This is a genomic window from Arthrobacter sp. 05T420 (genome assembly GCF_056396305.1).
On sequence record NZ_JBFTLG010000002.1, the window covers coordinates 55,496 to 166,269 of the forward strand.

The window sequence follows — 110,774 nt, forward strand, 5'->3', positions numbered from 1 at the left end:
CCGGAGCCGGAGTGGTCAATCTGATCAACGACAGCTGGGACAGTGAACAGGAAGTGGTCATTTTGCAGGAGCTCGACGCGACCGACCGGCGGATCCTCGCCGCGCTGGACGAAGATCCGCGCGTGCCGGTCATGGTGCTGGCGCAGAAGCTGGGCCTGGCCCGCGGAACGGTTCAGTCCCGCCTGGAGCGGATGTCGGCGTCGGGCGCCCTCCGCCCGAACAGCAGCCGGGTTCTGCCGTCCGCCCTTGGCCGGGGCGTGGCGGCCGCGGTGAGCGCGGAACTGGACCAGAGCCACCTCAACGAGGCGATCGCTGCCCTGCGCAACATCCCGGAAGTACTCGAATGCCACGCCCCGGCCGGTGACACCGATCTCCTGATCCGGGTGGTGGCCAAGAGCCCGGACGATCTCTACCGCGTATCCGAGGAAATCCGGCTCTGCCCCGGCATCGTCCGGACCTCAACGAGCATGTTCCTGCGCGAGGTCATTCCGTACCGGACCACGGGACTGCTCGGCGCCTGAACTCTTCGTCAAGAATCGGCTCCGCCGAGACCGGCCTCCCCGGCTTCCGGTCCGGGGTTAGACCGGCGGCCCGGCGTTGGCCTTCAGGTTCTTCATGACCAGCGTTGACGTCAGGCGTTCGACGCCGGGCAGCGAGGTCAGTTCGCTGTCATAGAAGCGCTGGTAGGACGGAAGGTCCTCCGCGATGACCTTGAGCAGATAGTCCGGCGAGCCGAAGAGCCGCTGGGCCTCCACGATGTTGGGATTGTCGGCCACCCGGTTCTCGAAGATCTCCATCGTGGAACGATCCACCTGCCGCAGGGTCACGAAGACGATCGCCTCGAAACCGAGCCCCACAGCGGCCGGATCAATGTCCGCCCGGTAACCGCGGATGATCCCGGCCGCCTCCAGGTCCCGCAACCGGCGATGGCACGGAGCCACCGTCAGCCCCACCTTGGCGGCCAGGGCTGTGGCAGTCATTCGGCCGTCCGTTTGGAGGTAGCGCAAAATACTTCTGTCAATGTTGTCGATCACGCAATTATCTTACCCAGAAGTGGCGATTCTTCAGTAAATAAGCGAACACTTCCGGGCCGAAATTGCCTAGAGTTTTCCTTGTACCCGCTACGGGGTGCCGCACCCCCTGGAGCCCGCCATGAACCCCCAGCTTTTCCTCGCCTTCCTGGTTGTCGCCGTCGCGCTGGCGTGCACACCCGGCGTCGACTGGGCCTATTCGATCGCGGCCGGGCTGAGGCAGCGCAGCTTCGCGCCCGCCGTCGCCGGGCTCTGTGGCGGCTACGCCCTCCACACGGCGCTGTTGGTGCTGGGCCTGGCGGCACTGCTTGCCGGGATGCCCGGCGTGCTCGGCTGGCTGACGGCCGCGGGCGCCCTCTACCTGCTCTGGCTGGGCTTCAGCACCCTGCGGTCCTGGCGCGGGGCCAGCTTCGGCACCGGCACGGCTGCTCCCGGTGCGGCCGCGCCCGCAAGCCAGTTCCGGATCTTCCTTCAGGGCATGGGCATCAGCGGGATCAATCCCAAGGGCCTGCTGTTCTTCGTGGCTTTGGTGCCGCAGTTCGTCAGCCCTGACGCGGCGCTGCCGGTCCCGGTCCAGTCGGGACTGCTGGGGCTGACTTTCATCCTCCTCGTGGGCGTCATCTACAGCTGCGTGGCACTCCTGGCGCGGAAACTGCTGCAGGCCAGGCCGGGCGCAGCACGCCAGGTGACGCTGGCCAGCGGGATCATCATGCTGGTCCTGGGCGCCCTGCTGCTCGCCGAACAGATCGCGCCCGCCGTCAGCGCAGCTCTGAACCGCGGCTGAGGGCGGGAACCCCGGCTACTTGCGCTGCATGTACCACTCGGTGAAGGACGACGCGCGGCCGTCCGCGGTCAACTGGATGACCCACAGGTTGTCATAGCTTCGGCTGTTGCCCCGGTAGGTCGTCAGGCCCTGAACAAAGGCCCGGCCGCCGTCGACCCCCAGCAGCTTCCACTCAAAGGTCCAGTCATCGGGCTCATCGCGCCCGGCAATCCAGTGCTCGACGATGTCGTCCCGTCCCTGCCACGGTTCGGCTTCCTGCGGGCTGGTGGCATAGATGGCGTCCTCGGTAAACAGCGCCCGGATGTCCTCGGGATCGTTCGTTGTCCACGCCGTGATGTAGTGCTGCATCCAGCGCTCCACCGCATCTCTCATGCCTCGGTTGTACTCCCCGCCATAGGGGCCCGCAAGAGTAGTCGATACGTGTATTTGGCCGCGATCGGACGTGGAAGACTGTCAGTGGTCGTCGGCACGCCCGTATTCGCGGTCCCAGAGTTCGTGCATTTCCGCGTCCTTCCGGATGGCCTTCACGGCCTCCAGCTGTGCCGGTTTGTGGCGCTGCCATTCCCGGGCTCCGAGGGTCTTGCGACCCGCGTCCAGAAGGAGCAGGGCTGTGTCCGTGAGCGCATCGCTGCGGAGGGTGAAGTCTGTCTTCCTGCGCCGCTGGACTTCCTGCAGGGCTGAACGCGAAGCGGTGTAGGCGCCGAGCCTGCGCAGGGACCGGGCACGGACCAGCAACAGCGCGGCGGCCAGATCGTCCGCGTTCAGCAGCCCCTCTGTGTCCGCCACTACATCGGCGTCGCGGCCCAGCTCGGCCTCAAGCGAACAGCGGGCCAGGGCCAGAGGCAGCGACGGCGGCAGGCCGGCAAGCGCCGCGAGCGCCGCCTCCGTCTGGCCGGTCTCGCGCAGGGAATGGGACAGGGCCAGGAACACGGCCTCCTCGCTGAAGAGCACCGGAACCTCGATCCGCTCCGCCACCTCCACCCTCGTGACGACGCCGGCCAGGTACACGGCGGCGTAGCGGTTGGCGTCCTGGTCGTTCCGCAGGCTCAGGCCGTGCTGCAGGAGCTCGGACGCGCGCAGATGACCGCCGTGGGAGTAGGCCAGCAGCCCGGCCATGAGGTAGCAGACTCCGGCCCAGCCGGGGTAGGCGCGGGCCAGGGTGATCAGGCGGTCCGGATCGGTGCTGCCGAAGACGGCGGAGTGCACGGCTTTCCTCCTCTTGGCGGACGTCCGGCCTCCCGCCCTGCCCAGGCGGGGCACGCCGCCCTCGGCCGCCAGCGTCCCGGGGGCCCGGCCTGCCATGAGGCCCGTCACCACGGAGCCCACGTTGCCGGCCAGGCCGCGGACCGGTGTCCGGACCACAGGCTTGCGGAAGGGCGTCAGGTCGCGGGTGTCCGTGTACGGCCTGCGCGGCTCGTCGGGAATTGGGTCGACGGGAATTTGGGCGTCGGGGATCCGGCCGACGGGAATTGGGTCGACGGGAATCCGACCCACGGGAATGTGGCCATCGGGAATGCGGGGGGCGGATTCGCCAGGTCCGGCGCTCATGCCCCCATGGTAGTAGCCACCGGCAGGCCGCTGCTAGGCTGCTGCGGCCACCCAGAGGCCGATCACCCAGGTGCTCGCGGCGAGGCAGGCGAGGCCGAATTCCACGATCATGCCAAAGCCCGTGGCCTTCAGGGCGGCCCAGCTCGAGGCCACCGCCGTGCCGAACACGCGGGTGCGCTGCAGCTCGCTGAGCAGGAGCCCGGCGGCGAAGCCCACGAAGAGCCCCACCACGGGGATGATGAACATGCCGGCAACGCCCAGCACCAGGCCCACCACCACGGAACGGCCCGGGATGCTGTGCGCTTTGAGCTTCCGGCCGGTCAGGACGGCGCTGGCGGCCATGCCGGCCAGGACGAACACGAGCCCGATCCCAAAGACCACCCAGCCGGTCGTTCCGGCGCCGCCCCACAGCGCCCAGGCCAGCAGGCTCACCCCGATCAGGATGCTGCCGGGCAGGACGGGAATGATGGTACCGGCCACGCCCACCAGGATGGCGAGGCCGCAGAGCACAGTCACCAGAGTCTCGGGGTTCATGGGCCCAGTCTAGGTGGCGGCCAGTCTGGGTGGCGGACAATCCAGCCGGAGGTCGGACCCCACTAGGCCCACCAACGGCGGCGCTCCCCCGAAGGCAGCGCCGCCGTCACTGTGTGGGCCGCAGTGTGTCGCGGATCTACTCGGCTTCCACCGCCGCGGCGACAGCAGCGGAGACGGCCGGGGCCACGCGCGGATCAAGCGGGCTGGGCACGATGTAGTCCGCGGAAAGATCGTCCTCGGCCAGTTCTGCGATGGCACGGGCCGCGGCGAGCTTCATGGCGGGCGTGATCCGGCGGGCGCCGGCGTCGAGGGCGCCGCGGAAGATGCCGGGGAAGGCCAGGACGTTGTTGATCTGGTTCGGGAAGTCGCTGCGTCCGGTGGCGACCACAGCCGCGTACTTGCTGGCGACCTCCGGCAGCACTTCCGGGTCCGGGTTGGACAGGGCGAACACGATCGAGCTGTGGTTCATCAGCTTCAAGTGCTCCTCGTCCAGCTTGGCCGAGGAAACACCGACGAACACGTCGGCGCCGAGCAGCGCCTCTCCCGGGCCGCCGGCCACGCCGCGCGGGTTGCTGCGGGCGGCGAGCTGGGCCTTCTTGCTTGCCGGATCGGCGGCGATGTCCGCGCGGTCCGTGCTGATGGTGCCGCGGGAGTCCAGGAGGACGACGTCGCCGATTCCCGCCGTCAGCAGGATTTCGGCGACGGCAATCCCGGCCGCCCCAGCCCCGGAGACCACCACGCGCAGGCTGTCGAGCGTCCGGCCGGTCACCTTGGCGGCATTGGTCAGGGCGGCGAGGACCACGACGGCGGTGCCGTGCTGGTCATCGTGCATGACCGGGCAGTCCAGTGCCTCGATCAGTTTCTCCTCGAGGTCGAAGCAGCGGGGCGCGGCGATGTCCTCCAGGTTGACGGCGCCGAAACTGGGGCGGAGCCGGACAAGCGTCTCGACGATTTCGTCGACGTCGGTGGTGTTGAGGACCAACGGGATGGAGTCGAGCTCGCCGAAAGCCTTGAAGAGCGCGGACTTGCCCTCCATCACGGGCAGCGAGGCGCTGGCGCCGATGTTGCCCAAGCCCAGCACAGCCGTGCCGTCACTGACCACCACGACGAGGCGCTGGGCCCACGTGAGCGTCTTGGCGAGCTCCGGGTTGGCGTGGATGGCGCGGCTGACCTGGGCGACGCCGGGCGTGTAGGCGATGGAGAGGTCGCGCTTGCTGGCGAGCGGGACGGTGCTGGAAATCGAAAGCTTGCCGCCCTCGTGGGATGCGAAGATTTCCTCGTCGCTGAGCACGGCTACTGCCTCAGCCGGGGAGGTGGAATCGGCGGGAATGATCGTTTCAGTGGACACGTCGTTGTCTCCTGGGACTCACCGTGGGCGCACGGCTCATGGAAGCTCAAGCAAGGCTGCTTGAGTTGGTCTGGCGGGGGCGGGCGGCGACCAGAGGTGGCGGTCGCCGGTGGAGCCCCCGGTTTCGCTGGCATCAGCCGTCATCCGGTCCAGCAATCGTAAACAAGACGGCCAGCCGGTTAAGCCGCGGTAGAGCGGTGATGCGCCACGGTGAAACGTTTCCCCACGATGTTAAGTGACCCGGATCACGCGCGGGAGGGTCATTACCGGGTCTCTGGTCTAGACCGGTTACGCGGCCTGCGGGTCTCGCTGTAGGAGGGAGCAGGCCTTCTTCAGGTCCTCCTCCGCTTCGAAGAGGGACAGCCGGCGGCAGCGGACGGCCTGGACCAGCCCCGTAACCGTCAGCAGCAGGACCCGGGCAACTGCGGCGTCGCCGCACGCTGCCGTCACGGCTTTCTCGGCCGTCGCATCGATTTCGCGGAGCAGCCGCGTGGTGTCGGTGTCCTTGACATAGACCGCGCGGTTGAGGGCCTGCTCCACGGCGGGCTGCATCAGGCGCATATGGAAGATCTCCATCACGACGCCCGCGAGGGCCTGGGCCACCATTTTTCCTGCCTCGGGCGAGCTCCCCGCGAGCAGTTCGCCCAGTTGCTTGCGGTACAGCGCCAGGACCAACTGGGTGGAGGACGGGAAATAGCGGTAAAGCGTCCCCAGCGGCACATCCGCCTTGGCCGCCACCTCGGAAAGGACCACGGAGTCCAGGCCCTTGCGGGCGAACCCCGCGGCAACGTCAAGGATCCGCACGTAGCGGAGCCGCTGCCGGGGCAGAGTGGGGGGAGGAGCCATCGGTGGAAGATCTGAGTGAAAATCAGGCATCAGCAGCGTTCCGGGGGTCGTTTTTCTCGGCAGCCGGGCGCCATTCGCCCACCGCGCTGCCGCGGCAATTGCCGTCCACTATACGCCACGAAACTCGGCGCCCGGCCAGTCAACCGGGACACCGGGAAGCCCCCGAACGGAACTCGCGCGGTCAGTCCACGCCCTTGATCTTCACCACGAACACGGCGCCAAGAAGCCCGATCACGGCGGCCGCCACATACAGCGAAACGTATCCTCCCCAGAGGGTCACGAACGGAAAGGCAATGAGCGGGGCGAGCACCTGCGGCAGTGAGTTGGCGACGTTGATGACGCCCAGATCCTTGCCCCGGTTCAGGGCCGTGGGCAGCACCTGGGTGATGAGGGCGAAGTCCACCGCCAGATAGCAGCCGAAGCCGATGCCCAGCACCGACGCGCCGATCAGCGCGCCGGGCCAGGTGGGGGCGAACGCAAGAATGAGGGAGGCCGCGGCGATCACCGCGGAAGAGATGATGACCAGCGGCTTCCGGCGGCCCATCCGGTCGCTCAGCCGGCCGCCGATCACGCTGGTGATGATCACCATGACCGCATACAGCCCTGTGAGGATCAAAACACCAAACTCGGGCTCGATACCTTGGGTTTCGCGAACCCGGACGGCGTCGTGGAGGAAGAACAGCAGGTAGAGGGTGACCATGTGGTTGCCGATGTTCACCAGAAGCCGCGTCAGCCAGGCCCAGGCGAAATCCGGGTGGCGGGCCGGGGAAATCCAAAAACCCCGCACAAAGCCGGCCAGGCTGAACGGCTGACGGGCCCGCGCGGGCAGCGGAACGTCGTCGTTCTTGAAGTAATAGAGCACGACGCCGGCCAGCAGCGCCGCCGCGCACACCAGGTATCCGGCGGCGAAGTTTCCCGTGACGGCGGCGGCGATCACCGCGCCGAGGAGGATCCCGACCGTCTGGCCCATGGCTGCCAGCCCGCCCACCGTGCCGCGCTGCGGGACCGGGACGCGGTCCGGGATGGCGGCGGTGATGGCGGCGTAGGCGCCGTTGCAGCCGGCCTGCACGAGGCACCAGAGCAGTGTCATGACGGCGACGTTCGGCGCCCCGGCCAGCGAGATCAGGGCAGCGGCGCCAAGGACCGCCCCGAACAGCACCCACGGCACGCGGCGGCCCCGCCGGGACGTTGTGCGGTCGCTGAAGGCGCCAAAGAGGGGGTTGGCGACCAGGGACACGGCCGCGCCTGCCCCGGTCACGAGGGCGAGGATGGCCTCCTTGTCCACTTCGCTGAACGCCGCCGCCTGTTGTCCGAGCAGCACCTGGATCGGGCCGAAGAACGCCGCATTGATGCCGAGGTTAACCAGGACCACGCCCGCGGTCCAGACCGGACGGACTCGCCGCTCCGGTTCGGCGAGCGCCGCCGACGTCGGAGCTGAACTCGGTAGGTCGGACAAGCTCATGTGGTTCCCCCCGGAACTGGCGACGCAGGCTGATGATCTGTGTGGGGCCAGACTATCGTGGGGATCGAGATCCGCCGTCTACTTTTCAGCACGTCTACTCTTCAGCACGGGAGAACCAGTGGCCGCATCCAGCGTCAACACCGCCGACCTTTACGATGAGCGCGGCGAGGAACTCAGCTCCCTGGCCGTGCAGTTCCAGTCCCTCGGCGGACAGTCGCACTTCAGCGGGCCGGTCCGGACCATCCGGTGCTTCGAGGACAACGCGCTGGTCAAGACCGTGTTGGCCACCCCCGGCAATGGCTCGGTGCTGGTGGTCGACGGCGCCGGCTCCCTCCGCACGGCACTGATGGGGGACATGATTGCCGCGAGCGCGGTCGCGAACGGCTGGGCCGGCGTCGTGATCAACGGCGCCATCAGGGACCGGCTCGCGATCGCGGGGCTGCCGCTGGGGGTCAAGGCGCTGGGCAGCAACCCGCGCAAGAGCGCCAAGGAAGGCGCCGGTGCCATCGACGTGCCGCTGGAGATCGACGGCGTGGCCATCCGCCCCGGTGCGATGATCTGGTGCGATCCGGACGGAATCTTGGTCGAACGCTGACGACTTTATTCGCCCCGAGGTAGTGGCGGGAACATTTGAGCCAGTAACATAGTTACTGAAAGCAACTATCCGCTTGGTCCCCACACTTCCCCTTGGAGCAGTCATGTCCAAAACCACCTCCGTGCGCGCCGCAGGAGAGGTCCTGACCCACCGTCAGACCATCACCGTCATGGTGGGACTCATGCTCGGCATGTTCCTGTCCTCCCTGGACCAGACGATCGTGTCCACCTCGATCTACACGATCGCCAATGACCTCGACGGCCTTTCCCTGCAGGCCTGGGCCACCACCGCCTACCTCATCACCTCCACGGTGACCACCCCCCTCTACGGCAAGCTCAGCGACATCTTCGGACGCCGCCCGCTGTACCTCATCGCCATCGTGATCTTCCTCGTCGGCTCGCTCTACGCAGGCTCGGTCCACTCCATGGCCGAGCTCGCCATTGCCCGCGGGATCCAGGGCATGGGCGCCGGCGGCCTGCTGGCCCTCGCCCTGACGATCATCGGCGACATCGTGGCGCTCAAGGACCGGGCCAAGTACCAGGGCTACTTCATGTCCGTCTTCGGCATCTCCTCCGTCCTGGGCCCGGTAGTCGGCGGCGCCCTCGCAGGCTCCGAGACCATCCTCGGAATCGACGGCTGGCGCTGGGTCTTCCTCATCAACCTGCCGATCGGCCTCGCCGCCCTCGCGGTGGTGTTCATGTACCTGCACCTCCCGGCCAAGCACGTGAAGCAGAAGATCGACTACTGGGGCGCGGCCGCCATCACCCTGGCGATCGTTCCGCTCCTCCTCGTCGCCGAACAGGGCCGCAGCTGGGGCTGGAGCTCCGCCAACTCCTTCCTCTGCTACGGCCTGGGCGTTGCAGGCATCATCGCGTTCCTGCTGGCCGAACGACATGCGAAAGACTACGCACTGATCCCGCTCCGGCTGTTCCAGAACATCACGTTCGGCCTGTCCTCGCTGCTGAACTTCATCATCGGCATCGGCATGTTCGGCGCCATCGCGATGCTCCCGATGTACCTGCAGCTGGTCAAGGGCCTGACCCCCACAGAGGCCGGCCTCATGATGATTACCTTCACCGTGGGCATCCTCACCGGCTCCATCACGGCCGGCCGGACCATCTCGGCCTCAGGCACGTACCGGATCTTCCCGATCCTCGGCACGGCGGTCCTGACCGTTGCCGCCGTCGTGATGGGCCTTTCCCTCGGTGCCGACACGCCGCTGTGGGTTCCGGGCGTCATCGCCGTGTTCTTCGGCCTGGGCCTGGGCTTCTGCATGCAGCCGCTGACGCTGGCCATGCAGGTCTCCGTTCCGTCGAAGGACATGGGCGTGGGCACCTCCTCCGCCGCGTTCTTCCGCTCCATGGGCGGCGCGGTGGGCACGGCCGTGTTCATCTCGATGCTCTTCAGCCTCGCGGCGGACAAGATCGCCACGGGCATGAAGGACGCGGCGCAGAGTGCGGCTTACCTCAAGGTGCTCAAGGATCCGGCCGTGGCTGCCGACCCCGCCAACGCCAAGCTCTACGAGTTCTTCAAGAACGGCGCCAGCAACGATTCACTGAACGACACCAGCTGGCTGCACACCGCCAACTCGACGCTGACCCGCCCCATCACCGAGGGCTTCGCCCAGTCGATCGACGCCGTCATGCTCACGGCCGCGGTGCTCACCGGCATCGCCTTCCTGATCACCTTCGCCCTGCCGAACAAGAAACTCACGGACCCGAAGGCTGCTGCCAAAGAGGCGGTAGCGGCTGCCGCCCACTAGGGCGTTCCTCCGGCTGGTTCCATTTCACGGCAGTTTCATGTCACGGCAGGCAGTCTTTGGACTGCCTGCCGTTGTCGTGTGCCGTTGTAACCGCGCTCCGGAGAGAGCCCCGACGCCGGAAGCCTGCCCTGCGTGATGCCTTCGGTTTTGGGTCCGGCCGGCACAGCCGACGGCACGCTCAAAGTGTATGTTTCGTCTCACTTTCCCGTGGTTGTGACAGGCGGCACGCCGGCTCGGATGTAAGACTGGGTAGCTGCGGCGAAGGCCGTGGAACGCGAACTGCCGAGGGAGCCGTATGACCATCACCCAGGACCAGACCGCCGCCAAGATGCCGAAACGGGTCATTTGGCTGGCCGTGGCGGGCGCCGTCGGCGGCTTCCTCTTCGGCTTTGACTCCTCCGTCGTCAACGGCGCCGTCGACGCGATCAAGGACGAGTTCGCCCTCAGCGAGGCCGTGACCGGCTTCGCCGTCGCCGTGGCCCTCCTCGGCTGCGCGGCGGGCGCCTACCTGGCCGGCAAGGTCGCCGACCGCTACGGCCGGATCCCGGCCATGAAGCTGGGCGCGCTGCTGTTCCTCGTCAGCGCCATCGGCACCGGGTTCGCGTTCGGTGTCTGGGACCTGATCTTCTGGCGCCTGGTGGGCGGCCTGGGCATCGGCCTGGCCTCGGTTATCGCTCCGGCCTACATTTCCGAGATCTCCCCCCGCCACGTCCGTGGCCGCCTGGCCTCGCTGCAGCAGCTGGCGATCACCACCGGCATCTTCGCCGCACTCCTCTCCGACGCCGTGTTCGCGACGTCGGCCGGCGGAGCGGACCAGCCCCTGTGGTTCGGCCTGGAAGCGTGGCGCTGGATGTTCATGGCCGCCGCCGTCCCCGCAGTGGTCTACGGCTGGATCGCCTACACCCTGCCCGAATCGCCGCGGTTCCTGGTCTTCCAGGGCAAGAACGAGGAAGCCCTCAAGGTCTTCAAGACGATCGCCCCGGACGACGACTCGGACCGGCACCTGCGCGACATCAAGAAGGCCATCGACGAGGACAAGCTGGCCGGCCAGAAGGGATCCCTGCGCGGCAAGGCCCTCGGCCTGCAGCCGGTGGTCTGGATCGGCATCATCCTGTCCGTGCTGCAGCAGTTCGTCGGCATCAACGTGATCTTCTACTACTCCACCACCCTGTGGAAGGCCGTGGGCTTCCAGGAAAAGGATTCGCTCACCATCTCCGTGGCCACCGCCATCACCAACATCCTGGTGACGCTCGTGGCGATCGCCCTCGTGGACCGGATCGGGCGCCGTCCCATCATGCTGGCCGGCTCAATCGGCATGGCCCTCTCGTTGGGCACCATGGCCCTGGCCTTCAGCTCGGCCACCGGGTCCGGGGACGCGATCTCGCTGCCCGGCGCGTGGGGTCCGGCCGCGCTGGTGGCCGCCAACGTCTTCGTCATCAGCTTCGGCGCCTCCTGGGGCCCGCTGGTGTGGGTGCTGCTGGGCGAGATCTTCCCGTCCCGCATCCGTGCCCGCGCCCTGGGCCTGGCCGCGGCCGCGCAGTGGATCGCCAACTTCGCCATCACCCTGAGCTTCCCCGTCATGGCCGCGGCCTCGCTGCCGATGACGTACGCCATGTACGCGCTGTTCGCGGCGGCGTCGTTCTTCTTCGTCATGTTCAAGGTGCCGGAGACCAACGGCATGTCCCTGGAACAGGCCGAAACCCTGTTCGTGCCCAAGGGTTCCGCGAAGGAGTCCGCCAAGGCCTGAGCCGGCACCGTGTGAGGTCGCCGCTTGCTAGACCACGTGCGGCTGGTGCGCGGTGAGGTAGCGGCGCCCGCCGAAGACCACGGCGATCGCGGCCACCATGGCCAGCGCGCCGGCGAAGAAGGGCACCTGCGGGCCGAAGTGCTCACCCAGCTGCGCGGCGGCAAAGGGTGCCAGGGCTCCGCCCATCCAGCGCACGAAGTTGTAGCCGGCGGAGGCCACCGGCCGCGGCGAATCCGAAACGCCCATGGCCAGCTCCGTGTAGATGGTGTTGTTGACGCCCAGGAGTGCCCCGGAGATGACCACGAGAACGACGACGGCGGGCACCGAGTGCCCGGCGGCCAGGCCCAGGCCCACAAGGTCGAGCATCAGCAGGACCAGGGTGCCGATGAGGACCCGGACTGCTCCGAAGCGGTTCTGCAGCACGGGGGCGGCAAACACCGAGAACACGGCCACCGCGACGCCCCAGCCGAAGAACACCCCGCCGATCCCGTAGGCGTCCATGCCGAGGATGAAGGGCGTGAAGGCCAGGACCGTGAAGAAGCCGTAGTTGTAGAACAGTCCGCTGGCCGCCGTCGTCCGCAGTCCCTTGTGCCCGAGGGCAAGCAGCGGATCGCGGAGCCGGACTTTCCGCTCGGGCAGCGGGGTCTTGGGCAACAGGGCGATGAGCGCGATGAAGGCGGAGGCCATCAGCACGGCCGTGCCGAAGAACGGGGCACGCCACTGCCAGCCCCCCAGGAGTGCACCCAGGAGCGGGCCGAGGGAAATCCCGAGGCCGAGGGCGGCCTCGTACAGGATGATCGCCGTGCCGGCCCCGCCGCTTGCGACGCCGACAATCACGGCCAGTGCCGTGGCCACGAACAGGGCGTTGCCCAGTCCCCAGCCGGCGCGGAAGCCGATGAGCTCAGACACGCTGCCCGAGGTGCCGGACAGCGAGGCGAAGACGACGATCACCGCCAGTCCGATCAGCAGCGTCCGCTTCCCGCCGATGCGGGAGGAGACGTAGCCGGTGATCAGCATGGCGACCGCGGTCACGAGGAAATAGCTCGTGAAGAGCAGCGACACCTGGCTCGGGGAGGCGTCCAGGTTCTTGGCGATCGCCGGCAGGATGGGGTCCACCAGCCCGATGCCCATGAAAGCGAACACCGCCGCGAGGGCCGTCGCCCACACCGCTTTGGGCTGTTTGAGTAGCGAGGCCTTCTCGGCCTCGAGGGTTACTTCGGCTGCCGGCAGGGTGTCGGCGGGGTGGCCGTGCATGGGGGAACTCCTAAATGATGGGAAATTCGGTTGGGTATCAGGCCTGGAGCGTCGCGTTGATCCGGCCAATGACCGGAAGGGCGGCGGCGAGGGCGGCGCGGTCATCGTCCGGGAGGGACGAGAGGATGCCGGCCATGACGGCGTTGCGGCGCTCGTTGGCGGAGGCGACGGCGGCGAGGCCGGCTTCCGTGAGGGTCACCCGGACGGCGCGGGAGTCGCTGGGGTCCGGTTCCCGGCGGGCGAGGCCGGCCCGCTCGAGCTTGATGATCTGCTCGGTGGCGCTGGGAACCTTGACGCCGAGGTTCCGGGCGATTTCTCCCACCCGCACTCCACTGGCGGGGGAAGCGATGCCTTCGGTTGCGGGTGCGGCGTCCATCAGCATCTTGAGCAGGCTGATCTGGGCGGCGCTGAGTTCGCCGTCGGCGTCGAGACGGCGCACGAGGTAGATGCTGTGGCGGAGGGCCTCGCGGAAATCCTGGGCGAGGGCGAGAAGGCCGGGGTCAGCCGGTTCACTGGCGTACATAGTTAGGTAGCCTAACAGTTAGGCTACCTAATGGTCAAGGAAGACGGGTTGCTATCGCTCTGGGTGGCCAAAACCGGCGAATAGCAACCGTAGGTGATAGCTCACCGGGCGGGGTGGGCTTAAAAAACGCCGACGCCGGAACTCGCGTGAGTTCCGGCGTCGGCCCAGCTAGCGTTAATCAGACGACGGCCTTGGCTTCCTCGATGAGGGAGGAGACCGCGGCGAAGAGCGGGTGGTCCGCTGCCAGACCGGTAATCGTCTCCGTGGCCTCGTCCGGCGTGGACGCGGAGAGGATTTTCGCCAGCTCCACGGCCTCGGCGTCGGCCGGATCGTTGAAGCGCAGGGCCGCGGCGATCGCCCCGAGCAGCGCCTCGGGGACAATTCCGCGCTCGGCCAGCTCGGCAGCAGGGCCGATGAAGCGCTCGTGCCGGCTGAGTTTGCGCAGCGGGGCACGGCCCACCCGGTTGACGGTGTCCGGCAGGTGCGGGTTGGAGAAGCGGCCCAGGATCTTCTCCACGTACGCCTCCTGATCCCCGCGGTTGAAGCCGTGCTTGGCCACCAGCAGCTCCTTGGTTTCGTCCAGGACGGCGCGCACGTCGGCCGCGACGTCCTGATCGGCCATGGCCTCGGAAATCTTGTCCAGGCCGGCCTCGAAACCGAAGTAGGCCGCCGCCGCGTGGCCCGTGTTGACGGTGAACAGCTTCCGTTCGATGTACGGCTCCAGATCGTCCACGAAGGTCGCGCCCGGGATCACCGGCGCCTGCCCGGTGAACGGGGTGCGGTCGATCACCCACTCATAGAACGTCTCCACCGTGACGTCCAGGCCCTGCCCGGCTTCCTGATTGGGGACGATCCGGTCCACTGCCGTGTTGGCAAACACGGCGCCAGCGTCCAGGGACCCGGCGGCCGGATCCCACTGGGCAGCGACTTCGGACTTGAGGTTGTCGGTCGCGTTGATCGCGTTCTCACACGCCATCACCTGCAGCGGCGCCAGCCCGGGGGCGCGGGCCGCGATCCCCCTGGCAATCACCGGCGCCACAAACTTCAGGATGTGCGGCCCGACGGCGGTGGTGACGATGTCCGCCGTCGCGATTTCCGCCACGACATCGGCTTCCTGGGTGCCGGAGTTCAGCGCACGGAAGTTGTCGATGGTGCGGACGGCGGGGTGCTCTCCCACTTCGTGGACCTGGTAGCTGTCTGCGGCGGCCAGCTGGGTGATGAGGCCGTCCGCGACGTCCGCGAACACCACCTCATACCCGGCCTCGTGCAGCAGCAGGCCCACGAATCCGCGCCCGATGTTTCCGGCTCCGAAATGAACAGCCTTCACTAGGAGTTGACCTTTCCGAACAGGGCCAGCACTTCGTCAACCGTGGTGGCCGCCTCAAGCTGGGCCACCTGGGCCTTGTTGGTGAAGACCTTGGCGATCGAGGACAGGATGTGCAGGTGTTCGTTGTTGACGCCGGCCACGCCGACCACGAACTTCACTTCCTTGCCGTTCCAGTCGATGCCGTTCGGGTAGCGGATCACCGATACCGCAGACTTCATGATGTGGTCCTTCGCGGCGTTGGTGCCGTGCGGGATGGCGAGGAAGCTGCCCATGTAGGTGGAGACGGATTCCTCGCGTTCGTGCATGGCGTCAATGTAGCCGGAGTCGACGGCGCCGCGGTCCAGCAGCAGCTGCCCGGCCTCATCGATCGCGGCGTCCCGCGTGGTGGCGGTGCCGTGGAGGATGACGCTTTCGGCCACCAGGATGCCCGCAGGACCCGTGTCGGCGTCCGGCTCGGCGTCTGCAGGGGCCTCCTGAGTGCCGACGGCGGCAGCGGCAGGGGCCGCACCCGCGGTGCCGGCCGCCGGCGTCTCAGCTTCCGTGTTGCTGGCCTTGACCAGCTCCACGATCTCGTCGTACCGCGGGCTGTTCATGAAGTTGTCCACGGAGACATGCACGGCGCTTTCGGTCGCGGGCTTGGCCCGCTCGGTCAGGTCCTGGTGGGTGATGACGACGTCGTACGTGTCGCTGAGGTTGGCGATTGCGGAGTTGGTGACCTTGACGTCCGTGAACCCGGCGGCCTTGATCTTGTTGCGGAGCACGGAGGCGCCCATCGCGCTGGAGCCCATTCCGGCGTCGCACGCAAAGACGATGTTCTTGATCGGGGTCGCCAGGACGGCGACGCCGCTGGCGCCCACGCCCTCACCGATCAGGGCCGCGGAAACCGAGCTCTTCTTGCCCTTCAGGGCCTCCATCCGGTGCGTGGCCTGGCCGAGGTCGTCTTCCGCTGGCGCCTTGCTGGCCTTCAGGATCACCGATCCGATGAGGAAGGACACCGTGGTGGCGAACAGAACCGAGAGTGTCACGCCGACGTAGCTGTCGCGTGCGGTGGAGGCGTAGACAGCGATGATGCTGCCCGGGGCGGCCGGGGACCGGAGGCCGGCGCCGGTGACCACCAGGGTGAAGATGCCGGTCATGCCGCCGCCGATCGCGGCGAAGATCATCATCGGCTTCATCAGGACATACGGGAAGTAGATCTCGTGGATGCCGCCGATGAACTGGATCACTGCCGCGCCGGGAGCGGACGCCTTGGCCAGGCCCTTGCCGAAGAACGAGTAGGCGAGCAGGACGCCGAAGCCGGGACCGGGGTTGGCTTCGAGCAGGAACAGGATGGACTTGCCCTGCTCGAGCGCCTGCTGGGTGCCGAGCGGGGTGAGGATGCCGTGGTTGACGGCGTTGTTCAGGAACAGGACCTTGGCGGGTTCGATGAAGATGCTGGTGAAGGGCAGCAGGCCGTTCGCCACAAGGAATTCGACCACGGCGCTGGCGCCGTTGCTGAAGGCCTTCACGATGGGGCCGACTATCAGCATGCCTACGACCGCCATGGCGGCGGCCAGGATGCCGGCCGAGAAGTTGTCGATCAGCATTTCGAAGCCGGGTTTGACCCGGCCTTCCCAGATCTTGTCCGCCTTCATCATCAGCCACGCGGTGAGCGGGCCCAGGATCATGGCGCCGATGAACATCGGAATATCGGTTCCGACGATCACACCCATCGTGGCCACGGCACCCACCACGCCGCCACGCACGCCGTAGACCATCCGGCCACCGGTGTAGCCGATCAGGAGCGGGAGCAGGTACGTGATCATCGGACCGACCAGCTTGCCGAGCTCCGCATTGGGGAAGAAGCCCGCGGGGATGAAGAGCGCCGTGATGAAGCCCCACGCGATGAACGCGCCGATGTTGGGCATGATCATGCCGGACAGGAACGTCCCGAATTTCTGGACGTGTACCCGCACGCTGGTCTTTGGTTTCGCAACTGTATCTGTTGCCATGTGAATTCCTAACCGTCGTTCCCGCTGCTTTGCGGGATGGTCCGATAATTTCGCCGAGCTAGCTGGTGGAGCTGGTGGAGATCCGGTGGAGCCATTCGAGGAAGAGCTTGAGTTCCGAGCTGGAGAGCTGGTCCGAGTGGGACGCCTGGAGTGCTGCGTTCAATGCGATGGCCGCCACAACCACTGAGGATTTTCCGCTGTCATCAGAACCGTTGTCCCGGGCCTGCTCGGCGGAAACCGCAAAAATCATGGCGTCGCGGGTCATGGTGGAGAGCTCAAGGTTCCGCTCCGGCACCTTTTCCGCGATCAGCATGAGGGTCACGCCCACGTTGGCCGCCAGGATGGACCTGGCCGCCTCCTTGGGCGGGACGTTGAGCTGGCCGGAGACCGCCGCCTTGTTCAGCATCTCCTCCATGAGGGCCTCGGCATCGGCGACGATGGCCGGACGGCTCTCAGGGCGGATATTGCCAAACATGACGAGGTACAGTTCCGGCTGATTCAGCCCGAACTGGACATGGTTGTCCCACATCCTGCGGATGTCCTCCAGCGGTTGGCCAGAGGGCGCGAAGTCACGTTCGCCCGCGACATATTCGTCGAAGCCTGCTGCGACGACGGCGTCGAACAGCCCTTCCTTGTCACCAAAGTGGTGGTAGAGGGTCGGTGCCGTAACACCGGCCAGCTGTGTGATCTGGCGGGTCGAGACTGCGGATCCGCCCGAGTTGGCCAGCAGCTCGGCGGCTGCACGCAGCAGCCGGGCCTTGGGTGGTAGCTGGCCATCGTTACTCATAACCGCTACCCTAGCACCTATAGCAACGCTATATGAACTGCATCACATACAATTTTTGCAGGTGCCGTGACCCGCCCGTTGACGTAGCCGTCAGCCGCAGGCACAGATGATCAGCAGGGTCAGCGGCGGCACCCGGTTTACCGGCTTAGTGGCCACTGGCCTACGACAGAGAATGAGGACCTTCAGTGCAGAACTTCCCAGGAGTAGGCGTTAGCCCAGGCCGCATCATCGGCACCATCCGGCAGATGCCCAAACCGATCAGCGAACCGCCCGCCGGAGAGCAGCTTCCCGCCGGCGTCACGGCAGAAGACGCGACGGCGGCACTGAAGGCCGCGGCGAAATCCGTCCACGACGAACTCAAGGCCCGTTCCGAGACCGTCACCGGCGACGGCAAGGCCGTCCTCGAAGCCACCGCCCTCATGGCCACCGACACGATGCTGCTCAAATCCGCCGCCAAGCTGATCGGCCGCGGCACGTCCGGGCAGCGGGCAATCTGGGAGGCCGGCGCCTCCGTCTCGGAAATGCTGCACAACCTTGGCGGCTACATGGCCGAGCGCGCCACGGACGTCCTGGATGTCCGGGCCCGGATCGTGGCGGAACTGCGCGGGGTTCCCGCGCCGGGCATCCCCGTATCCTCCACCCCGTTCATCCTCATCGCCGAGGACCTGGCCCCAGCTGATACCGCCACCCTGGACCCGGAAAAGGTCCTTGCCCTGGTCACTGCCGGCGGCGGGCCGCAGTCGCACACCGCGATCATCGCCCGCTCGCTGGGCCTGCCGGCCGTGGTCGCCGCCGTCGGGGTCGACGAGCTCGCCGACGGCACCGAGGTGTACGTGGACGGCGCGGCCGGCCTCATCACCGCGAACCCTGATGAGTCCCAGCGCGCGGCAGCAGCCCACTGGGCCGCCACGGCCTCGCTGCTGTCCGCCTTTGACGGGACGGGCACGACGTCGGACGGCCACCTCGTGCCGCTCCTCGCCAACGTCGGCGGCGCCAAGGACGCCGTGGCCGCGGCCGGCCTGAACGCCCAGGGCGTGGGACTGTTCCGGACCGAGTTCTGCTTCCTCGAGCGGGACACCGAACCGACCGTGGAGGAACAGGCTGCCGCCTACCAGGGCGTCTTCGACGCCTTCCCCGGCAAGAAGGTAGTGCTCCGCACGCTCGACGCCGGCGCGGACAAGCCGCTGCCGTTCCTGACCGACGCCACCGAGCCCAACCCCGCCCTGGGCGTCCGCGGCTACCGGACCGATTTCACCACGCCGGGGGTCTTGGAGCGCCAGCTGCAGGCAATCGCGCTGGCCGAAAAGGCATCCGAGGCCGACGTCTGGGTGATGGCCCCGATGATTTCCACCGCGGAGGAGGCGGCCCGTTTTGCCTCGCTGTGCGCCACGGCAGGGATCAAGACCCCCGGCGTCATGGTGGAGGTCCCCTCCGCCGCCCTGACGGCAGAGGCCATCCTCCGCGAAGTCGGCTTCGCAAGCCTGGGCACCAACGACCTCACCCAGTACGCCATGGCCGCCGACCGCCAGCTCGGCCCGCTGGCCGCCCTGAACACGCCCTGGCAGCCTGCCGTGCTGCGGCTCGTGGGCCTGACGGTGGAGGGCTCGGCAGCCGAGGGGCACAACAAGCCGGTGGGAGTGTGCGGCGAGGCCGCCGCGGACCCGGCCCTCGCCGTCGTCCTCACGGGCCTCGGTGTCACCACCCTGTCCATGACGGCGCGTTCCATCGCGGCCGTCGCCGCCGTGCTGAAGACCGTCACCCTGGCCGAAGCGCAGGAGCTGGCCAAGCTGGCCTTGTCCGCGCCGAGCGCAACTGAAGCCCGGGCCTGGGTCCGGGCAAAACTGCCGGTTCTGGAGGACCTTGGGCTGTAACCGCGCGGCAGCCGGCCGGCCCGCAGCCGGTGGGCCCGCAGGCCGGCCCACCGGCGGGCCCTTCCGCTGCGCCGGTGCCGCTAGGATGCACTCATGGCACTGATAGCTCCCCGGGTGACGGCCGGCCTCCCGGCCGAAGACGCGCAGAAACTCCGGTTCGCCCTCGACGGCAGCCACGACATCACGGTGTTCGTCGACGGCACCGTCCATCGGCTGCCGCCCGCGGCGCGGGACGCCGTCGTCGATTTGCTGGGCCGCTTCAGCCGCGGCGAGGCCGTTACCGTGAGCAGCGTCGAGGAGATGCTCACGACGTCCCGGGCCGCGGAGCTTGCGGGGATTTCGCACACGTACCTGCGGAACATGACCGACCGCGGCGAGATCCCGGTTGAATACCGCGGAACGCACCGGCGGATCCGGCTGGCCGACATCATGGCCTGGCTCGAGACGCAGAAGAAGAACGGCATGGGCACCGCGCCGCCGGCCGGCCAGGGCGACGAGGGTGCCGGTGGTGAGTGCACAGATGCTTAATGAAGGGATGCTTCATGAAGCAGTGATAAGGATCAAGCAACGATCCCGCTCTTGCGCGGAAACACTGATATCGCGCGGGTTACGCTTGAATTGTGGGTAAATTCAGAGGGTGGCACATCGTGGCAGGCATCGCCGCCATGCTGCTCGCTGGCATCCTCGGAACCGCGATGGGCCTGAACATCACCGCCACGTATTTGGCCAGCGGCGTCGCTTTCGTTGCGGTCTCACTTTGGGTGGACAGCCGGATTTCCCGCCGCCGGAGCGCCGTCCGCCATCCCGGTCCCGACGCCGGTCAGGACGCGAAACTGGCCCTGGACACCGATTCTTCCAAGCCCGAGGGCTAGGCCGCAGGCTCACATCAGGCTGAATCCGCTAAATCCGTGGCCGTCCCGCCCAGCGTCGCGCCTTGAGCGCAGCATGCAGTTCCAGCCGCACCATTCCCTTCAGCGGATCCACGCCCAGCAGCTGGCGAATCCGGCCGAGCCGGTTGTAGATGCTGCTCCGGTGCAGGTGCAGCTTGGCCGCGACTTCCTGGACCGAGCCGTCGTTGTCGTAGAACAGCTCCAGCACGGGCAGCAGCTCGCGGTTGCGGTCATGGTCCTCGAGCATGCGGAAATACACGGAACCCGCGTCCGCCCAGGCCCCCGCCCCGCCGCCGGCCGAGGCCAGGAGCTGGTAGACGCCGGTGGCCCGGCAGTCGACGAGCTCGCCCAGATGCGGGTCCACTGCCGCAGCCTGGGCTGCCTGCCGTGATTGCCGGTAGGCCTCGGCGAGTTCGCGCGGCTTGGCAAATCCCTCGCTTGTGCCCAGGATGATCCGCCGGACGGTGCGCCCGGAGCGTTTGGCGAGTTCCAGTTGGTAGTGCACCAGCACCTGGGCGTGGTCCGCGCGCCCCGTGGATTCCTTGAAGAGCACCACCGCATGGGTTTCGGTGCCGGCGCTGAACAGGGCCGCGTCCACCCCGATGGTCGCCTGCAGCGCCGCGGAGCGGTGAATGAGGGTGTCGGCGATGGGGTCCGAGCCCCCGGCCCAGCCGTCGGCGTCCAGAACGGTCACCAACTGCCAGGGCCCCTTGCCCTGGACCTCTTTCCAGCCCGCCACGGCCGCCGCCGCGTTGGCCTCGCCGGCGCAGGCAGCCAGGAACTCCTGCTCACGGCGGCGGCGGAACTCGGACTCGGCCGTGTTGGAGTCGAGCAGCAGGGAGGACAGCTGCTCCAGCTCCGGCGCCACGTCCTGCAGTTGGGCGAGGACGACCGCGGCGCTTGGTTCCCCGGCGGCGAGCTGGACCCAGAGGTACCCCACCCGGAAGCCGCGCACCAGCAGCGGCACGCACACACGGCCCAGCATGCCGAGATCCTCGTTGGCCGGCACCACCACCGGCCGGACCGCCGTCGCAATCCCGTGGGAGAGCTGCCACGCGATGACGTCCACGGGAACCCGCTTGCTGAGCAGGAAGTTCACCCGGACGCGGTCCGCATGCGATTGGTTGGAGCTGTAGGCCAGGAGCAAACCGTCGAGGTCCTCGAGGGAGAGGCCGCGGCCCAGCCGCTGCGCCACCTGCTCCACGAGCTGCTCCACGTCCTGCTGCTGCATCCTGCCAGACTACTGCCCCGGCCCGCCGCGCTGCGAATGCATCCGCGACGGACACGAGCCGACACCTGACGCCCGCCGCCTCGACAAATGTCTATCCGCGGATTTGAAAAACCCCGGAATCACGCGGCCGGCGCCCAGGGCACGGCGGAGGCACCTGTCGTGTGCCTCACAGCGGGATTTATTCTGGAAGTACGAATCCCCCGCTCACCCAGGCCCACGAGGCCTTTACCACTGGAGCTAATAAATGATCATCGGCGTACCCAAAGAGATCAAGAACAACGAGTTCCGCGTCGCCATCACGGCGGCCGGTGTCCACGAATTCCGCACCTACGGGCACGATGTCCTGGTCGAGCGCGGCGCAGGCCTGGGCTCCGGCATCACGGACGAGGAATACGCGATCGCCGGCGCCGAGATCGTCGCCGACGCCGACGACGTCTGGGGCCGCGCCGACATGGTGATGAAGGTCAAGGAACCGGTCAAGGCCGAATACCACCGCTTCCGCAAGGGCCTGATCCTCTTCACCTACCTGCACCTGGCCGCCGAGCCGGAACTGACCCAGGAACTGATCAACTCCGGCGTCACCGCCATCGCCTACGAGACCGTCCAGGAAGGCCGGACCCTGCCGCTGCTGGCCCCGATGTCCGAAGTTGCCGGCCGGCTGTCCGTGCAGGTGGGCGCCACCTCCCTGATGGCCCCGGCAGGCGGAAAGGGCGTGCTGCTCGGCGGCGTCCCGGGCGTCCGCCCGGCCAAGGTTGTTGTCCTGGGCGCAGGAGTTGCCGGCACCAACGCCGCCGCCATGGCCCTGGGCCTGGGTGCCGACGTCACTATCCTGGACATCAACATCAACCGCCTCCGCGAACTGGACGCCCAGTACCAGGGCCGCCTGAAGACGGTCGCGTCCAACTCCTACGAGATCGAGAAGTCCGTGGTCGACGCCGACCTCGTCATCGGTTCGGTCCTGATCCCCGGCGCCAAGGCACCGAAGCTCGTCACCAACGAGCTCGTCTCCCGGATGAAGCCCGGCTCCGTGCTGGTGGACATCGCCGTGGACCAGGGCGGCTGCTTCGAGGACACCCACCCCACCACGCACCAGGAACCGACGTACAAGGTCCACAACACGATCTTCTACTGCGTCGCCAACATGCCCGGCGCCGTCCCGAACACCTCCACGTACGCGCTGACCAACGTCACCCTGCGCTACGCCGTCTCCCTGGCGAACCTGGGCGTCAAGGCCGCGTTCGAGCGCGACGCCGCCCTGGCCTCCGGCCTGAACATCGCCGGCGGCAAGGTTGCGCACCGCTCGGTCTCCGAGGCGCACAACCTGCCCCTCGTCTCCGACTGGCACGAGCTGGTCTCCGCCTAACCGGCACCGCTTAACCAGCACCGCATCGGCTGCTCCGTAACCGCCCTTTTGGACCCCCAGAACGGCAGTTACGGGGCAGTCGATTGTTGTTTAAGCGCGATTCAGGCCAAGGACCGGGCCTGCTCGATCAGCTGCAGCACCTGGAGCGGGCCAGCGGGGTCGACGGGGACCGGCAGTGCCGAGGCGGCCCCGCCGTCGGCGATCTTAGCGGCAAGGATCCGGTAGAACTCCGGGTAGGCGCCGCGTTCGGTGGGCAGCCGTTCCAGGTGTCCGTCGCGTCCCAGCTGCCCGGCCCAGTCCGGATCTTCCACGCCGTAGTCGGCGTCCAGCGGGTTTCCGCCGGCCACGATGTAGGGCTCCTGCGGGTCCACCCCGTGCTTGGTGAAGCCGCCCTCGCTGCCCAGGATCCGGTAGCGCGGGCCCTGCTGGGCGCAGAGCATGTTCATCCAGAGGTGGCTGATCACCCCGTTGCTGTGCCGCAGGGCCACGAAGACGTCGTCGTCAACGCGCTGTCCCGGCCGCCGGGTCTCCAGTTCCGCGTGCGTCACGGTGGCCGGCCCGAAGAGCTGCACGGCCTGGTCAATCAAGTGGGTGCCGAGATCAAACAGCACTCCGCCGCCGTCGTCCGCCGTCGCGGCCGCCTTCCAGGCCTTCGGCACGTCCGGTGACCACCGCTCAAAGCGGGACTCAAAGCGGGTCACCGTGCCGAGGACTCCCGCGTCCGTGAGGGCTTTTACCGTGAGGAAATCGCCGTCCCAGCGCCGGTTCTGGAACACGGTGAGCACCCGGCCCAGCCGCGCGGCCTGGTCGATGAGCTCCTGCCCCTGGCTGCTGCTGACGGCAAACGGCTTGTCGACGACGACGTCGAGACCGGCTTCCAGCGCCGCGTTCGCCAGCGGATAGTGGGTGGCGGGCGGCGTGCCGAGTACCAGTAAGTCCAGGTCGCCAGCCAGTGCCAGAATGTCGGCCGGGGTGTCGACGATCCTGGCCGCCGGGTAGCTGCGCGCGGCGGCGGACTGCCTGCCGGCGTCGGAAGTGGAGATGGCATCCAGCGAATAGGCCGGGTTTGCGGCGATGAACGGGGCGTGGAAAACCCTCCCCGAAAGGCCGAAACCGGCGACGGCTGTGCGGATGGGCAGGCCTGAATCGTTGCTCATGATGCCTAGGCTACCGGCCGCGGTGGTCGTTGGACCGTGGTTGGCTTCGCCGCGGGCCCGTTAAGCGAAACGGGCCGGCGCCTCCCGGAGGCTTCCAGGGGACGCCGGCCTCGGCCGTGGTGCTTTATTGCTTGGTGGTGCTCAGGGGGCAGGTACTAGCTCTTCTGCCAGCCCACGACGCTCCAGTCCGGCGTCTGGAACAGGCCGGCGCCGTAGTTGGCCAGGCCCGTGCGGGCGAAGTAGATCTGCGGGCCGTTCATGATAACGCCCATGGAGAAGTACTTTTCCATGTGCTTCTTCTCGACGTCCATGGCGGCCTTGTTGCGCTGGGCGTCGTCCTGGATGGACGCGAGGTCCTTGATGGCCTTGTCCAGTTCGGCGTCGCCGAGGCTGTTCTCGTTGGTCTTGGAGTCGTAGAACTGCTTCACGGCGGCGGTGGCATCGGCGCCCACCGTGTAGCCGCTGATGGTGAGCTGGAAGTCGCGGCTGCCAACCACCTTGCCGAAGTCGGCGTCGCCCCGCTGGTCAATGCCGACCTCCATGCCGGCGGCCTGCAGCTGCTTCTGCAGCGTCTGCACGGTGGCCAGGGCGGTGGGGTCGTCACCGAAGTTGGTGATCTTGAACGACGCCGGGACGCCGTCCTTTTCCATGATGCCCTTGGCGTTGGCCGTGTAACCGGCCTCGGTCAGGACCTTCTTGGCGGCGTCGGCGCCGGTTTCCTTGACCGGGTAGTTGTCCTGGTAGTACTTCGAGAACGGCATCAGCATCATCGAGCCCGAGCTGTTCTCGTCCCAGTTCAGGCCGCCGAAGCGGACGGCGCGGATGGCGGGACGGTCGACGGCGGTGAAGATCGCCTTGCGGACGGCGACGTCGGTGAGCGGTGCCTTCAGGGCGTTGAGGTTCAGTCCGCCCGCGAAGAGCCGCTGACCGCGGCGGACCTCGGAGTTCTTGGAGCCTTCAAGCTGCTTGTACTTGGTCAGTGTGCGGCCGTCCGCCATGTCGACTTCGCCGTTCTTGAAGGCGGCGATCTCGGCGCTGGCCTCCAGCTGGCGGAAGATCACTTTCTCCAGGACCGGCTTCTCGCCCCACCACTTGTCGTTCGGAACAAGGGAGACGGTCTTCGCGGCAGAGTCATATTTATCCACCTTGAACGGGCCCGCCATCCACTCCGGGTGCAGTTCGCCGGTGAAGCCGGTGTTGAACAGTTCCGGGGTGTTGACTGCCTGCGGGATGAATCCGCCGAAGATGTCGCTGAGGGGGTACACCGGCTGCGTGGTGGTCACAACGACTTCCTTGTCGCTGCTTCCGGCCTTGACGGAGTCGATGAACTCGTAGGCGCCGGACGAGACGATGTCGATGTCCTTGTTCTTGCCGTTGAGCATCTTCCAGGTGTTTTCGAACGTGGCGGCGTTGATCGGAGTGCCGTCGTTGTAGGCGGCCTTCGGGTTGATCTTGATGGTGATGGTCTGCTTGCCGTCTTTGACCTCGCTCTTGAAGTCCTCGCAGAAGTTCTTGTTGAGGTTGGCGGTGCCGTCAAAGTCCAGCTTCCAGCAGCCCACGTAGCCGGCCTCGTCGATCGGGTAGTGCAGTTCCGTGTTGTCCGCCGAGTTGCCCGCGTTGGAGAAGCCGTTGAAGTCCGGTCCGATGTTGCCCAGGGGCAGCGTCACGGTGCCGCCCTGCTGCAGGTCGGAGGCCTTCTTGGCGTTGACGCTGACGAGCTTGCTGAGGTCGCCGGAGGCATCCTGTGCCTTGGCGCTCTCGGCCGTGGTGGAGGCGCCGCCGCTGCCGCAGGCAGTCAGCGCAAGCGCCGCCACGACGGCGGTGATGGCGCCGATCTTGGTGCGATTTTTCATGAGATCCCCTTCATTTTTTTCGTGCGAGTGTATGCATGGTGGTCTGGCGGATTGGTGGTGCTGGTCCGGGTTCTGGCGGTCGGGCAGTCAGTTGTCTTCGTGGACAACGACCATGTCCGCGTCCAGTTCACCGTCCGGGTAGAAGCAGGCGAACTGCTGGTCGACGGCGGCCGGCTCGAGGGCGGGCTCCAGGGTCAGGCACTTCTCCTGCTTGGCCGGCGGCAGGGCCGCAAACACGGGACAGCGGGTGGCGAAGTTGCAGCCTGCCGGCGCCTCCAACGGCGAGGGCAGGTCGCCCTGGAGGATGATCCGGTCGCGGGTGCGCTCCAGCTCCGGATCCGGTACCGGAATCGCGGAGAGCAGGGCCCGGGTGTAGGGGTGGCGGGGGTTGTCGAAGACGGCGTCGACGTCTCCGATCTCCACGATCTTGCCCAGATACATGACGGCCACGCGGTTGGAGATGTGCCGGACCACGGAGAGGTCATGCGCCACCATGAGGTAGCTCAGGCCCAGTTCGGCGCGGAGCTTGTCCAGGAGGTTGATGACGCCGGCCTGCACCGACACATCGAGTGCGGAGACGGGTTCGTCCAGGACAACCAGCCGGGGGTTCACGGCGAGGGCGCGGGCAATGCCGATGCGCTGGCGCTGGCCGCCGGAGAACTGGTTGGGGAAACGGTTGACGTGGTCCGCCTGCAGGCCCACCAGCTCCATGAGCTCCAGGATCCGCTTCCGGATGGCTGGCTTGGGCATGCCCAGGTTTTCCATCGGTTCGGCCAGGACCTCGTAGACGGTGAAGCGCGGGTCAAGCGCCCCGGTGGGATCCTGGAACACCATCTGCAGTTCCCTGCGCATGGCACCCTTGGCCTTGGCGTCGGCGGCGTGCTTGTTGCTCAGCCCGCCAATGACCACCTCGCCGTCCTGGTCCTTGTGGAATTCCATGATTTCCAGCAGGGTGGTGGTTTTTCCGCAACCGGACTCCCCGACGATCGAGAAGCACTCGCCCTCGCGGATGTCGAAGCTCAGCCCGTCCACGGCTTTCACCGTGCCGATCCTGCGCTTGAGCAGGGCCCCCTTCATGAGCGGGAAGTGCTTCCTGACGTCGCGGAGTTCCAGGACGGTCGTGCGCTCGTGCCGCGGCACCGCGTCGAAGCGCGAGACCGGCACGGCCGGGGCGGCAAAAATCGCGTGGGCGTCGACGTCGGCGAGGGCCTCGGTCTTGATGCACGCGGCGCTGTGCCCCGCGCCGGGCGCCACTGCCCGAAGGTCCGGTTCGCCGTCGAGGCAGGCTTCGCTGGCCAGCGGGCAGCGCGGCGCGAAGGAGCAGCCCGTGGGCGGATGGGCGAGGTTCGGGGGGATGCCCTCGATCGGCACCAGCGAGGTCTTTTCCGCAATGTCCACGCGCGGGACCGCGCCAAGCAGGCCCATGGTGTACGGCATCCGCGGGCTGTAGTAGATGTCGTCGACGCTGCCGGTCTCCACGGGCTTGCCGGCGTACATCACCATGATGTCGTCCGCCATGGCGGCGAGCACGCCGAGGTCGTGGGTGATCATGACGACGGCGGCGCCGGTCTCCTCCTGCGCGGCGTGCAGCACCTCGAGGACCTGCGCCTGGATGGTGACGTCCAGCGCCGTCGTCGGCTCATCGGCGATCAGAACCCGCGGGTTGTTGGCGATCGCGATGGCGATCATGACGCGCTGGCGCATGCCCCCGGAGAACTCGTGCGGGAAGGCCTTGAGCCGGTCCTTCGGGCTCGGGATGCCGACCAACCCCAAGAGTTCGACGGCGCGGGCCTCCTTGGCCTGCTTGCTCATGGCCGGGTTGTGGACGGTCAGGGCCTCGACGATCTGGGTGCCGACCGTATAGACGGGGGTCAGGGAGGACAGCGGGTCCTGGAACACCATCGCAAGGTCGTTGCCGCGGTGCCGGCACATGGCCTTGTCGCTGAGACCCAGCAGTTCCTTGCCCTTGAGCCGGACTGAACCGCTGATTTCCGCCGTCGGGGGCAGCAGCCCCATGATCGCCATGGACGTGACCGATTTGCCGGAGCCGGACTCGCCCACGATCCCCAGCGTTTTGCCGGGCAACACGTCGAAGTCGATGCCGCGTACGGCGTGCACCACGCCGTTTTCCGTGTTGAAGCGGACGTTGAGGTCGCGGACGGAGAGGACTGCGTCGGTGGGGGCGTGCAGCCCGGCGACGCTGAGACGCTCGGCGGTGCTCTGGGCGGTAGCCGGGGCGGTGGTATTGCTGGTCATTTGCTCGTCTTCTGTGTCTTGCCGGTCACGGCTCGGCCGATTCGGGGGCGCCCCCGCTTGGCGCGGCCAACGGAGCTGGAGCTGGGGTCGAACGCGTCGCGGAGGCCATCGTTCATCATGGCCAGCGAGCCGGTCAGCAGGAACATCACGATCAGGGGAGCCCAGAACATCCACGGAAAGGTGGAGACCTGGGAGGTGGACTGGCCGATCAGCACGCCCAGGCTCACGTCCGGGACCTTGATGCCGATGCCGATGAAGGAAAACGCGACTTCGGCGAGGATGGCGCCGGTGACCCCGCGGGTGACTTCCAGGACCAGCAGGGAGCCGATGTTCGGCACGAGGTGGCGCCAGACGATCCGGCGCGGCGGGATGCCCATGTACTGGGCGGCCTTGACGAAGTCACGCTGCATGAGCGACAGCGACAGGGACCTGATCAGGCGCGCGGTGCCCATCCAGCTGAAAACCAGCAGCACGATGATGAGCAGCAGCCAGCTTGGGACGGCGTTCTTGAGGCCGTTGGCGCCGCCACTCGTTGCCACCGCGACCACCAGCAGGGCCGGCATCATGATCAGGGCTTCGAGGATGAACAGCATGACCTTGTCCACCTTGCGGCCGAAGTACGCCATGGTGCAGCCGTAGACGGCGGCGATCAGCACCGAGACGAGGCCGACGACGACGCCGATCAGGATGGACACCCTGGTGCCTTCGACAGTCAGGGCGTAGAGGTCAATCCCGGCCTGGGAGGTGCCCAGCAGATGCTCCGCGGAGGGCGGCATGCCGATGTTGAACGGGTCGATGGCCTCCTTGTCCCAGCTGCTGAAAAACCCGCCGATGAAGGAGAAGAGGGTCAGGGTCAGGAAGATGACCAGGCCGGCGACGGCTGTCCGGTTGCGCAGGAAGCGCCGCAGGATGATCCGCGACTTGCCGATCACGACGTCGTCGTTTTCGAGCTTTCCCTCGTCGAGAATGGCGGCCGGGTCAATGGTGTTGAGGTTGGTCATGATTACTGCACCCGCACTCTCGGGTCGACGAGCGTGGTGGCGAAATCGGCGAGGATTGCCCCGACGGCGAAGATGACGGAACCGTAGGCGAGGGTGGCAGTGGCCGCGTTGACGTCCTGCAGCGCGATCGAGTCGATGGACCAGGACCCGACGCCGTGCCAGGCGAAGATCTTCTCGGCGAAGAAACCGCCGGCAAAGATCGCCGGGATGGTGAATGCGATGCTCTGCGCCACGGGGATGAAGGACACCCGCAGGGCGTGGCGGCTGATGGCCTGGTTGCGGGTCAGGCCCTTGGCCCGGGCCGTCCTGACGAAGTCGGCGTTGACGTTGTCCAGCAGGTACTGGCGCTGGGCGATCTGGTATGCGCCCCAGCCCACAACCGTGATGGCGAAAGTTGGCACGGCATAATGGGCGAGCATGTCGACGAACTGGGCCCAGCCGCCGCCGTCAAGGCCCGGGGTGGAGATGCCGGTAACAAAGAAGACGCGCTCCCCGACCGACTCGTTGATGTTGATGGCGCCCAACTGCACCAGGAAGTAGGCGATCGGGGCGGGGACGATGTACATGAGGTAGCTGTACGAGGTAATGACCCTGTCCGAGGCCTTGTACTGGCGGGCGGCGGTGTAGACGCCGAGGGCGACGCCGATCACCAGGGTCAGGATGATCGAGGCCAGGAAGAGCCGGGTTGAGATCCAGACCCGGTCGCCGAACTCGGCGTTGATGAAGGCGCCGTTGGGGCTCCGCCCCCAGTCCCAGCGGGTAAGGATGCCCGTGAGCCAGTCGACGTAGCGCTCCCACGGGTTGAGCGTCGGATCGAGCCCCTTGAGCCGGAAGGAATTGACCACCTGTTCGGGGGTGGGCCGCGGAATCCGCTCCTGCTCGAGCAGCGCCGGCTGCAGTGTGCTCACCGCCAGGAGGTAGCCGGCGCTGGTGGTCAGGAAGATCATGAAGACATACGTGACGGCACGTTTTGCGAGGTATCGAAGCATGGAGCGGCTAGTTCTGGATCGCTGTTGCCTGAGCGGATCCGGGCGCCAAGGCGGCGGCTGGACCGGCCAGCCTGCCTGCCGGGATGACAAGTCTATTCACAACTTCGGTCCTTCCGTCGTCCCCCATCCGGCAGCGGGTTCCGCCGCCGGATCGGGATCATGTGCCAGCTGGTTTCCGGCCGCCCGCAGGCCTCGCGGCTTAGTCCTTGTGGACTATGTTGCGGGTCACATTCCAGAGGAAGCTATCACATGAGCCGGGCCGCGCAGCGCTCCCGGCGGCCGCGACACGGCGGCTCAACTACAGATCGTTATGAATAAGTCCGCGGAGTGGATTTTGACTCGCGGAATCGTCAACACCGCGCTACCGTCCGGCCACTACGCGCGTGACAAGTTCCCGCCAGGTTTCCGCCAGCCGCTCGGGCGCAATCCCGTGCACGCTGACGGAATGGAGCAGCCGTTCCGGCTCCAGCGCCGCCCCGAGGGCCGACGCCATGAGCCACGGGTCCGCCGTCACTCCGGCTTCGCGCAGCAGCATCTCAAGGTGGCGGTGCCAGAGGACGGCCGGCGGCACATCGAACCTGTTGTAGGCCGACGCGTCGGCGGCTCGGGCCAGCTCCCCGAACTCCAACGTCCAGGCAATGCGGGCGTCGCCCACGGCGATCAACCGCTCCAGGGGCGGCGCGCCGGGACCCACCGGGGGCGGACCAAAGATGAACCGGCCCTGGAATTCGGCCTCGGCATCACTGAGCAGGGCCATCATCAGCCCGGCACGGCTGCCGAACCGACGGAAGACTGTCCCTTTTCCAACTCCGGCGCGCTGCGCCAGCCGGTCCATGGTGAGGGCGTCGACGCTGGATTCCTCCACGATTTCCCGGGCGGCGCAGAGAAGCAGCTCCCTGTTGCGCGCCGCGTCGCGGCGCCCGGCTTCTGCGACGGGCGCCGCGGGGCGCCCTCCCCCGGACTGGGCACCGGGACGGATCGGGATGAGGCTCACACCGCTGAGTCTAGCGCCCCGGAATAGAACCGGACCATAGTCCGTTTAGCATGGGTGAAGGCCCGCAAAGCCCTACGATCCACCAGCCGCCGGAACCATCCTGCGGCGTGATGCACAGGAGTACACATGTCCAAGCAGACCATCCTCGCCCTTGTCGGCAGCCTTCGCGCCGGCTCCACCAACCTGCAGCTGGCCGAGGCCATCGCGCTCAACGCCCCGGAACAGGTGGACGTGGTCATTCACGAGAGCCTGGGCAACATCCCGTTCTACAACGAGGACATCGACGTCGAGGGCCAGGTGCCCGCCGCCGCCGCCGCCCTGCGCGCCGCGGCCAGCAAGGCCGACACCATCTTGCTGGTTACGCCGGAACACAACGGCACGGTCCCGGCATCGCTGAAGAACGCCATCGACTGGCTGTCCCGCCCGTTCGGCGCCGGCGCCCTGTCCGGCAAGCCCACCGCGGTTGTCGGAACCGCCTTTGGCCAGTTCGGCGGCGTTTGGGCCCAGGACGAGGCCCGCAAGGCCGTCGGCATCGCCGGTGCCCAGGTCCTCGAGAACGTCAAGCTGGCAGTCCCCGGCTCGATGGTCCGATTCGCCGAGGTCCACCCCAAGGACGACGCCGAAGTTGTCGAGCAGATCAAGGGCGTGTTCGACGCGCTGGCGGAAGCCCCCGCCGCAGCGGCGGCCTAGGCCCTCCGCAACTCACGGAGCCCGCTCCACGCCACCGAGGCCCCCGGCAGCATGCAGTTGCCGGGGGCCTCGGGGATTCCGGGCCGCCCGCGGCCGGCGCCGCGGAAGGCAGCTTGACGATTTGACGGCGCAAGAAAACAATCGTTTCCTCCCGTGCAACATGGGTAGTATCCTTGGGTCTGTGACCCACGAAACACTTGATGCCGCCGCAGCAGTACTTCCGGCCGAGGCCATTGACGCAATCGAACGTGCGGCTACGTCCGCCCACCGCCACGAGATCTTGTTCTCGGAGCGCGCAGCAAATATCAAGCAGTCGGCAGTCCGGGACGTCTTCGACATCTCGATGCGCCCCGGCCTCGTTTCCCTCGCCGGCGGAAGCCCCTACCTGCAGTCCCTGCCGCTGGAACGCCTTGGCCAGACCGCCGCGAAGATCATCGCCGAGCAAGGCATGACCGCCCTGCAGTACGGCAGCGGCCAGGGTACCGATGAACTCCGCGCCCAGATCTGCGAGGTTATGGCGGCAGAGGGGATCCTCGACGCCGATCCCGCGAACATCGTGATTACGGCCGGTTCGCAGTCCGCCCAGGATGTGGCCGCCAAGGTCTTCTGCAATCCGGGAGATGTGGTGCTCGTGGAGGATCCCACCTATGTCGGCGCCCTCAACACGTTCGAGGCCTACCAGGTGGGAGTCGAGACCGTGCCGATGGACGGCGACGGCATTGTCCCGGACCTGCTGGAAGCGAAAATCGCCGCCCTCCAGACCGCCGGCAAGAACGTCAAGTTCCTCTACACCATCCCCAGCTTCAACAACCCGTCCGGCATCACCCTGTCCGCAGAACGCCGGCAGGCGGTGGTGGATATATGCCGAAACGCGAATATCTTGGTCCTGGAGGACAACCCCTACGGCCTGCTCCGCTTCGACGGCAAGCCGCTGACCCCCTTGCGGGCAGCCAACCCGGACGACGTCATCTACATGGGGTCCTTTTCCAAGATCTTCGCCCCGGGCCTGCGGATCGGCTGGGCCCTCGTCCCGGCCCACCTGCAGCGCCGGTATTACCTGGCATCAGAGGCCGTCACCCTGTGCCCGCCGACCCTGAACCAGATGCTGGTATCGGCCTATCTGCGCGATTACGACTGGCGCGGCCAGATCGAGACGTACCGCGGGCTGTACAAGGAACGCTGCGACGCAATGCTTGCCGCCCTGGCCGAATACATGCCAGAGGGACTGAGCTGGACGCAACCCGACGGCGGTTTCTTCGTGTGGGTCACGTTGCCCGAAGGCGTGGACACGTACCCGCTGCTGTCGAAGGCCATCGACGCCGGCGTCGTCTTCATCCCGGGAGCGGCCTTCACGCCGTCGGACGACACCTCGAACAAGATCCGGCTGGCGTTCAGCGCGGTGCCGCCCGAGTCTATCCGTGAGGGCGTGCGGCGGCTCGCGCCGGTCCTGCGGGAAGCGTTGGCCGCACTGTAGTTTGAAGAACTGTAGCGTGAACACCGGCAGGTTCGGCTGGACTTGCTGAGCAGCACTAGTCGCTGAACAGCGCTGGTTCCTGAACAGCAGGGCCCGTCGAACAGGCACACTAAGCAGCATTACTCGTTCAAAGAGGAGCAGTCCATGACCGGAATTATCGTTGTCGGCGTCGACGGCAGTGAAACTGCCCTGCGGGCCGCGCAGACCGCGCGCGACCTCGCAGTTTCCATGGGGGCGACACTTCATGTGGTCAGCGCCTTTGACAGCGACAGGACCCAGGTCTTCGGCAGCGGCAGTGACGAGTGGATCGTTTCCGACGCCGGCAACGCGGAGAAGGTGGCACGGACGGTGGCGGACGGCCTGCGCCGCCCCGACACCAACGTCACCCATGCCGCGGCCCGGGGCAAGCCCGCCGAGGCCCTGATCCGGGAAGCCGAGCGGACCGGTGCCCGGATGATCGTGGTCGGCAACCGTCGCATGAGCGGGATCGGCCGGGTCCTGGGGAGCGTTGCGAACAGCGTGGCCCACAACGCCCCCTGCGACGTCTACATCGCCAAGACCGACGCCGACTAGGGCATTACTGCTTCTCTGACACGGCAGCCGGCTCTGCAGCCGGCTCTGTCGGCTTGAGTATCCGGCGCAGGATTTTTCCTGAGGCCGACTTTGGCACGGCCTCGATGAATTCCACCCGGCGGATCTTCTTGAACGGCGCCACCTTGGCCGCCACGAAGTCCATGACGCCCGCCGCGTCGAGGGCATCGCCGTCTGCGCCGGGCTGGCGGACCACGAAAGCCTTGGGCACTTCCTGGCCGTCGGCGTCGAGGGTTCCGATCACCGCGGAGTCCGCGATGCCGGGGTGCGTGAGGAGCAGTGCCTCCAGCTCCGCCGGGGCGATCTGGTAGCCGTTGTACTTGATCAGTTCCTTGAGCCGGTCCACGATCGTCACAACCCCATCCGCCCGTACTGTGGCGATGTCTCCGGTGTGCAGGAAGCCGTCCGCGTCCAGGGTGTCGGCGGTTTCCTGCGGCCGGTTGAGATAGCCGAGCATCACGTTCGGCCCGCGGCACAAAAGGTGCCCCGGCGCGCTGGTTCCTTCCGCGGGAACGGGGATGTCCTCTCCCGTGGCCGGGTCCACGAGCCGGCACTGCATGTTGGGCACGGTGTGGCCCACAGAGCTAACGGGGACATCGCGGCTGTCACGCGGGATGAGGTGCGATACCGGGCTCATCTCGGTCATGCCGTAGCCCTGCAGGACCCGGCAGCCGAGCCGTTCGGACAGGCGGGTGCCGAGCTCACCGTCCAGCGGCGCCGCGCCGGAGAGGGTGGTGTGCACCGAGCCGAGGTCGTACTCGGCAACCAGCGGGTGCTTGGCCAGCGCCACCGCCACGGGAGGTGCGATGAACAGGTAGCTGCACCGGTGCTCCTGGATGATCCGCAGGAACTCGGGCAGATCGAACCGGGGCATCGTGACAAGCCTGGCACGCTGGCGCAGGGCGAGGTTCAGCAGCACGGTCAGCCCGTAGATGTGGAAAAACGGGAGCAGCGCCAGGAGCCGGTCCTCAGAGCCGACGCCGAGCAGCCCCCTGGCCTGTTCCACGTTGGCGATCAGATTCCGGTGGCTGAGCATGACGCCCTTCGGCCGGCCCGTGGTGCCGGACGAGTAGGGCAGCACGGCCACATGCGTGGCCGGATCGAAGTCGACGCGGGGCGCCGGTGCGCCCATGGCGAGCAAGTCACCCAGCGAGGGGTGGCCGTCGGCGCCGTCGAGCACCACCAGCCGTGAGGCCGGGATCCCGGTCCGTTGGGCGGCCTCCCGGGCGGCCGGCAGCAGCGCCGAGACGGTGAAGAGCCAGCCGGCGCCGGCGTCGGTGAGCTGGTTGGCGATCTCGTCCGCCGTGTACAGCGAGTTGATGGTGGTGACCGTGGCGCCGGCCCGGAGCAGGCCGTGGAAGACGGCCGCAAAGGCGGGGACGTTGGGGCACAGGATGGCTGCCACTCCGTTGACCCCGAGGCCCTGGGCGGCCACGGCACCGGCGAGGGCATCGATCTGCCCACGCAGTGCCCGGTACGTCGTTCCCGCACCGCTGGCGCCGTCGACGACGGCGACCCGGTCCAGGTCCTCCTCTGCCAGAGCGCCGAAGAGGTAGTCGTAAATGCCGAGGTTGGGAACTTCGACGTCGGGGTACGGGCTTGAAAACACGCAACATCTCCTTTGATCCGCGTCCGCCCGGGCTGTCGGCGGCTGGTGTCACTCTAATGCCGGGGTGTAGCTCCCGGACAGGACGGCACGGCCTTGACTGTGAATCGAAACTTGATCAGGATCACCCCCTCCCGTGGGCAGCCTCACCGCCCGTAGGGCCGTCCGGAACAGGGCCGCCCGATAAAATGGGAAGTGCCCTGCGATGGTGCGGACATCCAAGAACCCATCTACCCAAGGGAACCCCCATGATCGCTCTTCAGCGCCGCCAGCTGGTTGGCCACGACATCCTCCTGGCCCGGCACGGCAACCACATCAGCGCCATGCGCGTGGACCGCAGCGCCGGCCGCGTTGTCGCGTTCCTGGACGACGGATCAACGGACAGCGCCCCCAACGTGATTGCCCCGGGCCTGCGCATGCCCGACACCCTGCGCAGCGTGCTCCGGGAAGACTGGAAGTTCCTCACCGCGATCAGCGCGTGCGGCGCGGGGCTCGGGAGCCTGATGCTTGCCGCCTCGGCCGCCGTCGCAGGCATGAGTGGCGATCCCGCCATGGTTCAGATACTGACCGCGTACTCGGGATACTGAGCCGCCCGGCCGCGGCGCGGGTCCAACGCTCCGTCCCAGTTGCCGGCCGCGGGACATGGCGGCGGCCGGGGAAACCGCGGTATCCCGCGGGCGCACGGCTGCGGGAGCCGATGTAACTGGGAAGGAACGTGGCGGGCGGCGGTCCGCGGGCAGCGTCAATCCAGCAGCAGGGCCGGCTCCTCCAGGATGGCGGCGACGTCGGCCATGAAACGGGCCGAAAGGTCACCGTCCACCACCCGGTGGTCGAAGGAGCCGCCGAGAGTGGTGATCCAGCGCGGAATGACTTCGCCGTCCAGGACCCAGGGCTTTTGCTTGATGGTGCCGAACGCCACGATCGCGACCTCGCCCGGGTTGATGATCGGCGTGCCGGTGTCGATCCCGAGGGCGCCAATGTTGGTCACGGTGAGCGTGCCGCCCCGCATCTGGGCGGGCTGGGTCTTGCCGGCGCGCGCCGTGGTGGCGAGCTCGTTCAGGGCCAGAGCCAACTGCTTGAGCGAAAGGTCCTGGGCGTTCTTGATGTTCGGCACCATCAGTCCGCGGGGCGTGGCGGCCGCGATGCCCAGGTTCATGAAGTGCTTGACGTGGATCTCCGCGGAATCGCTGCCGTCCGGGTTGTCCACCCAGGTGGCGTTGACACTCGGGTTTCGCGCTGCCGCCCAAATGACCGCCTTGGCCAGGATCAGCAGCGGGGAGACCTTGATGCCTTCGAAGTCGCGGGAGGCCTTCAGGCGCTTGACGAATTCCATGGTGCGGCTGGCGTCGACGTCCACAAAGATGCTGACGTGCGGCGCCGCAAAAGCCGATTCGACCATGGCTTTCGCGGTGGCCTTGCGGACCCCCTTGACCGGGATCCGCTCGATCCGCTGGTCCTGCGGGCGGCCGGACTTGCCCCAGAACGAGTCCGCCTTGTCCACCTCGGCGTCACGCTGGGCCTGGTAGCTCACCAGGTCCTCACGGGTCACTTCACCGCGGGCGCCAGTGGGGACGACGTCAGCCAAGTTGATCCCGAGGTCCCGGGCGATCTTGCGGACCGGCGGCTTGGCCAGCACCTTGCCGACCAGGCCGCTGATGGCACCGCCCAGCGTGGGGCGCAGGTCAACGGAGTCCGCCGGGCCGGAGGCCTCTGCAGCCGGGTTGCCGACGGCGACCGGGCTGATCCAGATGTCGTGGGCCCCCACGGGCTCCACAGGCTCGACCATCGGGGCGGCAGCGCCGGGGCCGGCCGTGGCCGCCGGGGCGGATATCCGCCGGCGGCGCTTGACGGCGTCGGCCTTGGGACCGGAGCCCACAAGCGGGCCACCGGCGGGGCGCCCGGCGGCTTCGCCGGCGTCGGAGGTGTCAGCCGGCAGCGTGCCGTACATGGGCGCCGCGGCGGCCTGCTCCGGGGCGGGAGCGGCCGCGGCAGCAGGTGCCGGCGCGGCCGGTTCCGGGGCGGCGACGGCGTCGCTCACACTGATGATCGGCGTGCCGACATCCACCGTGACTCCCTCGGGAACCAGCAGTTCCGTGACCGTCCCGGCGAACGGCGAGGGCAGTTCCACCAGGGATTTGGCCGTCTCGATCTCGCACAGGACGTCGTTGATGGCCACGGCGTCGCCGGGCTTGACCTTCCAGGCGACGATTTCGGCCTCGGTCAGCCCTTCGCCGACGTCGGGAAGGTTGAACTTGTTGAGCGTCATGGGTCCTCGTCAGTACGCCAGGGCGCGGTCCAGCGCCTCAAGGATGCGGTCGATGTCCGGCAGGTAGTCTTCTTCGACCTTGGCCACGGGATAGGGCATGTGGAATCCTCCGACGCGGATGACGGGGGCCTCCAGCGAATGGAATGCCCGTTCGCTGATCCGGGCGGCAATTTCGCCACCAATGCCGCCGAAGGTGGGGGCCTCGTGGGCCACGATCAGCCGGCCGGTCTTCTGGACCGATGCCGTGACGGTGTCGAAGTCGATCGGCGAGATGGAGCGGAGGTCGATGACCTCGACGCTGTGGCCGTCCTCGGCGGCGGCCTCCGCCGCTGCCAGGGCCACAGGCACCAGCGGCCCGTAAACGACGACGGTCGCGTCGGTTCCCTCGCGGAGCACATGGGCCTTGAAGGGGTCCGCGGACGCGCCGGGGGTCTCGGTGTCGACCTCGCCCTTGAGCCAGTAGCGGCGTTTGGGTTCGAAAACGATGACGGGATCCTGGCAGTCGACGGCCTGCTGGATCATCCAGTAGGCATCGTGCGGATTGGACGGCGTGATGATGCGCAGGCCGGCCGTGTGGGCGAACAGCGCCTCCGGCGATTCGGAGTGGTGCTCGATCGAGCCGATGCCGCCGCCGTACGGGATCCGGATGACGACAGGAACGGTCAGGTTGCCGTTGCTGCGCGAGTGCATTTTGGCCAGCTGGGTGGTGATCTGGTTGAACCCCGGGAAGACGAAGCCGTCGAACTGGATCTCGCAGACAGGCTGGTAACCGCGCAGGGAGAGGCCGATCGCGGTGCCGATAATGCCGGATTCGGCCAGCGGGGTATCCACGACGCGGTCGGCGCCGAACTCGGTGATCAGACCGTCGGTGACCCGGTAGACGCCGCCGAGGGCCCCGATGTCCTCGCCCATCAGCAGCGAGCGGGGGTTGTTCTTCAACGTGGCCCGCAGGCCCTCGTTGATGGCTTTGGCAATGGTCATGGTGGTCATTACTGGGCCGCCCTGTCTGTCCGCTCCGCCTGTGCCGGATCTGCTTTTGCCTGTCCGGTTTCGGCGTCGGCGAACCCTGCGCTGTATTCCTCGAACCAGGCCAGTTCCTCGGCCACCAGCGGATGGGCCTCCACATACGTATTGGCGAAGGCAGTCCGGATGTCCGGGGTTTCGAGGTCGTAGGTGGTCTTGCGGACGTAGGCTGCGAGCTCGTCGCCGTCGGCCTTGACCTGGTTGAAGAAGGCGTCGTCCGCGAGGCCCTCGGCGCGGAGATACTTCTCCAGCCGTTCCAGGGGGTCCTTGGCCCGCCACAGGCTTTCCTCGGCGGATTCGCGGTACTTGGTGGGGTCATCGGCCGTGGTGTGCGCCCCGACCCGGTAGGTAAAGGCCTCGATCAGGACCGGACCGTTGCCTTCGCGGGCCTGCTCCAGCGCCCACTCGGTGACGGCGTGGACGGCGATCACGTCATTGCCGTCCACCCGGATGCCGGGGAAACCGTAGCCCTTGGCGCGGTTGGCGAGCGGGATGCGGGTCTGCACGGAGCTCGGCACCGAGATGGCCCAGTGGTTGTTCTGGCAGAAGAAGACCACGGGCGCCTGGTAGGAGGAGGCGAACACCATGGATTCATGGACGTCGCCTTCGGAGCTGGCGCCGTCGCCGAAGTACACCATGACGGCGGCCTTCGGCTCCACGGCCTGTCCTGCCTCCCCGCCGGCCACGGCGTTGGCGGCTGCCAGCTTCTGGTCCCGCTGGATGCCCATGGCGTAACCGACGGCGTGCGGGGTCTGGGCGGCAAGGACCAGCGTGTAGAGGTGGAAGTTCGTGTCCTTCGGGTTCCAGCCGCCGTTGGAGACGCCGCGGAACTGACGCAAGAGCTCGGCCAGGTCCACGTTCCGTGTCAGGGCCACGCCGTGCTCGCGGTAGGTCGGGAAGATGTAGTCCTGCGGCTGGCTGGCCCGGCCGGAGCCGATCTGGGCGGCTTCCTGTCCCGTCAGCGGAACCCACAGGGCCAGCTGGCCCTGCCGCTGCAGGGCAGTGGCTTCCACGTCGAAGCGGCGGATCTTGGCCATGTCCGCGTAGAACCCGCGCAGCATGGCCGGATCCAGCTTCTCGGCGTACTTTGAGAAAACCGGATCCGAGCCCAAGGTGCCGTCAGGGGCCAGCAACTGCACCATCGGTTCGGCCGGGGCGCCCAATTGGGCTTCCGCCTCCGCCTCGAGCTGGTCATCCATCTCGGTTCCGTCGAACTCGGTAGAGGGCAGATGTGTGGCGCCCATACCGTCTCCTTGCTTGCCGCATCCGAATGCGCCGCAATCGCTGGGATATATGCCGGACTGGGAATACATTCCGTATCCGGCATATATTTTGGCTTACTGGTCCTTACTTTATCCGCACAGGGCGGACCGATCGTGCCGTGTTAAGCGCTAGGAACGCTGTGGCGGCTTTGTATAGATCGCACAGAGCTCCAGGAACCGGGTGTTGGCTTCCGTTTCGCCGATGCTGACCCGGACGCCCTCGTTGCCGAAGGCGCGCACGGACAATGCCCGCTCGGCAGCCAGGGCGGCGAACTCCGCACTGTCTGCGCCTAAATTGAGCCAGACAAAGTTGCCTTGGGCCTCCGGAACGAACCATCCGAGCTCCCGGAGTCCGGCCGTGACCCGGTCCCGCTCGTCCACCAGGCTTTGTACCCTTTCTACAACATCAGCGAAATGCTCGATCGACATGACGGCAGCCGTCTCCGCGATTTGGGACACCGCGAATGGTGTCGCGGCTACCCGCAGGTGCTGCGTCAGGTCGGGCCGGGAGACGCTGTAGCCCACGCGGAGTCCGGCGAGGCCGTGCGCCTTTGAGAACGTCCGGAGGACGACGACGTTGGGGTACTTCCGGTACATGGCGATGCCGTCCACGGCGTCGCCGGCGCGGACGAATTCCTGGTAGGCCTCGTCGATGACCACCACGACGTCGGCCGGAACGGCGTTGATGAAGCGCTCCGTTTCCTCCGTGGTCAGGATGGGTCCGGTCGGGTTGTTGGGCGTGCACAGCAGGATCATCCGGGTCCGGGCGGTCACTGCGGCGGCCATGGCGTCCAGGTCATGGCGCCCCTCGGCCGTCAGCGGGATCCGGACGCTCTCGGCGCCCGCCAGCCCAACACAGATCGGGTAGGCCTCGAACGAGCGCCAGGCGTAAATGACTTCGTCGGCCTTGCCGTCGTCGTTCTGGCCGGCGAACGTGGCCAGCAGCTGGTTGAGGGCGCCCAGGCTGCCGGCGCCCGTGACGATGTCCTCGGCGGGAACGTCCAGGAAGCGGGCGAGCGATTCGCGTAGCTTGCTGCTGAGCGGATCGGGGTAGCGGTTGAAGTCGGTCTGCGCCGCGATGGCCTGCTGCACTGCAGGGATCGGGGGCAGGGGGTTTTCGTTGGAGGACAGCTTGTAACTGACCAGGCCTTCCACGGGGACGGGCGGTTTGCCGGCCGCGTAGCGGGGAAGGAGGTCTACCACCGGACGGGGCCTGATGCCCCCGGCCGGGTTCTCTGATGAAGTCATGCCAACTAGCCTACTTCGGGTCGCTAGTGCTGTTGGGGGATGGCCGCCGCAACAAAGGGGAAGATGGTCCCTGCCGCCGTCGCTGGGCGTATGACAGCATGGGGCCATGCGCTCATTCATCGTACGAGTCATCATCAACGGGCTGGCCTTGGCGATCGCCTGCTGGATCCTCACCGGGCTGGATATTTCCACCCAGAGCGACGGCACCATCAGCCTCATCCTGGGCTACCTGTTCATCGGCCTGATCTTCGGCTTGGTCAATGCCTTCGTCAAGCCAATCGTCAGCATCCTGTCGCTGCCGATCACCATCCTGACCCTGGGCCTGTTCACGGTGGTCATCAACGCGGCGATGCTCTACCTGACGTCCTGGATCAGCAGCTACACCACCGTGCACTTCACCATCGACTCGTTCTTCTGGACGGCCGTGTTCGCCGCCATCATCATCAGCGCGGTGTCCCTCGTGGCCAGCTTCCTTCCCGCCCTCGACCGCTAGAGGCTCCCGGGCCCTGCCGCGGTCCAGAACCCGCGGGCGGCCCGGGGGCCGCGGATGTTCCCCGCGGTGCCGGCATTCCTTGTGATGCCGGCCGGGCCTCGCGCCGGAGCGCGAACCGGGTCACCGTCGCCGCCCCGCCGGTTCCCACCACTGCGGCCAGCGCAGCCGTCGAGTCCTGCAGGGTGTTGTCCCGGCTTGCCGAGACGAGCGCTGCCCCGTCCGCGTAATTCTCCAGCCGGTGCCCGGGACCCAGGCCGAAGTCCTGCAGCGGCGGCACGGCTAGCGGGTTGGTGAGGGTCACGGTCACCCGGTTCCGGGTGTCCGGGTTGGCCAGTCCGTCCGCTCCCGGCACCCAATCCTGTTCGTGTTCCAGGTGCAGGCTGCGGATCCCCGGCCCCGGGCTGATCCCGCCCACCGGCGAGCCCGCCGTCAGCACGAATTTGAGATCGTACTCGTCCAGGACCGCCCGGTCTTTGCTGAGGTTCATGGCATGGATCCCGCCCTGGCTGTAGCCGACAGCCACAAGCTGGTCGCCGGCCTCGGCTCCGGCCTGCTGCAAGGCCTGCCGGATGGCGGCTGCCGTCCATGCCGAGTCGTAGCCCAGGGCCTCGGCGATTCCGGCGGGGTCAAAGGGGTTGGTGCCTTCCGGCTGGCCGCCCTGCTGGGTCCCGGGGATGATGACCACCCACGCGGGCCGGGCCCGGGTCGCGCCGTCAACCTCGATGACCTCGATCCGGCCACCCTCCTCCCCCACCGCCCCGGCGCGGCGCAACAGCCCGGCCGGTGAGAGGTCGACGTCGGCCGAAAACGTCTCGCGGCCCACAATCCTGACGGGCCGGGGCTTGAGGAACGTGAGCCCGGGCGCGTCCGAGGCGTCCCGGACCAGGCGGCGGATGTCAGTGGGCCCGCTCAGGGCTCCGGCGACGGCGGCCAGGGGCCCGGGCAGGCCGAGCAGCACAGCGAGATTCCGGGGCGCCATGGCGATCCAGTCTTCAACGATGCCGCGCACCTCTGGCAGGGCGAAGGGCGCCGGCGCGGCACCGAATTCGGAGCCGTACTCAGAGCCGTACTCAGAGCCGTGAAGCCCCATCCGCAGCAGCAAGGCGTTCCGGGCCTCGGCGTATTCGTACTCGCGGTGGCTGGCGCGGACGTCGTCGCCGATGCGCTGGAGTTCTGACCGGACGCGGCCGACATCCCGGCCTGCTTCCCCCACGGCGATGATGGCGTTGCTGCCGCTGGTGTACGAGTCGGATTGATAGGGGAAAAGCGCGCGCCGGGCGGCCTCGGCCTCCACTTCCACCGACTGCAACTGCCGGACCAGCCCGTCCAGTGCCGCAGCACCGGCCAGCAGTTCCTCAAACTGGAAGCTCACCCCGCCGACTCCGCCCCGGATCCGCAGGCTGCCGTCAGCCGGCGGCGCCGAAACCCCTGGCGTGCCGCCGGAACCTGCCGGGGTCACCTCGGCCATCAGCGGCCCATCCGGTCCGTTGGCTGCGCCACGTTCCGGGCGTGCCGGAGCACCACGGCAACAGCATCGAGGAGGGAGTCCCGGCTTCGGCGCAGCGCCGCCGCGTGCAAGGACAGGGCCAGCCGGTAGGCGCGGCCGGCCGGCGACTGCCACGTCTGCAGCTCAAGGCGGCCCAGTGCGGCCAGAACCGCGTCCGCCTCATCGGCGCACCGCGAAACGCGCGCGGCCAGCTGCTGGATTTCATAACTGCGTGACGCGCACTGGAGGGCATCGGCGGCCGTCACGCCAAAAACAGCCACGCTGCCTCCCGGTCCGTGTGACATCCAACTGCCGTGCGTCGTCCCGCTATTCATGAACCGACGCTAGCTTGCGGCCAGGACCGGCTGAAGAGCGCCGGCCGGCTATGTGGACAACGCCCCGGACAGCAATCCCGTACGGGCCGGCAAAGTCACACGGACCGGTGCGCTTAAGGCCCGGCGGCACTTCGTGAAAGAATCGGCACATGCCTGAAACTGCCGCCACAGCTGATACCCGCACGCCGTCCGGACGCCTGGCCCTCGCCGCGTCCGACCACCAGATCGCGCTCGGCCCGCTGGATGGCCGCTACCAGTCCGCCGTCGCGCCGCTGGTGGACTACCTTTCCGAGGCGGCCCTGAACCGCGACCGGGTGGCTGTGGAGGTCGAGTGGCTGATCCACCTGACTGGCAACAGCGTCCTGCCCGGGGCCGGCCCGCTCACGGCGGAACAGCAGCAGCAGTTGCGCGCGATCGTCACGGAGTTCGACGCCGGCTCGGTCACGGAACTGGCCGAGATCGAGGCCGTGACGGTGCACGACGTCAAGGCCGTCGAGTACTACATCGGCCGCCGCCTGCCGGGCATCGGGATCGATCACCTGACCGCCATGGTGCACTTCGGCTGCACCTCCGAAGACATCAACAACCTCTCCTACGCCCTGGGCGTCAAGGGCGCCGTGGAGGACGTGTGGCTGCCCGCTGCCCGCGCCCTGGTTGCCCAGATCAGCGCAATGGCCGAGGACAACCGCGCCGTGCCGATGCTCTCCCGCACCCACGGCCAGCCCGCCACGCCGACCACGCTGGGCAAGGAACTGGCCGTCATGGCGCACCGGCTTGGCCGGCAGCTGGACCGGATTGCCCGGACCGAATACCTCGGCAAGATCAACGGCGCCACCGGCACCTACGCCGCCCACGTTGCCTCCGTCCCGGGCGCCGACTGGGAGCACGTCGCCAAGAGCTTCGTCGAAGGCCTCGGCCTGGCCTGGAACCCGCTGACCACCCAGATCGAAAGCCACGACTGGCAGGCCGAACTCTATGCCGACGTCGCGCGTTTCAACCGCATCCTGCACAACGTCTGCACCGACATCTGGAGCTACATCTCGATCGGCTACTTCGTGCAGATTCCGGTGGCAGGCGCCACCGGTTCCTCGACGATGCCGCACAAGGTGAACCCGATCCGGTTCGAAAACGCCGAGGCAAACCTCGAGATCTCCTCGGGCCTGCTGGACGTGCTGGGCTCCACCCTGGTCACCTCCCGCTGGCAGCGCGACCTCACCGATTCCTCCTCGCAGCGCAACATAGGCGTGGCGTTCGGCCACTCGCTGCTCGCCATCTCCAACGTCGCCAAGGGCCTGGACCGGCTCAAGGTGGCCGAGGACGCGCTGGCCGCTGATCTGGACACCAACTGGGAAGTCCTCGGCGAGGCGATCCAGATGGTCATGCGCGCCGAGGCCATCGCCGGCGTCGAAGGCATGGAGAACCCGTACGAGCGGCTCAAGGACCTGACCCGCGGGCAACGCGTGGACGCTGCCCGGATGCAGGAATTCGTCCAGGGCCTCGGCCTGTCCCCCGACGCCGAAGCCCGGCTGCTGGCCCTGACTCCGGGCAAGTACACCGGCATCGCGGACCAGTTGGTGGACCACCTCAAATGAGGCTCCTGCTCATCCGCCACGGCCAGACGCCCGGGAACGTCCTCGGCCAGCTGGACACCGCGCACCCCGGACCCGGGCTGACCGAACTCGGGGAGCGGCAGGCTGAGGCCTTGTCCCGCGCCCTGGCGAACGAGCGGATCCATGCCCTCTACGCTTCCACCCTGGTCCGGACGCAGATCACGGCGGCGCCCCTCGCCCGGTTGCACGGGCTGGAAACCGAGGTCCTGCAGGGCATTCACGAGATCGAAGCCGGGGCGCTGGAGAAGCTGACGGACCGCGAATCGATCAAGCGGTACATGGCCACCATTTTTTCCTGGGCGGACGGCGATCTGGACCGCAGGATGCCTGCCGGTCCCAGCGGCCGGGACTTCTTTGAACGCTACGACGCCGCGATCGCCGCAGTAGCGGAACGGGCCAACGACGCGGGCGGCCCAGGATCCGTGGCCGTGGTCAGCCACGGCGCAGCCATCCGGGTGTGGGCCGGCTTGCGCGCGGCCAACATCAACCCGGACTTTGCCATCAAGCACGAGCTGGACAACACCGGAATCGTGGCGCTGGACGGCGATCCCGACGCCGGCTGGGAGCTCATCCACTGGGACGACAGCCCCGTGGGCGGCCTGGCCCTGGCGGACCCGACGGCGGAGGATCCCACCGGCCGTCCGGCGTAGCGCAACGCTTACCGGCAGGAAACACGGCCGAAACCGCTGGCGCCTAGCCTTGGATTGCATAACACTTCGGCGAATCGAGGCAGTGATGCAGACCAACCCGCGGCTCAACATCCGTCAGGTCACTTGGGCAAACCCCGTCGGCGCGGACCTGAGGGCCGCCCAGCAGGCGGAACTCGAAGCGCGCTTTGGCCGGCCCGACCACGAACCCGGACCGCCGCCGTCGGAAGCGGACACAGCGGTGTTCCTGGTGGCGCACGACAAAGCCTCGGGCCAGCCGGTGGGCTGCGGCGGTCTTCGCATGCTGGACGCCCAGACCGCCGAAATCAAGCGCCTCTACGTGCTGCCCTACACCCGCGGCTCCGGGGTGGCTAGCTCCATCCTCGCGGCGCTCGAAGCCCACGCCCACGCGCTGGGGGTCACCACCCTGACGGCGGAGGCCGGCTCGGTGCAGACCGACGGACGGCAGTTCTACGAGAACTCGGGCTTTGTGTCCGTGCCGAACTTCGGGCCGTATGTCGGCGTGGTGCACTCCTACTGCTACGCGAAGCCGATCGATTCGCACAGCGCCGCGCACACCGCCATGGCGTAGGTCCCGGCGGCAGCGAAACGGGCGCCGGAGGCCGGGCGCCGGGGGAACGCTGCGTCACACAGCGCCGGCTGCCGCGGACTCGGCTAACCTCGCACTATGGAATCGGCCGACATCACTTTCCGCACCCGCAAATGGGTGCGTCCCGAGGACCTCAACGCCAACGGCACCTTGTTCGGCGGGAGCCTGCTGAAGTGGATCGACGAGGAGGCGGCCATTTACGCCATCCTCCAGCTGGGCAACGGCCGGGCCGTCACCAAGTACATCTCCGAAATCAACTTCGTCAGCTCAGCCGTCCAGGGCGACCTGATCGAAATGGGCCTGACCGCGACCCGGTTCGGCCGGACGTCGCTGACCATGCGCGCTGAAGTCAGGAACATGATCACGCGCCGGAGCATCCTCACCATTGACGAGATTGTCTTCGTGAACCTCAGCGCGTCCGGGAAGCCCGAGCCGCATGGCTACACCGAAATCACCTATGACCGGGACCGGATTCCGACGCACCACCTGACCGAGACCCTGGACCAGGACTAGGCCCAGGACGGGGAAACGGACCAGGAGCCAAAACCAGGAGCTAGCCGGAGTCCGGACCGGAGAGGTAGCGGCATCCGATGATGCCGGCCAGCGCGTCCCTTGCAGGCTGGCCACGTTCGGCCAGGGCCAGCCGCATCACGGCCGACGACGCCGCCCGCAGCGCCTGCGTGCGCAGGTGGCGCGCCCGGTTATAGGCCGTCAGGGCCTCGTCTACGGGCCGGGTATTGAGAAACTCCGCAAGGGTCACGGCATCGACCAGCGCTTCACAGGCCCCTCGGCCAAGATTCGGCGTCATCGCGTGGGCGGCATCGCCGATGAGGGCCACCCTGCGGCGGACGTAGCTGCCAAGCGGCGGCGTCGTCCAGACCCGCTGCACCAGGGATGTCTGCGGTACTGCCGCGGCCAGGACCTCGAGGATCCCCGGGGCGTAGCCTGCGTAGCGGGCGCGTGTTTCCTCCAGGACGGCGGCCGCATCCAGGCTCCCGGCTCCTGCGCCGGAGCGGAACGCCGCGTACCAGTTGGTCCCGGCCGCCGCGGGACCAATCCCGAAGAGCTGCCCCCGGCCCCAATATTCGCCCGTGTGCCCGCGCCACAGCCGTCCCGGAACCACGCCGCGGACCGCGAGATATGGTGTGGGCTGCGCCCCGGAGCGGGCGCCCCAGCAGCTGCGGCGGACCGAGCTGTGGACGCCGTCGGCGCCCACCACAAGGCCGGCGGGACCCGGCCGGACGACGTCGATGCGGCCGGATGCCCGGCCCACACTGACCGGGACGGCGGCGTCGAGCAGCCGGATGAGGTCAATGCGGGAAACGCCGATCAGTCCAGTCGCCTGTGCCGCTGTCCACGGCCTGCCGGAAGCCGCGCGGACGCTCACGCCCTCGATCACCGGGCTCGCTTCCCGGACCGCGTCCAGGATTCCTAGGCGGCCAAGGGCCCGCTGGGCCGCGGGCCACACTGCAAGTGATGTTCCGACGGCCGGGAGTCCGTCGCGCTGTTCGTTGACTGTGACGTCGAACCGTGCGGGGTCGAGGCTTGCTGCCAGGGCCAGTCCGGCGATGCCGCCGCCGATGATGGAAACCGTCTGCCGGCCGGGAACAGGCGGCGCCGGTTCGGTCACGCCCAGAAATCGTCTGCCTTGGCCGTGTCCTCGAAGAACTCCCGCCCTTCCACGATCTTTCCGTCGCGGACCACAAACGTGATGACGGTGGCCATGTTCAGGGTCTTGCCGTTGCCCTGGGCCTGCGTCTGCTGAATGCCCACGGTGTACTTTTCACCGCCGACGACGTCCTCGAGGTTGGCTTGGAAGGAACCCTGGGATCGGGCGCCGAGCTCGCCGAAGTAGCTCATGATCGCGTCCCGGCCCTGTTTGACTCCGGACAGCACGCCGCTGCCGGCAACGTACCAGACTGCGTCCTCCGCGAACATGTCGCTGAGGGTCGCTATATCCCCTGCGTTGAAGGCCGTGTATCCACGCCGGACCAGTTCAACATTCTCTGCGGTTCCCATGGTCGGACACCTCTCCGTCATCCTTGTCGGTCCTGCTTGTCGGGTCATGCTGGGACGGTTCAAGGGTAGTCCTGACCCCGGTGCCTGTCGACGGAAAATGCGCGCCCCGGCGAGGGGTCCTAGCTGGCTCCGGCCCAGCCCGTGTAGGCCTCCGCCAGGTAGGCGCGGCCGGGGCGGGAGGACACCACGGAATGAAGTTCGCCAAGCTGGCGGGCGCGGGAGAAGTCGTCGGCGTCAGCGGGGGTGTGCAGCATGGAGGTCATCCAGTAAGAGAACTGCTGGGCCTTCCATACCCGGTCCAGGGCTCGCCCGCTGTAGGCGTCAAGGAGCGCGGTGGAGCCGGTGGCGTAGAAGCTGTCGAAGCCCTCAAACAGGACCTTGACGTCGTTTAGCGCCAGGTTCAATCCCTTGGCCCCGGTGGGCGGCACGGTGTGCGCGGCGTCTCCGGCGAGGAACAGGTTGCCGTGCCGCATGGGGGCGTGGACAAAGCTGCGGAATTTCAGGACCGTCTTGTCGATCACCGGCCCTTCCTTGACCTCGAAGCCGTTGCCGTTCACCCGGCTGCGGAAGGCGTCCCAGATGCGATCCTCATCCCAGTTGTTGACGTCCTCGCTGGGATCGCACTGGAAGTACATCCGCTGGACCGTTTCAGTGCGCTGGCTGATCAGGGCGAAGCCGTTCTCCGAGTTGGCGTAGATCAGCTCGTCGGAACTGCGGGGGGCCTCGGCCAGGATGCCGAACCACGCGAAGGGGTATTCGTGGAAGTACCACTTGCGCTGCGCCTCGGGAATCTGGTGGCGGCAGAGGCTGCGCGAACCGTCCGCGCCGGCGATGAAGTCGGCCTGGAGTTCGTACGCGGCGCCGTCCGCATCCGTAAACCAGACCTTGGGCTTGGCTTCGAGGCCATGGATGGTGGTGTCCGTGACGCCGTACCGGACATCCCCGCCGTCGGCCTTTCGGCGCGCGGAGAGGTCCAGGAACACGTCCGTCTGCGGGTAGAGCCACACCGATTCCCCGACGAGGTCCTGGAAGTCGATCCGGTGGCTTTCGCCGTTGAAGCGCAGCTCGATCCCGTCATGGCGGTCGCCGTCGCGCAGCACGCGGTCGGAGACACCACTGTCGACGAGCATGTTGACCGAGCCATGCTCCAGGATGCCAGCGCGGACCGTCGCGGAAATCTCCTGGTGGCTGCGGAGTTCGAGGACGGTGGATTCGATGCCGGCCTTGGCCAGCAAATGGGACAGCATGAGCCCGGCCGGGCCGGCACCCATGATGGCTACCTGCGTGTTAATGACTTTTCGCTGTGCCATGTGCGTCTCGCTTCGCTGCGGGGTCCGGGGACCGGGGGCCGTTGTCGTCTTCCGGCTTACAGTGTGCTCCCGAAGGCGTGATGCGCGTTACAATGATTCCGCTGAATGGAATGATGTGCTCTGCCGGGTCTCACCAAGCCGCCGCCCGATCCCGCGGGCTGCGGTCTGGAGGGCGGGAACGAGCGCCTGGAGGCGCACTTCGCGAAGGGGAACGACGACGCCGAGGGCCGCGACGGCGCGCTTCTTGCGGTCCAGCACGGGCACGGCGATCCCCCATGTGTCAGGGTCTACGACACCGGCGAGTTGCGCGTAGCCCTGGTGGGCGGCCTCGCCGAGGAGGGCGCGGAGGTCTTCGGGGACCAGCCGTCCGGTCGGATCGCTGAATCCTTCGAGGTACTCAGCCTGGACGGTTCGGGGCTGGTTGGCCATGAGCACCAGTCCGGCGGACGACACGTGCACGGGCATCCGGCCGGCCACCTGCGCGCGGTTGGCGACGGAGCCGCGGCGGGACAGCCGCTCCACAAAGAGCGCTTCCCGGCCGTCCAGCACGGCGAGGTTCACGTTTTGGTGGAGCACCTGCTGAATGTCCTCCATGAACGGCAGGGCGGCCTGGCGGAGTTCAAGCGTGGGGGAACTGCGGTTGGCGAGCTCCCAGAGCCGCAGGCCCAGGCTGACGGAGCCGCCGGAGCCGACCTCAAGCAGGCCGTGCCCGGCCAGCTGCCGGACCAGCCTGTGCGCTGTGGTCAGCGGGAGCTCCGCCCGGGCGGCCAGCTCCGAGAGCTGCAGGACGGCGGCACCCTCCGGAAAGGCGGCAATCAGCCGCAGGATCCGGTCCACCACCGAGTCTCCGGAGTTCGAATTGGCCACGCTCTTCCTTCCATTGAATGGGTTTTAGTGTCCCACGCAACACCCTCGAGTGATAGAACTCTCACAATAGGAAGGGTCCCGCCAACACCGGCCGGCCGCCCGGAATCACGTAAATTCTAGCGCTGAGGTAACAATGTCAATGTCGTCATTGGGAAACAAATCACGGTGGCCCGTGTGGCTCTGCTGGCTGGCCATGGTGCTGGACGGCTTTGACCTGGTGGTGCTCGGCACGGTCATTCCCACCCTCATCAAGTCGCAGGAACTTGGCTTCGACGCAGTCGGGGCGACGTTCGCGGCGACCATCTCCCTGGTGGGCGTGGGGCTCGGGGCGCTCTTCATCGCCCCGCTCTCGGACCGCCTCGGCCGGCGGAACCTGCTGGTGGCCTGCGTGAGCTGGTTCTCCATCTTTACGATCGCCGTCGTCTTCGCACCGAGCGTGGCCTGGTTCAGCACATTCCGGCTGCTCGCCGGCCTCGGCCTGGGCGCCTGCCTGCCCGCCGCGCTGGCCTACATGAACGACTACGCACCTGCCGGAACAGCCGGAAAGTCCACCACCCGGACCATGACCGGTTACCACGTGGGCGCCGTCGCCACGGCGTTCCTGGCCCTCATGGTGATTCCCAGCTGGCGGACCATGTTCGTGGTGGGCGGCCTGGCCGGCCTTGCCCTGGTCCCCTTCCTGTGGTTCAAGCTTCCGGAAACCCTCCCGCCGGTCATCCACATCCCCGCGGCCGTGAAGTCCCCGGCCGCAACGCCTGCCGGAAAACCGGTCCGCGCGGAAACGGCGCCGGCCACACTCCCGGCTCCGGCAGCGGAAGAACGCGCCAGCTTCCGGGACCTGGGCCGGAAGCCCTACCCGCTGATCGCAGCCGGCGTGGCCGTGGCGTCCTTCATGGGGCTGCTTCTGGTCTACGGCCTGAACACCTGGCTGCCGCAGCTCATGGCCTCGGCCGGCTACAGCCTGAACGCCGGCCTCGCCCTGCTCCTGGTCCTGAACGTGGGCGCCGTCGTGGGTCTCCTGATCGCCGGGGTCCTGGCGGACCGGCACGGCACCAAGAGGATCGTCCTGCTCTGGTTCGGTCTCTCCGCCGTGTTCCTCGCCGCACTCAGCATCCAGATCCAGAACGAAGTGGTGCTCTACGCCGCCGTCTTCGTCACCGGGGTGTTCGTCTTCAGCTCCCAGGTCCTGGTTTACGCCTGGGTCAGCCAGCTCTTCCCGGTCCGGCTCCGCGGGACCGCCCTGGGCTTCGCCGCCGGCGTGGGTCGGCTGGGAGCCATTTTGGGCCCAGCCGTCACGGGCGCCCTGGTCGCCGCCGGGATTGCCTACCCGTGGGGCTTCTACGTTTTCGCCGCCGCCGCAGTCCTGGCGGTCCTCGCCCTCGCCTTCGTCCCGCAGACCGTCGTGGCAGCCTCCCGCACCGGCGCCAGCGTGGGGCACTCCTAAGAGAAGCGCCCGGGGGTCCTCGCCCCGTGGCGGCCCTGCAGCCGGCGCCACGCCCCGGGCGCCAGCACGACGGCGATGCCGACGGCGGCACCGATGATCGTCTCCACGATTCTGTCGCGGAGCAAAAGGCCGGGCGGCACGGGTGCCACGAGGAGTGTGGACGTCAGGGCCAGCGGCGTGACGAAAACCTGCGCCAGCAGGTACTGCCGCGCGATGAACATCTCGGCGCCGAACTGGCATGCGGCGATCACCAGCACGGTCTGCCAGGGCGTCGGCTGCAGGAGCAGGATTCCGGCGAGCAGCACCAGTCCCAGGGCGGTGCCCGCGATGCGTTGCAGGCCACGACCGACACGGTGCCGGGTGGTGTGGCCCACGAGCGGTACGACGGCGGCCACCATCGCCCAGTAATTGTGGCCAATGCCCAGCCATTCCCCGGCCAGGGTCCCCAATGTTCCCGCCACGCCTGCCGCCACGAGGTAGCCCCAGCTTTCGTGCCACGCGATGCGCTTCTCCTCCGGCGTGAGGCCCGCCGGACTCGGATTCACCCACGGGGTCCGGCGATTCCGGGCCACCCGCGAGGACTGGCCGAGCAGCAGGGAGAACGCGACTGTGAGCACCGCGACGAGCATGCACTGCCATAGCGGCGGCTGGTTGGGGATCGACGCGATGGCCGCGAACGCAAAGATATGGAACAGCGAACCCGCGGGGCGCAGGCGCCACCACGCGACAACCAGGGAGCAGGCCCACGCGATCACCGTGGTGGCCACCACCAGGACCCAGGTGGTGGCTGCCGCAGAAAGCCCGGCAAGGGCGTCCACGCGCGCCGTGAGGGCGGCCAGGAACATCACCAGGAGCATCAGCCCACCGCCCCGCACCTGGAGGGTCAGCCGCCTGGCGTGTGGCTCATTGCGGCCGTAAATCCCGGTGAACGCTCCGAAGGAAGCGAAGATTGCCAGATCCAGGCGGCCCAGCAGTACCAGGGTGATCAGCGGAACAAAGACCCCCACGGCGCAGCGGAAGGCGACCTGGTGGTCCTTATTGCCCGGGGCGATGGTGAACATCTCGGAGAACAGCTTCACCGCGCCGGCCTCACAGCGTCAGGCTCCCAGCGCCAGCTCCACGGCGGTACGACTTCACGGCGTGCCTTCACGGGCGTGTCTTCACGGGTTGGGGCTCCTTTTCGCAGCGGTCGGAGTGGTACGACGGCGGCGCTGGCATCCACGTCGGAGTCTACGCCGGAACGGTGCAGCATAGGCATCGGAATCCATTGATCGGGATCGGCCGGGCGCCCGCGAAGTGGTAGCGTCTATCGGTTGAAGCAAGCAGCAACGCACACCGGAGGTTCCCCATGCTCAAAGGATTCAAGGATTTCATCCTGCGCGGCAACGTGATCGAACTTTCCATCGCCGTCGTGGTCGGCACCGCGTTCACGGCCCTGGTCAGCGCCTTCACCTCGAACGTCGTCAACCCGATCCTCGCTGCCGCCGGCGGCGTCGAGACCCACGGCTTGGGCTTCTACGTCTGGCCGGGCAACGACAAGACCTTCGTCAACATCGGCGCCGTGGTGACGGCCTTCCTGACCTTCCTCATCACCGCCGCGGTGGTGTATTTCATCTTCGTGGCCCCCATGAACCGGATCAACCGGATGGTCAAGAACCGGCTCAACGCCGCGGAGCCCGAGGAGAAGCCGATCCCTGCCGACACCGCGCTGCTGGCCGAGATCCGCGACCTCCTGGCCACGCTGGCTGGTCCGGCGTCCGACGGCGGCCGCGCCCGCGCCGCGGAGCGCCCGGACGGGAACGCGCCGTCGGCCGTCCCTGCCGGAGTCGCAAGCCGCCACCAGGCGTAAAACCAGCCGCCGTGCCGTCCGAAACTTTCACCCGGCGGCAACCCGGCCGAAACAGCTGGCCGGAATCATGGGAACATGACGCGCACCGCCGCAGGCAAAAACCTTGCCAGAACCCCTGCCAAACCCCAGTCCCCCGCCGCCTCCGAGTTGAGCTGCGAAGTGTGTGGCCAGATGCCCGAACCGACCAAGGCGCGGCTGACCTTGGCCAATGTGGCCGTGATGCTTCCGATTGAATTGCTGGTCCACGCGGCCGTGGTGGGAACCCACCTGCCATACGTTGCTAAGGTCCTGGTTCTGACCATGACCGCGACCATCCTGGTGATCTGGGTGGCCGAACCCTCGGCAGCCCGGATGCTCAGGGGCTGGCTGCATGCTCCGGCCCTCCGCCACCGCAAACGGCTGGTCGCCGCACCTGCCCTGTGGCGGGCGCGGACCGTACTGAGGGACAAGCCCGGGTCGCTGCAGAAACTGACGCAGGCCCTGGCCGGACTGGACACGAACATCCTCAGCATTCATGTTCACCCCGTGGCCGGCGGCGTGCTGGACGAGTTCGTGCTCTCGGCACCGGGTGAGGTGAGCGAAGCCGAGCTGCTCCGGGCGCTGCGGGCGGGCGGCGGAGCGGATCCGCATGTCTGGCCGACCACCGCCCTGGCCATGGCCGACGGGCAAACCGGCGCACTGAGTTTGGCCGCCCGGATCGCCGCCAGTCCGGAGGAGCTGCCGCTGGCCGTCGCGGAACTCCTGCGGGCACGGATCATCCCGGGACCGGCCGCCGGCAACGCCGAAGTGCCACCACGGACGGGCGGGGACGGGACGATCCTGAAAATCCCTACGGCGTGGCACGGGCCCATTGCGTTTTCGCGGCCCGGTGAGCCGTTCACGCCGGCCGAATCCGCCCGCGCGCACCGGCTGGCCGAGCTCGCCGAGATCCTGGCGCACCGGACCGCGGCACGCTAGCCCCGGCCGGGCCGGAAATCGAAGCGGCTGGCCGGGTCAGACGCCCGTCATCCGGATGGTCAGGGCCTCGTGCTCCACCGTGACTTTGAGGTGCTTGGCCTTACCGAGGGGGTCGCCGTCGAGCTGGAAGTCCTGCTCGTGGGCGAGCTCGATTTCCGCTGACTTTCCGGCGAAGTATTCCACCGACGTGTTCTTGGGGTTGGTCCGGCCGAAGACGCCGGCCAGCACGCCCAGCCAGCCGAGCCGGCCGACGGGGGCGAGGATAACGACGTCGAGGATGCCGTCGTCGACCTTGGCGTCGGGGAAGATCTCCACACCGCCCATGATCTTGCCGCAGTTTCCGACCATGACGCTGCGGATCCGGCGCCGCACGGCGTGCTGGCCGTCCATGCTGATTTTTGCCCTGATCGGCTTTCCCGGCAGGTGCCGGATGCCCGCCTCGACATAGGCGAGCCAGCCCACGCGGTCCTTGAGTTCGTCCACGGTGTTGGCCATGATGGCGGCGTCATAGCCGAGACCGGCCATGACCAGGAAGATGTGTTCCTTCTCGGCATGGTCCAGGGTGGCCTTGACCACGTCCACCTTGGTGTCCGCGCCACTGAGGACGTCATAGCTGGCGGCCACGGGGTCGGTGATGTCGATGCCGAGGTTGCGGGCCAGCAGGTTGCCGGTGCCCAGGGGCACCAGGCCCATCGGCGTTCCGGTGCCCGCGAGGACCTCCGCCACGCAGCGGACCGTTCCGTCCCCGCCCGCCGCGATCACGACGTCGACTCCGGCATCCAGTGCCTCGCGCGTCTGGCCAATCCCGGTGTCCTCCTTGGTGGTCTCCAGCCACAGCGGCTCGGCCCAGCCCTGGGTCTCGCACAGGCGGAAGAAGGAGGCACGGAAGCTTTTGCCGGGAGACTTCATGGGGTTGATAACCACGGCGGCGCGCCGGGAAGCTGCGCTGTCCGGGGCCTCCGGAGTCGCGGTGTTGTTCTCTGTCATGGCGTCCTTAGGGGCAATTGGGCCAGGTAGTACCCGAACTGAAATCCTAGCCGCAGTGCCTGCGTAACCTCCGCAGGGCCAGCCCAAATCGTGGACGTGCGCTCCGCCACCTCACTAGACTGGGCTTCGTGATGTTCCGGGGGCTGCACTCCGGACGCCGAAAGCGGGGGCAGATGACTGAACCAGAGAAGTATTCAGCAACGGCTGAATCATCCAGCATGGATCCCCACGACTGGGGCCGGGCGATGGCACTGGCGCTCACGCGGCTGGCCGAGCAAATCGCGCCCGATGACAGCGAGGACATCCATGCCCTGGTGGTGGGCAGGAACTTGCACCTGAAAATCAGTGATGAGCCCGGTGGCGTCACCATCACGGTTTCCACAGAGCCCATACCAGACACCGCACCCTGACGGCTCTCCTCCCAGACAGCCGGTCAGGACTATGTTTCACCGTCCCGAGGTCAGGTCCTCGGAGATGACTTCGGCCGTGGCCACCGTGGCCTCACGCACGGCTTTGAGGTAGGCCTCGGGGTCCGCCTGCGCGGACACCGCCTGGGCCTGCAGCGAGACGTTGATCGCCGCCACCACCTTGGGCCCGTCATGGACCGGCGCCGCAATGGACATCAGGCCCAGCTCCAGTTCCTGGTCCAGCAGGCACCAGCCCTGGGCTCGGACCGTGTCCAGCTCCGCCAGTAGGGCCGCCTGCGTACCGATGGCTCCCGGCGTGAGGGCCTGGATCGCGGCGGCCGCAAGGTAGTCCTCCAGCTTGGCCGGCGGGAGGGCCGCGAGCAACACCCTGCCCATGGACGTCGCGTAGGCGGGGAAACGGGTGCCCACCGTGATGCCGACCGTCATGATCCGCCGGGTGGACACGCGGGCGATGTAGGCGATGTCTGTGCCCTCGAGCACCGCGGCCGACGTCGACTCCCCCAGTTCGAGCGAGAGCTCTTCCAGGTGCGGCTGGGCCAGCTGCGGCAGGGACAGCCCGGACAGGTAGGCGTAGCCGAGCTGCAGCACTTTGGCGGTGAGGGCGAAGATCTTGCCGTCGGTGCGGACATAGCCCAATTCCGCGAGTGTGTGCAGGAACCGCCGGGCCGTGGCCCGGGTCAGCTCGGTCCGCGCCGCCACCTCGGTCAGCGTCATTTTGGGGTGATCCGTGTCGAACGCACGGATCACGGCGAGCCCGCGCGCCAGCGACTGCACGTACTGGTCGCTGGCCGCGGGCGCGCCGCCGCTCTTGGCTGGCTCAATCATTTCTCGCCTCTCGGTCCCGCATCACTTTAGCGGGGCACACGTCATCCGGCCGCAGGACTGTCAGCGTGGGTCCGCGGCCCGGAGCGGCACGGGGACCATGGCCTGAAGTTCCTCAAGCGTGCAGCCGAACGTCTCGCGCACCTGGACGCCGTCGGGTCCGGTCAGGAAGACGGCCTTGTCGGTGTAGACGCGGGTGACGCAGCCGATTCCGGTGAGCGGGTAAGTGCAGGCCTCGACGATCTTGGATGCGCCGTCGCGGGTCAGGAGCGTCATCATGACGAAGACGTCCTTGGCGCCTGTGGCGAGGTCCATGGCGCCGCCGACGGCGGGGATCGCGTCCGGCGCCCCGGTGTGCCAGTTGGCGAGGTCCCCCGTGGCCGAGACCTGGAAGGCGCCGAGGACGCAGATGTCCAGGTGCCCGCCGCGCATGATCGCGAAGGAATCCGCGTGGTGGAAGTAGGACGCCCCGGGAAGCTCGGTCACGGGGATTTTGCCGGCGTTGATGAGGTCGCCGTCGATCTGGTCCCCGGCGGCTTCCGGGCCCATGCCGAGCATGCCGTTCTCGGTGTGGAGCGTGATGTTCTGCCCCGGCTCGAGGTAGTTCGAGACCAGGGTGGGCTGGCCGATGCCGAGGTTCACGAAGGATCCGGGGGCGATGTCGCGGGCCACGAGGCGGGCGAGATCATCACGGCCCAGGGGTTTGTCGGAGGTCTGGATCGTCGTTTGGATGCTCATCTCAGGCCACACTTTCTGTGTTCACACGAACGACGCTGTTGACGTAGATTCCGGGGGTCACGATGACTTCCGGGTCCAGGCTGCCGGTGGGGACGATTCCGGACACCTGGACGATGGTGTGTTTCGCGGCGGCGGCCATGATGGGACCGAAGTTCCGGGCGGTCTTGCGGTAGACGAGATTGCCCCTGCCGTCTGCCGTGAGGGCCTTGATGAGGGCGACGTCGGCGTGGATGGCGGTCTCGAAGACCTGCCACTTGCCGTCCAGATAGCGGGTTTCCTTGCCCTCGGCGAGCATGGTGCCGTAGCCGGTGGGCGTGAAGAAGCCGCCGATCCCGGCACCGGCGGCACGGATCCGCTCGGCCAGGTTCCCCTGCGGGACGAGTTCGAGCTCGATCTCGCCGGCGCGGTACTTCTCATCAAAGTGCCAGGAGTCGGACTGCCGCGGGAAGGAGCAGATCATCTTCCGCACCCGGCCTTCCTTGATGAGCAGGGCCAGGCCCTGGTCGCCCTGGCCGGCGTTGTTGTTCACCACGGTCAGGTCGGTGGCGCCGCCGTCGAGCAGCGCGTCGATCAGTTCGAAGGGCTGCCCGGCGTTGCCGAAGCCGCCGATCATCACGGTGGAGCCGTCATTGATGCCGGCGACGGCCTCGCCGACGGTGTCAATAAAATTCAGCATGGCCTAGCCCTTAACTTCCGAAGTTACGTTCTCGAGCACGACGGCGAGGCCCTGGCCGACGCCGATGCAGATCGCGGCGACGCCCCAGCGCTCACCGGAGGCCTGCAGGGACCGGGCCAGGGTGCCGAGGATCCGCCCGCCGGAGGCGCCGAGCGGGTGGCCCATGGCGATCGCGCCGCCGTGCCGGTTCACGATGGAGGGGTCGATGCCCCAGGCGTTGATGCAGGCCAGGGACTGCGCGGCGAACGCCTCGTTCAGTTCGACGGCGCCCACCTGGTCCCAGCCGATGCCGGCCTTGGCGAGGGCCTTGTTCGCGGCCTCGACGGGGGCGTAGCCGAAGTACTGGGGGTCGTCGGCGTGCGCGCCGCGCCCGGCGATGCGGGCCAGCGGCTCCATACCCAGGATCCCGGCGGCGGCCTCGGACCCGAGCCAGGCGGCGGACGCGCCGTCGGAGAGCGGGGAGGCGTTCCCGGCGGTCACGGTGCCGTTCCCGGTCCGGAACACCGTTTTCAGCCCGGCGAGTTTCTCGGCCGAGGACCCGGCCCGGATGCCCTCGTCGCGGACCAGGTCGGTGCCGGGGACCGGGGCGACGAGGTTGTCGTAGAAGCCCTCGTCCCAGGCCGCGGCGGCAAGGTTGTGCGAGTTCGCGGAGAACTCGTCCTGCGCCTCCCGGCTCACGCCGTACTTCTCGGCCAGCCGTTCGGTGGCCTCGCCCAGGGAGATGGTCCAGTCCGTGGGCATGGCCTGGTTCACCAGCCGCCAGCCCAGCGTGGTGGAGGCCAGGGTCAGGTCCCCGGCCGGGTAGGTCTTCTCGGTCTTGGGCAGCACCCAGGGGGCGCGGGACATCGACTCGGTGCCGCCGATCAGCATGAGTTCCGCGTCGCCGGTATTGATCTGGCGGGAGGCGATGATCGCCGCGTCCAGGGAGGAGCCGCAGAGCCGGTTGACCGTGGTGCCGGGGACCGAGACCGGCAGCCCGGCCAGCAGGGTGCCCATCCGGGCGACGTTGCGGTTTTCCTCGCCGGCGCCGTTGGCGTTGCCGAAGACCACCTCGTCGATCCGCTCGACGTCCAGGGCCGGGGCGCGCTTGACGATCTCCCGGATCACGTGGGCGGCGAGGTCGTCCGGGCGGACGGCTGCGAGGCCGGAGCCGAACTTGCCGAACGGGGTCCGGACGGCGTCGTACACAAATGCCTGGTTCATAGCTGTTCCTCTAATTCCGTCTGAGATTCCCAACTAGGTAGCAGTTAAGGCCGTTATGACGGCTCAAAACGGCCCCTGCTGCTAGCTAGTTGGGCGGGGTGGCTGCGTCAATCGCGGTGTCGTCCATTCCTGTGTTGTCCATGGAATGGAACACTTGCTGGGCGGTCTTGAAGGCGGTGTTGGCGGAGGGGACCCCGCAGTAGATGGCGGACTGGAGCAGGATTTCCTTGATCTCGTCCCGGCTCAGGCCGTTGGTGATGGCGGCGCGGATGTGCATGGCCAGTTCTTCCCAGTGTCCGTGGGCCACCATGGCCGTAAGCGTGACGGCGGAGCGCATCTGGCGGCTGATCCCGGGCCGGGTCCAGATGCCGCCCCAGGCGATCCGGGTGATCATGTCCTGGAAGTCCTCGGTGAAGGAATCCGTGTTGGCGTTGGCGCGGTCCACGTGCGCGGCGCCGAGGACCTCGCGGCGGACTTTCATGCCGCCGTCGTAGATTTCCTGGCTGGTCGCGCCGGGCTGGACCACACCGTTGCGTTCGGGGCCGGTCATGCGTCCGCTCCCTGGGTCTCGGTCCAGGTGATGAGGCCCTTCAGCAGCTCGGCGACGTGGCCCGGCGCCTCGAACGGAGCCAGGTGGGCCACGCCCTCCAGGCTGACGGCCGTGGCCGTGCCGCCGCCGGCGGCGATGCCCGCGGCGACTTCCTCGGCCATCGACGGCGTTGCCACGGCGTCCAGGGCGCCGGCCACAACCTGGGTGGGGACGCGGATGGTGCCGAGCTGGTCCCGCACGTCGAAGCCGGCCAGGGCCTCGCAGCAGAAGGCGTAGCTGAGGCGGTCGGCGTCCCGGAGGGTGTGCAGGAGCCGGCTGCTGAGTTCGGGCTGGCTCTCCATGAATCCCGGGGCGAACCAGCGTTGCGCCGAGCCCTGGATCATCACCGGGGTTCCCTGGGTGCGCACGGTTTCGGCGCGCTCCAGCCAGCCCTCGGGAGTGCCGATCTTGGCGCCGGAGCACTGCACGGAGAGGCTCTTGAGCCGGTCGCCGTGCTTGATACCCAGCTGCAGGCCGGCGGCCCCGCCGAGGGACACCCCGGCGTAGTGGAAGCGCGCACCCGGGGCGATCGAATCGACCAGGCCGATCACGGCGTCCGCGAGGTCGTCGACCGTGAAGGTCTCCTGGGCCGCCGGCGAGACGCCGTGCCCGGGCAGGTCCCAGGCGACGACGTCGACGTCGTCCCCCAGCAGCGCGCCGGCCTGGCTCCACACGAGGGAGGATGTTCCGAGCGAGGGTCCGACGATGAGGAGGGGCTTCTCGCCCAGCGGGCGCTGGGGTGAGAGGAGGACTGCTTTGACTGTGGGTCTAGCCACGGGAGGCTCCATTCTGGAGGTGGGGGGCGCTGGTACGGTCAGCTTCAGGTGAGGCCGGGCCGGCGGCGTATTGCGGGTAGGCCGCGAGGATGCGGCGGGAGATGTCGAGTGCCTGGCCGAGGTAGTTGGCCGGGTTCAAAAGCTCCTCAAGCCGGGCGTCGGAGAGCAGATCGTTGGGGACGGCCGCGCGGAGCAGTGACCGGTAGGTGGCCGCCTGCTCCGCGGCCGGGGCCCGGAGTGTTGTGTCGACGACGGCCTGCAACCGCTGTTTCCCGGTCCGGCCTGGTCCCGTCCCGGCGCGGCGCCCGTCCAAGAGCGGAGGCCTGTCCAGAAGCGGCGCGACGGCAGCGTTGACGGCTTCGGAGAGCAGCAGCGGGCCGGCGAGGTCCAGGTTGCGGCGCATCGCCACCGGAAAGACCTCCAGCCCTTCAGCCAATTCGCGCAGCTGCGCAGCGGCGCCGAGGGCCAGGCGCAGCAGCTGGCGCAGGGCCGCCCATTCGCTCTGCCAGGCGCCGTCGGGGCGTTCGTCGTTGAAATTGGCGGCGGCGAGGTGCAGCTGTGCGGCCAGGGCCGGGGACTGCAGGGCGGCGCTGCGGATCAGCACGGACAGCACGGGGTTCTGCTTCTGCGGCATGGCGGAGGACACGCCCCGCCCGGCGGCGCGTGGCTCGGCGAGCTCGGCCACTTCCGGCCGGCTCAGGAACAGGACGTCGGCGGCCATCTTGCCGGCCGCGTCCGTCACGGCCGCCAGCGCGTCGCCGAGCGAGGTCACGGCCAGCCGGTTGGTGTGCCACGGGGCCGGCACGGTGGCGAGACCCAGGCGGGCGGCCAGCCGGTCGGCGAGGTCCAAGGGGGACAACACAGCACCATCGGTCAACACAGCGCCGGCGGCGAGGGTCCCGGCGGCGCCACCGGTCTGCACCGGCAGTTCGAGGGTTTCCAGCCGGCTGGCCGCGGCGGCGAGCCCGTTGAACCACTGCGCGGCCCGCAGCCCGAAGCTATAGGGCAGCGAGTGCTGGGTCAGGCTGCGGGCCACACAAAGCGTGGCCGCATGGGCCTCGGCGAGGCCGGCAAGAGCGGACGTTGCCGCCTTGAGCTCAGCGAGCAGTTCGCGCACTGCCCCGGCAGCGAGCACCATCAGGGCCGAGTCGAGCACGTCCTGGCTGGTCAGCGACGTGTGGACGGCCTGTACAGCGCCAAGTCCGGCGCCGTCCAGGTTCCTGACCTGTTCCCGGAGGTCGGCCAGCAGCGGGATGACGGGGTTGCCGCCGCCCTGGGCGCGGACGGCGATTGCCGCGACGTCGTACCGCTGTACGTCTGCGGCGGCGGACACTACCGCGGCGGACCCGGCCGGGGCGAGGCCCGCCTCGTCCAGGACCGCCGCCCAAGCGGCCTCCACCTTGAGGATGGCGGCGAGCACCGCACGGTCCCCGGTCAGCGCCGCCACCAGCGGCGACGACGACACGGGACTCAGCAGGCCAAAGTCGCCGTCCAGGCCAGAGTCAGCGTGCAGGCCAGAGTCAGCGTGCAGGCCGTCGTCGGCTTCGAAGGACGTCACGTCGAGGGACCCTCGGCGTCGCTGAAATCCAGGAACACGGTCTCGCCCTCGCCCTGCAGGCGGATGTCCCAGCTCAGGCCGCCGTCGGGATCCCGGCGCGCGATCAGGGTCCGGCGCCGTTCCGGGTCCAGCGAGCTGAGCAGCCGGTCCTGGGACAGTGCCGCCTCGTCCTCCGGCAGGTAGACCCGGGTGAACAGGCGGTTCATGAGGCCGCGGGCGAACACGGCCACCGCGATGAACGGCGCGGCCCCGGGTTCGGTGGGTCCCGGGTTAACGGTGGTGAACGTGAACGTGCCGGTGTTCCCCACGGCAGTGCGGCCAAAGCCCGTAAAGGTGTAACCGTCACGGACCAGGGAGCCCGCCCGGTGCGGGACGTTGCCGTCCGCGTCCGCCTGCCAGATTTCCAGGATTGCGTCCGGGATCGGGTGGCCCGCGCCGTCATACACGGTGCCCTGAAGCCGGATGGATCCCGGGGAACCGGGGGGCAGGAGCTCGCGGTCCTTGGCGTAGGGCAGGGCGTAGCCGAAGAACGGTCCGACTGTCTGGCCCGGTGTCGGGGTGAGTTTACTCATGGTGGTCGCCTTCCGCTCCGAGGGCCTCGTTTTCGGTCCAGGTCCGCTTGGACCCGGTGAGGACGATGTCCCAGTTGTAGGCCATGGCCCATTCGGGTTTGGTCTGCTCGTGGTTGTAGGTGGCCACCAGCCGGTCGCGGGCGTCCTGGTCCACGATCGACTGGTAGATCGGGTCCAGGGGGAACAGCTGGTCGCCCGGGAAGTACATCTGGGTGATGATCCGCTGGGTGAATTCGGAGCCGAACACGGAGAAATGGATGTGGGCCGGCCGCCAGGCGTTGAGGTGGTTCTTCCACGGGTAGGCGCCGGGCTTGATAGTGGTGAAGCTGTAGGTGCCGTCCGTGCCCGTGATGCAGCGGCCGACGCCGGTGAAGTTGGGGTCGATCGGCGCCGGGTGCTGGTCACGCTTGTGGATGTAGCGGCCGGCGGAGTTGGCCTGCCAGATTTCGACGAGCTGCCCGGCGACGGCGCGTCCGTCGCCGTCGATCACGCGGCCGGAGACGAGGATGCGTTCGCCCAGCGGCTCGCCGTGGTGCGCGATGGTGAGGTCCGACTCGAGCGCGTGGACGTCCATGTGCCCGAACGCCGGCGAATACAGTTCAATGGTTTCCGGGTCCGCGTGGTGCAGGCTCTTCGTGGGGTGGCGCAGGACGCTGCTGCGGTACGGCGCGTAATCCAGCCGCGGCTGGATCTCGGCCGGGGCTCCGTCCTCGAGGGCCCGGGCGTAGGCCTCGCCGATCGCCCTCATCTCGGCACTGAGGTCGGCCTGGGTCTCAGCGGCGGCATCCCCGGCAGGGACAGCACTGGCATGTAGCTTGGGTGCGGCCTCCGTGGTCTGGTTGGCCAGGTCCTCGGTGATCGGGTCGGCATTGAATATCTCGAGGTTGATTTCTTCAGGCACAGCAGCCTCCTTTCGATGGTGTGATTGTTGTTCGGGCAGTGATCAGGAACGGCGGGCCAGCTGGTGCAGGTGGTCGTACTGGACGGCGTGCCGCACGGGCGCGTTTGGAGCGCCGTAGCCGTCGTAGGAGCCGCGGCGTTCCACCATTTCGAAAAACACGCTGCCCACCGTGGCCGTGTAGAAATGCAGGAATTCGCCGTCGGCATCACGGTCGTAGAGCAGATTGAGCTCGCGGAGCGTGGCCAGGAAATCAGGTTCCAGCGCGAACCGGGCATCGAGGTCCTCGTAGTAATTCGCCGGGATCTGCAGGAAATCCAGGCCGCGGTCCCGGGCGGCCCGGGCCGTCGCCACCAGGTCATCCACCGCGAACGCGATGTGTTCCTGGTAGCCGGGGCGGGGGCCGGTTGTCCCTGCGACGCCAGCGGCGCCTGGGGCGCTCCCTTCCTGCTGGATCAGCGGGGCCAGGTTCAGCACCAGGCGGACGCCGCGGTCCTGCGTGAGCATCACCTGGGACCGGACCAGCCCGGTGGGGCTGGCCACCTCGGCGAACGGCTGCGGTTCCAGCGCCAGGGCGCTGGTGTAGAAGAGCACGGCCTCATCGAAGTGCTGCCACGGCTGGGCGAGATTGACGTGGTCGATCACGGCGCCCGGGTTCCCGACCTGTTCCGCCGCGGGTTGGTCCAGGCCGTCGCCGAATTCCCGGGTCCACGCGGCGGTGCCGTCCGGGTTTCCCTGGCACAGGAAGATTTCGGTGGAGTCCGGGGCGGCGAAGCCCTGGAAGATCTCCTCATTGGCCTGGCTCTTGCGCGGCACGGCCGGGGCCTTGAGCTGCTGGGCGCGGGCGGCCGCGATCACCGGGGAGTCGACGTCGAAGCCAACGGCAGAAATGGCAGCGGAAATAGCGGGGGCCGCCGTCGGCTGGCCGCCGGCGGGCGGCTCTTCGTTGATGATCACGCGGGCATGGCCCATGGTCCACAATTGCACGTCCTTGGTCCGATGCCGCCCGTTGAACGCAAACCCCAGCTGGCCGAGCAGGGTTTCCAGGCCTGCGGTGTCCCCTGCGCGGACTTCGGCGAAGTTGAAGCCTGCGGGCTCGGCCACCCGGGGAAGCGTGGCGAGCTCCATGGGGTAGCGGCGCCGGGAGGTGGCGCCGGGCGCCTGGCCTGTCACACCGCCTGCTGTCACACCACCTGCGGCGGGGGCCTGGTTTGCCTCCAGCCAGGCGGCGCTTTGCTCTTCGAGCCAAATCAGCGACCGCATGGCGTCGACGGCGGTACGTTCGACGTCGGACTGGCGGAAGACGTCGTTGAACACCTCCAGCGACACCGGCCCGGTGTAGCCGGCGCGGACCACGTGGCCCATGAACTTGGCGAGCTCGAACTGGCCCTCGCCCGGGAACACCCGGTAGTGCCGGCTCCAGGACAGCACGTCCATGGACAGCTTGGGGGCATCGGCGACCTGCACGAAGAAGATCTTCTCCGGGTTGAAGGCCTCGATCGGCGCGGTGTCCCAGTCCCGGGAGAGGATGTGGAAGGAGTCCAGGCAGGTGCCCAGGTTGGGGTGGTCCACCGTCTCGACCAGCCGGTGGGCGTGCTCGTAGTCGTTGACGTACTTGCCCCAGGCAAGGGCCTCATAGGCGACCTTGACGCCGTGTTCGCCCGCGAGGTCCGCGAGCCGGGCGAGCTGGGTGGCGCGGAGCTCGTCATCGTCGATCGTGGCCGTGCCGACGTTGGAGCAGAGCAGCATGGTGTCCATGCCCAGGCGGGACATGAGCCGGAATTTGGCGTCCGCGCGGCGCAGGTTGGCGGCCAGCAAGTCCTCCGGGACGCTGTCGAAGTCGCGGAACGGCTGGTAGAGGTCCAGGGTGAGCCCGAGGTCTGCGGCCAGTTTCCGGACGTCCTCCGGGCTCAGCGGGGAGGTCACGAGGTCCTGTTCGAAGATCTCGATCCCGTCGAAGCCGGCCACAGCGCAGGCCTGCATTTTTTCCCGCAGGGTGCCGGCGAGGCAGACGGTGGCGATTCCGGTGCGCATCAGGCGGACACTTCTTCCGCGGCGACCAGTTCCAGGAAGTGGGAGCGCATCCGGTCGGCGTCGGCCGGGCGCCCCGTGAAGATCCGGAACGCGTCCGCCGCCTGGCCCACGGCCATCCGGCCGCCGTCGAGCACCTTGCAGCCCTTGGCGCGCGCCTCGCGGACCAGCTCGGTTTCGATCGGCCGGTACACGATGTCGGCCACCCAGTGCCGGGACTCCACGAGGGACATGTCCAGCGGAACGCCCGGGTGGGCGGCCATGCCCACGGGGGTGCAGTGCACCAGACCGTCGGCCTGCGGCATGAGCTGCGGGAGCTCCGCCGTCGTCCGGGCAGTGACGGTCCGGTCCGGGAAGAATCCGGCGAGTTCGGCCGCCCTGGCGGCGCAGCGCGCCGCGTCGGTGTCCACGAGGTCCAGCTCGCGGACTCCCGCGGTGAGCAAGGCGTAGGCGACGGCGGAACCGGCGCCGCCGGCACCGAGCTGCACCACGCGGTCCAGGGTGGCCCCGGGGAGCCCGGAGGCCAGCGCCGCCGCGAAGCCGGAAAAGTCGGTGTTGTAGCCGATGAAGCGGCCCCCGCGGATGACCACGGTGTTGACGGCGCCCAGGCGCCGGGCGTCGGCGGAGACCTCGTCGAGGTAGTCGAGCACCAGCTGCTTGCAGGGGTGCGTGATGTTCAATCCGTTGAACCCCAGGCTCCGGGCGCCGGCGAGCAGCTCCCCCACGGCCTGGCCGGGCAGGCCGAGTTCGGTGAGGTCGATGGGGCGGTAGAGGTACCGGAGGCCCTGCACGTCGCCCTCGCGTTCGTGCATATAGGGCGTCAGGGAGGGCATGACGCCGTCTCCCACGAGGCCTACGAGGAAGGACTCTGCTCGATTGCTCATCCGGTTAGCTCCTTTGACAACTGCACTCGGCGGGCGGTGACGCTTGCGGCGTCCGCGGCGGGCCGGGTGATGGGGATTACATTACAGACTTTGTTCACATGTTGCACTATTGTTCGAATGACGAACTTCTTATTACGAAACCCCTTGCTGCGCCGGCGGGCTCGCCTCCGCCGCTGAAGCGGTCCGGCCGTTACCGCTGCGGCGGCCTGTCCGTTACCGCTGGGGCAGCCTGGCCGACAACTCCGCCGCCGCCGCCTGCAGCAACGGCACCAGGGCCACCAGCGCTTCCATGCTCAGGCGGAACACCGGGACCGCCGTCGCCAGCGAGGCGAAGGCGTGACCCTGGGCATTGAAGACCGGGACCGCGACGGCGCGCATGCCGAGCTCGTTTTCCTCGTCCATGGTGGCGTAGCCCTGGCGCCGGACCTGTTCGACTTCCGCCCGGAAAGCGTCGCGGTCCGTGATGGAGAGCGCCGTGAGTGGCTCCAGGGGCAGCTCGTCGACGAGCTGGGCCCGGGCGGCGTCATCGGCGAACGCCACCAGCGCCTTGCCCACCGAGGTGGTGTGCAGTGCCCCGAGGTGGCCGGGATCGCTGGTAACCCGGAAGGTCTGCGGGCCGTCCACCTTGTTCACCGTCAGGTGGTGGATGCCGTCCCGTACGGAGAGGATGGTCGCTTCGCCCGTCTCCTCGGTGACTCGCCGCAGGATGGGCAGGGCCGTGCCTGCGAACCCGTGGTGGTTGGAGACGCGCTGGCCGAGCTGGAAGACCCGCAGCCCCAGGTGGTAGCGGCGGCCGTCCGGCTCGTAGTCGACAAATCCGTCCCGCGTCAGGGAGCCGAGCAGGCGGTAGGTGGTGCTGAACGGCAGCTCGGCCCGCCGGGAGATTTCCGCGGCACTGGCGCCGCGCGGCTCATCCCCCAGGAGGACCAGCAGGCCCAGCGCCTTGCCCACCATGTCCGTCCTCGAGCCCTCCCTGGCGGCCCTAGCGGGCTTCGAGGGAGCTTCTAACGGTAGGCCGGAAACAGCGGGTACATCTGTGTCTTGATTCACACTCATGTATTCATGCTCCCACATAGTGAGAGCTATATCTAGATGGTGATTATTTCTCTTGACAAGTGACTGCGCTCACAGTCATGCTTGCTACATCGCACAAGTAGCTTCCACCATGTGGCTACTAGTTCGGGTCTTTCCACGGACTTCCGGTTGCACCACACTTGAACAAACGGCAGCCGAGACCTTCCTGATCCATCCGCGACAACGTCGTCACACCAAAGGAACACCATGAGCCACACTGTCCCGTCCACGACGCCGGGTATCACCACAGGAGGGACGCCGAAGAAGGCCGCCCTCGCCAGCTTCCTGGGCAGCGCCGTCGAATACTACGACTTCTTCATCTTCGGCTCCGCGGCGGCGCTGATCTTCCCGCACGTCTTCTTCCCGGACGCGGACACCAACGCGGCCATCATGTCGTTCGCGACCTTCGGTTTCGCCTACGTGGCCCGTCCGGTCGGCGCGGTCATCCTCGGCCACTTCGGCGACAGGGTGGGCCGCCGGAAGGTCCTCATGTTCACGCTGCTGCTGATGGGTGCCTCCACCTTCGTCATCGGCTGCCTTCCGGACTTCAAAACGGTCGGCTGGTGGGCTCCGGCGCTGCTGGTGCTGGCACGGCTCTGCCAAGGCCTGTCCGCAGCCGGCGAGCAGGCGGGCGCGTCCTCGATGACGCTCGAGCACGCCCCGGACAACCGCCGTTCCTTCTTCACCTCGTGGACCCTGACCGGCACCCAGGGCGGCCAGATCCTCGCCGCCCTCGTCTTCATCCCCGTCCTGGCCCTGCCCGATGAGATCAAGTACTCCATCGGCTGGCGCATCCCGTTCTGGCTCAGCGCCGTGGTTGTGCTGATCGCGTTCTTCATCCGCCGCACCCTCCATGAGCCCCCGGCGTTCGAGGAAGCGAAGAAGACCGCGCAGATCTCCAAGCTCCCGGTTGCCGACCTCCTCAAGGACCACTGGCGCGATGTCCTCCGCGTCATCGCCTGCGCCTTCATCGCCGCCGTGTCCACCGTCTTCGGCACCCTGGCCATCAGCTACGCCAAAAACGTCGCCGGCGTGGACGGCACCACCACCCTCTGGCTCGTGGTGGGCGCCAACTTCATGGCCTTGGGCACGCAGCCGCTCTTCGGCATGCTCGCGGACAAGATCGGGCGCAAACCGGTCTTCATCTACGGCGCACTGTCCAGCGCGGTCCTGACGCCGGTGTTCCTGCTGAGCCTCGAATCCGGCAGTGTCCCTCTGATGTTCCTCGCGGCAATCGGGTTCTTCTCCTTCGGCTACGCTGCAGCCAACGCCGTCTGGCCCTCCTTCTACGCCGAGATGTTCAGCACGAACGTCCGCTTTTCCGGCCTCGCGATCGGCACCCAGTTGGGCTTCCTGATGGCCGGGTTCGCTCCGGCGATCGTCGCGGCCATGGGCGGCATCCAGGCCGGCGGTTGGGTCCAGATCAGCATCTTCACCGGCATCATCTGCCTGATCGCCACCGTCGCGGCACTGACGGCCAAGGAAACCTTCCGCGTCCCCACCCGGGAACTCGGCCAGCACTAGGCCGGGCGCTGCGTTCCCGCCCACTTGCCGACCCGACTGCCCGGCGTGTCCACAGGACACGCCGGGCTTTTCGGTGTGTCGGGGCACGGCCTGAAAAGCAACCGGGAAGGAGCGCGGAGGAGACCGGCCGCCACTAGCTGTTGCCGGCGCCCAGCACCTCGGCGAGATCGAACTTCACCGGCTCCTCCAGCTGGTCGTAGGTGCAGGAGCGCGGATCCCGGTCCGGACGCCAGCGCACGAACTGGGTGGTGTGGCGGAAACGTGCGCCCTCCATGTGGTCGTATTTCACTTCCACCACCCGCTCGGGCCGCAGCGGGGTGAAGGACAGGTCCTTGCCGCCGCTCCACCGGCTTCCCTCGGCATTCCGCGGCGTCCGCGCCCCGTCCTCCTGCCGGGCCCAGGCCCAGGGGTGGTCCTCGAAACCGGTGACCAGCTCCTGCAGCTCGGCAAACAGCTCCATGCGCCGCGTCATCGGGAAGGCACCCACGACGCCGACATTCGCCAGCACCCCGGCGTCGTCGTAGAGTCCCAGGAGCAGCGAGCCGATCCTGTCCGGACCGGAGGTGTGCACGCGGTATCCGGCGAGCACACAGTCCGCCGTCCGTTCGTGCTTGACCTTGACCATCGCGCGCTTGTCGGGCTGGTAGGTGCCCTCCAGCGTCTTTGCCACGATGCCGTCCAGTCCGGCGCCCTCGAACTGCCGGAACCAGCGTTGCGCGGTGTCCCGGTCGGCGGTCGCGGCAGTCAGGTGGACCGGAGCCGCGCTGGCTGCGAGTGCGCGTTCGAGCTCCCGCCGGCGCTCGGCGAAGGGTTTGCCGGTGAGGTCCTCGTCGCCCAGGGCCAGCAGGTCGAAGGCCACGAAACGCGCCGGGGTTTGGGCCGCGAGCAGCTTCACCCGGCTGGCGGCCGGATGGATGCGCTGCTGGAGCGCATCGAAGTCGAGCCGGTCCCCGGAGGCCGCCACCAGGATGATCTCACCGTCCACCACGCAGCGTTCCGGCAGCCCGGTCTTCAGCGCCTCGACGAGCTCGGGGAAGTAGCGCGTCATCGGCTTGCCGTTCCGGCTGCCGATCTCCACCTCGTCGCCGTCACGGAAAATGATGGAGCGGAATCCGTCCCACTTCGGTTCAAAGAGCCAGCCCTTTCCGGTGTCCGGCACCGGCAGGGCGGGGAGTGATTTGGCCAGCATGGGCGCAATGGGAGGCATCAACGGCAGTCGCATAGCGCCCATTCTTGCGCCGCGGACCGGGCACCGCCACCCCCGCGCAGTGGTTGCTCGACGAGGGTTTCCTCAACAGGGGTTTCCTCGACACGGCCCCGCCCCCACGGTAGACATGGGTGATGGCTTCCATCGGGTTCCACGCCTCGCATGAACAGATCAGCCCCGGCCGCCTCCTCAAGGACGTGAAGCTGGCCGAGCAGGCCGGCTTCGATGCCGCCATGTGTTCGGACCACATTGAGCCGTGGTCCGCCCGGCAGGGCCACTCCGGGTTCGCCTGGTCCTGGCTCGGGGCCGCGCTGGCCACCACCGGCCTGCGCTTCGGGGTGGTGACGGCGCCCGGCCAGCGCTACCACCCGGCGATCATCGCCCACGCCTCGGCCACCCTGGCGGACATGTTCCCCGGCCGCTTCTGGATGGCCCCGGGCAGCGGCGAGTACATGAACGAGCACGTCACCGGCGAGGCCTGGCCGCCCAAGGAAACGCGGCAGCGCCGGCTGGAAGAGTGCGTTGACATCATCCGCCGGCTGCACGCCGGCGACCTGGTCACACACCAAGGGCTCGTCACAGTGGAGCAAGCCCGGATCTGGGACGTTCCGGAGACCAAACCCCCGCTCATTGCCCCGGCCGTGAGCGTGAAAACAGCGCGCCGGGCGGCGGCCTGGGCGGACGGACTGGTCACCGTGAACCAGCCGCCAGAAAAGCTGAAGGACATGCTGGCGGCCTACCGGGACGCCGGTGGCCGCGGGATCGCCGCCCTCCAGGTCCACCTGTCCTGGGCGCCGACAGAGGCCGAGGCCGTCGCGATCGCCGTGGACCAGTGGCGCACCAATGTCTTTGCACCGCCGATTCCCTGGGACCTGCCCACGGCGGCCCATTTCGACGGCGTCAGCGCCGGTGTCCAGGAGGACCAGGTCCGGGCGGCCGTCAACATCTCCGCCGATCCCGGTCAGCACGCCCACTGGCTCGCCTCCTACCTTGACCTTGGCTTCGATGAGCTGTACCTGCACTTCGTCGGCCAGGAGCAGGCGCCGTATATCGACGTCTTCGCCGAACACGTCCTCCCCCAGCTCCGGCCAGCTGGATCGACCCTGACCGGAACGGACCGTGCGCTGTGAGAATCGCCGAAACCTCTGACCTCTGGTGGAAAAACGCGGTGATCTACTGCCTGGACCCGGAGACATTCTTCGACGGCGACGGCGACGGCACCGGGGACTTCGGCGGGCTGATCCAGCGCGTGGACTATCTTGCCGCGCTCGGAATCACCTGCATCTGGCTCATGCCCTTCTACCCCTCTCCGGACCGGGACGACGGTTACGATGTCACCGACATGTACGGCGTGGACCCCCGGCTCGGGAGCCCGGGGGACCTGGTGGAATTCATCCGCACCGCCAACGACCGCGGCATCCGGGTGATCGCAGACTTCGTCATCAACCACACCTCCGACCGGCACCCGTGGTTCGTCCAGGCCCGCAAATCCGTGGACAACCCCTACCGCGACTACTACGTCTGGCGGAAGGACACGCCGCCGGACACCTCGGACCAGGTGGTGTTTCCCGGCGAGGAGACGTCCATCTGGACCCAGGACAAGGCGACCGGTGAGTGGTATCTGCACATGTTCTCCAAACACCAGCCGGACCTGAACGTGATGAATCCCAAGGTGCGGGACGAGATCGCGAAGTCGATGGGATTCTGGCTTCAGCTGGGCCTGGACGGCTTCCGGCTGGACGCGGTGCCCTTCTTCCTGGAGTTGCTCGGCGAGCCCAAGGATGAAGCCGCGAAAATCGATCCGCACCAGTACCTGAGCGCCCTGCGCAGCTTCCTCAACCGCCGCCACGGCAGTGCCGTGCTGCTGGGCGAGGTCAACCTCCCGTACAAAGAGCAGCTGAAGTACTTCGGCGGCCCGGCCGGCAACGAGCTGAACATGCAGTTTGATTTCCTCTCGATGCAGAACATGTACCTGTCACTGGCCCGGCAGGACGCCCGGCCGCTGGCCCGGACGCTCAGCAGCCGTCCGAAGATCAACCCGGACAACCAATGGGCCATGTTCGTCCGGAACCACGACGAACTCACGCTGGACAAACTCAGCGATGCCGAACGCGCGGAAGTCTTCGCGGCCTTCGGCCCGGATCCCGACATGCAGATGTACGGCCGGGGACTGCGGCGGCGGCTGCCCACCATGCTCGACGGCGACCCGGCCAGGATCCGGATGGTCTACTCCCTGATGTTCTCGCTGCCGGGCACCCCCGTACTTTTCTACGGCGAAGAGATCGGGATGGGCGAGGACCTGCGGACGAAGGGCCGCTCGGCCGTCCGCTCCCCCATGCAGTGGGACGACACCGGGAACGGCGGCTTCTCGACCGCCCCGGCCGGGGACCTCGTGGCCCAGCCCGTGGACGGACCCTTCGGCCCGGCGCACATCAACGCCGCGGCCGCGAAACGGGATCCGGACTCGCTGTGGAACTTCGTCGCGACGCTGATCCAGCGTTACCGGGAATGCCCCGAACTCGGCTGGGGCAGGTTCGAGCTCATCAAACAGGCCTCGCCGGCAGTGCTGCTGCACCGGTGCACCTGGGACGGCTCCATGGTGATTGTCGCGCACAACTTCGGCGCCGAGCCGGCGTTCGTTACGGCCACGGTGCCGGCGGAATCGCCGGGGGAGCTCGGGGAAGGCGAGGAAGGCGGGCCGGAGGCTCCGGACGGAACGGGCGGTGCCGGGCCTTCGTACGCCGGTGCCGTGCTCCGGGACCTGCTCGGCCGCGAGGACATCCCGCTCTCCGACGACGGATCTTTCGAACTCCCGCTGGACCGCTACGGGTACCGCTGGTTCAGGATCCAGCACCCGGGGGAACGCCAGCTCCCCTGAGGTTTCCAGCCTGCATTGGCGGCCGCCGACCTACCGGGAACCGGCATGAAGGAGGCCGGTAACCGCGGCGCCGTCGAAAACTAACGGTCCCCTTACCGTGCTGAAACGCGGACGCAACATTGGCGCAGGAGACTGGAACTGCCGGCAAGAGCAGGCACAACTCCAGTCCGGGAGGCCCCGCCATGTTGAAGGAAGCGAAAACCCATGTAACCCGTATCCGCGCCCTCGACCAGCTGCACCGCGGCGACGAGATCGAGGCCCGCCTGCGCGTGGGCCCGAACTACGACGACGTCGTGGTTCGCCGCGGCAGCGTCCAGGAAACGGCCCCTGGAATCGGCGTCGTCTGGATCATGGACCGCCAAACCGGCATGCGCAAAGCCATCAATGCCGACGAATGCTCCGTCTGGCGGGTCGCTTGAGGCGTCAGCCTCCCGCCACTGACTGGATGATGAGGACTTCCTGGCCTGGTGCCACGGCGGTCACCAGGCCCTGCAGCCGCCGGATTTCATTCCCGTTGACGTATATATTCACGTAACGGCGAACAGCCCCGGTCTCGTCCCGCAACCGCCGCGACAACGCCGGATAGTCCCCGGTCACCGCATCCAGCAGCCACTCCACCGTCACCGCCTCCCCCGCGGGCGCAGTCAGGACGGACTGCCCGCCGGCCAGCGGTTGAAGGACGCTCGGCAGGACAACGCTGATCGCGGAGTCCGCCGGCATGGGCTCGCGGCTGATCATGGCGCTGTTCATGCGATTGGTCATCCCTTCACAGCTGCGCCGAAAGCAGGGCGGCGGAAACCACCGCAGCCCGCACGCACAGCACATCCGGCAGGTGCGAGGCCACTTCGGTGAAGTGTTCCCCCTCGTCGGCGCTGGCGTAGACACTGCCACCCCGCGTCCCGAAGTAGACGCCCGCGGGCTCCGCGCCGTCCACGCTGGCAGCATCGCGCAGCACGGCGTTGTACTCGGCTTCCGGGAGCCCGGCGTCGAGCCGCTTCCAGCTGGCACCGGCGTCATCCGTCCGGTGCACGGCCAACTTCCCGTCCGGCGGAATTCGTTCGCCGTCAGCCTTCAGCGGGATCACCCAGGCTGTACCGGCCCGGCGCGGATGCGTCAGCATCACGAAGCCGAAGTCCGCCGGCAGCCCCTCGGCGATCGACTCCCACGATTCGGCGTCGTCGTCGCTGCGGTACACGCCGTGGTGGTTTTGTGCGTAGAGGCGGCCGTCGACGGCGGCGTCGGCCGCGATCTTGTGGACACATTGGCCGAATTCCGGGTTGGGGTCCGGCATGAAGTAAGCAGAAATCCCCTTGTTGCGCGGCTCCCAGGAGGTGCCGCCGTCGAGCGAGCGGTAGACCCCTCCTGTGCTCATGGCAACGTGGACTTTCTCCCCCGTGGGGTCAACGACGATCGAGTGCGCCGCGGCGCCGCCATAGCCGGCGCCCCATTCGCTGCGGTGCGGATGGTCCCACAGGCCGCGGTTAAGCTCGAAGTGCTCGCCGCCGTCGGTGGATTTCCAGACGGAGATCGGTTCGCAGCCCGCCCACACGACGCCGGGGCGGGAATCGGCGTCGGGATGGATCTGCCAGATCCGTTCCAAGGCGGCGTCGGTGCCGTCGGGGAACGTGATGGCGCCGTTTTCGGGTTCGCTCCAGGTTCCGCCCAGGTCATCGGAGTGGAAAATCGTGGGACCCCAGTGCTCGGAGCGGACGCCCACGAGGATCCGGGTCCTGCCGTCGCGGGTATCGATGCCGATGCTGGGGACCTCACTCATCAGAAAATGCGGCCCGGACAGGGACCACTCCCTTCGGTCCGGGCTGGTCGCCAGCCAAAGGCCCTTCTTGGTCCCGATCGCCAGGACATAACTCTCTGCAGTAGCCATGCGTCCCATGCAACCATCCCCGCCGGACAGCCGCAATGGTTTTCAACCCCGCGCCGCAGGTATGCGCTGCCGCGCCGGTGGCATCCGTATCAGTCGACGAACTCCGACTGCGTCTCGATGAAGTCCCAGTCCGCAGAGGTCAATACCGCGGCGCCGCCGGCGGATGATTCAGCGGGACGGGGGCCGCCTGCGGCGGCGATCCCCTGCTGTACGGCGTCGGGCAGTTCGACGGTCCGGAGGTTTTCCCGGAGCCATTCCTTGCTCGCCAAATCCAGATCCAACCACCACATGTAGATCTCCACGGCGGCCACCTCCTCCTGTGTCCTTCAACCGTAGGCCCCGGCCCCGGGCTGTTCAAGGGACTCCGGGGCAAACGGCGCCAGAAGCGCCCCGAGCTGCGGGAACGGGGAGTATGCCCCTGTTCAGGGCGGCACCCCGGAGCCAGAATGAAGTATGTCCGACAACCCCGCCAACGGCACGGCGCCCCTCGTGGTGGGCGTGGTCCCGGGGCAGCATCCCGAAGTGCTGCAGACGGCGGCATCTCTTGCGAAGACCCTCGCCGCGCCAGTGATCTGCGCCTACGTGGATGAGGCAAGCTACCTCGTGGAGTGGGATCCTGTGCGGTCCGCGCACCGCCTGTCGCTGCGCCCGGACGCGGACGACGCCCGGATCCGGGAGACCACCCAGGAGTTGCGTTCCGTCATTGAGGCACGCTGCGCCAGTCTGGGGATCGACTGGACGCTGCGCACCCTGGCCGGAGACCCCGCCAGGGCTATCGGCAGGCTGGCCGCGGACGCCAACGCGTGCATGATCGTGGTGGGGACCCCCGAGCGCGGCATCGGCCACCGCATTTCCGCGGCGCTCAACGGCTCTGTGGCGGCGTGGTTGAGCCACCATCAGGACCGTCCGATCCTGATTGTCCCGGCGGCCGCTCCGGCCGGTAGAAAATAAAGCGAAAGTACTTATTCGGGGTTCTGGTGTTATCCCACGTCCGCCGAGTAAGCTCGATGTGTAGGCGGGAAGAACCGTCTACCCCAAAGCTGCTCCGGAGTGCGTATCCCCCAATAACGCACTCCGGAGCTCTTTAATTTGCCCCACGGCCCAGATGAGGCACCGGCCCGCACGGAGGCTTGAAACATACCCCTAGGGGGTATAAGTTGGGGACATGAGCGAGACAGAACTCCCCGGCACGGCGCGCCTGGACGCGGAGCCCCTCGGCCTATCACCCCACGAGCAGCACGGCTACACGGCCAACAAGGATGCCTACCTCCGCCGACTCAAACGGATCGAAGGGCAGGTCCGCGGCATCGCCCGGATGGTTGACGAGGACAAGTACTGCATCGACATCCTCACCCAGGTCGCCGCCGTCACCAAGGCCCTGCATGCCGTGAGCCTGGGCCTCGTCGAAGAGCACATCGGCCACTGCGTAGTCGGCGCCGCCGCCGAACCGGATCCCGAGCTTCGGGCCGAGGCCATCGATTTCAAAGTCAAGGAAGCCACCGATGCCATCGGACGCCTCCTGCGCTAGGACCTGCACCACCCATCACACCACCGGGCCGGGGAACCAGCACCTGCCCAGCGACAAGGAGCACGCCATGGCCACCGTTTCCACCACCGTCAACGTATCCGGCATGACCTGCGGCCACTGCGTGTCCTCCGTCAGTGAGGAACTTGAGGCGCTCTCCGGAGTCGAAAAGGTCGACGTCGATCTCAAGGCCGGCGGCATCTCCGCCGTCACGATCACCTCCAGCGAAACACTCTCCTCCTCCGAGATCGGCGAGGCAGTCGCCGAGGCCGGCTACCTCGTGGTCGCCAGCGAAGCCTGAGTGGCCTTCGCGCCGGCGGGCGCAGCCGCCGGCCAGCGGGGCCGCCGGCCAGCAAGCCCGCCGCCGTCGGACGGCACAAAACGAAGCGACAGGGAAAAGACACAGTGAGCAGCGATCAGTTGTTGGACCGGGCCGGAAGCCGGGTCATTGACCTTGATATCGAGGGCATGACCTGCGCCTCCTGCGTCAACCGCGTCGAGCGCAAGCTCGGAAAGCTCGACGGCGTCGAGGCCAGCGTCAACCTGCCACTCGAGTCGGCCCGCGTCAGCGTCCCGGCGGACATTACCGACAACCAAATCACCGCCACGATCGCGGCCGCCGGCTACAAGGCCACGGTCCGGACCCCCCGGTACCCGGACACCCCGCGTGAGCCCACGGGACCCCCGGCCAGCACCGCGACTCCGGCCGGCTCAGCCGCGCCCTCGCTCCGCCCGCGGCTCGCCGTGGCGGCCGCACTCACCGTCCCGGTCTTCGCGATCTCGATGATCCCGGCGTTGCAGTTCCCGAACTGGGGCTGGGCGGCCGCCGTCCTGGCCCTGCCGGTGGTCACGTGGGCGGCGTGGCCGTTTCACCGCGCCGCGGCCGCCAACGCCCGGCACCTGGCCTCGACCATGGACACCCTGGTGTCAATCGGCGTGATTGCTGCCTACGCGTTCTCGGCCGGCGAGCTCCTTGCCGATCCGGGCATGACCGCACACCCGGCAGCGGAGGGGATGGGCTCCAGCGCCCTGTATTTCGAGGTCGCATCAGTAGTCACCACGTTCCTGCTGCTCGGCCGCTACCTCGAGGCCAACGCCAAACGGAAGGCAGGCGACGCCCTGAGGGCCCTGCTGGACCTCGGGGCAAAGGACGCGACCGTCCTGCGCGGCGGCACCGAGCACAGGATCCCGGCCGACCAGCTGGCCGCCGGCGACGTGATGGTGGTCCGCCCCGGCGAGAAGATCGCCACCGACGGCGTGGTCCTCGACGGCGCCTCGGCCGTGGACGCCTCCCTCGTGACCGGCGAATCCGTGCCGGTGGAAGTTGGCCCGGACAGCCAGGTCACCGGAGCCACCATCAACACCTCCGGCCGGCTCCTGGTCCGCGCCACCCGGGTCGGATCTGAAACCACGCTGGCCCAGATGGGCCGCCTCGTCTCCGCGGCGCAGACCGGGAAAGCCCCCATCGCCCGGCTCGCAGACCGCATCAGCGCCGTCTTCGTACCGGTCGTCCTGGCCATCGCCGCCCTCACCTTCGGGGCCTGGCTGATGGCGGCCGGGCCGGCCCCCGGCCCCGACGAGGTCCGGGCAGCCTTCACGGCCTCCGTCGCCGTTCTGGTCATCGCCTGCCCCTGCGCCCTGGGGCTGGCCACGCCGGTGGGGCTGCTCACCGGAACCGGCCGCGGCGCCCAGCTCGGCATCCTCATCAAGGGGCCGCAGATCCTCGAGGACACCCGGAGGGTGGACACGATCCTGCTGGACAAGACCGGGACCGTCACCACCGGCCGGCTTGCCGTAGACAGCATCCAGGGCTTTGGACCGCACAGTGCAGCCGAGGTCCTGCGCCTCGCAGGGGCCGTGGAATACGCCTCCGAGCACCCGATCGCCCGGGCCATCGCCACTGCAGCATCGGCCGCAGATTGCTTGAACGACGACGGCGCCGGCCACCCCGCCGTGGCCGGCTTCCGTTCCGCGCCCGGCGGGGGCGTCCAGGGCACCGTGGACGGCCGGCTGGTCACCGCCGGGCGCACCGGCTGGCTGCTGGAGCTCGGCATCGCCCCGTCCCCGGCCCAGCGGGAGGTGCTGGGCGCTGCCGAGGACTCGGGCACCACGGCCATCTGGGTTGCTGTTGACGGCGAGACCGCCGGCATCATCCGCCTGCGGGACACCGTCAAGCCCGGCTCCGCCGCCGCGGTCACCCGGCTCCGGGAACTGGGGCTCCGGCCGATCCTGCTGACCGGCGACAACGCCGCCGTGGCCGCGCAGGTGGCGGCCGCCGTCGGGATCAGCCCGGACGACGTCTTCGCGGGTGTGCTCCCCGAGGGCAAGGTCCAGGCCGTGCGGAAGCTGCAGGCGGCGGGCGCCACTGTGGCGATGGCCGGGGACGGGGTCAACGACGCCGCGGCGCTGGCGCAGGCGGACCTGGGCATCGCGATGGGCTCCGGCACCGACGTCGCCATCGAGGCCGCGGATCTGACGGTGATGGGCAACGACCTCGGGCAGGTGGCGCAGGCGATCGAGCTCTCCCGCCGGACGCTCGGCACCATCAAGACGAACCTTTTCTGGGCCTTCTTCTACAACGCCGTGGGCATCCCGGTGGCAGCACTGGGCCTGCTCAACCCGATGATCGCCGGCGCCGCGATGGCCGCCAGCTCGGTGCTGGTGGTGGCCAACTCGCTGCGGCTGCGCAGCTTCGGCAGCTAAGGCCGCCCTCGCCCGGGCGGCGCCCCTGGCTCAGGCCGCGCCATAGCGGACGGCAGCCCGGGCTTTGGCCTTGGCGGCTTCCTCCCCGCGGTCCTTGGCCGGGGCATGGGTCACCAGGGCGTCGAGCAGGTGCTGCGTCGCGTGGGCAATCTCGTGCACGGCCCGGTTGAAGGCCTCTTCGTTGGCCTTGGACGGCTTGGTGCTGCCACTGATCTTGCGCACGTATTGCAGCGCCGCGGCCTCCACCTCGGCGGTGGTGGCGTGGGGCTCAAAATTGTGGAGGGTCCGGATGTTTCGGCACATATCTCCATGCTAGGTGCCTTCTGCCCAGGGAACGAGGGCCCGAGGCGAGAATGCTGGCACCGGGCAGGCAGGCCCGCCGGGTGCCAACGCGCGTGGCTTACGGCACGGGCTCGCAGTCGTTCGCGTGGTCCAGCGCTGCCGCACCGGTGCCGGCCGGGGCCCGGAGCTCGTCCAGCCGGACCAACACCACGCCCCCGACAATCAGCAGCCCGCCCAGGAGCTGGATGGGTCCGGGCAGTTCGCCGAGCAGCAGCCACGCCCAGATGACGGCGAACAGCACCTCGGTGAGCGAGACAAAGGAGGCGACCTTCGAGCCGAGCGCCCGCGCGGCGACAATGCCGGACACGTACGCCACCACCGTGGCCAGGACCACGAGGCCGCCGAGGGCCACCCACCACGGGGTGATCCAGGGTCCCAGGCGGGTGTCGGCAGTGCTGAAGGCCATCGGCAGCAGCCCGGTTGCCGCGGTCAGCCACATGACGATGGCGCCCACCATGAGCCCGCCGGAAGCCAGGACGATCGGCGGGAGGGTGTCGTTTTCCTTGGCGGTGATGAAGAAGTAGATGGCGAGGCAGACGGCGGCGGCGATGCCCCACAGCACGCCGATAGGGTCGACTTTCACAGCGCCGGTGAGGTCCAGGACCAGGACCAGTCCGCCGAGGGACAGGAGCGTGCCGGCAATGGTCAGCGGCCGCGGCCGTTTCCGGCTGGCCGCCCACAGCCAGAGCACGATCAGGACCGGCGCGAGGTACTCCAGCAGCAGGGCGACGCCGACCGAAAGCCGGGACACGGCGTTGAAGTAGAACAGCTGGCAGGCGGCGACGCCGATGAATCCGAACAGCACGACGGTCACCCAGTTGTCACGGAGCTGGTGCCACCGCCCGCGCAGCGCCGCGAGGGCGGGGATGGCCAGAATCAGGGCCGCGCCCGTGAGCCGGGCTGTAACGGCGGCGCCGGGGGTCCAGCCCGTTTCCAGGAGCGCCTTGGCGAAAGATCCGGAAAGCCCGAATACCGCGGACGAAAACAGGGCGACCCCCAGACCCGAGGCCATGAAGCCCGACGCCGCGCCGGCCCGCTTGGCCCCCCGCTCGGCACCCGGCCCCGCGCCCCGCGTGGCGCTGGCCGGTTCGGAGGCAGGCCGCAGGGCAGCGAGGTCTCGGACCGGAGCGGCGACGGGGCGTTGGGGGGCAGACACGGCAATCTCCTGTCAGGAGTAAAGTAGGGTTATGGTCATGACATTACGCCCGGACGAGGTAAGGAGTCAAGATGGTTTTTGCCCCTGACACGGAAGTTGCCCTGCGTTCTGTGGTCAACCTCATCAACACCGCCGCCAACGGTGAGGAACACTTGGCCACGGCCAAGGATCTGGATGACTTCCTGGAGTCCGAGGGCTTCACCGGCTCCCGGACCCGCGACGAGTCCGAGCTAGCCAGCGTGCGGCGCCTGCGCAGGGAGCTCGCCGAGCTCTGGCTGGCGGAGGAGGCCACTGCCGCGGAGACCGTAAACCGGCTGCTCCGTGAGGCTCGGGCACTCCCCCAGCTGGTCAAGCATGATCCCTGGGACTGGCACCTGCACGCCACCACCCCTGAGGCGCCGCTGGCCGATCGGATGAGCACGGAGGCGGCCATGGCGATCGTTGACGTGATCCGGAGCAAGGAAATGGACCGCCTGCTGGTGTGCGCCGCGGATGACTGCGACGCCGTCGTGCTGGATCTGAGCCGCAACCGCTCGAAGCGCTACTGCGACACGGGCAACTGTGCCAACCGTGCACACGTGGCCGCATACCGGGCGCGGAAAGCCGCATCGTGACGGCCACGGCCGCCTACTGCGGCCCTCGTTGCTAGGCCTGCGGCGTTAGGGCTGGCCGTCAGGCCTGCGGCGTTAGGCCTGGGCCGTCAGGCCTGCGGGCCGCCGTCACGGGAATCGCCGGGGCCGGCCTCGGGGCGGGGCCGCGCCGAAGGGCCGTGGCCGGAGGACGGGCGCTTGGAACTGAGGTTGACGCCGGAGCCCTTGCCCAGGTCCTCGGGGTTGTCCTTGTGGCTCATCGCGAGCATGGCGGCCACCACCAGGATCACAATGAAGGCGATCCCGGCGCCGATGAGCGCGAGGTCGAACCGGGGTGAGCGGGCGCTGCCGCCCGAGGCGAAGATCAGGACGCCGAAGAACACCACCACGGCCCAGAACGCGGAGAACATGAGCGGTCCCTTGACCGATGTCCGCAGGCTGCGGGACGCTCCGGGTTTCTGCTGTGCCAAGGTGCTTTCCTCCTGCAGCCCGCGCGGGGAAGCGTGGCTGTCTTGTTACCGCAATTGTTCTACGCCGGGTAGAACCTGTCCGTACTAGTTTACGGCCTCCGCGGAATCACCCGGAGCATCATGCCGCAGGGTCAGGCCGGACAGCATCCACAAAACGCCGCTGATGATGGCCCCGCCGCCCGCAACACCGAGGAGTGCGTGCGGGCCGAGGCCGATGAAGAACGGCAGAGCGATTGCAGTGCCCAGCCCGATCACGCCGGAGGCGATCCAGTCGCGGGCCAGCACGGACCGGCCGCGGGCGGAAAGGCCCGCGAAGAGCTCTGCGGCGCCGGCAACGCCTAGGCCCAAGGCCGCGATCGTGCCGAAAACGAGTGGGGCGGGGATCAGTGCCGCGGCAGCGCCGGCCCCGGACAGGGCTGCTCCGCCGGCGGAGAGGAACTTGCCGACGCCTTCGCGGGGGCGGAATCCGGTCTTGGGCACGGTCCAGAGCATCACCACACCGGTGGCCAGCAGGTAGAGGCCGCCGGCCCAGCCCATGCCGGCCTCGGACGGCGCGGCCCAGAACACTGTTACCGCACCAAACACGAGCGCAACGGCCGCCCTGACCAGCACGGGCTTCCAGAGGTCGGCCGCGGCGCGGATGGCAGGGGTCGCGTCAGGCGCTGCGGGAAGAGTCACCCGTCCAGTTTAGTGCGAAGCCGCCACTGCGCGCGCCGGTTCGGCGCAGTGCGCGCCCGGGGGTTCCGGCTCAACGCACTTAGCGCACGCCGAGGACCATCCACTTCTCCGTCCGGGCCCGGAGGCCCAGCGTCAGCGCGCGCGCCGCCATGTAGCCCAGGGAGAAGGCGGCCCACAGCCAGAGCAGTCCCGCGCCGGCACTGGCGCCGGAGTACCCCACGGCCAGCAGCAGCGGCAGGTAGGCCGCGAGATTGACGACGCCGGCGATCGCCAGGTAGCGGGCGTCGCCCGCGCCGATCAGGACGCCGTCGAGGACGAAGACGTAGCCGGCCAGCGGCTGCCCGGCGGCGAGCACCCAAAGGGCGAGCGTCAGCGCCCCCCGGACATCGGCGTCGGACGTGAAGAGGGCGCCCGCCCACGGGGCCGCCGCAGCCAGGACGATCCCGGTCAGGACGCCGAAGCCGAGCCCCCACCGCGTCATGGTGCGCGTCAGCGCGCGGGCCGCCACCGGCCGGGCCGCGCCGAGTTCCTTGCCGATCAGGGCCTGGGCGGCGATCGCAAGGGCGTCCAGCGCGAAGGCGAAGAACGTGAAGATGGTCATGGCCAGCTGGTGGGCGGCGAGGTTGACGGGCCCCTGGGCGGTGGCCACCACCACCGTGGCGAGAATCGCGATGCGGAGGCTGAGCGTGCGCAGCATCAGCCAGGAGCCCACCCTGGTCAGTGCCCGGATGCCGCGCCAGTCCGGCCGCAGGGGAACCCCGTTGTTGCGGGCGTTGCGCCGGACAATCAGCACATAGACGGCCGCCATGGCCCACTGCGCGATGCTCGTGCCGACGGCCGAGCCGGTCACGGACCAGCCCAGCCCGTAGACGAGGACCAGGTTCAGCGCGATGTTCAGCGTGAAACCCGCGGCGGCGACAATCAGCGGCGTCCGCGTGTCCTGGAGGCCGCGCAGCACCCCGGTGCCCGCGAAGATCAGGAGCATCGCCACGAGGCCTGGCATGGACCCGCGCAGGTAGTCCACGGCAAACCCATGCACCTCGCCGCGGGCGCCCATCAGTTCCAGCAGCGGCCCGGCGGCCAGGAACCCGGCGGCAGCCAGGACGAGTCCCAGCAGGAGCGCCAGCCAGACGCCGTCGCGTCCTGCGGCGAGGGCCTTCGCCAGTTGGCCGTTGCCGACGGCCCGCGCCACGGCCGGCGTCGTGGAGTATGCGAGGAACACCATGAGCCCGACTGCGGTGTGAAGGACCGCCGAGGCCAGCCCGACGCCGGCCAGCTCGGCCACGCCGAGATGGCCCACGATCGCCGAATCCGCGAGCAGGAACAGCGGCTCAGCAATCAGCGCGCCAAAGGCCGGCACTGCCAGGCGCAGGATCTCCCGCCGGTGCCCTGTAGACGGCGGCAGGGTGGTGGACAGCGGCGGGGAGGGATGCACGGCTTAACCCTAGCCGGGCCGACGAATCGACACCGCACGACTTTTAGTTGACATTTCAACTAAAAGTCGGGAAGACTTGATAGTGAACGCAACCGAAGTCGCGGCCGCAACCAGCCGCGACGCCTCCTATCTACGAAACGGTATTTCCCATGAACCAGCCCGCCCTGACCACCTCCGCCCGAACCGTCTTGCGCGTCATCGCGGGATTCCTGTTTGCCGCCCACGGCTGGCAGAAGTTCTCCGAGTTCACCATCCCCGGCACCCAGGCTGCCTTCACCCAGATGGGCGTCCCGGCGGCGCAAGTTGCTGCCCCGGTGATCGCGACCCTGGAACTGGTCGGCGGTATCGCCCTGATCCTGGGCGTCCTGACCCGCGTGTTCGCCGCCCTCCTCGCCGTGGACATGCTCGGTGCCCTGTTCCTGGTCCACGCCTCCGCTGGAGTGTTTGCCGCTACCGGCGGTTACGAGCTCGTCCTGATCCTCGCTGCCGCCGCCCTGGCCGTGGCCTTGGTCGGCGCGGGCAAAGTCTCCGTGGACAAGGCGCTGTTCGGCCGCACCGACTCGAAGCTCCGGGTCCTGGCCTAAGGCATTCACGGCATAGCCCCAAGCCCATAGCGCACGACGGCGGGCGGTCACCTCCTGGTGGCCGCCCGCCGTCGCGTGACTGCGGGTTATGGCGTCCCGGACAGCGATTGTGTCGCCGGCCCGCGGCGCCAGCCGGGCCTTTCAGTAAACTCGCAGCATGAGCGAGAACGCGCCCAATTCCGTGACCCTGCGCTTCCTGGCCGCCCCCACCGACGTCGGCCACAGCGGCTCAGTCGACGCCGGCACCGTGCTCGAGTGGGTGGACAAGGCGGCCTACGCCGCCGCCGTCGGCTGGGCAAAGTCCTATTGTGTGACGGCCTACGTGGGGAACATCCACTTCGCGGACCCGGTCAACAGCGGCGACATGGTGGAGGTCGAGGCCACGATCGTGTACACCGGGCGGTCCTCGATGCATATCCGCACCGTGGTGTCCTCGGGCGACCCCAAGGGCGGACCGGCCACCATGCGCAGCCAGTGCATCGTGATCTTTGTGGCCGTGGGCGCGGACGGCAAGCCCATCCCGGTGCCGCAGTTTGAACCGGTGACACCGGAAGAAATCGAACAGAGGGACGACGCGCTGGCCCGGATCAAGGTCCGCGAGGACATCGTCCAGGCCATGAGCGGACAGGAATATACCGACGCCGGCTCGGCAGAGCGCGTGGTGCTGCGGTTCATGGCGGCACCAACGGACGTGAACTGGGGCGGCAAGGTCCACGGCGGCATCGTCATGAAGTGGATCGACGAGGCGGCCTACGTCTGCGCCTCCCGCTACTGCGGGAAGGACACCGTGGCTGTGTTCTCCGGCGGCGTGCGGTTCTACCGGCCGCTGCTGATCGGCCACGTCGTGGAGGTGGAGGCCCGGCTGGTCTACACCGGGACCAAGGGCATGCACATCGCCGTCCATGTCCGGTCCGGGGACCCGAAGGGGCGCGAGCTGAACCTCACGACGTACTGTCTGACGGTCATGGTCGCCCGCGACGAGACCGGCACCTCGGTCCCGATTCCGCAGTGGGTGCCGGTGTCCGAAGAAGACGTCCGGCTCCACACCCACGCCCGCGAACTGCTGGAAATCCGCGGGCGGGCGCCGGGGAATCGGCTGCCCAACCACCTGCTCGGGGCGGGCAAGGGCTAGGTCCGGCTAGAAGCCGCCGCCACCGCCGGCGTCGGCCGCCATGTTGGCAAACCGCGAGTAGTGGCCCTGGAAGGCCACCACAATGTCCTTTGTGGGGCCGTTACGGTGCTTGGCGATCAGGATGTCCGCCTCGCCGGCGCGCGGGGACTCCTTGTCATAGACGTCTTCGCGGTGAAGCAGGATCACCATGTCGGCGTCCTGCTCGATCGAGCCGGACTCGCGCAGGTCAGAGACCATGGGGCGTTTGTCCTGGCGCTGCTCGGAGCCACGGTTCAGCTGCGACAGTGCGATCACGGGCACCTGGAGTTCCTTGGCCAGGAGCTTCAGGGCGCGGGAGAACTCGGAGACTTCCTGCTGGCGGGATTCCACCTTTTTACCCGAGCTCATGAGCTGCAGGTAGTCCAGAATCACCAGCTTGAGGTCATGCTGCTGCTTCAGGCGCCGGCATTTGGCCCGGATTTCCATCAGCGACATGTTGGGGCTGTCATCGATGAACAGCGGGGCATCGTTCATGCGGCCCATCGTGGTGGCGATCTTGGACCACTGCTCGTCCTTGATGGTGCCCTTGCGGAGGTCCTGAAGACCGATGGTGGCCTCGGCGGACAGCAGGCGCATGGCGATCTCGTTGCGGCCCATTTCGAGGGAAAACATGACGGTCGCGAGGTTGTTCTTGATGGCGGCCGAGCGGGCGAAGTCCAGCGCGAACGTGGACTTGCCGACGGCGGGGCGGGCGGCGATGACGATCATCTGGCCCGGGTGCAGGCCGTGGGTCAGCTCGTCGAGCTCGTAAAAGCCCGTGGGCACGCCCGTCATTCCCTCGCCGCGGTGGCCCGAGGCCTCGATCTCGTCAACGGTGGATTCCATGACGTCCTTGAGGACCACATAGTCCTCGGCGGTCCGGCGTTCGGCGACGGCGTAGACCTCGGCCTGGGCCTGGTTGACAAGGTCTTCGACCTCGCCGTCCTGCCCGTAGCCGAGCTGGACAATCTTGGTGCCTGCGTTGACCAGGCGGCGCAGGACCGCGCGTTCGCCCACGATTTCGGCGTAGTACCCGGCGTTGGCGGCTGTGGGGACGGTCTGGATGAGTTCGTGCAGGTAGGCGGGTCCGCCGATCCTGTTGATCTCGCCGCGTTTGGTCAGTTCGTCCGAGACCGTCACGGCGTCAGCTGGTTCGCCCCGGCCATAGAGGTCGATGATGGCCTCGTAGATGGTCTCGTGCGCCGGACGGTAGAAGTCCTGGCCACGCAGGATCTCGACGACGTCGGCGATGGCGTCCTTGGACAGCATCATGCCGCCCAGGACTGACTGCTCCGCGGGGATGTCCTGCGGGGGCTTGCGGCTGCCCTCGCCTCCCCGCGTACCCTCGACCGAGTCCAGATGCGTAACTGACAAAACTGCCGTCCTTCATTGTGTGCCGTGGCGGATGTCTGTTCGCCGCGGCGCGTGTGCCCAGTGCGTTGATGCGCTGTGCCTTTGATACCAGCGCCTTAGTGCGCGACGCCTGCGTGCCCAGTGCCTTGATGCTCAACTGCCGGTGTGCCCGGCCGCAGTGCCCACCGGCCACGCCGCCCAAGCAACTACGTTGCTGCCCAACTGCTGTGCTGACCAACTACTGTGCTGCCCAACTACTTTGCTTGCCAGCGCCAAAACCTGGCACATGCCGGCAGCCCAATTCTTATCAGTGAGCTCCGACAGTCAGCGCCGGACCGGCCTGCCGTTATCCACAGCGCTGGTGCGGCCGTGTGCCACCGCGGTCCGGGGGCGGGGCCTGGTTGGCACCACCTGGCGACCGCAGGTTTTCCGCTTCCCAGGCCCGATATCCTGCTACGTTATCCGCCGATCGGTCAGGCACCAACCCGGCCGACCCTGTGCCCTGTGGATAACCTGTGCACTAGTGCCAGATGCTTGTGCACAGTCTGTGGGTAGAGCTGTGGATAGAAAAAAAGTTGGACCCGAAATCCGTTCTTGACCTGCGGAAACATTGGATTCATCTTGTGGACACAAAACATTTTCCGCCAAGCTTCATCCACAGCCTGCACCTTACGGCTGGGGATACACCGCGGCGCCGGAGGCCACATTTGCCGCCCGATGTGCGCATTTCGTGACCGGACTCATGCCACCACGCCGAATTGACGCCGGCCGCGGCGCACTGTATGCGAGGCGCGGAACATGCTGTGGATAACGGCAATCTGGCATAAGCTCTAATCATGGGCGATGTACTGCTAGTCATGTTGCCTGCCCTGATTCTGGCGGCAGTGCTCTGGGCGGTGACCACGGCCCTGAAGCCGCGGAATTTCGGCATCTCCGACGCCGAGCGCTACCAGCGGGAACTGGCGGTGAAGTCCCTGGCCCACTACGCGGCGCAGGTTCAGGCTGCCGAGGCCGCCCGGGCCCGGGTTGAAGCGACCACGCGTCCCAGCCAAAACTCCCAGCAGCAGTCGCAGCAGGCCGACAACGCCCGTTCCGCCCTGCTTGCCCGGATCGGGTCCGCTCCCACACGGACGCGCCACGGCCGCGAGGACGCCCTGCTCGCCGTCGGACACCTGAGTCCCCAACTCCTCCTGCAACTCCAGTCACTGGCCCGAGACGGCCAGAAGACGAAGGCCGCCCGGCTGCTGCGGGAGTCGACCCACACGGACTTCAAGACCGCAAAGAATTACGTAGATCGGCTGTAGCACATGGACTCCATGCTCATTCCCGTACTGATCCTGGTGCTCGTGGCCGCCGGCGTGCTGATGGTGGTCCGCGCCTGGAGCCGCCGCGGCGATCGCCCCAGGCCTGCCCCCATGCCGCAGCCGGGCCCTGACTCGGCGGAGCTGGCGCGTGCGGCGGCGGCAAGGCTCACCCAGGAGCAGCACCGGCAGCTGTATGCCCTGATCGCGCAGGGGCAGGCGATGGCAGCCATCAAGGTGTACCTCGAGGCCACGGGCGAGGGCCTCCGGGCGTCCCGCGACGCTGTCGCGGCACTGGCGGAGCACCCCCAGCCGTTCCGCGCCCCGGAGGCGGCACCGGAGCCCGTTCCGGACGAGGACGACGTGCCACAGCGGTTCGCGTACCGCTACCGCGCGATCGCCAGCAAAGGTGATGTCACGCGCGAGGTGAGCAGCAACATGCTCAACGACGAGATCTACGGCAGGATCCGCACCCTGGCCAAGAGCGGCGACACCGAGGCGGCGGCGACAGCCCTGACCCGCCACTCGGATATTTCCATGAAGCAGGCCAGGGAATTCATCGCACTGCTCAGCGACTGAGCACAGGCGGCCCGGGCTCCCTTCGGACTTCCCGGGGGCCTGCCCGGCGCGCTCCGCACGGCAAGCCCGGAATCCGCAGGCCTAGAAGTCGAACAGGTCCCCCAGCCAGCCTTCCTTCTTCTTGGGACGGCGGCGGTCATCGTAACGCGGCGGCTGATACCCCGACTGTTCAGGGCGCGACTGTACTGTGCGCGACTGTTCAGGGCGCGACTGTTCAGGGCGGGGACGGTCGCGGCGCTCATCGTACCTAGGGTCGTCATAGCGGCGGTCGTCGGGGCGCCGTTCATCCCGGCGCGGGTCGAGGTTGTACAGCGGCGGCGGAATGTGTGCCGCAGGTGGGAACGCGGTCGGCGGCTGCGGGGCGGCGGGGGCGGCTGCCGCCGGGACCAGGGACTCCGCCGCACGGTCGATGATCTTGTCCAGCTCCCCCCGGTCCAACCACACTCCACGGCATTGGGGGCAGTAGTCGATCTCCACACCGCTGCGTTCACTCATCATCAGGTCAATAGAATCCACGGGACACTTCATGTCCCGTGCAACGAGCGGGCCGCCGAAAAGGTTCGGGCGGCCCTGCAGGCTCGGAAGGCCCGGCTGCCTCTACCGCTGGCCGCTGATCCCGGCGAGGAGCTGCTCAAACGGCAGGGATTCCAGCGCGGCCGGCTTCTGCTGCGGCCCTGAGTCCCGGAGCAGGCCGACGAACTCCCCCGCTGCCCGGTCTACGCGAACCGAGAGCGGCGAGCCGCCGTCGTCGTCGTTGTTTCCCCAGTCCTGCGGTCCGGCGAAGACCGCGGTGGCGGCGATCCGGGTGCGCAGGTAGGTGAAGAGCGGCCGCATCGCGAAGTCCAGCACCATCTGGTGCCGGTCCGTGCCGGCGGTGGCCCCGAGCAGAACGGCCTTGCCTTCCAGCGCCTTGGGATCGAGCACGTCGAAGAAGGACTTGAAAAGCCCGCTGTAGGAGGCGCTGAACACGGGGCTGACGGCGATCAGGCCGTCAGAGGCCTCGACGCCGGCGATCACTTCGGCCAGCCGGGGAGCCGCATAGCCGGTCACGAAGTTGTTGGCGATGTCCACGGCGAGGTCCCGCAGCTCCACAACCTCGATGTCCACGGCGTAGCCGGCCGCGGCGAGCTGCCGTTCGGCCGATGCCGCCAGCTGGTCCGCCAGCAGGCGGCTCGACGAGGGGACGCCGAGTCCGGCGGAGATAACGGTGATACGGCGGGTTTCCACGAGGTGCTCCTAAGTTGATCCTGGTCAGCAACGCCTTTACATGCGTTTGCATCTACTTCTAGAAGCGGCGGGTACATGGATTTATTCCCGGGCCCTCGCGTTGCCTGACAGGAGTGCCGCGCTCTGCCAGACTGCCCTCATGGCTGAAAACAAGACGCAGGCAACCGGCGCGTCGGTGGAGGAGTTCCTGACGGCCGTCGAGCATCCTGTCCGGCGCGGGGACGGCTTCCGGCTTCTGGCGCTGATGTCCGCAATCACAGGGGAACCGGCGCAAATGTGGGGTCCGACGATTGTGGGCTTCGGCCGCTATCACTACAAGTACGCGAGCGGCAGGGAGGGCGACACGGCAGCGGTCGGATTCTCCCCCAGGAAAGCCAGCCTGTCGCTCTACGGCCTCACGAACGGGCCGGAGGCCGCCGATCTGCTCTGCAGGCTGGGCAAGCACAAGCTCAGCACCGGGTGCCTGTACGTCACCAAGCTCGACGACGTCGACGAGGCTGTGCTGGCGGAACTGATCCGGCTCGGCTACCGGCATGTCACCACGGAGCTGCACCACGGCTAGGGGGAACCCTCCGCCAAAGCAACGCGGGGTCACTTACGGCCCATGACGTCGCCCACCATGGACCGCAAGTGACCCCGCGTTGTGGTTAAAAGCAGAAGGCCCCCGCCTCCGGTCCCTCAGAGGGATCCGGAGGCGGGGGCCTTCCAGCAGTTCAGGACTGCAGCCGGTGAGGGCTACTTGCCTGCGACTACGTCGAGTTCGATCACAGCGGAAACGTCGTCGTGCAGACGGACGTTTGCCTGGTAGGAACCGGTCGACTTGATGTGTGCCGGCAGTTCAACCTTGCGCTTGTCGATGCGGCCCAGGCCAGCGGCCTCAACAGCGTCGGCGACGTCGCCCTGCTTGACGGTGCCGAACAGGCGGCCGGTTGCGCCAGCCTTGACGATCAGCTTGACCGGCTTGGCGGAGAGTGCAGCGGCCTGCTTCTGAGCGTCTTCCAGGGAAGCGTGCTCGCGGGCAACGCGAGCAGCCTTGATGGACTCAACCTGCTTCTCGCCACCCTTGGACCAGGTCAGAGCGAAGTTGCGGGGCAGCAGGTAGTTACGTGCGTAACCGTCCTTGACCTCGACAACATCGCCAGCAGCACCGAGACCGGTTACTTCGTGGGTCAGAATGAGCTTTGCCATGTTAGTTAATCCCTTCCTTAGCCGCGGCCAGCGCCGGAGTAAGGCAGCAGAGCAACTTCGCGGGCGTTCTTGATTGCCTGGGCGATCTTGCGCTGTTCCTGCACCGTGACGCCAGTGACGCGACGGGCGCGGATCTTTCCGCGGTCGGAGATGAACTTGCGCAGCAATGCTACGTCCTTGTAGTCGATGACAGTGATGTCAGCGGCCTTCAAGGGGTTGGACTTTGGTTTGGGCTTACGGAGTTCAGCCTTAGCCATCGTGGAGCTCCTATTCGATGGAGCCCGTGGATATTGATCCACGGGATGGTGGTGATCCGGCGCGGTCTGCACCCGGCCGCCTTGCGGCGTCCACGCGGTTTTCGTCGCCGGACCTTAGATGTTGTTTAGAAGGGAGGTTCGGAATCCGGGCCGTTGCCCCAGCCGCCGCCCGCATTGCTGACCCCGGGCGTGGCCCACGGGTCTTCCTGCGCGGCGGGCTGGTTGCCGCCCCATGTTCCGCCGGTGTTGCCGCCCTGGCTTGCACCCTGGCCGCCACCGAAGCCACCGCCGCTGTTGCCGCCGCCGAAGCCACCCTGTCCACCCTGACCGCCGGAGCGCTGGGTGCGGTTGACCTTGGCATTGGCGTAGCGCAGGCTCGGGCCGATTTCATCGACCTCGAGCTCGATAACGGTGCGCTTCTCGCCTTCTTTTGTTTCGTAGGAACGGCTCTTCAAGCGGCCGGAGACAATCACGCGCATGCCCTTGGTCAGGGATTCGGCGACGTTTTCGGCTGCTTCGCGCCAGACCGACGCGCGGAGGAACAGGGTTTCCCCGTCCTTCCACTCATTGGACTGCCGGTCGAAGGTGCGGGGAGTAGACGCGATGGTGAAATTCGCTACAGCCGAACCGGACGGTGTGAACCTGAGTTCGGGGTCATTGGTGAGGTTACCGACAACCGTGATAGTGGTTTCGCCTGCCATCTACTGCCTCCTTGTGCGTTCCTGCGGGGATGAAGATTGAAGGTTGGTTGCTGAATTACTCAGCAACAACTTTCTGCTCTTCGGGGCGGGTGATCTTGGTGCGCATGATGGTCTCGTTGAGACTCAGCTGGCGGTCAAGTTCTTTGGCGGTAGCCGGCTCAGAGGTGAAGTTCACCACGGCGTAGATACCTTCGGACTTCTTCTGGATTTCGTAAGCCAGGCGACGACGGCCCCAGATGTCAACCTTTTCGATGGTTCCACCATCGTTGGTGATGACGTTCAGGAACTTCTGAAGCGACGGCTCAACGGCACGCTCTTCGACCTCGGGGTCGATGATTACCATCAATTCGTAAGGACGCATATGTGAACCCACCTCCTTTGGGCTAAGCGGTTACGGCATTTCCGTAACAGGAGGTTCATTTGCGGTGCCATGCAATGCCCGGCCGCCGGAACGGAGGCAGGGCGCAGCACAGACTTCAATAGCTTAGTGCATCCGCACCGGTTTCGGCGATTCCGTGCCCCCACCGTACGGCCCTGTGGCCGGGCCCGGAAGAGTTCCGGAGGGGCATGTGGATAACCCTTGCGGGGGAGTTGCCGCCGTCGGCATGCCATGATCAGGGAATGAACACCGGATCCGCGCACCGACGTGCCGTGCGCACCAGAAAGAGCCGCCTTCGCTTCGCCGTCATGCTGCTGGCGGGACTGCTTGCCGCAACGGCGGCCGGCCTGGCCGGGCACTGGGTGCAGGCTCCTACAATCGGCTGGTGCGCGACTGCCCTGACCTACATCGTGTGGGTCTGGCTGGTCATCGGCCGCCTCGATCCGGCGGACACACGGCTGCACGCCACAGCGGAAGATCCGTCCCGGAGCACCACGGACCTGCTCATCCTCGCCGCAAATGTGGCGAGCCTGGCAGCGGCGGGAGCGGTCATCGTGGATTCCCACAACAACACCGACATCGCGTCCCGGATCGGGGGCGGCCTGCTCGCGGTGGTCTCGGTGGCATTGTCCTGGACGCTGGTCCAGACGCTGTTCACGCTGCGCTATGCGGAGCTGTACTACGGCACGGGCCGGAAGGCGGGCTCCTCGGTGGGCGGCATCGACTTCAACCAGAGCCGGCCGCCGCAGTACACCGACTTCGCCTACCTGGCCACAAGCCTTGGCATGACGTACCAGGTTTCGGACACCGCCCTGAAGAACCATGGCATCCGGGCAGAGGCGCTCAAGCACAGCCTGCTGTCCTACCTCTTTGGGACAATCATCCTGGCTACCACCATCAACCTCGTGGTCGGGGTCGCCGCGTAGTCCGCACCGGGACCTTACGCCGCCGTCCGGAAAAACGTCCGCGTCACCGTGGCCAGCCGGTGCGGGTCCTGGACTCCGCAGAGCTCGCGCGCCGAGTGCATCGAGAGCAGGGGCACACCGACGTCGACCGTCCGGATTCCCAGCCGGGTGGCGGTCAGCGGGCCGATCGTCGAGCCGCACGGCATCACGTTGTTGGAGACGAATTCCTGGTACGGAATCCCGGCGTCGGTGCACAGCCGCGCCCAGAGGGCGGCCCCGGCGGCGTCGGTCGCGTAGCGCTGGTTGGCATTGATCTTCAGCAGCGGCCCGCCGTTGAGTACCGGCCGGTTGGCGGGATCGTGCCGCTCCGGATAGTTCGGGTGCACGGCATGGCCCGCGTCCGCCGAGACGCAGAAGGACGCCGCAAAGGCCTGCCGCCGCTGGCTTGCCGAGGCGCCGAGCCCGTCGGAGATCCGCACGAGGACGTCCTCAAGGATGGGCCCGCACGCGCCGGAGCGGGACGCTGACCCGATTTCCTCGTGGTCGAAGGCGGCCAGCACGGCGATCGGCGCGCCGTCCGCCGGCGGCGCTGCGGCGTGGGCGATCAGCGCGGTGAGCCCGGCGTGCGTCGCGGAGAGGTTGTCGAGCCGGCCGGAGGCGAAGAATTCGCCCCGCGCGCCGAACACCGCGGGGGCCTGGGTGTCCGCGATGACGACGTCGTACCCGCCGATCTGCGCCGGATCCACCGCGGCACCGGTAACCCTGTCCGCGAGGAGCCCGAGCAGGTCCTCGCCTGCGGGATCGCCCTGGCCATAGACAGGATTCATGTGCTGCTGTTTGTCCAGGACCAGGCCCTCATTGACGGCTCGGTCCAGGTGGATGGCGAGCTGCGGGAAGCGCAGCAGCGGGCCTGTGGCCGTGAGGTGCTGTGTGCCGTCGCGCATGACGAGCCGGCCGGCGAGTTGGAGTTCGCGGTCCAGCCAGGAGTTCAGGAGGGGTCCGCCGTAGACCTCGACGCCGGCCTGCAGCCAGCCGAATTTGCCTGTTGTGGGCTTCGGCTTGAGTTTGAAGGACGGCGAGTCTGTGTGGGCGCCGAGGATGTTGAAGCCAGTGGTCGGTCCGGCACCTGTTGGCACCACCCAGGCGATGAGGGCGCCGTCGCGGATCACATAGAACTTGCCGGCCGCGGCGGCCTGCGACTTCGGCCAGGCGTGCAGTTCGTCCAGGCCCGTGAAGCCCGCCGCGTCCAGGCGGCGCGCGGCTTCGTGGACGGCGTGAAAGCTCGACGGCGACGCGCTGACGTACGCGCCGAGGTCCTGGATGTGCTCTTCGGCAGTGCTCGGTGTTGGCATGGCTCCGAGTCTAGCCCGGCACGCAGGGGGCCCCGGGCGGCCGGGCTTGGGCCGGGCGCCGGGGTTGGGCCGGGCGCCGGGGTTGACGGGGGCCTGGGCTAGACGGGGACGTTGAGACCGGCGGCGTAGCCCGCGGTTACCGAGCCGCTCATCGCGGCGAGCTGGTAGATCCCGCCGTCGTCGCCGAAGACGTTGTCGGATTTCAGTGTGGTGCGGGGAAAATTCTGCGCACTGGATTCGTAGCCGGCCGTCGCGTAGACCTCTTTGCACGCCGCCTCGGTCAGCGCAATCTGGGACACCGCCAGGATCTGGCCGGCCGCCGTCGCATTGCTCATGGACTCGAACACTTCGAAGTGGATGTGCGGCCAGCGGCCGCTGTAGGCGCCGGGGTAAACGGTCTTGAACGTGACCTGCCCGTTGGCGTCGGCCTCCTGGACGCCGCGCAGGTAGTTCTCATTCTGGAGCCCGGAATCGTACATGGAGTATCTTCCCTCGCGGTCACAGTGCCAGGTGTAGACGGCGGCGCCCGCCAGCGGGGTGCAGGTCATGGTTGGGGTGCGGCTCGTGCGGGGGCTGGGGCCTCTTTGTCATGATCCCATCGAACCCGGCAGCGCCATGGGCTGGCTAGTCCCTTCCTGTGAAGCGGCTGTGCCTGTGAATCGACTGTGCCTTGGCTGGACATGCCCTCGCCTCGGCCTGAACTGCTCCCCGGCAAATGGACATGTCCCCCGTGTCCCACGGGCACGCCCATCTCTCGCGCCCAGGGATGGACACAAGGCCACTATGTCCACTGGTCGGCGCCGGGACTGGACATGTCCCGCATGCCCCACGGACCGGCAATCCCGCGTGCACCCTGGAATGGACATGTCCCGCGTGCCCCACGGACCGGCAATCCCGCGTGCACCCTGGAATGGACATGTCCCGCATGCCCCACGGACCGGCGCTCCCACCCGCCCCCGGGAACGGACATGTCCCGTGGACTCCGCGGACCAGCACTCCCGCCTTCACACCGTAATGGACATGTCCCCTTTTGCCCCCGGAGCGGCACCCCATGCGCAAGCGGGACTGGACATGTCCCGCGATCCCCGTGGACATGCCCGCCCTTGGGCCGAGCGATGGACATAATGCCACTATGTCCAGTGGTGGGAGCCAAGGGAGGGCATGTCCGGTGGTCTGGACCGCTGGAACCTAGGAGATCTTTCCGGCGCCCACCGTTGCGTCCCCGGCAGGAGTCTCGGCGGCACCTGCTGCGGGAACGATGGCCTTGGAGCCGTTGCTGCGGTAGCGGAACACGCCGATCCCCACCACGACGGCGGCCAGGGCCAGCGAGAGCAGGAGCGATTCCCGTGTGGATTCCAGAATCACCATGCCGATCAGCAGGGCCACGATGCTGACGATTGACAGCCAGGTCAGGTACGGGAAGAGCCACATTTTCAGCTGGAGGTCCTTGGCGGCGGCGCCCATGCGGCGGCGCAGGATCAGCTGGGACGACGCAATCACGAGCCACACGAACAGCGCGATGGCGCCGGAGGTGTTGACCAGGAACAGGAAGACCGTGTCCGGGGCAATGTAGTTCAGGCCGACGGTGACGAAGCCGACCACCGTGGAGGCCAGCACGGCCGCTGCGGGCACGCCGCGCTTGGAAATCCGCATCCATGACTTGGGGGCGTCGCCGCGGCGGGACAGCGAGAACAGCATGCGGCTGGCGGTGTAGAGGCCCGAGTTCAGGCAGGAGAGCACCGAGGTCAGCACCACAATGTCCATGATGGTTCCGGCGCCGGGGATGCCGAAGAGTTCGATGACCGCAACGTAGGGGCTCTTGGCGACGGAGGCGGAGTTCCAGGGCAGCAGCGTGACCACGATGGCGATGGAGCCGATGTAGAAGACGAGGATGCGCCAGACCGTGGACTTCACGGCCTTCTTGACGGCGTCGACCGGGTTCTCGGACTCGCCGGCGGCGATGGTGGCAATTTCCGCCCCGAAGAAGGAGAACACGACCACGAGGATGCCGGCCAGGACGGCGCCGGGGCCGTTGGGCATGAACCCGCCGTTGCCGATCAGGTTGTCCAGGCCGGGCGCCGGAACGCCGGGGACGAGGCCGAGGATCGCGGCAGCGCCGAAGAGCAGGAAGAGCACGATTGCCGCGACCTTGATGGAAGCGAACCAAAACTCGAACTCGCCGTACGACTTCACGGACCCTAGGTTGGTCAACGTCAGCAGCACCATGAGGACAAGGGCCCACACCCACTGGTCAATGCCGGGGACCCAGCGGTGCATGATCGCAGCCCCGGCCGTGGCCTCGATGCCGAGGACAATGATCCAGAACCATGCGTACAGCCAGCCGATGCTGAACCCGGCCCAGCGGCCCAGGGCCTTGTCCGCGTAGGTGGAAAAAGACCCGGTTTCCGGGTTGGCCGCAGCCATCTCACCCAACATCCGCATGACGAGGATGACGACGAGACCCGCCGCGGCGTAGGCAACCAGGATGCCCGGGCCGGCCTGCTGGATCGCCGCACCCGAACCGACAAACAGTCCGGCGCCGATCACGCCGGCGATGGCGATCATGGACAGGTGCCTGGGTTTCAGGGATTTTGAGAGCTGCTGGTCAGCGGGCATGGAAGCGCCGTCCTTCGTGGGGGGTTCAGGCCCGCTCTTTGCCGGCACGGAATCGAATCCATGCTGTGCGGCGGACCACAGTGTCGTTTCACACTAGACCGCCCGGCGCACGCTCCGTCTTGTGCAATCCCACAAATGACGACCGGCCGGACCGGGCCATTCCCCAACAGAAGGGCCTCCAAGGCAACCAAAGTTGCCCTATTGGCAATTCGGCAATGTGCCTGAAACCACTGCTTCAGGCACTACCCACCCCTAGCCGGTCCGCACCGCCGGGAGGCAGCCCCTGTCAGTAGTCCGCGTTGCTCGGTACCACCAGGCCGGTCTCGTAGGCGTACACGACGGCCTGGACCCGGTCGCGGAGGTGGAGTTTGGTGAGGATCCGGCGCACGTGGGTCTTGACTGTGGCCTCCGACAGGAAGTACCTGTGCGCGATTTCTGCGTTGGAGAGCCCCTCCGCCAGCGCTCCGAGCATCTCGTTTTCGCGGGGCGTCAGGTCCTCCAGCAAAGGATCCCTCGCCGGGCGCGCCGGGCTGCCGGCCGGCTGGCCGCCGCCGTCCGGCCCGGCGCGCCGGCTGCCGCCGTCGGGGTCTGTTCCGGCAGGATCCATGCCGGCTCCGGCGCCGCGGACATAGGTCTCCAGCAGCCGCTGTGTAACGCGCGGGGCCACGACGGCGTCGCCGCTGGCCACCACCCGCACCGCGCTGATCAGGTCCGCCGGGGCCACGTCTTTGAGCAGAAACGCCGAGGCCCCGGCCCGCAGCCCGGCAAAGGCGTATTCATCGAGGTCAAAGGTGGTCAGGATGATGATCTTGGCCTCCGAACCCGAGGCGGCGATGGCCCGGGTGGCCTCGATCCCGTCCAGCACCGGCATCCGAACATCCATCAGGACGACGTCGGGCGCGAGTTCCCTGACGTGGCGGACCGCCTCGGCACCATTGGACGCCTCGCCCACGATGCACAAATCGTCTTCGCCCTCCAGGATCAGCCGGAAGCCCATCCGAAGCAGCGGCTGGTCATCCACCAGCAGAACGCGTACCGGCTCTTTGTCGAGCATTGTTCCCCCCTGTGTCCGTGGCATTCTCGCCATTGCAATTCAGTTCCGCGTGCACGCGCCAGCCGCGCTCACCCGCGCGCCCGGCGTGCACGGTGCCGGCGTAAATCCTGGCCCGCTCACGCATCCCGGCAATTCCGTGCCCGCTGCCGAAGGTATCCAGTGCATCGGGCTTCGCCTGTGCGCCGGCGCCGGGACTGCCGGAGTCAACGGTGCCCCTGCCGTCGTCGACCACTTCAATGGTGACCCGGGAACCGTTGCGGACAATGCTGACGTCCACGCGGCTGAGCGCACGGCCGTAGCGCAGCACATTGGTCAGCGACTCCTGCACGATCCTGTACACGGTCAGCTGGAACGCCGCATCGCCGGGCAGCGACGGGCCTGTGTGCGTGTAATGCAGCGGCAGTCCCGCGGTGCGGAAGCCCTCCAGCAGTGTGGCCAGGCTGCCTGCGGCCACCAGCGGCTCGCGCGGGGCTTGTCCGGTGGCGGCGTCCTCGCGCAGCACGCCAAGGACGCGCCGCATGTCGGCCAGCGCGGTGCGTCCTGTCCGGGAGAGTTCGGCCAGGACGCCGGCGGCGCGCGCCGGATCCTTCTTGACCACAACGGCGGCGCCGTCCGACAGGCTGATCATGACCGTCAGCGAGTGCGCCACGACGTCGTGCATTTCGCGTGCGATCCGGTTCCGTTCCGTGACCGAACCGAGTTGCTGGGCCCGGGCGGCCCAGGCGGCGATCTCGTGCTCGTGCTCGCGGCGCTGCCGCACCGAGATTCCGATCCCCGTAGCGATCACGTTGGAGAGCGTGATGCCGATGCCGGCCGCGATGCTTGTGAGCAGCTGGAAATTCTCCGGCGTGCGGACCGCCATGTCCGGCAGCCGCCCGTCCAGCGGGCCGACGGCCAGCATAAAGTACAGGAGCAGAAGCGGGGCGGTGGTCAGGGCCAGCGCCGCAAGGGCGAACCGCCGCGAGCGGACCACCGCGACGGCGTACAGCGAAAACCAGAGCCCGGCGGAGACATTGGATCCCCACGGATGCAGGAAGGTGACGGCCAGTTCCAGTGCCCCGACGGCCACCGCCACCTGCACGGGATAGGCCCGGCGGAAGAGCAGCACCGGCGCGGCCGCGGCGAGCAGTACGGCCACCGGCCAGTCGCCGTGCAGGATCGACTCGACCGCCGTGGGCGTGACCAGGACCAGGTAGCAGAGCGCCACCAGCACATCCATGACCCGCGGATTGGCCAGCAGGTAGCGCCGGAACCGGCCGCGGCGGCGGGCGGTGAGTTCGGCGAGGGACGCGTCGGCCGGACCGGCCGACGCGTCCCTTACAGGTACTGCATCGATCATGCTTTGAGCCTAGACGCCGGGCCCGGCTTAGACGTCCCGCTTCTTGAGCAGGATGCCGGCCAGGAGCACCGGGACCACAACCCAGGCGCCCAGCACCAGGCCGGCCTGCCAGGCTTCGAGGGTGTCCGGGAGATGCTCGACGGCGGTCAGCGGCTCCACGGTGTTGCCGGGAAGGTATTTGCGGGCCTCCACGAAGAAGTCGCCCGGAATCAGCTGGAACGCGATGGGCGCCACGAAGAACAGGCCGACCAGGCTCATGATCCCGCCCGCCGAGTTGCGGATCAGGGTGCCCAGGGCCATGCCGATCGCCGCGACCGCTGCCACATAAATGCTGTTGACAATGAGCAGCTTGACCGACTGTGAGCTGCCCAGGTCCAGGCCGAGGCCGTAATTATCCAGGATCGGCACGGAGACGAATCCGGCCACCAGGGTGGAAGCGGCGGTGACGATGAAGGAGGTCAGCACGACCACCACGAGCTTGGCCGCGAACGCCGGGATGCGCTTGGGCACCGCCGCGAACGTGGACCGGGCCATGCCGGTGGTGAACTCTGAGCTCATCAGCAGCACGCCGAGGGAACCCAGGATCAGCTGGGCAAACGCGATGCCGGAAGTCGGTACGCTGACGGCGAGGTCACCGCCCTGCGCCGCGAACCTGGCGCCCGCCTCCGGGTCGTGGGCCGCGGCCTGGGAGAACTGACCCGTCCCCCAGGCCGAGAGCGCCCCAAACCCCACCATGACCACCACGGTGGAGCCGAGCAGGATCAGCGTGGAGAGCAGGGTGCGGAACTTGATGAATTCGGAGTTGAGGACCCGCAGGAAGCTGGGGCCGGGGCCCGAACTGCTGCCGTCTCCGGAGCGCTGCGCGCGGGTTTCGGCGCCGCGGGGCGAGGGCGTGGATTCAACGGTTGTGGAACTCATGGCTTAGTTGCCTCCGGCTTCGACGGGCACGGCGCCCGTGGTGATCAGCGAGTGGTATTCGACCTCATCCTTGGTCAGTTCCATGTAGGCCTCCTCGAGGCTGGCCTGCAGGGGGGTGAGTTCGTAGATCATGACGTGGTTCTCCAGCGCTGCGGTGGCGATCTGCCGCGGGTCCAGGCCCGTGACTTCGAGGAGTTCGCGCTCCCGGGCCTCCACCGAGACGCCGGTTCCGGCCAGCAGCTGCATGAGCCGGTCCGGCTGGTCGGTGCGGACCCGGGTGCGGCCCTGGCCCTTGCCGGTGATGATTTCCTGGATGGGGGCGTCGGCAATGATCTTCCCGCGGCCGATCACGATCAGATGGTCCGCCGTGACGGCCATTTCGCTCATGAGGTGGCTGGAGAGGAAGACCGTGCGGCCCTCGGAGGCCAGGTACTTCACCAGGTTGCGGACCCACACCACGCCTTCCGGGTCGAGACCGTTGACGGGCTCGTCCAGGATGACCGTCTGCGGGTCGCCCAGGAGGGCGGCGGCGATGCCCAGCCGCTGGCCCATGCCCAGCGAGAAGCCGCCGACCTTCTTTTTGGCCACCTCAGCCAGCCCGGTCATCTCGATGACTTCGTGGACCCGTTTCTTGGGGATGCTGTGGGTCGCGGCCATGGCCAGCAGGTGGTTGTAGGCGGAGCGGCTCGTGTGGACGGCCTTGGCGTCGAGCAGTGCCCCGACGTCGCGCAGCGGGGCGGCGTGCCCGGCCAGCGGCGACCCGTTGACGGTGACTGAGCCCGACGTCGGCCGGTCCAGCCCCATGATCATGCGCATGGTGGTGGATTTTCCGGCCCCGTTCGGACCCAGGAAGCCGGTGACCCGGCCGGCTTCGACGGTGAAGTTGACGCCGGCGACGGCGGTCTTGTCGCCATAAACCTTGGTCAGGCCTCGTGCTTCGATCATGGAAGCGTTCCTTTGCGTAGCGGGAGATGGTCCGGGGCACCGCAGTCACGGGCCCGTCTGCACCCCACGCTACCGAGGCCAGCGGCGTATTTCGCCGGTCTCAGGGATGATTCAGGGGCGAATCAGGGTAGTCCGGGAGGATGACACCACCGACCGCCCGGGGTCTGGCCGCGGATCTGCGCGGGCTGGCGTGTGGGCGGGCGCGGGCTCAGCCGAGCGGCGAGTAGTAGGTCAGGGCGTCGCGGCGGACCGTGAATTCCACGCTCCGCACCCCGGGCATGACCTCTCCGTCGACAGCCAGGACCATGGGCCCGTTCCCGGGTTCCACCGTGATCCGGTCCGTTTCGCTCAGATGGGTGATCCCGGACGTGCCCACGGTGCCCGTGAGCACGGCCCAGAGGAGCCGCAGCCGGGCGAACGGCTCATCGGCAGTGATCATCCGCAGGTCCAGGACCCCGTCCGCCAGGACGGGGCGCACCAGCGGCGCGTGGTCGCGGGGGTAGTAGCGGCCACGGCCGATGTACAGGATCCACAGCCGGTGCTGCACCCCGTTGACGATCAGGGTGGTGGGGGTGCCGGCCGCGAAGGTCCGGAACATGGCCACCACTCCGGCCAGGGGTTTCCCCAGTGCCGGCTGAAGCTGTTCGCGCCGTCGGACCAGGTTCGGGTAGAGGCCGATGCTGGCTGTGTTGAGCATCATCAGTTCGAGGTGCTCCGGGCTGTCGGGGAGCCCGCGTTCGACGCTCACATGGCCGACGTCGGCCACAGCGGCCTCGCCGCGCGAAGCCGCCTGGACCGCCGCCGCCAGGGTGGGCGTCCCGGCGTCGCGGGCGAAGTGGTTGAGCGTTCCGCCGGGGAGCACCAGCAGCGGGAGGGAGCGTTCGACGGCGGCAGCCGCCGCGGCGCCCACGGTTCCGTCCCCGCCCCAGACGCCCAGGGCCGCAATGCCCGGCCGTGTGGCGACCTGGGCGATGCCAGCATCGATGGCCTCATCGGGCGCAATTTTCCTTATATACGCCTTGGGGAATGTTTTTTGCAGGGCGTCCACCGTCTCGTCAGCATAGGATCCGCCGAGGGTGTTGACCGCGATGCCGAGCCCCTGCCCCTCCGGGAGCTCCGCGGCGCGGGCGGCGGCACGGCGGGTTTCCGGGAACGGCGGGCGGACGGGCCACCACTTCCGCGTCACCATGGCCGCGCCGGCGCCAATCGCGGAACCGAACAGCACATCCGAGGGCCAATGGGCCCCGGTGTGGACCCGGGAGTAGGCCACCCCGGCCGCGACAGGGGCCACCGCCGCACCCAGCGCCGGGCGGACCATACCGACGCCAAGCGCGAAGGCCACCGCGGACGCCGAATGGCCCGAGGGCATCGACGAACTCGTCGGCTGCGGGTTAACGAAGCGGAAGACCGGAAGGTGTTCGGGCAGGGGGCGCCTGCGCGGCAGGAGGGTCTTGAACACGAGGTTCGTGACTGCCGACGCCACGCCTTGGGCGATGAGCCCATGTACCGCTGCCCGGCGGGTCTTTCCGGGCACCAGGGCCATGACCCCGGCAACGCCGAACCAGAGTTTGCCTTTGTTGGCGGCCGCGGACAGGCGGCGGAAGAAGTCATCGTGGCGTCCGCCCGGCAGGTTGGAGACGGCGCGGACGAGTTTGCGGTCGAATTTCGACAGGCGGCCGGGGGCCTTCCTCAGCATGGATCGCATTTGACCACCATACTGCCGGAGAGGCAGGCCGAAGGCAGAGTTCGGCGGACGCGGCGGGGCACCTACCTCGCGGGCACCTACCTCGCGCGCAGAGGCTTCGCGGCTCCCGCGAGCACCAAAGCCACCAGAATCGGAATCCCGATCGCCAGCAGGGCGGCCCTGATACCCGTGACATCGCCCAGGTAGCCCAGCAGCGGCGGCCCGGCCAGGAAGGCAATGTAGCCCAGGGTGGACACGACGGACACCCGGGCGGCCGCCTTCCTGGGGTCATCCGCCGCGGCGGACATCCCGATCGGAAATGCGAGGGCGGCGCCCACGCCCCAAAGCACGGCACCGGCAGCGGCCAGCCAGATGGTTCCCGCGAACACGAAAAGGCAGAGGCCCGCTGCTGCCGCGGCCATGCTGGCGCGGAGCACGGCCACGCGGCCGTAGACATCGATCGCGCGGCCGCCGAAGAAGCGCATGGCGGTCATGGCCAGCACAAAGGCTGCGAAGAGCAGCGCCCCCGTGGATTGTTCGGCGCCCAGCCCGTCAACGGCGGCCTTGGCAATCCAGTCGTTGCCGGCGCCTTCAGTCAGGGTGGCGCCGAGGACGACGACGCCGATCAGCAGCGTGCGGCCATCCCGCCAGGCCGACCCAGCCTTTGCGTGGTCCGTGTCTCCTGCTGCGGGGGCCTCGGCGGGCAGATGCGGCAGGAAGTACCGCGGGGCCACCGTGGTCAGGACGGCGACGACGGCGGCTATGACCAGCAGGTGCTCCGGGAGCCCGACCCCCAGGGTGGACAGTCCTGCGCCGATCAGGGCGCCGACGAACGCGCCGCCGCTGAAGGCCGCGTGGAACTGCGGCATGATGGTCCGGCCGAGCCGGTGTTCGACGTCGGCACCTTCGATGTTCTGCGAAACGTCCCAGAGCCCGACGCCGATCCCGAAGAAGAACAGGGCAATCGCCGTCCCCGGGACGGAGGCCGCCATCAGGGACAGCGCGACGCCGACGCCGGCGGCCGCGGCCACCAGGCCGGCACCCCGGACGGTGTTGGCCGTGCCGATCCGGCCGACGACGAATCCGGCCGTGGGCAGGGCGATCAGCGAGCCGACCGCCAGGCACAGCAGGAGGGTTCCCATCTGGCCCGCGGTGATGTGCAGGATCTCCGTCACTGCAGGGATGCGGGCTGCCCAGCTGGCGAACACTAATCCGTTGATCCCGAAGACAAGGAAAGTCGCCCCGGTGGCAGCTCTAAGTTGCGGGACGGTTGCGGTACTGGTCATACGATCACTGCTTCCACCGAGTGTTGCGCGAGTTGGTCAAGGCCTTCAGGGCTGAGCTGCTTGTCGGTCACGATGGCGTCGACGGCGTCCAGGGAGGCGACGAGGGCGACGGCACTGGCGTTCCACTTGGATCCGGCGCACGCGACGATCACCCGGGCCGCGGATTCCAGGCCCGCACGCTTGACTGCGGCGTCGTCGAGGTCGTGGGCCAACAGCCCGTCCTTGAGGTTCAGGGCGCAGGGCGTGACGACGGCGGTGTCGAAGCGCAGGGAGCGGATGTTGGATTCCGTCATGGGCCCTCGGAAGGACAGTTCACCGGGGACGAGGCTGCCGCCCGGCATCAGGAGTTCGGGGCGGCGCCCGGCAGGCACATCGTCCAGAGACAGCGCGGTGACGGCTCGCAATGACATCGGCATGATCGTCATCTCGCGACGGCGCAGCTGGCGGGCGATCTCCGTGGCGGTGGTGCCGCTGTCCAGCCAAAGGTGGCCGCGGTCCTGGAGCATGGCGGCCACACCGGCCGCGATCCGCATCTTGGCGGTGTGGTCCTCCAGCTCACGCTGCCCATATTGCGGGTTTTCGCCGCCGAATACCAGGCTCTTGGCTCCACCATGGATCCTCCGCAGCACGCCGTGCAGGGCCAGGGTGTCGAGGTCGCGCCGGATGGTGGCACCGGAGGCGCCGCAGGCGGCCATGAGGTCATCCACCGTCACCTGTTCCCGGTTGCGAAGCAGTCCGCCGATCAGGCGGTGCCGCTCATCAGTGTTCATGCTCAAATGCTAACGGTTTGTGATCACTTAATCATTTGTTGCGGGGTTCACTACCAACGCGGGGTCACTTAGCGCCCATGACCGCCCCCGGAATGGGCCGTATCTGACTCCGCGTTGTTTGGTGGTCCCCGCGTTGGCTTTAGCGGGCGCGCTCGACGCGCTTTTCGTCCCAGACCGGTTCGGCGGACTCATAGACCCTGCCATCGGACCCGAAGACCAGGAAGCGGTCGAAGGTGCGGGCGAACCAGCGGTCATGAGTGACCGCCAGGACGGTGCCTTCGAAGTGATCGATTGCCCGTTCCAGGGCCTCGGCCGAGTGCAGGTCCAGGTTGTCGGTGGGCTCGTCGAGCAGCAGCAGCGTGGCGCCGGAGAGCTGCAGCAGCAGGATCTGGAACCGCGCCTGCTGGCCGCCGGAGAGGGATTCGTACTTCTGCTCGGACTGCGCGGCCAGCCCGTAGCCGTCCAGCGCCCCGGCGGCGGCTTCGCGGCCCATCCCGGACCGGTGCTCGTCGCCCCGGTGCAGGATTTCGAGCAGGGTCTTGCCCAGCAGGTCGGGCCGGACGTGGGTCTGGGCGAAGAAGCCGGGCCGGATCCGGGCACCGAGTTTCACGGTGCCCTCGTGCGGGACTTCCGCGATCTCGACGTCGGACACCGGCAGGTGCTCCCGCTCCGGATCCGTGCCGCCGGTCGCGAGCAGGCGCAGGAAGTGGCTCTTGCCCGAACCGTTGGAGCCAAGGACGCCCACCCGGTCGCCAAACCAGATCTCGGTGGAGAACGGCTTCATCAGGCCTGTCAGTTCCAGCTTCTCCGCCACGACGGCGCGCTTTGCGGTGCGCCCGCCCTTGAGCCGCATCTGTACGTTCTGCTCGATCGGCAGGGCCTCGGGCGGACCGGCCTCGAGGAATTTCGCGAGCCGGGTCTGCGCGGCGTGGTAGCGGTTGGCCATGTCGGAACGGAACGCGGCCTTGTTCTTGTACATGTTGACGAGTTCCTTGAGCTTTACGTGCTCCTCGTCCCAGCGCTTGCGCAGCTCCTCGAAGCGCGCGTTCCGGTCCGCCCGGGCCTCCACGTAGGAGCCGAAACCGCCGCCGTGGATCCAGGCGCCGGCGCCGTTGATGCCCGGTTCCAGTGTGACGATGCGGCCGGCGGCGTTGTTGAGCAGTTCCCGGTCGTGGCTGATGAAGAACACGGTCTTCTTCGACTCGTTCAGCTTGGCCTCGAGCCAGCGCTTGCCCGGGACGTCGAGGTAGTTGTCCGGCTCGTCCAGCAGCAGTAGCTCGTCGGGGCCGGCGAAGAGGGCCTCAAGGACCAGCCGCTTCTGTTCGCCGCCGGAGAGGCTCGACGCCGGGCGGTGCTGCGCCCGGTCGAACGGCAGGCCAAGGGCGGCCATGCAGACCTCGTCCCAGACCGTTTCGACGTCGTAGCCGCCAGCGTCTCCCCAGTCCACGATGGCCTGGGCATAGGCCATCTGGGTGGGTTCGTCATCGTGCTCCACCATGGCGAGTTCTGCCTCGTCGACGGTGCGCGCGGCGGCGGCCAGGGCCGGCGGCGCAGCCGAGACCAGCAGGTCGCGGACCGTGGAGTCATCCCGGACCTGGCCCACGAACTGGCGCATGATCCCCATGTTGCCGGAGCGGCCGATCACGCCTTCATCCGACACGAGGTCGCCGGAAATAATCCGGAACAGCGTGGTCTTGCCGGTTCCGTTCGGTCCGATCAGCGCCGTCTTGGTGCCGTCCGGGACCTTGAAAGTCACCCCGTTGAGCAGCTGGGTGCCGTCGGAGAGGAAGTAGTCGATGCCGGAAACGTCAATATGAGCCACGCGTTCAATCTTCCCATGCTCTTACCGCAGCCGGGCGGCGCGGACTTTTCCGGCTCAGCTGGCTCGGGTGAGGAATTCTTTGAGCAGCGGTCCGGACGTGGTGGCTCCGAGGCCGCCATCCTCCACGAAGACGGCGACGGCCAGGTCACCGTGTACAGCCACGATCCAGGCGTGGGTCTTGGGCGGGGTGTCCTTGCCGAACTCGGCCGTTCCGGTCTTCGCGCCGACGGGCTCGCCCGGGACGGAGGCGAGGAATCCGGCATGCCCGCTGGTCACGACGGCCCGCATCATGTCAGCCAGCGCCCCGGCTTCCGCTGCCGTTACCGGGGTCTCGGCGGCCTTGGCCGGTGCCGCGGCCGACGCCGTCGCGTCACCGGTGGGCGGGGTGGCCTGCGCCGTGCCTGTTCCGGCACTGGCGGGACTCCCGGCACCCGGGGAAGTGACGCCCTCATTCGGATTCAAGACCAGCTGGGCGGCCACGGGGGCCCCCTTGGCTACCGAGCCGGCCATGATGGCGGCGGCCAGCGGGGACAGGAGCACTTTGCCCTGGCCGATCATGGAGGCGGCGTGTTCGGTTCCTTCGGCGTCGCCGGGGACCGAGCCGAAGAACGCTGCGGCGCCGAGCGCTGGCGCTTCGACTGCAACGCCCAGCGAGGTCGCGGCGGACTCGAGCTGCGCCTGGCTGACGGTGTTGCGGGCGTTGATGAAGGCTGTGTTGCAGGAGTGTGCGAAGGCGTCGCGCAGTGTCACGGAGCCCAGTGAGGACTCGGGGTATCCCTCGGCGTTCTTGAAGGTGCGGCCGTCCACCGTGAGGGTTGGCGGGCAGTCCACCTTGGAATCGGGGGTCATTCCGTTGCGGAACATGGCCAGGGAGTCGACCATCTTGAAGATCGATCCGGGGGCGTACTGTCCCAGCATCGCGGTGTCGTAACCGTTGCTGCCTGGCCCGGACGCGGCCGCCAGAACGGCACCACTGGAGGGCCGGAGCGCCACAATGGCCGACGCGGGGCCGACCTTGCCGAGCACGTCTTCCGCCAGCTGCTGCAGCTTCGGGTCCAGCGTGGTTTTCAGCGGGGTTCCGGCTTTGATGCCGGTCTCGAACAACACCCGCCTCGGATCGGCGGAGGCCGCCTGGATTTCCGCGGTGGTAAGCCCGGCTTTCTGTGCCCGAATCACGATTCCGTCGGTTCCGCGCAGCTGCGCGTCATACTGCTGCTGCAGGCCCCCGGCTCCGGTGGTGTCACCGGGTTTGAGTGTGCCGCCGGACTTCTCGATTTGCTCGGCGCTGGCCTCGGCGACTGTGCCCAGAAGTGCCCGCGCAAACGTGCGGGTGGGTGCCAGCGGCAGGCTGTCCGGGATGGCGCGGCCGCCGGGGATGGCGGAGATCTGCCCGTCCGTGATGGTCCGGGAGCCGTCCTCACGGAAGGTGATGGCCGGAACGAAGGCATCCGGACCGGCCGCCTTGACCTGCTGGGCGTAGGCTGCCGGGTCCACGCCGACCAGTTGGGCCAGCTTGGTGGCGGAGTCGGCGGGGTCCGCGCCGCCGAGTGCGGGCTTGTCGATGCCAACGTTGACCACTGGCCGGTACGCGACCAGCGGGGCCCCGCCGGCGCCCAGGATGGAGGCCCGCTGCGGCGTGTGGGTGGCACGGGTGAGGATCTCCCCGTCAGCCAGGTCCGGGACCAGGATGGCCGGTTTCCAGACCGGAAGCCACTTGTCGCCGGATTTCTTCAGCTGCGCGGAAACGGTGTACTTCCATTCCTCCGCTCCGACTTTCCACGTGTAGTTCAGCGGGAAAGTGGCCGTGTCCGACTCGAAGGTCAGCCCGCCGGCCTGCACTGCCGGTTTGTCCGGGTCCAGGCCCTGGAATATTTCCTTGAGTTGGTCGTTGGCGGCGCTCGATTCCTTCCCGTCGAAGGCGACGGAGCCGACGTCGAGCGCGGACACCGCGGAAGCGAGCTGCTGGGCGGCGCCTTTCGCGCCGTCCCGGCCGTCCCCGCAGGCCACCAGCGAGGCGCCAAGGACAAGACCCACGAGGGCCAGTGAAAGTTTGGATGTGTTCCCCATGCCGCCATTATGCCCCGGACCACTGACAACTTCCCTGTCACATGGACCAGGCGCAAAACACCGGCACACGCACCGTCGCATAACACCGCCGCGAACAAGGCGCCGGGTACGCCCCAGGCTGCCTAGGGCCGCCGGATGATCCTGCGCTGCGCGGCCACGGCGATCGCGGCAGTGCGGTTGTCGACGCCGAGCTTGCCGTAGATGTGCACCAGGTGGGTCTTGACCGTGGCCTCGGAAATGAACAGCTGCTTCGCGATGGCCCGGTTTCCCATCCCCGTGGCCAGCAGCTCAAGCAGCTGGATCTCGCGGGCGGACAGGGCCGGCTCCGGATTCCTGATCCGGCCCATGAGCCTGGCGGCGACCTCGGGTGCCAGTGCCGTCCCGCCGGCCGCGGCGGAGAGCACCGCCTGGCGGATCTGCTCCGGCGGGGCATCCTTGAGCATGTAGCCGCTGGCGCCGGCCTCGACGGCCTCGAGGATGTCGGCGTCAGAGTCATAGGTGGTGATGATGAGCACCGGAGGCGCCGGCTGCCCTGCCTCTCCGGCCTTGATCTTGCCGGTGGCGGTGACGCCGTCCATGCCCGCGCCCATCTGCAGGTCCATGAGCACCACATCCGCGGGCTCGCCCAGGGTGTGGAGCTTGGCCAGTCCGGCCAGCGCGGCGCCGCCGTCGGCGGCCTCGGCCACGACGGTGATGCCCTGCAGATCACCCAGCATCGCCCGCAGCCCGGCCCGGACCAC

110 protein-coding genes and 1 pseudogene (1 of these 111 cut by a window edge) are annotated in these 110,774 nt (G+C 67.9%); 38 read left to right on the forward strand and 73 right to left on the reverse strand.

Features of this window, described 5'->3' with window-relative positions:
* Positions 1–62: 62 nt before the first annotated feature.
* Complete coding sequence (locus tag AC1DEM_RS02555) at positions 63–521, forward strand: Lrp/AsnC family transcriptional regulator (RefSeq protein ID WP_176803545.1); 459 nt, start codon at positions 63–65, stop codon at positions 519–521.
* Between the two features lie 57 nt (positions 522–578).
* Here AC1DEM_RS02555 and AC1DEM_RS02560 read toward each other — a convergent pair whose 3' ends face one another.
* Entirely contained in the window at positions 579–1,034 is a 456-nt protein-coding gene (locus AC1DEM_RS02560) for an Lrp/AsnC family transcriptional regulator (protein WP_476882969.1), read from the reverse strand.
* 118 nt (positions 1,035–1,152) lie between these two features.
* Between AC1DEM_RS02560 and AC1DEM_RS02565 the strand changes: the two genes are divergently transcribed.
* Complete coding sequence (locus AC1DEM_RS02565; protein WP_476882970.1) at positions 1,153–1,815, forward strand: LysE family translocator; 663 nt, start codon at positions 1,153–1,155, stop codon at positions 1,813–1,815.
* 15 nt (positions 1,816–1,830) lie between these two features.
* Here AC1DEM_RS02565 and AC1DEM_RS02570 read toward each other — a convergent pair whose 3' ends face one another.
* The 6 genes from AC1DEM_RS02570 to AC1DEM_RS02595 all read right to left on the reverse strand — a co-directional run bounded on the left by AC1DEM_RS02570 (position 1,831) and on the right by AC1DEM_RS02595 (position 7,553).
* Positions 1,831–2,187, reverse strand: coding sequence for a nuclear transport factor 2 family protein (locus AC1DEM_RS02570; protein ID WP_476882971.1), 357 nt, complete (start codon positions 2,185–2,187; stop codon positions 1,831–1,833).
* An 81-nt stretch (positions 2,188–2,268) separates the two neighbouring features.
* Positions 2,269–3,363: a hypothetical protein gene (locus AC1DEM_RS02575; RefSeq protein ID WP_476882972.1), complete on the reverse strand. Its 1,095-nt coding sequence runs from the start codon at positions 3,361–3,363 to the stop codon at positions 2,269–2,271.
* A gap of 33 nt (positions 3,364–3,396) precedes the next feature.
* The gene (locus AC1DEM_RS02580; RefSeq protein WP_476882973.1) at positions 3,397–3,897 is read right to left on the reverse strand and encodes a DUF456 domain-containing protein; all 501 of its coding nucleotides are present in this window, start codon (positions 3,895–3,897) and stop codon (positions 3,397–3,399) included.
* A gap of 136 nt (positions 3,898–4,033) precedes the next feature.
* Complete coding sequence (locus tag AC1DEM_RS02585) at positions 4,034–5,227, reverse strand: NAD(P)-dependent malic enzyme (protein WP_476883233.1); 1,194 nt, start codon at positions 5,225–5,227, stop codon at positions 4,034–4,036.
* A 306-nt stretch (positions 5,228–5,533) separates the two neighbouring features.
* Positions 5,534–6,091 (reverse strand): helix-turn-helix domain-containing protein, encoded by a 558-nt coding sequence (locus AC1DEM_RS02590; RefSeq protein WP_476882974.1) that lies wholly within the window; start codon positions 6,089–6,091, stop codon positions 5,534–5,536.
* A gap of 181 nt (positions 6,092–6,272) precedes the next feature.
* Positions 6,273–7,553 carry an MFS transporter gene (locus tag AC1DEM_RS02595; RefSeq protein ID WP_476882975.1) on the reverse strand — a complete coding sequence of 427 codons (1,281 nt, stop codon included), beginning with the start codon at positions 7,551–7,553 and terminating at the stop codon, positions 6,273–6,275.
* 118 nt (positions 7,554–7,671) lie between these two features.
* On the opposite strand from AC1DEM_RS02595, the gene rraA reads away from it, so the two are divergent.
* From rraA to AC1DEM_RS02610, 3 genes are all read left to right on the forward strand, one after another.
* On the forward strand, positions 7,672–8,148 hold the full coding sequence (gene rraA / locus AC1DEM_RS02600) for a ribonuclease E activity regulator RraA (protein ID WP_476882976.1): 477 nt from the start codon (positions 7,672–7,674) through the stop codon (positions 8,146–8,148).
* Between the two features lie 103 nt (positions 8,149–8,251).
* On the forward strand, positions 8,252–9,910 hold the full coding sequence (locus AC1DEM_RS02605) for an MDR family MFS transporter (RefSeq protein WP_476882977.1): 1,659 nt from the start codon (positions 8,252–8,254) through the stop codon (positions 9,908–9,910).
* Between the two features lie 295 nt (positions 9,911–10,205).
* Positions 10,206–11,657 carry a sugar porter family MFS transporter gene (locus AC1DEM_RS02610; RefSeq protein ID WP_476882978.1) on the forward strand — a complete coding sequence of 484 codons (1,452 nt, stop codon included), beginning with the start codon at positions 10,206–10,208 and terminating at the stop codon, positions 11,655–11,657.
* 27 nt (positions 11,658–11,684) lie between these two features.
* Here AC1DEM_RS02610 and AC1DEM_RS02615 read toward each other — a convergent pair whose 3' ends face one another.
* The 5 genes from AC1DEM_RS02615 to AC1DEM_RS02635 form a co-directional block, all read right to left on the reverse strand.
* Positions 11,685–12,911 (reverse strand): MFS transporter, encoded by a 1,227-nt coding sequence (locus tag AC1DEM_RS02615; protein WP_476882979.1) that lies wholly within the window; start codon positions 12,909–12,911, stop codon positions 11,685–11,687.
* A 37-nt stretch (positions 12,912–12,948) separates the two neighbouring features.
* Positions 12,949–13,434, reverse strand: a complete 486-nt coding sequence (locus tag AC1DEM_RS02620) for a MarR family winged helix-turn-helix transcriptional regulator (RefSeq protein ID WP_476882980.1) — start codon at positions 13,432–13,434, stop codon at positions 12,949–12,951.
* 178 nt (positions 13,435–13,612) lie between these two features.
* Positions 13,613–14,761, reverse strand: a complete 1,149-nt coding sequence (locus tag AC1DEM_RS02625) for a mannitol-1-phosphate 5-dehydrogenase (RefSeq protein ID WP_476882981.1) — start codon at positions 14,759–14,761, stop codon at positions 13,613–13,615.
* Complete coding sequence (locus AC1DEM_RS02630) at positions 14,761–16,752, reverse strand: PTS mannitol transporter subunit IICBA (protein ID WP_476882982.1); 1,992 nt, start codon at positions 16,750–16,752, stop codon at positions 14,761–14,763. The genes AC1DEM_RS02625 and AC1DEM_RS02630 overlap by 1 nt, the downstream gene beginning before the upstream one ends.
* 58 nt (positions 16,753–16,810) lie before the next feature.
* Positions 16,811–17,539, reverse strand: coding sequence for a TetR/AcrR family transcriptional regulator (locus tag AC1DEM_RS02635; protein ID WP_476882983.1), 729 nt, complete (start codon positions 17,537–17,539; stop codon positions 16,811–16,813).
* Positions 17,540–17,724: 185 nt separating this feature from the next.
* On the opposite strand from AC1DEM_RS02635, the gene ptsP reads away from it, so the two are divergent.
* The 3 genes from ptsP (at position 17,725) to AC1DEM_RS02650 (ending at position 20,282) form a co-directional block, all read left to right on the forward strand.
* Positions 17,725–19,410: a phosphoenolpyruvate--protein phosphotransferase gene (gene ptsP, locus AC1DEM_RS02640; protein WP_476882984.1), complete on the forward strand. Its 1,686-nt coding sequence runs from the start codon at positions 17,725–17,727 to the stop codon at positions 19,408–19,410.
* A gap of 93 nt (positions 19,411–19,503) precedes the next feature.
* Positions 19,504–19,938, forward strand: a complete 435-nt coding sequence (locus tag AC1DEM_RS02645) for a helix-turn-helix domain-containing protein (protein ID WP_476882985.1) — start codon at positions 19,504–19,506, stop codon at positions 19,936–19,938.
* A 92-nt stretch (positions 19,939–20,030) separates the two neighbouring features.
* The gene (locus AC1DEM_RS02650) at positions 20,031–20,282 is read left to right on the forward strand and encodes a hypothetical protein (RefSeq protein ID WP_476882986.1); all 252 of its coding nucleotides are present in this window, start codon (positions 20,031–20,033) and stop codon (positions 20,280–20,282) included.
* 28 nt (positions 20,283–20,310) lie between these two features.
* Here AC1DEM_RS02650 and AC1DEM_RS02655 read toward each other — a convergent pair whose 3' ends face one another.
* Positions 20,311–21,531 carry a PucR family transcriptional regulator gene (locus tag AC1DEM_RS02655; RefSeq protein WP_476882987.1) on the reverse strand — a complete coding sequence of 407 codons (1,221 nt, stop codon included), beginning with the start codon at positions 21,529–21,531 and terminating at the stop codon, positions 20,311–20,313.
* Between the two features lie 244 nt (positions 21,532–21,775).
* Between AC1DEM_RS02655 and ald the strand changes: the two genes are divergently transcribed.
* The gene (gene ald, locus AC1DEM_RS02660; protein WP_476882988.1) at positions 21,776–22,894 is read left to right on the forward strand and encodes an alanine dehydrogenase; all 1,119 of its coding nucleotides are present in this window, start codon (positions 21,776–21,778) and stop codon (positions 22,892–22,894) included.
* 101 nt (positions 22,895–22,995) lie between these two features.
* On the opposite strand, the gene AC1DEM_RS02665 is transcribed toward ald, so the two are convergent.
* From AC1DEM_RS02665 to AC1DEM_RS02690, 6 genes are all read right to left on the reverse strand, one after another.
* On the reverse strand, positions 22,996–24,051 hold the full coding sequence (locus AC1DEM_RS02665) for a Gfo/Idh/MocA family protein (protein WP_476882989.1): 1,056 nt from the start codon (positions 24,049–24,051) through the stop codon (positions 22,996–22,998).
* 155 nt (positions 24,052–24,206) lie between these two features.
* Positions 24,207–25,904 carry an ABC transporter family substrate-binding protein gene (locus AC1DEM_RS02670; protein WP_476882990.1) on the reverse strand — a complete coding sequence of 566 codons (1,698 nt, stop codon included), beginning with the start codon at positions 25,902–25,904 and terminating at the stop codon, positions 24,207–24,209.
* An 87-nt stretch (positions 25,905–25,991) separates the two neighbouring features.
* Positions 25,992–28,160, reverse strand: coding sequence for a dipeptide ABC transporter ATP-binding protein (locus AC1DEM_RS02675; RefSeq protein WP_476882991.1), 2,169 nt, complete (start codon positions 28,158–28,160; stop codon positions 25,992–25,994).
* Positions 28,157–29,161, reverse strand: a complete 1,005-nt coding sequence (locus tag AC1DEM_RS02680; protein WP_476882992.1) for an ABC transporter permease — start codon at positions 29,159–29,161, stop codon at positions 28,157–28,159. The genes AC1DEM_RS02675 and AC1DEM_RS02680 overlap by 4 nt, the downstream gene beginning before the upstream one ends.
* 2 nt (positions 29,162–29,163) lie before the next feature.
* Positions 29,164–30,150 (reverse strand): ABC transporter permease, encoded by a 987-nt coding sequence (locus AC1DEM_RS02685; RefSeq protein WP_277524574.1) that lies wholly within the window; start codon positions 30,148–30,150, stop codon positions 29,164–29,166.
* 361 nt (positions 30,151–30,511) lie between these two features.
* The gene (locus AC1DEM_RS02690) at positions 30,512–31,144 is read right to left on the reverse strand and encodes a TetR/AcrR family transcriptional regulator (RefSeq protein WP_476882993.1); all 633 of its coding nucleotides are present in this window, start codon (positions 31,142–31,144) and stop codon (positions 30,512–30,514) included.
* A gap of 126 nt (positions 31,145–31,270) precedes the next feature.
* Between AC1DEM_RS02690 and AC1DEM_RS02695 the strand changes: the two genes are divergently transcribed.
* The 3 genes from AC1DEM_RS02695 to AC1DEM_RS02705 all read left to right on the forward strand — a co-directional run bounded on the left by AC1DEM_RS02695 (position 31,271) and on the right by AC1DEM_RS02705 (position 33,881).
* On the forward strand, positions 31,271–31,834 hold the full coding sequence (locus tag AC1DEM_RS02695; protein WP_476882994.1) for an NAD(P)H-dependent oxidoreductase: 564 nt from the start codon (positions 31,271–31,273) through the stop codon (positions 31,832–31,834).
* A 181-nt stretch (positions 31,835–32,015) separates the two neighbouring features.
* Positions 32,016–33,308, forward strand: coding sequence for an aminotransferase-like domain-containing protein (locus AC1DEM_RS02700; RefSeq protein WP_476882995.1), 1,293 nt, complete (start codon positions 32,016–32,018; stop codon positions 33,306–33,308).
* A gap of 144 nt (positions 33,309–33,452) precedes the next feature.
* Positions 33,453–33,881: a universal stress protein gene (locus tag AC1DEM_RS02705; RefSeq protein WP_377984202.1), complete on the forward strand. Its 429-nt coding sequence runs from the start codon at positions 33,453–33,455 to the stop codon at positions 33,879–33,881.
* 4 nt (positions 33,882–33,885) lie between these two features.
* Here the strand turns inward: AC1DEM_RS02705 and AC1DEM_RS02710 are convergent, their stop codons facing one another.
* Positions 33,886–35,508 carry an AMP-binding protein gene (locus AC1DEM_RS02710; RefSeq protein ID WP_476882996.1) on the reverse strand — a complete coding sequence of 541 codons (1,623 nt, stop codon included), beginning with the start codon at positions 35,506–35,508 and terminating at the stop codon, positions 33,886–33,888.
* 245 nt (positions 35,509–35,753) lie between these two features.
* Between AC1DEM_RS02710 and AC1DEM_RS02715 the strand changes: the two genes are divergently transcribed.
* Positions 35,754–36,092, forward strand: a complete 339-nt coding sequence (locus tag AC1DEM_RS02715) for a hypothetical protein (protein ID WP_476882997.1) — start codon at positions 35,754–35,756, stop codon at positions 36,090–36,092.
* A gap of 155 nt (positions 36,093–36,247) precedes the next feature.
* On the opposite strand, the gene AC1DEM_RS02720 is transcribed toward AC1DEM_RS02715, so the two are convergent.
* The 4 genes from AC1DEM_RS02720 to AC1DEM_RS02735 all read right to left on the reverse strand — a co-directional run bounded on the left by AC1DEM_RS02720 (position 36,248) and on the right by AC1DEM_RS02735 (position 41,304).
* Positions 36,248–37,771, reverse strand: coding sequence for a dihydrolipoamide acetyltransferase family protein (locus AC1DEM_RS02720; RefSeq protein WP_476882998.1), 1,524 nt, complete (start codon positions 37,769–37,771; stop codon positions 36,248–36,250).
* A gap of 9 nt (positions 37,772–37,780) precedes the next feature.
* The gene (locus tag AC1DEM_RS02725) at positions 37,781–38,761 is read right to left on the reverse strand and encodes an alpha-ketoacid dehydrogenase subunit beta (RefSeq protein ID WP_476882999.1); all 981 of its coding nucleotides are present in this window, start codon (positions 38,759–38,761) and stop codon (positions 37,781–37,783) included.
* Positions 38,761–40,038 carry a thiamine pyrophosphate-dependent dehydrogenase E1 component subunit alpha gene (locus AC1DEM_RS02730; RefSeq protein ID WP_476883000.1) on the reverse strand — a complete coding sequence of 426 codons (1,278 nt, stop codon included), beginning with the start codon at positions 40,036–40,038 and terminating at the stop codon, positions 38,761–38,763. Before AC1DEM_RS02730 ends, AC1DEM_RS02725 begins: the two co-directional genes overlap by 1 nt.
* 147 nt (positions 40,039–40,185) lie before the next feature.
* Positions 40,186–41,304 (reverse strand): histidinol-phosphate transaminase, encoded by a 1,119-nt coding sequence (locus AC1DEM_RS02735; RefSeq protein ID WP_476883001.1) that lies wholly within the window; start codon positions 41,302–41,304, stop codon positions 40,186–40,188.
* A 106-nt stretch (positions 41,305–41,410) separates the two neighbouring features.
* Here AC1DEM_RS02735 and AC1DEM_RS02740 point away from each other — a divergent pair, with 106 nt between their 5' ends.
* Positions 41,411–41,797 (forward strand): phage holin family protein, encoded by a 387-nt coding sequence (locus tag AC1DEM_RS02740; protein WP_377984209.1) that lies wholly within the window; start codon positions 41,411–41,413, stop codon positions 41,795–41,797.
* Here the strand turns inward: AC1DEM_RS02740 and AC1DEM_RS02745 are convergent.
* Both AC1DEM_RS02745 and AC1DEM_RS02750 read right to left on the reverse strand, forming a co-directional pair.
* Positions 41,748–43,265, reverse strand: a complete 1,518-nt coding sequence (locus AC1DEM_RS02745; RefSeq protein ID WP_476883002.1) for a hypothetical protein — start codon at positions 43,263–43,265, stop codon at positions 41,748–41,750. The genes AC1DEM_RS02740 and AC1DEM_RS02745 overlap by 50 nt on opposite strands.
* Complete coding sequence (locus AC1DEM_RS02750) at positions 43,265–43,564, reverse strand: hypothetical protein (protein WP_476883003.1); 300 nt, start codon at positions 43,562–43,564, stop codon at positions 43,265–43,267. The genes AC1DEM_RS02745 and AC1DEM_RS02750 overlap by 1 nt, the downstream gene beginning before the upstream one ends.
* Before the next feature lie 203 nt (positions 43,565–43,767).
* On the opposite strand from AC1DEM_RS02750, the gene purB reads away from it, so the two are divergent.
* The 4 genes from purB to AC1DEM_RS02770 all read left to right on the forward strand — a co-directional run bounded on the left by purB (position 43,768) and on the right by AC1DEM_RS02770 (position 46,998).
* Complete coding sequence (purB, locus tag AC1DEM_RS02755) at positions 43,768–45,210, forward strand: adenylosuccinate lyase (RefSeq protein WP_476883004.1); 1,443 nt, start codon at positions 43,768–43,770, stop codon at positions 45,208–45,210.
* Positions 45,207–45,878 (forward strand): histidine phosphatase family protein, encoded by a 672-nt coding sequence (locus tag AC1DEM_RS02760; protein ID WP_476883005.1) that lies wholly within the window; start codon positions 45,207–45,209, stop codon positions 45,876–45,878. The genes purB and AC1DEM_RS02760 overlap by 4 nt, the downstream gene beginning before the upstream one ends.
* A gap of 85 nt (positions 45,879–45,963) precedes the next feature.
* Positions 45,964–46,467, forward strand: coding sequence for a GNAT family N-acetyltransferase (locus AC1DEM_RS02765; protein ID WP_377984214.1), 504 nt, complete (start codon positions 45,964–45,966; stop codon positions 46,465–46,467).
* Between the two features lie 96 nt (positions 46,468–46,563).
* Positions 46,564–46,998, forward strand: a complete 435-nt coding sequence (locus AC1DEM_RS02770) for an acyl-CoA thioesterase (protein WP_377984215.1) — start codon at positions 46,564–46,566, stop codon at positions 46,996–46,998.
* A 40-nt stretch (positions 46,999–47,038) separates the two neighbouring features.
* Here the strand turns inward: AC1DEM_RS02770 and AC1DEM_RS02775 are convergent, their stop codons facing one another.
* The 4 genes from AC1DEM_RS02775 to AC1DEM_RS02790 all read right to left on the reverse strand — a co-directional run bounded on the left by AC1DEM_RS02775 (position 47,039) and on the right by AC1DEM_RS02790 (position 50,681).
* Positions 47,039–48,115, reverse strand: a complete 1,077-nt coding sequence (locus AC1DEM_RS02775; RefSeq protein WP_476883006.1) for an FAD-dependent monooxygenase — start codon at positions 48,113–48,115, stop codon at positions 47,039–47,041.
* Positions 48,112–48,504, reverse strand: coding sequence for a nuclear transport factor 2 family protein (locus AC1DEM_RS02780; RefSeq protein ID WP_476883007.1), 393 nt, complete (start codon positions 48,502–48,504; stop codon positions 48,112–48,114). Before AC1DEM_RS02780 ends, AC1DEM_RS02775 begins: the two co-directional genes overlap by 4 nt.
* A 119-nt stretch (positions 48,505–48,623) precedes the next feature.
* Positions 48,624–49,814 carry a 4-hydroxybenzoate 3-monooxygenase gene (locus AC1DEM_RS02785; RefSeq protein WP_476883008.1) on the reverse strand — a complete coding sequence of 397 codons (1,191 nt, stop codon included), beginning with the start codon at positions 49,812–49,814 and terminating at the stop codon, positions 48,624–48,626.
* An 87-nt stretch (positions 49,815–49,901) separates the two neighbouring features.
* Complete coding sequence (locus AC1DEM_RS02790) at positions 49,902–50,681, reverse strand: IclR family transcriptional regulator (RefSeq protein ID WP_476883009.1); 780 nt, start codon at positions 50,679–50,681, stop codon at positions 49,902–49,904.
* A gap of 139 nt (positions 50,682–50,820) precedes the next feature.
* Between AC1DEM_RS02790 and AC1DEM_RS02795 the strand changes: the two genes are divergently transcribed.
* Complete coding sequence (locus AC1DEM_RS02795) at positions 50,821–52,125, forward strand: MFS transporter (protein ID WP_476883010.1); 1,305 nt, start codon at positions 50,821–50,823, stop codon at positions 52,123–52,125.
* On the opposite strand, the gene AC1DEM_RS02800 is transcribed toward AC1DEM_RS02795, so the two are convergent.
* A complete protein-coding gene (locus AC1DEM_RS02800; protein WP_476883011.1) occupies positions 52,122–53,204 on the reverse strand; it encodes an FUSC family protein in 1,083 nt (360 codons plus the stop codon). The genes AC1DEM_RS02795 and AC1DEM_RS02800 overlap by 4 nt on opposite strands.
* A 269-nt stretch (positions 53,205–53,473) precedes the next feature.
* Between AC1DEM_RS02800 and mscL the strand changes: the two genes are divergently transcribed.
* Together mscL and AC1DEM_RS02810 are read left to right on the forward strand one after the other, a co-directional pair.
* The gene (gene mscL / locus AC1DEM_RS02805; protein ID WP_476883012.1) at positions 53,474–53,974 is read left to right on the forward strand and encodes a large conductance mechanosensitive channel protein MscL; all 501 of its coding nucleotides are present in this window, start codon (positions 53,474–53,476) and stop codon (positions 53,972–53,974) included.
* A 75-nt stretch (positions 53,975–54,049) separates the two neighbouring features.
* Positions 54,050–54,931 (forward strand): amino acid-binding protein, encoded by an 882-nt coding sequence (locus AC1DEM_RS02810; RefSeq protein ID WP_476883013.1) that lies wholly within the window; start codon positions 54,050–54,052, stop codon positions 54,929–54,931.
* Positions 54,932–54,967: 36 nt separating this feature from the next.
* On the opposite strand, the gene AC1DEM_RS02815 is transcribed toward AC1DEM_RS02810, so the two are convergent.
* On the reverse strand, positions 54,968–55,918 hold the full coding sequence (locus tag AC1DEM_RS02815; RefSeq protein ID WP_476883014.1) for a diacylglycerol/lipid kinase family protein: 951 nt from the start codon (positions 55,916–55,918) through the stop codon (positions 54,968–54,970).
* Between the two features lie 173 nt (positions 55,919–56,091).
* Here AC1DEM_RS02815 and AC1DEM_RS02820 point away from each other — a divergent pair, with 173 nt between their 5' ends.
* Entirely contained in the window at positions 56,092–56,328 is a 237-nt protein-coding gene (locus tag AC1DEM_RS02820) for a hypothetical protein (protein ID WP_476883015.1), read from the forward strand.
* 36 nt (positions 56,329–56,364) lie between these two features.
* Here AC1DEM_RS02820 and AC1DEM_RS02825 read toward each other — a convergent pair whose 3' ends face one another.
* The 12 genes from AC1DEM_RS02825 to AC1DEM_RS02880 all read right to left on the reverse strand — a co-directional run bounded on the left by AC1DEM_RS02825 (position 56,365) and on the right by AC1DEM_RS02880 (position 68,149).
* On the reverse strand, positions 56,365–57,171 hold the full coding sequence (locus tag AC1DEM_RS02825) for an IclR family transcriptional regulator domain-containing protein (RefSeq protein ID WP_476883016.1): 807 nt from the start codon (positions 57,169–57,171) through the stop codon (positions 56,365–56,367).
* Positions 57,172–57,231: 60 nt separating this feature from the next.
* Positions 57,232–57,906 (reverse strand): 3-oxoacid CoA-transferase subunit B, encoded by a 675-nt coding sequence (locus AC1DEM_RS02830; protein ID WP_476883017.1) that lies wholly within the window; start codon positions 57,904–57,906, stop codon positions 57,232–57,234.
* Position 57,907: 1 nt separating this feature from the next.
* Complete coding sequence (locus tag AC1DEM_RS02835; RefSeq protein WP_476883018.1) at positions 57,908–58,582, reverse strand: 3-oxoacid CoA-transferase subunit A; 675 nt, start codon at positions 58,580–58,582, stop codon at positions 57,908–57,910.
* Between the two features lie 3 nt (positions 58,583–58,585).
* Complete coding sequence (locus AC1DEM_RS02840) at positions 58,586–59,785, reverse strand: thiolase family protein (protein ID WP_476883019.1); 1,200 nt, start codon at positions 59,783–59,785, stop codon at positions 58,586–58,588.
* 85 nt (positions 59,786–59,870) lie between these two features.
* Positions 59,871–60,335, reverse strand: a complete 465-nt coding sequence (gene pcaC, locus AC1DEM_RS02845; RefSeq protein WP_476883020.1) for a 4-carboxymuconolactone decarboxylase — start codon at positions 60,333–60,335, stop codon at positions 59,871–59,873.
* Complete coding sequence (locus AC1DEM_RS02850) at positions 60,332–61,150, reverse strand: alpha/beta fold hydrolase (RefSeq protein WP_476883021.1); 819 nt, start codon at positions 61,148–61,150, stop codon at positions 60,332–60,334. The genes pcaC and AC1DEM_RS02850 overlap by 4 nt, the downstream gene beginning before the upstream one ends.
* On the reverse strand, positions 61,143–62,663 hold the full coding sequence (locus tag AC1DEM_RS02855; RefSeq protein ID WP_476883234.1) for a lyase family protein: 1,521 nt from the start codon (positions 62,661–62,663) through the stop codon (positions 61,143–61,145). Before AC1DEM_RS02855 ends, AC1DEM_RS02850 begins: the two co-directional genes overlap by 8 nt.
* Before the next feature lie 41 nt (positions 62,664–62,704).
* Complete coding sequence (gene pcaG, locus AC1DEM_RS02860) at positions 62,705–63,280, reverse strand: protocatechuate 3,4-dioxygenase subunit alpha (RefSeq protein WP_476883022.1); 576 nt, start codon at positions 63,278–63,280, stop codon at positions 62,705–62,707.
* Positions 63,273–64,181, reverse strand: coding sequence for a protocatechuate 3,4-dioxygenase subunit beta (pcaH, locus tag AC1DEM_RS02865; RefSeq protein ID WP_476883023.1), 909 nt, complete (start codon positions 64,179–64,181; stop codon positions 63,273–63,275). The genes pcaG and pcaH overlap by 8 nt, the downstream gene beginning before the upstream one ends.
* Before the next feature lie 42 nt (positions 64,182–64,223).
* Entirely contained in the window at positions 64,224–66,212 is a 1,989-nt protein-coding gene (locus tag AC1DEM_RS02870; RefSeq protein WP_476883024.1) for a bifunctional sugar phosphate isomerase/epimerase/4-hydroxyphenylpyruvate dioxygenase family protein, read from the reverse strand.
* The gene (locus tag AC1DEM_RS02875) at positions 66,212–67,093 is read right to left on the reverse strand and encodes a shikimate dehydrogenase (RefSeq protein ID WP_476883025.1); all 882 of its coding nucleotides are present in this window, start codon (positions 67,091–67,093) and stop codon (positions 66,212–66,214) included. The genes AC1DEM_RS02870 and AC1DEM_RS02875 overlap by 1 nt, the downstream gene beginning before the upstream one ends.
* A 213-nt stretch (positions 67,094–67,306) precedes the next feature.
* Positions 67,307–68,149: an IclR family transcriptional regulator gene (locus AC1DEM_RS02880; RefSeq protein WP_476883026.1), complete on the reverse strand. Its 843-nt coding sequence runs from the start codon at positions 68,147–68,149 to the stop codon at positions 67,307–67,309.
* A gap of 225 nt (positions 68,150–68,374) precedes the next feature.
* Between AC1DEM_RS02880 and AC1DEM_RS02885 the strand changes: the two genes are divergently transcribed.
* Positions 68,375–69,691 carry an MFS transporter gene (locus AC1DEM_RS02885; RefSeq protein WP_476883027.1) on the forward strand — a complete coding sequence of 439 codons (1,317 nt, stop codon included), beginning with the start codon at positions 68,375–68,377 and terminating at the stop codon, positions 69,689–69,691.
* Positions 69,692–69,824: 133 nt separating this feature from the next.
* Here AC1DEM_RS02885 and AC1DEM_RS02890 read toward each other — a convergent pair whose 3' ends face one another.
* Complete coding sequence (locus tag AC1DEM_RS02890; protein WP_476883028.1) at positions 69,825–70,913, reverse strand: ATP-dependent DNA ligase; 1,089 nt, start codon at positions 70,911–70,913, stop codon at positions 69,825–69,827.
* 119 nt (positions 70,914–71,032) lie between these two features.
* Between AC1DEM_RS02890 and AC1DEM_RS02895 the strand changes: the two genes are divergently transcribed.
* From AC1DEM_RS02895 to AC1DEM_RS02905, 3 genes are all read left to right on the forward strand, one after another.
* The gene (locus tag AC1DEM_RS02895) at positions 71,033–72,028 is read left to right on the forward strand and encodes a TIGR03885 family FMN-dependent LLM class oxidoreductase (protein WP_476883029.1); all 996 of its coding nucleotides are present in this window, start codon (positions 71,033–71,035) and stop codon (positions 72,026–72,028) included.
* A complete protein-coding gene (locus AC1DEM_RS02900) occupies positions 72,025–73,776 on the forward strand; it encodes an alpha-amylase family protein (RefSeq protein WP_476883030.1) in 1,752 nt (583 codons plus the stop codon). Before AC1DEM_RS02895 ends, AC1DEM_RS02900 begins: the two co-directional genes overlap by 4 nt.
* Positions 73,777–73,958: 182 nt before the next feature.
* Positions 73,959–74,195 (forward strand): hypothetical protein, encoded by a 237-nt coding sequence (locus AC1DEM_RS02905; RefSeq protein WP_476883031.1) that lies wholly within the window; start codon positions 73,959–73,961, stop codon positions 74,193–74,195.
* A 4-nt stretch (positions 74,196–74,199) separates the two neighbouring features.
* Here AC1DEM_RS02905 and AC1DEM_RS02910 read toward each other — a convergent pair whose 3' ends face one another.
* The 3 genes from AC1DEM_RS02910 to AC1DEM_RS02920 all read right to left on the reverse strand — a co-directional run bounded on the left by AC1DEM_RS02910 (position 74,200) and on the right by AC1DEM_RS02920 (position 75,960).
* Complete coding sequence (locus AC1DEM_RS02910) at positions 74,200–74,496, reverse strand: MoaD/ThiS family protein (protein ID WP_476883235.1); 297 nt, start codon at positions 74,494–74,496, stop codon at positions 74,200–74,202.
* A gap of 46 nt (positions 74,497–74,542) precedes the next feature.
* Positions 74,543–75,667: a WD40/YVTN/BNR-like repeat-containing protein gene (locus AC1DEM_RS02915; RefSeq protein ID WP_476883032.1), complete on the reverse strand. Its 1,125-nt coding sequence runs from the start codon at positions 75,665–75,667 to the stop codon at positions 74,543–74,545.
* An 80-nt stretch (positions 75,668–75,747) separates the two neighbouring features.
* Entirely contained in the window at positions 75,748–75,960 is a 213-nt protein-coding gene (locus tag AC1DEM_RS02920) for a hypothetical protein (protein WP_476883033.1), read from the reverse strand.
* A 151-nt stretch (positions 75,961–76,111) separates the two neighbouring features.
* On the opposite strand from AC1DEM_RS02920, the gene AC1DEM_RS02925 reads away from it, so the two are divergent.
* The 4 genes from AC1DEM_RS02925 to AC1DEM_RS02940 all read left to right on the forward strand — a co-directional run bounded on the left by AC1DEM_RS02925 (position 76,112) and on the right by AC1DEM_RS02940 (position 79,886).
* Positions 76,112–76,609, forward strand: a complete 498-nt coding sequence (locus AC1DEM_RS02925) for a universal stress protein (RefSeq protein ID WP_476883034.1) — start codon at positions 76,112–76,114, stop codon at positions 76,607–76,609.
* Between the two features lie 214 nt (positions 76,610–76,823).
* The gene (locus AC1DEM_RS02930) at positions 76,824–77,186 is read left to right on the forward strand and encodes a metal-sensitive transcriptional regulator (RefSeq protein ID WP_476883035.1); all 363 of its coding nucleotides are present in this window, start codon (positions 76,824–76,826) and stop codon (positions 77,184–77,186) included.
* Between the two features lie 67 nt (positions 77,187–77,253).
* Positions 77,254–77,484, forward strand: a complete 231-nt coding sequence (locus tag AC1DEM_RS02935; RefSeq protein WP_277524670.1) for a cation transporter — start codon at positions 77,254–77,256, stop codon at positions 77,482–77,484.
* A 167-nt stretch (positions 77,485–77,651) separates the two neighbouring features.
* Complete coding sequence (locus AC1DEM_RS02940; protein ID WP_476883236.1) at positions 77,652–79,886, forward strand: heavy metal translocating P-type ATPase; 2,235 nt, start codon at positions 77,652–77,654, stop codon at positions 79,884–79,886.
* Positions 79,887–79,916: 30 nt separating this feature from the next.
* Here AC1DEM_RS02940 and AC1DEM_RS02945 read toward each other — a convergent pair whose 3' ends face one another.
* Both AC1DEM_RS02945 and AC1DEM_RS02950 read right to left on the reverse strand, forming a co-directional pair.
* Entirely contained in the window at positions 79,917–80,189 is a 273-nt protein-coding gene (locus AC1DEM_RS02945) for a DUF2277 domain-containing protein (RefSeq protein WP_476883036.1), read from the reverse strand.
* 97 nt (positions 80,190–80,286) lie between these two features.
* On the reverse strand, positions 80,287–81,240 hold the full coding sequence (locus AC1DEM_RS02950; protein WP_476883237.1) for an EamA family transporter: 954 nt from the start codon (positions 81,238–81,240) through the stop codon (positions 80,287–80,289).
* A gap of 215 nt (positions 81,241–81,455) precedes the next feature.
* Between AC1DEM_RS02950 and AC1DEM_RS02955 the strand changes: the two genes are divergently transcribed.
* A complete protein-coding gene (locus AC1DEM_RS02955; protein WP_476883037.1) occupies positions 81,456–81,998 on the forward strand; it encodes a CGNR zinc finger domain-containing protein in 543 nt (180 codons plus the stop codon).
* Between the two features lie 86 nt (positions 81,999–82,084).
* Here the strand turns inward: AC1DEM_RS02955 and AC1DEM_RS02960 are convergent, their stop codons facing one another.
* The 3 genes from AC1DEM_RS02960 to AC1DEM_RS02970 form a co-directional block, all read right to left on the reverse strand.
* Positions 82,085–82,444 carry a hypothetical protein gene (locus tag AC1DEM_RS02960; protein WP_476883038.1) on the reverse strand — a complete coding sequence of 120 codons (360 nt, stop codon included), beginning with the start codon at positions 82,442–82,444 and terminating at the stop codon, positions 82,085–82,087.
* Between the two features lie 84 nt (positions 82,445–82,528).
* On the reverse strand, positions 82,529–83,122 hold the full coding sequence (locus AC1DEM_RS02965) for a hypothetical protein (RefSeq protein WP_476883039.1): 594 nt from the start codon (positions 83,120–83,122) through the stop codon (positions 82,529–82,531).
* Positions 83,123–83,201: 79 nt separating this feature from the next.
* Entirely contained in the window at positions 83,202–84,557 is a 1,356-nt protein-coding gene (locus AC1DEM_RS02970) for an MATE family efflux transporter (protein ID WP_476883040.1), read from the reverse strand.
* Positions 84,558–84,706: 149 nt separating this feature from the next.
* On the opposite strand from AC1DEM_RS02970, the gene AC1DEM_RS02975 reads away from it, so the two are divergent.
* Both AC1DEM_RS02975 and AC1DEM_RS02980 read left to right on the forward strand, forming a co-directional pair.
* The gene (locus tag AC1DEM_RS02975) at positions 84,707–85,141 is read left to right on the forward strand and encodes a DoxX family protein (protein WP_476883041.1); all 435 of its coding nucleotides are present in this window, start codon (positions 84,707–84,709) and stop codon (positions 85,139–85,141) included.
* A gap of 157 nt (positions 85,142–85,298) precedes the next feature.
* Positions 85,299–86,273: an acyl-CoA thioesterase gene (locus AC1DEM_RS02980; protein ID WP_476883042.1), complete on the forward strand. Its 975-nt coding sequence runs from the start codon at positions 85,299–85,301 to the stop codon at positions 86,271–86,273.
* A 6-nt stretch (positions 86,274–86,279) separates the two neighbouring features.
* Here the strand turns inward: AC1DEM_RS02980 and dnaB are convergent, their stop codons facing one another.
* Positions 86,280–87,665 (reverse strand): replicative DNA helicase, encoded by a 1,386-nt coding sequence (gene dnaB, locus AC1DEM_RS02985; RefSeq protein WP_476883043.1) that lies wholly within the window; start codon positions 87,663–87,665, stop codon positions 86,280–86,282.
* Positions 87,666–88,480: 815 nt separating this feature from the next.
* Between dnaB and AC1DEM_RS02990 the strand changes: the two genes are divergently transcribed.
* On the forward strand, positions 88,481–88,948 hold the full coding sequence (locus AC1DEM_RS02990; RefSeq protein ID WP_476883044.1) for a hypothetical protein: 468 nt from the start codon (positions 88,481–88,483) through the stop codon (positions 88,946–88,948).
* Between the two features lie 3 nt (positions 88,949–88,951).
* Positions 88,952–89,524, forward strand: coding sequence for a hypothetical protein (locus AC1DEM_RS02995; RefSeq protein WP_476883045.1), 573 nt, complete (start codon positions 88,952–88,954; stop codon positions 89,522–89,524).
* Positions 89,525–89,605: 81 nt separating this feature from the next.
* Here AC1DEM_RS02995 and AC1DEM_RS03000 read toward each other — a convergent pair whose 3' ends face one another.
* Positions 89,606–90,040 (reverse strand): TFIIB-type zinc ribbon-containing protein, encoded by a 435-nt coding sequence (locus tag AC1DEM_RS03000; protein ID WP_476883046.1) that lies wholly within the window; start codon positions 90,038–90,040, stop codon positions 89,606–89,608.
* Here AC1DEM_RS03000 and AC1DEM_RS03005 point away from each other — a divergent pair.
* Entirely contained in the window at positions 89,978–90,202 is a 225-nt protein-coding gene (locus tag AC1DEM_RS03005; RefSeq protein ID WP_476883047.1) for a hypothetical protein, read from the forward strand. The genes AC1DEM_RS03000 and AC1DEM_RS03005 overlap by 63 nt on opposite strands.
* On the opposite strand, the gene AC1DEM_RS03010 is transcribed toward AC1DEM_RS03005, so the two are convergent.
* On the reverse strand, positions 90,122–90,751 hold the full coding sequence (locus AC1DEM_RS03010; RefSeq protein ID WP_476883048.1) for an FMN reductase: 630 nt from the start codon (positions 90,749–90,751) through the stop codon (positions 90,122–90,124). The two genes, AC1DEM_RS03005 and AC1DEM_RS03010, sit on opposite strands and share 81 nt — an antisense overlap.
* 139 nt (positions 90,752–90,890) lie before the next feature.
* Between AC1DEM_RS03010 and AC1DEM_RS03015 the strand changes: the two genes are divergently transcribed.
* Positions 90,891–91,313, forward strand: a complete 423-nt coding sequence (locus AC1DEM_RS03015) for a DUF1801 domain-containing protein (RefSeq protein WP_476883049.1) — start codon at positions 90,891–90,893, stop codon at positions 91,311–91,313.
* A gap of 173 nt (positions 91,314–91,486) precedes the next feature.
* On the opposite strand, the gene rplI is transcribed toward AC1DEM_RS03015, so the two are convergent.
* The 4 genes from rplI to rpsF form a co-directional block, all read right to left on the reverse strand.
* Positions 91,487–91,939 (reverse strand): 50S ribosomal protein L9, encoded by a 453-nt coding sequence (gene rplI / locus AC1DEM_RS03020; RefSeq protein WP_091560672.1) that lies wholly within the window; start codon positions 91,937–91,939, stop codon positions 91,487–91,489.
* A gap of 17 nt (positions 91,940–91,956) precedes the next feature.
* Positions 91,957–92,196, reverse strand: coding sequence for a 30S ribosomal protein S18 (rpsR, locus tag AC1DEM_RS03025; protein ID WP_003800144.1), 240 nt, complete (start codon positions 92,194–92,196; stop codon positions 91,957–91,959).
* A 125-nt stretch (positions 92,197–92,321) separates the two neighbouring features.
* Positions 92,322–92,897 carry a single-stranded DNA-binding protein gene (locus AC1DEM_RS03030; protein WP_277524846.1) on the reverse strand — a complete coding sequence of 192 codons (576 nt, stop codon included), beginning with the start codon at positions 92,895–92,897 and terminating at the stop codon, positions 92,322–92,324.
* A 55-nt stretch (positions 92,898–92,952) separates the two neighbouring features.
* Complete coding sequence (gene rpsF, locus AC1DEM_RS03035; RefSeq protein ID WP_090582123.1) at positions 92,953–93,258, reverse strand: 30S ribosomal protein S6; 306 nt, start codon at positions 93,256–93,258, stop codon at positions 92,953–92,955.
* Between the two features lie 260 nt (positions 93,259–93,518).
* Here rpsF and AC1DEM_RS03040 point away from each other — a divergent pair, with 260 nt between their 5' ends.
* Complete coding sequence (locus tag AC1DEM_RS03040) at positions 93,519–94,202, forward strand: DUF1345 domain-containing protein (protein WP_476883050.1); 684 nt, start codon at positions 93,519–93,521, stop codon at positions 94,200–94,202.
* Positions 94,203–94,216: 14 nt separating this feature from the next.
* Here the strand turns inward: AC1DEM_RS03040 and AC1DEM_RS03045 are convergent, their stop codons facing one another.
* The 13 genes and pseudogenes from AC1DEM_RS03045 to AC1DEM_RS03105 all read right to left on the reverse strand — a co-directional run.
* Positions 94,217–95,533, reverse strand: coding sequence for a M18 family aminopeptidase (locus AC1DEM_RS03045; protein WP_476883051.1), 1,317 nt, complete (start codon positions 95,531–95,533; stop codon positions 94,217–94,219).
* Positions 95,534–95,631: 98 nt separating this feature from the next.
* Positions 95,632–96,075 (reverse strand): annotated as a pseudogene (locus tag AC1DEM_RS03050) (dioxygenase family protein); the annotation flags it as partial.
* A gap of 646 nt (positions 96,076–96,721) precedes the next feature.
* Positions 96,722–98,149 (reverse strand): amino acid permease, encoded by a 1,428-nt coding sequence (locus AC1DEM_RS03055; protein ID WP_476883052.1) that lies wholly within the window; start codon positions 98,147–98,149, stop codon positions 96,722–96,724.
* A gap of 286 nt (positions 98,150–98,435) precedes the next feature.
* Positions 98,436–99,203, reverse strand: a complete 768-nt coding sequence (locus AC1DEM_RS03060; RefSeq protein ID WP_476883053.1) for a response regulator — start codon at positions 99,201–99,203, stop codon at positions 98,436–98,438.
* The gene (locus AC1DEM_RS03065) at positions 99,163–100,542 is read right to left on the reverse strand and encodes a sensor histidine kinase (RefSeq protein ID WP_476883054.1); all 1,380 of its coding nucleotides are present in this window, start codon (positions 100,540–100,542) and stop codon (positions 99,163–99,165) included. Before AC1DEM_RS03065 ends, AC1DEM_RS03060 begins: the two co-directional genes overlap by 41 nt.
* A 27-nt stretch (positions 100,543–100,569) precedes the next feature.
* On the reverse strand, positions 100,570–101,460 hold the full coding sequence (locus AC1DEM_RS03070) for an ABC transporter permease (RefSeq protein ID WP_476883055.1): 891 nt from the start codon (positions 101,458–101,460) through the stop codon (positions 100,570–100,572).
* Between the two features lie 3 nt (positions 101,461–101,463).
* Positions 101,464–102,405 carry an ABC transporter ATP-binding protein gene (locus AC1DEM_RS03075; protein ID WP_476883056.1) on the reverse strand — a complete coding sequence of 314 codons (942 nt, stop codon included), beginning with the start codon at positions 102,403–102,405 and terminating at the stop codon, positions 101,464–101,466.
* 208 nt (positions 102,406–102,613) lie between these two features.
* Positions 102,614–104,110, reverse strand: a complete 1,497-nt coding sequence (locus AC1DEM_RS03080) for a bifunctional phosphatase PAP2/diacylglycerol kinase family protein (protein ID WP_476883057.1) — start codon at positions 104,108–104,110, stop codon at positions 102,614–102,616.
* 77 nt (positions 104,111–104,187) lie between these two features.
* Complete coding sequence (locus AC1DEM_RS03085) at positions 104,188–105,375, reverse strand: MFS transporter (protein ID WP_476883058.1); 1,188 nt, start codon at positions 105,373–105,375, stop codon at positions 104,188–104,190.
* The gene (locus tag AC1DEM_RS03090) at positions 105,372–106,145 is read right to left on the reverse strand and encodes a DeoR/GlpR family DNA-binding transcription regulator (RefSeq protein ID WP_476883059.1); all 774 of its coding nucleotides are present in this window, start codon (positions 106,143–106,145) and stop codon (positions 105,372–105,374) included. Before AC1DEM_RS03090 ends, AC1DEM_RS03085 begins: the two co-directional genes overlap by 4 nt.
* Before the next feature lie 139 nt (positions 106,146–106,284).
* A complete protein-coding gene (locus AC1DEM_RS03095) occupies positions 106,285–107,967 on the reverse strand; it encodes an ABC-F family ATP-binding cassette domain-containing protein (RefSeq protein ID WP_476883060.1) in 1,683 nt (560 codons plus the stop codon).
* Positions 107,968–108,021: 54 nt separating this feature from the next.
* Entirely contained in the window at positions 108,022–110,034 is a 2,013-nt protein-coding gene (locus AC1DEM_RS03100) for a penicillin-binding transpeptidase domain-containing protein (RefSeq protein ID WP_476883061.1), read from the reverse strand.
* A gap of 122 nt (positions 110,035–110,156) precedes the next feature.
* Positions 110,157–110,774 carry the 3' portion of a response regulator gene (locus AC1DEM_RS03105; RefSeq protein ID WP_476883062.1) on the reverse strand. 39 nt of this gene lie beyond the right edge of the window, so 618 of the gene's 657 nt are visible here — the last part of the coding sequence; its start codon lies beyond the right edge, outside the window; its stop codon occupies positions 110,157–110,159.

Excerpts from the sequence above, each read along its gene's own strand:
- AC1DEM_RS02565 (WP_476882970.1), top strand. The coding sequence starts at position 1,153 with ATGAACCCCCAGCTTTTCCTCGCCTTCCTGGTTGTCGCCGTCGCGCTG.
- AC1DEM_RS02570 (WP_476882971.1), bottom strand. The coding sequence starts at position 2,187 with ATGAGAGATGCGGTGGAGCGCTGGATGCAGCACTACATCACGGCGTGG.
- AC1DEM_RS02575 (WP_476882972.1), bottom strand. The coding sequence starts at position 3,363 with ATGAGCGCCGGACCTGGCGAATCCGCCCCCCGCATTCCCGATGGCCAC.
- AC1DEM_RS02580 (WP_476882973.1), bottom strand. The coding sequence starts at position 3,897 with ATGAACCCCGAGACTCTGGTGACTGTGCTCTGCGGCCTCGCCATCCTG.
- AC1DEM_RS02590 (WP_476882974.1), bottom strand. The coding sequence starts at position 6,091 with ATGGCTCCTCCCCCCACTCTGCCCCGGCAGCGGCTCCGCTACGTGCGG.
- AC1DEM_RS02595 (WP_476882975.1), bottom strand. The coding sequence starts at position 7,553 with ATGAGCTTGTCCGACCTACCGAGTTCAGCTCCGACGTCGGCGGCGCTC.
- AC1DEM_RS02605 (WP_476882977.1), top strand. The coding sequence starts at position 8,252 with ATGTCCAAAACCACCTCCGTGCGCGCCGCAGGAGAGGTCCTGACCCAC.
- AC1DEM_RS02610 (WP_476882978.1), top strand. The coding sequence starts at position 10,206 with ATGACCATCACCCAGGACCAGACCGCCGCCAAGATGCCGAAACGGGTC.
- AC1DEM_RS02615 (WP_476882979.1), bottom strand. The coding sequence starts at position 12,911 with ATGCACGGCCACCCCGCCGACACCCTGCCGGCAGCCGAAGTAACCCTC.
- AC1DEM_RS02620 (WP_476882980.1), bottom strand. The coding sequence starts at position 13,434 with ATGTACGCCAGTGAACCGGCTGACCCCGGCCTTCTCGCCCTCGCCCAG.
- AC1DEM_RS02630 (WP_476882982.1), bottom strand. The coding sequence starts at position 16,752 with ATGGCAACAGATACAGTTGCGAAACCAAAGACCAGCGTGCGGGTACAC.
- AC1DEM_RS02635 (WP_476882983.1), bottom strand. The coding sequence starts at position 17,539 with ATGAGTAACGATGGCCAGCTACCACCCAAGGCCCGGCTGCTGCGTGCA.
- AC1DEM_RS02645 (WP_476882985.1), top strand. The coding sequence starts at position 19,504 with ATGGCACTGATAGCTCCCCGGGTGACGGCCGGCCTCCCGGCCGAAGAC.
- AC1DEM_RS02655 (WP_476882987.1), bottom strand. The coding sequence starts at position 21,531 with ATGCAGCAGCAGGACGTGGAGCAGCTCGTGGAGCAGGTGGCGCAGCGG.
- ald (WP_476882988.1), top strand. The coding sequence starts at position 21,776 with ATGATCATCGGCGTACCCAAAGAGATCAAGAACAACGAGTTCCGCGTC.
- AC1DEM_RS02665 (WP_476882989.1), bottom strand. The coding sequence starts at position 24,051 with ATGAGCAACGATTCAGGCCTGCCCATCCGCACAGCCGTCGCCGGTTTC.
- AC1DEM_RS02670 (WP_476882990.1), bottom strand. The coding sequence starts at position 25,904 with ATGAAAAATCGCACCAAGATCGGCGCCATCACCGCCGTCGTGGCGGCG.
- AC1DEM_RS02675 (WP_476882991.1), bottom strand. The coding sequence starts at position 28,160 with ATGACCAGCAATACCACCGCCCCGGCTACCGCCCAGAGCACCGCCGAG.
- AC1DEM_RS02680 (WP_476882992.1), bottom strand. The coding sequence starts at position 29,161 with ATGACCAACCTCAACACCATTGACCCGGCCGCCATTCTCGACGAGGGA.
- AC1DEM_RS02685 (WP_277524574.1), bottom strand. The coding sequence starts at position 30,150 with ATGCTTCGATACCTCGCAAAACGTGCCGTCACGTATGTCTTCATGATC.
- AC1DEM_RS02695 (WP_476882994.1), top strand. The coding sequence starts at position 31,271 with ATGTCCAAGCAGACCATCCTCGCCCTTGTCGGCAGCCTTCGCGCCGGC.
- AC1DEM_RS02705 (WP_377984202.1), top strand. The coding sequence starts at position 33,453 with ATGACCGGAATTATCGTTGTCGGCGTCGACGGCAGTGAAACTGCCCTG.
- AC1DEM_RS02715 (WP_476882997.1), top strand. The coding sequence starts at position 35,754 with ATGATCGCTCTTCAGCGCCGCCAGCTGGTTGGCCACGACATCCTCCTG.
- AC1DEM_RS02720 (WP_476882998.1), bottom strand. The coding sequence starts at position 37,771 with ATGACGCTCAACAAGTTCAACCTTCCCGACGTCGGCGAAGGGCTGACC.
- AC1DEM_RS02725 (WP_476882999.1), bottom strand. The coding sequence starts at position 38,761 with ATGACCACCATGACCATTGCCAAAGCCATCAACGAGGGCCTGCGGGCC.
- AC1DEM_RS02730 (WP_476883000.1), bottom strand. The coding sequence starts at position 40,038 with ATGGGCGCCACACATCTGCCCTCTACCGAGTTCGACGGAACCGAGATG.
- AC1DEM_RS02735 (WP_476883001.1), bottom strand. The coding sequence starts at position 41,304 with ATGACTTCATCAGAGAACCCGGCCGGGGGCATCAGGCCCCGTCCGGTG.
- AC1DEM_RS02740 (WP_377984209.1), top strand. The coding sequence starts at position 41,411 with ATGCGCTCATTCATCGTACGAGTCATCATCAACGGGCTGGCCTTGGCG.
- AC1DEM_RS02745 (WP_476883002.1), bottom strand. The coding sequence starts at position 43,265 with ATGGCCGAGGTGACCCCGGCAGGTTCCGGCGGCACGCCAGGGGTTTCG.
- purB (WP_476883004.1), top strand. The coding sequence starts at position 43,768 with ATGCCTGAAACTGCCGCCACAGCTGATACCCGCACGCCGTCCGGACGC.
- AC1DEM_RS02760 (WP_476883005.1), top strand. The coding sequence starts at position 45,207 with ATGAGGCTCCTGCTCATCCGCCACGGCCAGACGCCCGGGAACGTCCTC.
- AC1DEM_RS02765 (WP_377984214.1), top strand. The coding sequence starts at position 45,964 with ATGCAGACCAACCCGCGGCTCAACATCCGTCAGGTCACTTGGGCAAAC.
- AC1DEM_RS02770 (WP_377984215.1), top strand. The coding sequence starts at position 46,564 with ATGGAATCGGCCGACATCACTTTCCGCACCCGCAAATGGGTGCGTCCC.
- AC1DEM_RS02780 (WP_476883007.1), bottom strand. The coding sequence starts at position 48,504 with ATGGGAACCGCAGAGAATGTTGAACTGGTCCGGCGTGGATACACGGCC.
- AC1DEM_RS02785 (WP_476883008.1), bottom strand. The coding sequence starts at position 49,814 with ATGGCACAGCGAAAAGTCATTAACACGCAGGTAGCCATCATGGGTGCC.
- AC1DEM_RS02795 (WP_476883010.1), top strand. The coding sequence starts at position 50,821 with ATGTCGTCATTGGGAAACAAATCACGGTGGCCCGTGTGGCTCTGCTGG.
- mscL (WP_476883012.1), top strand. The coding sequence starts at position 53,474 with ATGCTCAAAGGATTCAAGGATTTCATCCTGCGCGGCAACGTGATCGAA.
- AC1DEM_RS02810 (WP_476883013.1), top strand. The coding sequence starts at position 54,050 with ATGACGCGCACCGCCGCAGGCAAAAACCTTGCCAGAACCCCTGCCAAA.
- AC1DEM_RS02815 (WP_476883014.1), bottom strand. The coding sequence starts at position 55,918 with ATGACAGAGAACAACACCGCGACTCCGGAGGCCCCGGACAGCGCAGCT.
- AC1DEM_RS02820 (WP_476883015.1), top strand. The coding sequence starts at position 56,092 with ATGACTGAACCAGAGAAGTATTCAGCAACGGCTGAATCATCCAGCATG.
- AC1DEM_RS02825 (WP_476883016.1), bottom strand. The coding sequence starts at position 57,171 with ATGATTGAGCCAGCCAAGAGCGGCGGCGCGCCCGCGGCCAGCGACCAG.
- AC1DEM_RS02830 (WP_476883017.1), bottom strand. The coding sequence starts at position 57,906 with ATGAGCATCCAAACGACGATCCAGACCTCCGACAAACCCCTGGGCCGT.
- AC1DEM_RS02835 (WP_476883018.1), bottom strand. The coding sequence starts at position 58,582 with ATGCTGAATTTTATTGACACCGTCGGCGAGGCCGTCGCCGGCATCAAT.
- AC1DEM_RS02840 (WP_476883019.1), bottom strand. The coding sequence starts at position 59,785 with ATGAACCAGGCATTTGTGTACGACGCCGTCCGGACCCCGTTCGGCAAG.
- pcaC (WP_476883020.1), bottom strand. The coding sequence starts at position 60,335 with ATGACCGGCCCCGAACGCAACGGTGTGGTCCAGCCCGGCGCGACCAGC.
- pcaG (WP_476883022.1), bottom strand. The coding sequence starts at position 63,280 with ATGAGTAAACTCACCCCGACACCGGGCCAGACAGTCGGACCGTTCTTC.
- AC1DEM_RS02870 (WP_476883024.1), bottom strand. The coding sequence starts at position 66,212 with ATGCGCACCGGAATCGCCACCGTCTGCCTCGCCGGCACCCTGCGGGAA.
- AC1DEM_RS02875 (WP_476883025.1), bottom strand. The coding sequence starts at position 67,093 with ATGAGCAATCGAGCAGAGTCCTTCCTCGTAGGCCTCGTGGGAGACGGC.
- AC1DEM_RS02880 (WP_476883026.1), bottom strand. The coding sequence starts at position 68,149 with ATGAGTGTGAATCAAGACACAGATGTACCCGCTGTTTCCGGCCTACCG.
- AC1DEM_RS02885 (WP_476883027.1), top strand. The coding sequence starts at position 68,375 with ATGAGCCACACTGTCCCGTCCACGACGCCGGGTATCACCACAGGAGGG.
- AC1DEM_RS02890 (WP_476883028.1), bottom strand. The coding sequence starts at position 70,913 with ATGCGACTGCCGTTGATGCCTCCCATTGCGCCCATGCTGGCCAAATCA.
- AC1DEM_RS02895 (WP_476883029.1), top strand. The coding sequence starts at position 71,033 with ATGGCTTCCATCGGGTTCCACGCCTCGCATGAACAGATCAGCCCCGGC.
- AC1DEM_RS02905 (WP_476883031.1), top strand. The coding sequence starts at position 73,959 with ATGTTGAAGGAAGCGAAAACCCATGTAACCCGTATCCGCGCCCTCGAC.
- AC1DEM_RS02910 (WP_476883235.1), bottom strand. The coding sequence starts at position 74,496 with ATGCCGGCGGACTCCGCGATCAGCGTTGTCCTGCCGAGCGTCCTTCAA.
- AC1DEM_RS02915 (WP_476883032.1), bottom strand. The coding sequence starts at position 75,667 with ATGGGACGCATGGCTACTGCAGAGAGTTATGTCCTGGCGATCGGGACC.
- AC1DEM_RS02925 (WP_476883034.1), top strand. The coding sequence starts at position 76,112 with ATGTCCGACAACCCCGCCAACGGCACGGCGCCCCTCGTGGTGGGCGTG.
- AC1DEM_RS02930 (WP_476883035.1), top strand. The coding sequence starts at position 76,824 with ATGAGCGAGACAGAACTCCCCGGCACGGCGCGCCTGGACGCGGAGCCC.
- AC1DEM_RS02935 (WP_277524670.1), top strand. The coding sequence starts at position 77,254 with ATGGCCACCGTTTCCACCACCGTCAACGTATCCGGCATGACCTGCGGC.
- AC1DEM_RS02940 (WP_476883236.1), top strand. The coding sequence starts at position 77,652 with ATGACCTGCGCCTCCTGCGTCAACCGCGTCGAGCGCAAGCTCGGAAAG.
- AC1DEM_RS02945 (WP_476883036.1), bottom strand. The coding sequence starts at position 80,189 with ATGTGCCGAAACATCCGGACCCTCCACAATTTTGAGCCCCACGCCACC.
- AC1DEM_RS02950 (WP_476883237.1), bottom strand. The coding sequence starts at position 81,240 with ATGGCCTCGGGTCTGGGGGTCGCCCTGTTTTCGTCCGCGGTATTCGGG.
- AC1DEM_RS02955 (WP_476883037.1), top strand. The coding sequence starts at position 81,456 with ATGGTTTTTGCCCCTGACACGGAAGTTGCCCTGCGTTCTGTGGTCAAC.
- AC1DEM_RS02975 (WP_476883041.1), top strand. The coding sequence starts at position 84,707 with ATGAACCAGCCCGCCCTGACCACCTCCGCCCGAACCGTCTTGCGCGTC.
- AC1DEM_RS02980 (WP_476883042.1), top strand. The coding sequence starts at position 85,299 with ATGAGCGAGAACGCGCCCAATTCCGTGACCCTGCGCTTCCTGGCCGCC.
- AC1DEM_RS02990 (WP_476883044.1), top strand. The coding sequence starts at position 88,481 with ATGGGCGATGTACTGCTAGTCATGTTGCCTGCCCTGATTCTGGCGGCA.
- AC1DEM_RS02995 (WP_476883045.1), top strand. The coding sequence starts at position 88,952 with ATGGACTCCATGCTCATTCCCGTACTGATCCTGGTGCTCGTGGCCGCC.
- AC1DEM_RS03015 (WP_476883049.1), top strand. The coding sequence starts at position 90,891 with ATGGCTGAAAACAAGACGCAGGCAACCGGCGCGTCGGTGGAGGAGTTC.
- rplI (WP_091560672.1), bottom strand. The coding sequence starts at position 91,939 with ATGGCAAAGCTCATTCTGACCCACGAAGTAACCGGTCTCGGTGCTGCT.
- rpsR (WP_003800144.1), bottom strand. The coding sequence starts at position 92,196 with ATGGCTAAGGCTGAACTCCGTAAGCCCAAACCAAAGTCCAACCCCTTG.
- AC1DEM_RS03030 (WP_277524846.1), bottom strand. The coding sequence starts at position 92,897 with ATGGCAGGCGAAACCACTATCACGGTTGTCGGTAACCTCACCAATGAC.
- rpsF (WP_090582123.1), bottom strand. The coding sequence starts at position 93,258 with ATGCGTCCTTACGAATTGATGGTAATCATCGACCCCGAGGTCGAAGAG.
- AC1DEM_RS03040 (WP_476883050.1), top strand. The coding sequence starts at position 93,519 with ATGAACACCGGATCCGCGCACCGACGTGCCGTGCGCACCAGAAAGAGC.
- AC1DEM_RS03045 (WP_476883051.1), bottom strand. The coding sequence starts at position 95,533 with ATGCCAACACCGAGCACTGCCGAAGAGCACATCCAGGACCTCGGCGCG.
- AC1DEM_RS03055 (WP_476883052.1), bottom strand. The coding sequence starts at position 98,149 with ATGCCCGCTGACCAGCAGCTCTCAAAATCCCTGAAACCCAGGCACCTG.
- AC1DEM_RS03060 (WP_476883053.1), bottom strand. The coding sequence starts at position 99,203 with ATGCTCGACAAAGAGCCGGTACGCGTTCTGCTGGTGGATGACCAGCCG.
- AC1DEM_RS03065 (WP_476883054.1), bottom strand. The coding sequence starts at position 100,542 with ATGATCGATGCAGTACCTGTAAGGGACGCGTCGGCCGGTCCGGCCGAC.
- AC1DEM_RS03070 (WP_476883055.1), bottom strand. The coding sequence starts at position 101,460 with ATGAGTTCCACAACCGTTGAATCCACGCCCTCGCCCCGCGGCGCCGAA.
- AC1DEM_RS03075 (WP_476883056.1), bottom strand. The coding sequence starts at position 102,405 with ATGATCGAAGCACGAGGCCTGACCAAGGTTTATGGCGACAAGACCGCC.
- AC1DEM_RS03080 (WP_476883057.1), bottom strand. The coding sequence starts at position 104,110 with ATGCGATCCATGCTGAGGAAGGCCCCCGGCCGCCTGTCGAAATTCGAC.
- AC1DEM_RS03085 (WP_476883058.1), bottom strand. The coding sequence starts at position 105,375 with ATGACCAGTACCGCAACCGTCCCGCAACTTAGAGCTGCCACCGGGGCG.
- AC1DEM_RS03090 (WP_476883059.1), bottom strand. The coding sequence starts at position 106,145 with ATGAACACTGATGAGCGGCACCGCCTGATCGGCGGACTGCTTCGCAAC.
- AC1DEM_RS03100 (WP_476883061.1), bottom strand. The coding sequence starts at position 110,034 with ATGGGGAACACATCCAAACTTTCACTGGCCCTCGTGGGTCTTGTCCTT.